The 88972-nt window shown below is 50.1% G+C and carries 83 protein-coding genes, 15 tRNA genes, 1 pseudogene and 2 riboswitches; of the genes and pseudogenes, 16 read left to right on the forward strand and 83 right to left on the reverse strand.

Going from position 1 to position 88972, the window contains the following annotated elements; translation table 11 throughout:
• Positions 1–73: 73 nt before the first annotated feature.
• The gene (locus AN963_RS27890) at positions 74–1048 is read right to left on the reverse strand and encodes an aldo/keto reductase (protein WP_055747912.1); all 975 of its coding nucleotides are present in this window, start codon (positions 1046–1048) and stop codon (positions 74–76) included.
• Positions 1049–1261: 213 nt separating this feature from the next.
• Between AN963_RS27890 and AN963_RS27895 the strand changes: the two genes are divergently transcribed.
• Positions 1262–1726 carry a MerR family transcriptional regulator gene (locus AN963_RS27895; protein ID WP_055747731.1) on the forward strand — a complete coding sequence of 155 codons (465 nt, stop codon included), beginning with the start codon at positions 1262–1264 and terminating at the stop codon, positions 1724–1726.
• On the forward strand, positions 1727–2902 hold the full coding sequence (locus tag AN963_RS27900) for an MFS transporter (RefSeq protein WP_055747732.1): 1176 nt from the start codon (positions 1727–1729) through the stop codon (positions 2900–2902). It begins immediately after the preceding gene.
• 96 nt (positions 2903–2998) lie between these two features.
• Here the strand turns inward: AN963_RS27900 and AN963_RS27905 are convergent, their stop codons facing one another.
• The 5 genes from AN963_RS27905 to AN963_RS27925 are packed head-to-tail and all read right to left on the reverse strand — an operon-like array spanning position 2999 to position 8012.
• The gene (locus AN963_RS27905) at positions 2999–4135 is read right to left on the reverse strand and encodes a M20 family metallopeptidase (protein WP_055747733.1); all 1137 of its coding nucleotides are present in this window, start codon (positions 4133–4135) and stop codon (positions 2999–3001) included.
• A gap of 15 nt (positions 4136–4150) precedes the next feature.
• Positions 4151–4951: an ABC transporter permease gene (locus AN963_RS27910; RefSeq protein ID WP_055747734.1), complete on the reverse strand. Its 801-nt coding sequence runs from the start codon at positions 4949–4951 to the stop codon at positions 4151–4153.
• Positions 4948–5790 (reverse strand): ABC transporter permease, encoded by an 843-nt coding sequence (locus tag AN963_RS27915; protein WP_055747735.1) that lies wholly within the window; start codon positions 5788–5790, stop codon positions 4948–4950. The genes AN963_RS27910 and AN963_RS27915 overlap by 4 nt, the downstream gene beginning before the upstream one ends.
• A gap of 3 nt (positions 5791–5793) precedes the next feature.
• A complete protein-coding gene (locus AN963_RS27920) occupies positions 5794–6885 on the reverse strand; it encodes an ABC transporter ATP-binding protein (protein WP_055747736.1) in 1092 nt (363 codons plus the stop codon).
• An 8-nt stretch (positions 6886–6893) separates the two neighbouring features.
• Positions 6894–8012, reverse strand: a complete 1119-nt coding sequence (locus tag AN963_RS27925; RefSeq protein ID WP_055747737.1) for an ABC transporter substrate-binding protein — start codon at positions 8010–8012, stop codon at positions 6894–6896.
• Between the two features lie 202 nt (positions 8013–8214).
• Between AN963_RS27925 and AN963_RS27930 the strand changes: the two genes are divergently transcribed.
• Positions 8215–8970, forward strand: coding sequence for an IclR family transcriptional regulator (locus tag AN963_RS27930; protein ID WP_055747738.1), 756 nt, complete (start codon positions 8215–8217; stop codon positions 8968–8970).
• A 78-nt stretch (positions 8971–9048) separates the two neighbouring features.
• Here AN963_RS27930 and AN963_RS30650 read toward each other — a convergent pair whose 3' ends face one another.
• The 4 genes and pseudogenes from AN963_RS30650 to AN963_RS30655 all read right to left on the reverse strand — a co-directional run.
• Positions 9049–9372, reverse strand: a complete 324-nt coding sequence (locus AN963_RS30650; RefSeq protein WP_236708115.1) for an AzlD domain-containing protein — start codon at positions 9370–9372, stop codon at positions 9049–9051.
• Positions 9362–10039, reverse strand: a complete 678-nt coding sequence (locus AN963_RS31045; RefSeq protein ID WP_152985732.1) for an AzlC family ABC transporter permease — start codon at positions 10037–10039, stop codon at positions 9362–9364. Before AN963_RS31045 ends, AN963_RS30650 begins: the two co-directional genes overlap by 11 nt.
• A 61-nt stretch (positions 10040–10100) precedes the next feature.
• Positions 10101–11534, reverse strand: coding sequence for a MocR-like pyridoxine biosynthesis transcription factor PdxR (gene pdxR / locus AN963_RS27945; protein ID WP_055747739.1), 1434 nt, complete (start codon positions 11532–11534; stop codon positions 10101–10103).
• A 203-nt stretch (positions 11535–11737) separates the two neighbouring features.
• A pseudogene (locus AN963_RS30655) lies at positions 11738–11983 on the reverse strand (catalase-related domain-containing protein); the annotation flags it as partial.
• Positions 11984–12203: 220 nt separating this feature from the next.
• Here AN963_RS30655 and AN963_RS30660 point away from each other — a divergent pair.
• From AN963_RS30660 to AN963_RS27960, 4 genes are all read left to right on the forward strand, one after another.
• A complete protein-coding gene (locus AN963_RS30660) occupies positions 12204–12281 on the forward strand; it encodes a YjcZ family sporulation protein (protein WP_236708135.1) in 78 nt (25 codons plus the stop codon).
• A 210-nt stretch (positions 12282–12491) separates the two neighbouring features.
• Positions 12492–13133, forward strand: a complete 642-nt coding sequence (locus tag AN963_RS27950) for a TetR/AcrR family transcriptional regulator (RefSeq protein WP_055747740.1) — start codon at positions 12492–12494, stop codon at positions 13131–13133.
• 241 nt (positions 13134–13374) lie between these two features.
• The gene (locus AN963_RS27955; RefSeq protein WP_236708116.1) at positions 13375–14562 is read left to right on the forward strand and encodes an HlyD family secretion protein; all 1188 of its coding nucleotides are present in this window, start codon (positions 13375–13377) and stop codon (positions 14560–14562) included.
• Positions 14546–15679, forward strand: a complete 1134-nt coding sequence (locus AN963_RS27960) for an ABC transporter permease (RefSeq protein WP_055747742.1) — start codon at positions 14546–14548, stop codon at positions 15677–15679. Before AN963_RS27955 ends, AN963_RS27960 begins: the two co-directional genes overlap by 17 nt.
• Positions 15680–15746: 67 nt before the next feature.
• Here the strand turns inward: AN963_RS27960 and AN963_RS27965 are convergent, their stop codons facing one another.
• The 6 genes from AN963_RS27965 to AN963_RS27990 all read right to left on the reverse strand — a co-directional run bounded on the left by AN963_RS27965 (position 15747) and on the right by AN963_RS27990 (position 22977).
• Positions 15747–16454: an ABC transporter ATP-binding protein gene (locus AN963_RS27965; RefSeq protein ID WP_055747743.1), complete on the reverse strand. Its 708-nt coding sequence runs from the start codon at positions 16452–16454 to the stop codon at positions 15747–15749.
• Between the two features lie 15 nt (positions 16455–16469).
• Positions 16470–17246, reverse strand: a complete 777-nt coding sequence (locus AN963_RS27970; RefSeq protein WP_055747744.1) for an ABC transporter ATP-binding protein — start codon at positions 17244–17246, stop codon at positions 16470–16472.
• A gap of 18 nt (positions 17247–17264) precedes the next feature.
• Positions 17265–18548 (reverse strand): branched-chain amino acid ABC transporter permease, encoded by a 1284-nt coding sequence (locus AN963_RS27975; protein WP_055747913.1) that lies wholly within the window; start codon positions 18546–18548, stop codon positions 17265–17267.
• Positions 18549–18557: 9 nt separating this feature from the next.
• On the reverse strand, positions 18558–19511 hold the full coding sequence (locus AN963_RS27980) for a branched-chain amino acid ABC transporter permease (protein ID WP_055747745.1): 954 nt from the start codon (positions 19509–19511) through the stop codon (positions 18558–18560).
• Positions 19512–19663: 152 nt separating this feature from the next.
• Positions 19664–20926, reverse strand: coding sequence for a branched-chain amino acid ABC transporter substrate-binding protein (locus AN963_RS27985; RefSeq protein ID WP_055747746.1), 1263 nt, complete (start codon positions 20924–20926; stop codon positions 19664–19666).
• A gap of 296 nt (positions 20927–21222) precedes the next feature.
• Complete coding sequence (locus tag AN963_RS27990; RefSeq protein WP_055747914.1) at positions 21223–22977, reverse strand: adenine deaminase C-terminal domain-containing protein; 1755 nt, start codon at positions 22975–22977, stop codon at positions 21223–21225.
• 164 nt (positions 22978–23141) lie between these two features.
• Here AN963_RS27990 and AN963_RS27995 point away from each other — a divergent pair, with 164 nt between their 5' ends.
• The 4 genes from AN963_RS27995 (at position 23142) to AN963_RS28005 (ending at position 25594) form a co-directional block, all read left to right on the forward strand.
• Complete coding sequence (locus tag AN963_RS27995; RefSeq protein ID WP_083497085.1) at positions 23142–23678, forward strand: YgaP family membrane protein; 537 nt, start codon at positions 23142–23144, stop codon at positions 23676–23678.
• Between the two features lie 12 nt (positions 23679–23690).
• Complete coding sequence (locus AN963_RS31360; RefSeq protein WP_162531862.1) at positions 23691–23837, forward strand: EYxxD motif small membrane protein; 147 nt, start codon at positions 23691–23693, stop codon at positions 23835–23837.
• Positions 23838–23924: 87 nt separating this feature from the next.
• Positions 23925–24368, forward strand: coding sequence for a MarR family winged helix-turn-helix transcriptional regulator (locus tag AN963_RS28000; RefSeq protein WP_083497086.1), 444 nt, complete (start codon positions 23925–23927; stop codon positions 24366–24368).
• An 11-nt stretch (positions 24369–24379) separates the two neighbouring features.
• Positions 24380–25594, forward strand: a complete 1215-nt coding sequence (locus AN963_RS28005; RefSeq protein WP_055747747.1) for an MFS transporter — start codon at positions 24380–24382, stop codon at positions 25592–25594.
• Between the two features lie 59 nt (positions 25595–25653).
• Here the strand turns inward: AN963_RS28005 and purD are convergent, their stop codons facing one another.
• The 11 genes from purD to purC form a co-directional block, all read right to left on the reverse strand.
• Positions 25654–26931: a phosphoribosylamine--glycine ligase gene (gene purD, locus AN963_RS28010; protein ID WP_055747748.1), complete on the reverse strand. Its 1278-nt coding sequence runs from the start codon at positions 26929–26931 to the stop codon at positions 25654–25656.
• Positions 26932–26966: 35 nt separating this feature from the next.
• Positions 26967–28514, reverse strand: a complete 1548-nt coding sequence (gene purH, locus AN963_RS28015) for a bifunctional phosphoribosylaminoimidazolecarboxamide formyltransferase/IMP cyclohydrolase (RefSeq protein ID WP_055747749.1) — start codon at positions 28512–28514, stop codon at positions 26967–26969.
• 216 nt (positions 28515–28730) lie between these two features.
• Positions 28731–29093, reverse strand: a complete 363-nt coding sequence (locus AN963_RS28020; protein ID WP_055747750.1) for a hypothetical protein — start codon at positions 29091–29093, stop codon at positions 28731–28733.
• A 96-nt stretch (positions 29094–29189) separates the two neighbouring features.
• Entirely contained in the window at positions 29190–30254 is a 1065-nt protein-coding gene (locus tag AN963_RS28025; protein WP_055747751.1) for a PD-(D/E)XK nuclease family protein, read from the reverse strand.
• Between the two features lie 137 nt (positions 30255–30391).
• Positions 30392–31003: a phosphoribosylglycinamide formyltransferase gene (purN, locus tag AN963_RS28030; RefSeq protein ID WP_055747752.1), complete on the reverse strand. Its 612-nt coding sequence runs from the start codon at positions 31001–31003 to the stop codon at positions 30392–30394.
• Positions 30997–32037, reverse strand: a complete 1041-nt coding sequence (gene purM, locus AN963_RS28035; protein ID WP_055747753.1) for a phosphoribosylformylglycinamidine cyclo-ligase — start codon at positions 32035–32037, stop codon at positions 30997–30999. The genes purN and purM overlap by 7 nt, the downstream gene beginning before the upstream one ends.
• A 34-nt stretch (positions 32038–32071) precedes the next feature.
• Positions 32072–33490, reverse strand: a complete 1419-nt coding sequence (gene purF / locus AN963_RS28040; protein WP_055747754.1) for an amidophosphoribosyltransferase — start codon at positions 33488–33490, stop codon at positions 32072–32074.
• Complete coding sequence (gene purL, locus AN963_RS28045; RefSeq protein WP_055747755.1) at positions 33475–35718, reverse strand: phosphoribosylformylglycinamidine synthase subunit PurL; 2244 nt, start codon at positions 35716–35718, stop codon at positions 33475–33477. Before purL ends, purF begins: the two co-directional genes overlap by 16 nt.
• Complete coding sequence (gene purQ / locus AN963_RS28050; RefSeq protein ID WP_055747756.1) at positions 35699–36391, reverse strand: phosphoribosylformylglycinamidine synthase subunit PurQ; 693 nt, start codon at positions 36389–36391, stop codon at positions 35699–35701. Before purQ ends, purL begins: the two co-directional genes overlap by 20 nt.
• Positions 36392–36395: 4 nt before the next feature.
• Positions 36396–36644, reverse strand: a complete 249-nt coding sequence (gene purS, locus AN963_RS28055; RefSeq protein ID WP_055747757.1) for a phosphoribosylformylglycinamidine synthase subunit PurS — start codon at positions 36642–36644, stop codon at positions 36396–36398.
• Positions 36637–37356: a phosphoribosylaminoimidazolesuccinocarboxamide synthase gene (gene purC, locus AN963_RS28060; protein ID WP_055747758.1), complete on the reverse strand. Its 720-nt coding sequence runs from the start codon at positions 37354–37356 to the stop codon at positions 36637–36639. The genes purS and purC overlap by 8 nt, the downstream gene beginning before the upstream one ends.
• Positions 37357–37760: 404 nt before the next feature.
• Here purC and AN963_RS28065 point away from each other — a divergent pair, with 404 nt between their 5' ends.
• Positions 37761–38960 (forward strand): iron-containing alcohol dehydrogenase, encoded by a 1200-nt coding sequence (locus AN963_RS28065; RefSeq protein ID WP_055747759.1) that lies wholly within the window; start codon positions 37761–37763, stop codon positions 38958–38960.
• Between the two features lie 86 nt (positions 38961–39046).
• Complete coding sequence (locus AN963_RS28070) at positions 39047–40162, forward strand: aminopeptidase (RefSeq protein ID WP_055747760.1); 1116 nt, start codon at positions 39047–39049, stop codon at positions 40160–40162.
• Between the two features lie 112 nt (positions 40163–40274).
• Here the strand turns inward: AN963_RS28070 and AN963_RS28075 are convergent, their stop codons facing one another.
• The gene (locus tag AN963_RS28075) at positions 40275–41069 is read right to left on the reverse strand and encodes a DUF169 domain-containing protein (protein WP_055747761.1); all 795 of its coding nucleotides are present in this window, start codon (positions 41067–41069) and stop codon (positions 40275–40277) included.
• 390 nt (positions 41070–41459) lie between these two features.
• Between AN963_RS28075 and AN963_RS28080 the strand changes: the two genes are divergently transcribed.
• Positions 41460–42056: a hypothetical protein gene (locus AN963_RS28080; protein WP_055747762.1), complete on the forward strand. Its 597-nt coding sequence runs from the start codon at positions 41460–41462 to the stop codon at positions 42054–42056.
• Between the two features lie 48 nt (positions 42057–42104).
• Here AN963_RS28080 and AN963_RS28085 read toward each other — a convergent pair whose 3' ends face one another.
• The 14 genes from AN963_RS28085 to AN963_RS28150 form a co-directional block, all read right to left on the reverse strand.
• The gene (locus AN963_RS28085; protein WP_055747763.1) at positions 42105–43415 is read right to left on the reverse strand and encodes a vWA domain-containing protein; all 1311 of its coding nucleotides are present in this window, start codon (positions 43413–43415) and stop codon (positions 42105–42107) included.
• Between the two features lie 32 nt (positions 43416–43447).
• Positions 43448–44131: a TadE/TadG family type IV pilus assembly protein gene (locus AN963_RS28090; protein WP_055747764.1), complete on the reverse strand. Its 684-nt coding sequence runs from the start codon at positions 44129–44131 to the stop codon at positions 43448–43450.
• Complete coding sequence (locus AN963_RS28095) at positions 44132–44533, reverse strand: TadE family protein (RefSeq protein ID WP_055747765.1); 402 nt, start codon at positions 44531–44533, stop codon at positions 44132–44134. It lies immediately after the preceding gene.
• Positions 44521–45228 carry a hypothetical protein gene (locus AN963_RS28100; RefSeq protein WP_055747766.1) on the reverse strand — a complete coding sequence of 236 codons (708 nt, stop codon included), beginning with the start codon at positions 45226–45228 and terminating at the stop codon, positions 44521–44523. Before AN963_RS28100 ends, AN963_RS28095 begins: the two co-directional genes overlap by 13 nt.
• Positions 45229–45255: 27 nt before the next feature.
• A complete protein-coding gene (locus AN963_RS28105; protein WP_055747767.1) occupies positions 45256–46098 on the reverse strand; it encodes a hypothetical protein in 843 nt (280 codons plus the stop codon).
• A gap of 15 nt (positions 46099–46113) precedes the next feature.
• Complete coding sequence (locus AN963_RS28110; RefSeq protein ID WP_055747768.1) at positions 46114–47286, reverse strand: hypothetical protein; 1173 nt, start codon at positions 47284–47286, stop codon at positions 46114–46116.
• 24 nt (positions 47287–47310) lie between these two features.
• Positions 47311–48741, reverse strand: a complete 1431-nt coding sequence (locus AN963_RS28115; RefSeq protein ID WP_236708136.1) for a vWA domain-containing protein — start codon at positions 48739–48741, stop codon at positions 47311–47313.
• A gap of 111 nt (positions 48742–48852) precedes the next feature.
• A complete protein-coding gene (locus AN963_RS28120) occupies positions 48853–49065 on the reverse strand; it encodes a hypothetical protein (RefSeq protein WP_055747916.1) in 213 nt (70 codons plus the stop codon).
• A gap of 95 nt (positions 49066–49160) precedes the next feature.
• The gene (locus AN963_RS28125; protein WP_055747770.1) at positions 49161–50099 is read right to left on the reverse strand and encodes a type II secretion system F family protein; all 939 of its coding nucleotides are present in this window, start codon (positions 50097–50099) and stop codon (positions 49161–49163) included.
• Positions 50100–50103: 4 nt separating this feature from the next.
• The gene (locus tag AN963_RS28130; RefSeq protein ID WP_055747771.1) at positions 50104–51030 is read right to left on the reverse strand and encodes a type II secretion system F family protein; all 927 of its coding nucleotides are present in this window, start codon (positions 51028–51030) and stop codon (positions 50104–50106) included.
• Positions 51008–52384 carry a CpaF family protein gene (locus AN963_RS28135; RefSeq protein WP_055747772.1) on the reverse strand — a complete coding sequence of 459 codons (1377 nt, stop codon included), beginning with the start codon at positions 52382–52384 and terminating at the stop codon, positions 51008–51010. Before AN963_RS28135 ends, AN963_RS28130 begins: the two co-directional genes overlap by 23 nt.
• Before the next feature lie 13 nt (positions 52385–52397).
• A complete protein-coding gene (locus AN963_RS28140; RefSeq protein ID WP_055747773.1) occupies positions 52398–53555 on the reverse strand; it encodes an AAA family ATPase in 1158 nt (385 codons plus the stop codon).
• A complete protein-coding gene (locus tag AN963_RS28145) occupies positions 53552–54349 on the reverse strand; it encodes a CpaB family protein (protein WP_055747774.1) in 798 nt (265 codons plus the stop codon). Before AN963_RS28145 ends, AN963_RS28140 begins: the two co-directional genes overlap by 4 nt.
• Before the next feature lie 28 nt (positions 54350–54377).
• A complete protein-coding gene (locus AN963_RS28150) occupies positions 54378–54830 on the reverse strand; it encodes a prepilin peptidase (protein WP_236708117.1) in 453 nt (150 codons plus the stop codon).
• Between the two features lie 233 nt (positions 54831–55063).
• Between AN963_RS28150 and AN963_RS28155 the strand changes: the two genes are divergently transcribed.
• Positions 55064–55255 (forward strand): CDGSH iron-sulfur domain-containing protein, encoded by a 192-nt coding sequence (locus tag AN963_RS28155; protein WP_055747775.1) that lies wholly within the window; start codon positions 55064–55066, stop codon positions 55253–55255.
• A gap of 91 nt (positions 55256–55346) precedes the next feature.
• The gene (locus AN963_RS28160) at positions 55347–55667 is read left to right on the forward strand and encodes a thioredoxin family protein (protein WP_055747776.1); all 321 of its coding nucleotides are present in this window, start codon (positions 55347–55349) and stop codon (positions 55665–55667) included.
• Between the two features lie 315 nt (positions 55668–55982).
• Here the strand turns inward: AN963_RS28160 and ggt are convergent, their stop codons facing one another.
• From ggt to AN963_RS28365, 41 genes are all read right to left on the reverse strand, one after another.
• A complete protein-coding gene (gene ggt, locus AN963_RS28165) occupies positions 55983–57593 on the reverse strand; it encodes a gamma-glutamyltransferase (protein ID WP_055747777.1) in 1611 nt (536 codons plus the stop codon).
• Between the two features lie 29 nt (positions 57594–57622).
• A complete protein-coding gene (locus tag AN963_RS28170) occupies positions 57623–58153 on the reverse strand; it encodes a chromate transporter (protein ID WP_055747778.1) in 531 nt (176 codons plus the stop codon).
• Entirely contained in the window at positions 58150–58731 is a 582-nt protein-coding gene (locus AN963_RS28175) for a chromate transporter (RefSeq protein WP_055747779.1), read from the reverse strand. Before AN963_RS28175 ends, AN963_RS28170 begins: the two co-directional genes overlap by 4 nt.
• A 20-nt stretch (positions 58732–58751) precedes the next feature.
• Positions 58752–59738, reverse strand: coding sequence for an ABC transporter ATP-binding protein (locus AN963_RS28180; RefSeq protein WP_055747780.1), 987 nt, complete (start codon positions 59736–59738; stop codon positions 58752–58754).
• Positions 59735–60709: an ABC transporter ATP-binding protein gene (locus tag AN963_RS28185; protein WP_055747781.1), complete on the reverse strand. Its 975-nt coding sequence runs from the start codon at positions 60707–60709 to the stop codon at positions 59735–59737. Before AN963_RS28185 ends, AN963_RS28180 begins: the two co-directional genes overlap by 4 nt.
• 19 nt (positions 60710–60728) lie before the next feature.
• Positions 60729–61559: an ABC transporter permease gene (locus tag AN963_RS28190; RefSeq protein WP_055747782.1), complete on the reverse strand. Its 831-nt coding sequence runs from the start codon at positions 61557–61559 to the stop codon at positions 60729–60731.
• Entirely contained in the window at positions 61559–62515 is a 957-nt protein-coding gene (locus AN963_RS28195; RefSeq protein WP_055747783.1) for an ABC transporter permease, read from the reverse strand. The genes AN963_RS28190 and AN963_RS28195 overlap by 1 nt, the downstream gene beginning before the upstream one ends.
• Positions 62516–62575: 60 nt before the next feature.
• Positions 62576–64144 carry an ABC transporter substrate-binding protein gene (locus tag AN963_RS28200; protein WP_055747918.1) on the reverse strand — a complete coding sequence of 523 codons (1569 nt, stop codon included), beginning with the start codon at positions 64142–64144 and terminating at the stop codon, positions 62576–62578.
• 133 nt (positions 64145–64277) lie between these two features.
• Positions 64278–64754 carry an Lrp/AsnC family transcriptional regulator gene (locus AN963_RS28205; RefSeq protein ID WP_055747784.1) on the reverse strand — a complete coding sequence of 159 codons (477 nt, stop codon included), beginning with the start codon at positions 64752–64754 and terminating at the stop codon, positions 64278–64280.
• A 379-nt stretch (positions 64755–65133) separates the two neighbouring features.
• Complete coding sequence (locus AN963_RS28210) at positions 65134–65604, reverse strand: nucleoside deaminase (RefSeq protein ID WP_055747785.1); 471 nt, start codon at positions 65602–65604, stop codon at positions 65134–65136.
• A 113-nt stretch (positions 65605–65717) separates the two neighbouring features.
• The gene (locus AN963_RS28215) at positions 65718–67604 is read right to left on the reverse strand and encodes an FtsX-like permease family protein (RefSeq protein ID WP_055747786.1); all 1887 of its coding nucleotides are present in this window, start codon (positions 67602–67604) and stop codon (positions 65718–65720) included.
• Positions 67579–68349, reverse strand: a complete 771-nt coding sequence (locus AN963_RS28220) for an ABC transporter ATP-binding protein (protein WP_055747787.1) — start codon at positions 68347–68349, stop codon at positions 67579–67581. The genes AN963_RS28215 and AN963_RS28220 overlap by 26 nt, the downstream gene beginning before the upstream one ends.
• Positions 68350–68413: 64 nt before the next feature.
• Positions 68414–69430, reverse strand: coding sequence for a sensor histidine kinase (locus AN963_RS28225; RefSeq protein WP_055747788.1), 1017 nt, complete (start codon positions 69428–69430; stop codon positions 68414–68416).
• Positions 69427–70125, reverse strand: a complete 699-nt coding sequence (locus tag AN963_RS28230; protein ID WP_055747789.1) for a response regulator transcription factor — start codon at positions 70123–70125, stop codon at positions 69427–69429. The genes AN963_RS28225 and AN963_RS28230 overlap by 4 nt, the downstream gene beginning before the upstream one ends.
• A 186-nt stretch (positions 70126–70311) precedes the next feature.
• The gene (locus AN963_RS28235) at positions 70312–70830 is read right to left on the reverse strand and encodes an RNA polymerase sigma factor (RefSeq protein ID WP_055747790.1); all 519 of its coding nucleotides are present in this window, start codon (positions 70828–70830) and stop codon (positions 70312–70314) included.
• A gap of 362 nt (positions 70831–71192) precedes the next feature.
• Positions 71193–72488: an adenylosuccinate lyase gene (gene purB / locus AN963_RS28240; RefSeq protein ID WP_055747791.1), complete on the reverse strand. Its 1296-nt coding sequence runs from the start codon at positions 72486–72488 to the stop codon at positions 71193–71195.
• A complete protein-coding gene (gene purK / locus AN963_RS28245; protein ID WP_055747792.1) occupies positions 72485–73648 on the reverse strand; it encodes a 5-(carboxyamino)imidazole ribonucleotide synthase in 1164 nt (387 codons plus the stop codon). Before purK ends, purB begins: the two co-directional genes overlap by 4 nt.
• Positions 73645–74133: a 5-(carboxyamino)imidazole ribonucleotide mutase gene (gene purE / locus AN963_RS28250; RefSeq protein ID WP_055747793.1), complete on the reverse strand. Its 489-nt coding sequence runs from the start codon at positions 74131–74133 to the stop codon at positions 73645–73647. The genes purK and purE overlap by 4 nt, the downstream gene beginning before the upstream one ends.
• 180 nt (positions 74134–74313) lie before the next feature.
• Positions 74314–75852, reverse strand: a complete 1539-nt coding sequence (locus AN963_RS28255; RefSeq protein ID WP_055747794.1) for a M1 family metallopeptidase — start codon at positions 75850–75852, stop codon at positions 74314–74316.
• Between the two features lie 20 nt (positions 75853–75872).
• Positions 75873–77405, reverse strand: coding sequence for a M1 family metallopeptidase (locus tag AN963_RS28260; RefSeq protein ID WP_055747795.1), 1533 nt, complete (start codon positions 77403–77405; stop codon positions 75873–75875).
• A gap of 47 nt (positions 77406–77452) precedes the next feature.
• Positions 77453–78760: a histidine--tRNA ligase gene (locus AN963_RS28265; protein WP_055747796.1), complete on the reverse strand. Its 1308-nt coding sequence runs from the start codon at positions 78758–78760 to the stop codon at positions 77453–77455.
• Between the two features lie 342 nt (positions 78761–79102).
• A complete protein-coding gene (locus AN963_RS28270) occupies positions 79103–80476 on the reverse strand; it encodes an NCS2 family permease (protein ID WP_055747797.1) in 1374 nt (457 codons plus the stop codon).
• A gap of 120 nt (positions 80477–80596) precedes the next feature.
• A riboswitch (purine riboswitch) is annotated at positions 80597–80698 on the reverse strand.
• A gap of 134 nt (positions 80699–80832) precedes the next feature.
• Positions 80833–82371 (reverse strand): glutamine-hydrolyzing GMP synthase, encoded by a 1539-nt coding sequence (gene guaA / locus AN963_RS28275; protein WP_055747919.1) that lies wholly within the window; start codon positions 82369–82371, stop codon positions 80833–80835.
• A 197-nt stretch (positions 82372–82568) separates the two neighbouring features.
• Positions 82569–82671: riboswitch (purine riboswitch) on the reverse strand.
• A gap of 20 nt (positions 82672–82691) precedes the next feature.
• Positions 82692–84926 carry a DUF4129 domain-containing transglutaminase family protein gene (locus tag AN963_RS28280; RefSeq protein ID WP_055747798.1) on the reverse strand — a complete coding sequence of 745 codons (2235 nt, stop codon included), beginning with the start codon at positions 84924–84926 and terminating at the stop codon, positions 82692–82694.
• A gap of 4 nt (positions 84927–84930) precedes the next feature.
• Positions 84931–86136: a DUF58 domain-containing protein gene (locus AN963_RS28285; RefSeq protein ID WP_055747799.1), complete on the reverse strand. Its 1206-nt coding sequence runs from the start codon at positions 86134–86136 to the stop codon at positions 84931–84933.
• A 14-nt stretch (positions 86137–86150) separates the two neighbouring features.
• Positions 86151–87104, reverse strand: coding sequence for an AAA family ATPase (locus AN963_RS28290; RefSeq protein WP_055747800.1), 954 nt, complete (start codon positions 87102–87104; stop codon positions 86151–86153).
• A 224-nt stretch (positions 87105–87328) separates the two neighbouring features.
• Positions 87329–87405: transfer RNA gene (locus AN963_RS28295), tRNA-Arg, on the reverse strand.
• Between the two features lie 6 nt (positions 87406–87411).
• Positions 87412–87487, reverse strand: a tRNA-Gly gene (locus AN963_RS28300).
• A 51-nt stretch (positions 87488–87538) separates the two neighbouring features.
• Positions 87539–87620, reverse strand: a tRNA-Leu gene (locus AN963_RS28305).
• Positions 87621–87692: 72 nt separating this feature from the next.
• A tRNA-Lys gene (locus AN963_RS28310) sits at positions 87693–87768 on the reverse strand.
• Positions 87769–87772: 4 nt separating this feature from the next.
• Positions 87773–87847: transfer RNA gene (locus tag AN963_RS28315), tRNA-Gln, on the reverse strand.
• A gap of 8 nt (positions 87848–87855) precedes the next feature.
• A tRNA-Thr gene (locus AN963_RS28320) sits at positions 87856–87931 on the reverse strand.
• 12 nt (positions 87932–87943) lie between these two features.
• Positions 87944–88019 (reverse strand) — tRNA-Phe (locus AN963_RS28325).
• Positions 88020–88057: 38 nt separating this feature from the next.
• A tRNA-Asp gene (locus AN963_RS28330) sits at positions 88058–88134 on the reverse strand.
• A gap of 75 nt (positions 88135–88209) precedes the next feature.
• Positions 88210–88286, reverse strand: a tRNA-Met gene (locus AN963_RS28335).
• Between the two features lie 30 nt (positions 88287–88316).
• Positions 88317–88392 (reverse strand) — tRNA-Val (locus AN963_RS28340).
• Between the two features lie 7 nt (positions 88393–88399).
• A tRNA-Glu gene (locus tag AN963_RS28345) sits at positions 88400–88476 on the reverse strand.
• A gap of 19 nt (positions 88477–88495) precedes the next feature.
• Positions 88496–88580: transfer RNA gene (locus tag AN963_RS28350), tRNA-Leu, on the reverse strand.
• Positions 88581–88589: 9 nt separating this feature from the next.
• Positions 88590–88666: transfer RNA gene (locus AN963_RS28355), tRNA-Met, on the reverse strand.
• A 26-nt stretch (positions 88667–88692) separates the two neighbouring features.
• Positions 88693–88783: transfer RNA gene (locus AN963_RS28360), tRNA-Ser, on the reverse strand.
• A 5-nt stretch (positions 88784–88788) separates the two neighbouring features.
• Positions 88789–88864: transfer RNA gene (locus AN963_RS28365), tRNA-Asn, on the reverse strand.
• Between the last annotated feature and the right edge of the window lie 108 nt (positions 88865–88972).

Raw genomic sequence — 88972 nt, forward strand, 5'->3', positions numbered from 1 at the left:
TTGTCTCGCTACTAAAAACGATCCTCTCCCAGCTTAGCTTGCGGTGAGGATCGTTTTTCTTTGTCTCCAGGGCCTAGGACAAGCGGTAGACGGCAAAAGGCTCTCCATGGCGATACGGATCGCTCAGCTGATCCAGTTGCGCTAGCATCTCCTCATCCAGCTTAATCGATGTGCACTGTGCGTTATCGGTCAGCTGTTCCAAGCGTGAGGCTCCAACGATCACGGTCGATACAACTGGCTGGTGCATCAGCCATGCAAGGGAAAGAGCACTTGCAGAATAGCCCAGATCGTTTGCAAGGCTGCTCAGCTTTTGCCCAAATGCCACCTTGTCTTCATTTAAAAACCGGGTAAACCGCGGCTCGACATCGGCACGTGAGCCTTCTGGCGCCTTTTCTGTCGAGGTGTACTTTCCGGTCAAAATCCCACCTGCCAGTGGAAAATACGGAATGATCCCCACTCCCTGATCCAGGCAAGCTGGCACCAGCTCTTTCTCCGGCGTCCGATCGGCCAGAGAGTAACTGACCTGTGTAGAGACGTAGCGATTCAACCCTTTGTTCTCGCTGATCCCCAACGCCTTGACCAATTCCCATGCCGCGTAATTGGATGCTCCAATATACCGTACTTTGCCAGCTCGTACCATGTCGTCTAGTGCCCGCAGCGTCTCTTCCAAAGGCGTTTCGGAATCAAACGTATGAATCTGGTACAAGTCCACATAATCCGTCCGCAGCCGTCTCAGGCTGTTTTCCAGTTCCATCTGCAAATGATACCGTGATGATCCTCTCTCGTTCGGTCCTTCCCCGCGTACCAGACCCGCTTTGGTCGCCAGCACAACCTCATGCCGTCTTCCTTCCAGCGCGCCTCCGATAATGCGCTCCGATTCCGTGTTCGTGTAAATATTCGCCGTATCGATAAACGTGATCCCGCTATCGATCGCCTGATGAATAATCCGTGTAGAGGTAGCTTCGTCCGCTCGCCCTCCGAATGAGTTGGTGCCCAATCCCAGTGCCGAAACCTTCAGACCGCTGTTGCCTAAACGACGATGATGCATCGTTCTCACCCTCTTTTCTTTCGGAAAAATGTACGTACTCCCTTCCATTATCTCTCAACTCCAACCCGCTGTCTCCTTTGCTTGCATAACTCTTTTTTGGAAAACAAAACCTAGAACGAGAAGTTTTCACATTGCAAAACCATTACGTTTACGTTAAGGTTATTCTTGTGCCGAAATGATTCGTGAAAAACAACCAAGATGGGAGGGAACGCGGTGTACAAAATCGATGAAGTAGCACAGAAAGTCAAAATGACCAAGCGAGCGCTCCGTTATTACGAGGAATTAGGGTTGGTATCTCCATCGGGGAGAACTGAAGGCGGCTATCGCATGTATACAGATGCGGACGTAGAGCGGATTCTGCACGTCAAAGACATGCGTGATTTACTCGGAGCTTCCTTGGCTGAAATAAAGGACATGGTGGAGCTTGGCCGCCTGTATGAGGAACAGCGGGATTTCTACAATGAGAACTACAAAAACCGCGATCTGGACGGCCCCGAGCTGCTCAAACGGATCGAGATGCTGCAAACGCTGGAAGATACGCTCACACCTCAGCGCAATTTGCTCAAAAGTAAAATCGAGCGTATGCAAGAGCTGCTACTAACCTTTGATGAAAGACTAGAGAGAATCGTCAGCAAACGAGATGAGCTGACATCGAAATATGAGGGAGGAAACAACTAGATGTCTTCAGATGCACATTCACTCCGTACGATCTTAAAGCAGACCAAATCTGCTTACGCCGTTGCCTTCGCCTGCGTGGTTGCTTTTATGGGAATCGGACTAGTGGACCCGATCCTGCCAGCCATCGCCAGCAAGCTAAACGCCACACCTAGCCAGGTTTCCTTGCTGTTTACCAGCTACATGCTCATGACCGGGATTACCATGCTGGTTACCGGATGGTTGTCCAGCCGGATTGGTCCCAAACGCACCATGCTTTTCGGATTGCTCGCCATTATCCTCTTTTCTTTTTTGGGCGGTATGGCTACGTCCGTCAACGGGATTGTCTGGTTCCGCGCAGGCTGGGGATTCGGGAATGCCTTTTTTATTTCCACAGCATTAGCCGTCATTGTCAGTGTTGCGAGCGGCGGTACAGCCTCCGCCATCGTATTGTATGAAGCTGCTATCGGTCTTGGTATGTCGGTAGGCCCACTGCTTGGTGGTCTGCTCGGAGGTATTAGCTGGCGCGGCCCGTTCTTCGGCGTCTCAGTCCTGATGGCCATCGCATTCCTTGCTGTCTTTGTACTGCTGAAGGACTTACCCAAACCAACGAGACGTACTTCGCTATTGGATCCATTTCGTGCCTTGCGCTACCCTGGCCTCTTTACGATGGCTGTCACTGCCCTTTTATATAACTTTGGATTCTTTACCTTGCTCGCTTATTCGCCCTTTGTCCTGAACATGGACGAGCATAGTCTGGGTCTTGTCTTCTTTTTCTGGGGCATCATGCTGGCGATTACTTCCGTGATTGTCGCACCAAAATTGCAGGATCATTTCGGTTCCGTTCCTACCCTGTTTGCCATGCTCCTGCTACTGGCCATCGATCTTGCCTACATGGGCTTTGGCGTCACTTCCCAAACTGGGCTGGTCATCGCCATTATCATCGCTGGTGGGATTCTCGGTATCATTAACACGATCCTGACCGCTTCCGTCATGGACGTAGCCCCGGTAGAACGTGCTGTCGCCTCTTCTGCTTATAGCTTTGTCCGGTTTGTAGGCGGGGCGATCGCTCCGTGGCTCGCAGGGAAATTGTCGGAGGTCTTTACCGCAAGCATTCCTTTTTACGCGGGGGCACTCGCTGTCTTGATTAGTATGCTCGCTCTCTTTATCGGGCGACGTCACTTGACCGAAATCAAATAGCATCGGATCTACGACCATATAAAAGGCACCTGCCGGGATGAGACTTGCTTTGTCTCACATCCTGCAGGTGCCTCTTTTCTTTTTCTATTTCTCTCTCTATACGTCTTCGATCAAACGCGCCAGCAACGCAGCGCGGACCGATATTTCACCCAGTTCGATACATTCATCCGGCGAGTGCGCAAATCCTCCCTTGGAGCCAAGACCATCCAGAGTAGGGGTACCGCACGCAGCAGCGAAGTTCCCGTCACTCACTCCGCCTGTCCCCGCTTCCTCGAGAGCGAGCCCCAATTCATTAATACTAATTGATTTGGCCAGCTCAAATAATGCTCCGGTCTCTTCCGTCCTCTCCATCGGTGGACGTCGGATGCCTCCTGTGACATGTACGCTCGTTCCTGCAAGGGTAGGCTTCAGCTCGCGAATCACCCGTTCGATCCGCTTTGCCTCCTCCATAGAAACGATTCGTACATCGACTTGTGCCTCCGCATAATCAGCGACTACATTCGAGCCGATCCCGCCACTGACCGTACCGACATTGATCGTCGTCCCTCGGTCATAATCAGTCAACGAATGCAGATACTGAATCTGTCGGGACATTTCTTCGATTGCAGAAACCCCTTTTTGGTGATCGATTCCAGCATGAGCCGAAACACCATGTACTTGCAGGGTAAAGTGTGCACTCCCTTTTCGCCACGTCTTCAATGCACCTTTGGGTTCAGTCGGGGGCTCCATGACAAAGCTGGCGATCGATCGCAACGCTTCCTCCTCCACCAATGTACGAGAAGTGGGACTGCCGATTTCCTCATCACTGCTGAGAAGGAGGACGATCTTTTTATCTTTCGGCAAGCGGTCGAGCTGTACCAAGGCACGCATCGCGAACATGGCCTGTAGCACGCCAGCTTTCATGTCGTAAACGCCCGGACCGTACGCTTTGCCGTCCTGTATAGTGAAAGGTCGACGAGCCGCTTCTCCTTTTAGCCACACCGTATCGTAGTGACCGATTATCAGCACTTGTCGTTCCCCGTTTCCCAATGTGCAGCGCACCTGATCGCCATAAGTCGGGTTCGGAATCAGCTCAGCTGTTCCTCCCGTCAAGCGCTGAAATTGAAGGGCGTACCACCCTGCCATCCGGTCACCTAACACTTTATCCCGTGATGGGGAATCCATGTTTACCGATTCTTCGAGCAACTGCAGAAAGTGTGTCATGTTGTCTTGTAAATACGTGTGAATTGACATAGTGCCTCTTCTTCCTTAGTGGGATTGGGAATTGAGTCCGAATAGGCGCTCCAGTCCATACACTTTTTCCAGCAAGATGATAAACACCAGACTCAGCAAAATAACCACGGACGAGATGGAAGCCACCAATGGGTCCAGCGTTTCCTGCATGTAGGTGAATATCGCAAGTGGTAGCGTCGTCGTGTCCGGTGCCACCAAAAAGAGCGAAACCGTCACGTTATCAAACGACGTCAAGAACGAGAAAATCATTCCGGACACGATAGCTGGCCGGAGCAATGGCAGTGTAATGTCCCAGAATACCCGAAACGGGTGCGCTCCTAGCATGTATCCCGCTTTTTCCAGCGTGTAGTCAAAGGAGCTAAGCCCAGTCAATACGAGCCGCACCACATACGGAATGGAAATCAGGATGTGCGCGAGCAAGAGACCGGTAAACGTTCCCGCGATGCCGAGCCGCGTAAAGAATAACAAAGCCGAGATCCCGATGATGAGGGACGGAACGGTGAGGGGAGAAAGCATCAAAGCATTGAGTACCCCACTACCGCGAAACTTGTATTTGGACAAGGCAAAGGCCGCGAGTGTGCCCAAGAAAGTCGCGAGCACAGCCGTGATGGCTGCCAGCTTGAGACTTGTCCAGAGCGAATCGATAAACTCAGGCCTGTCCAAAATCATCGTATACCATTGCCAGGAAAAGCCCTCTGGCGGAAAAGCCAGATAGCCTGCGGCCGTAAACGAGCTGGGAATGATGACCAAAAACGGCAGATTGACCAGAAGCAGCACCACAAAGGTAATGAGCCCAAGTACGTTGATTTTTTTCATGATGCAAACACCTCTTTGTACCTCTTGGTTTCAATCAGCTTGGTGTACAAGGTAACCAACACGATGGTGCTGCCCAATAGCAGGAAGGCGAGTGCCGCACCCAATGGCCAATTCAAGGTAGCCATGATTTGCTCGTACGCAATCACTGGCATGACTTTGACCGATGTTCCGCCCATCAAAGCAGGTGTCACAAAAGCGCTCATCGACAGGCTGAATACCAGCGTCGTTCCTGCAATAATACCAGGCAGACTGAGCGGCAGCGTCACGCTGAAAAACGTGCGGACTCGTGAGGCACCGAGAATCGATGCCGCTTTGTTTAACGATGGATCGATGGCATACATGCTCGTCGCGATAGCAAGCACCATGTACGCGATAAACGAGTCGGTCAGACCGATAACCACACCCAGCTCGTTGTACAGCAGCCGAAGTGGTTGTTCGATGATGCCGAGCGCGATTAAGCTCTCATTGATCCAGCCTTTTTCCCCTAGCACAACGACCCAACCGAAGTTGCGGATAACTACGCTAATTAGATGGGGTGCGAGGATTAACATCGTGACAATCCCGCGCATCTTTCCTGTCGCTTGTGCCATGTACATCGCAACTGGATAGCCGAGCACTAGCGTAGCGAGTACGGTCCAGAGACTAACACGGATCGTCCGCCACAAGATTTGCACATAGAACGGATCTTGCACAAACAACGCGTAATTTTGCACGGAAAAGGCTTCATTTTCATCCTGAAAGCTGAGCAAGAGCATCAGGAGCATGGGAATCAGGAAGACACCCAGCAGAATAATCATGGCTGGAGCTGTCAGCAGTGTAATCGAGAGACGTTTGCTCATCCGTCATCCCCTCTCTGCCGGCATGACCAGCACATCTTCCGCATTCCATTGGCAAAATACCTTGGTACCCAGTTCACGTTCAGCCGACTTGTCGCTCATCTGCACTTTGACTGACAAGGTGTGGCCGCCCGCACGCACTTCGCACTCGGTATAAGACCCGAGGAACGAGGCCAGCTGTAAATGACCTTCCACCTGATTGATTCCCGCACCAGCCGTATCGGTCAGCGTGATTTTCTCCGGTCGTACGAAGACGATCACCTTTTGCTTGGGGGCAAACCCGACTTGCTGCTTGCCCGCATGAATGGTCATCCCTTCTTTTGTTCGAACGATGAGACGATCACCTTCGACACTGACCACTTCGCCTTCCATTCGGTTTGTTTTCCCGATGAACGTATGCACGAACTCCGAAGCTGGTTGATTGTAAATCTCCAGCGGTGTGCCAATCTGCTCCACAAAGCCGTGGTTCAATACAACGATCCTGTCCGATAGGGACAAAGCTTCCTCTTGATCGTGTGTAACAAAAATCGTCGTGACACCGATTTCCTGATGCAGGCGCTTCAGCTCGTCGCGCAGTTCCTCGCGCAGCTTGGCATCCAGGTTGCTGAGAGGTTCATCCAACAGCAGTAAGGACGGCTCGATGACCAATGCCCGCGCGATCGCGATCCGTTGGCGCTGACCCCCGGATAGCTGCTTGGGGTAGCGGTCTGCGACATTCGGTAGCTTCACCAGCTCCAGCACCCGTTTTACCCGCTCCTGCATTTCGGATTTGCTCACTTTTCTCAGCTTCAAGCCGTACGCGATGTTTTCTGCCACGGTCATGTGTGGGAAGAGAGAGTAGGTCTGGAACACCATCCCCAGCTCCCGCTTGTAAGGGGGAACGCCGTTCATGCGTTGCCCCTTGATCAGCAAATCACCGCCATCCGGGTCCAGAAAACCAGCAATCATGTTCAGGGTCGTGGTTTTACCGCAACCAGATGGCCCGAGGAAAGAAATAAACTCGCCTTGTTCCACCTGCAGGTTGAAGTCTTGAACCACGACATTGTTTTGAAATTTTTTCATGATGCCGCGTAGTTCGACGTCAATCACCTTGGTCACGTTGACACCTACTTTCCTGTGTTGGGTGCGATTTCTTTATTGAAGCGATCCAGCCAGTTCGAGGTTTCTTTACTGATCACGCCATAGTCGAAGTTCACTACTTTGGAACGGTCGAATTCCAGCGTTTTTGCGATGTCGTCCGGTAGCTTAACCGGAGTAGCTGGGTTGTAGTACAGCTTGGTTGCATACATGGTTTGGACATCATCTGTCAGCAAAAAGTCGATAAACGCTTTAGCTGCTTGCGGATGCTTTGCCCCTTTTACCAAAGTCGCAACGTTTGGCACGATGTTTCCACCCTCTTCTGGGAAGACAAACTCCACCGGCAATCCTGTTTCTTTTTGCGTCAGGCTGCGAGCCATTGTCCATGTGGTGTAGGCTGCGCTCTTGTTTTGCAGGTTTTGCTGAAGCTGTGCGGCACTCTTCGCAAAAGTAGGCATGTACCCTGCGATGGTCGCCATCTTTTGGAACCCAGGCTCGATGCTCGTCTCCGATCCACCGTTGGCATAAGCCAGCATGATCATGGTCGAGCGGCCAAAGTTGCTCGCTACGTCTGTCATTGTGATGTTGCCTTTTACCTCAGGCTTGGTCAAATCGTTCCAAGACTTCGGTACAGGCAGATTCTTTTCTTTTACCAGCTCGGTATTATAGGTAATTCCCATCGGCGTGAAGTTGACGACGACACCGCTATCTTCTTTCATCTTCAGGTCTTCCGGTACGTTCTTCATGTTCGGAATATCTGTCGCGGAGACGGTTTCCCACAAGCCCTCTTGGCGACCTTTTTCTTGCTCGCCGCCTTCTACGATCGTCAAGTCAATTTGTGGAGAGTTTTTCTGTGCTTTGACTTTCGCTACGATTTCGGTGGAAACACCGGAGACATAAGTCAGTTTCACGTTCGGATATTTTTCATTGAACTTTTTGAAGAACTCGTCTTTCATCAGCTTTTCTACTGTAGCGCCATTACCTGCTACTACGAGCGTGTCCTCCAACTGAACCTGTGCTGGTGCGCTGTCTTTTGATCCAGCAGGCTGTGCTGGTGCGGATGATTGTGGTGCTGGCGAGCCACAGCCCGCGAGCAAAGATCCTGTCAGAGCAAAAATGGAGAGTACGGATAATGCCTTTTTCTTCACTAGTGTTCAACCCCCGATTTTTCTAAGTTGTTCACGAATAGAGAACGCTGTTTGCTATTCGAGAACGATAGCGCTATACTATCACAAAAGAAACTGACTATTCAAGGTAGTCATATAAAAAAAACCATTAGCTCAATTCTAAGAGTAAGCGTTTCCTTGTTATGGTAGAATAAGAGCAATGAGCTTCAAAGGAGACGGTTTCATGGATCAAGTGCTCTCTTCTGTCCGCAACAGCTGCAGGCTGTTAAAAATTTTTCTCGATTCACCAAAAGAACTCGGAGTGACGGAATTAAGCAAAATGCTTGAAATGTCAAAGGGAGCCGTGCACAAACTGCTATCTACTCTGGAGTCCGAAGGGTTTATCCGCCAAAATGAAAAAACCAAGCAGTACACGCTTGGTTACACACTTCTGGAGCTAGGCACGAAAGTATTGAAGAATCACGACATCGTCGATTTTTCGATGCCTTTTTTAAATCGCCTTGTCTCCCGTACCAATGAACTAGTCGTCCTGTGCGTAAAGGATGCGCGGGATGCTATCTACGTGGCGAAAGTGGACTCTCCTCACCCGATTCGATTTACCGTCGAATCCTTTCGGCGATTCCCTCTTTACTCGACCACGGCTGCGCGTGTTTTGCTCGCCTACCAGCCAAAGGAATTCCAGGATGAAATCCTCGAGGAGACGCTCAAAACGTACACACCTTACTCGTACACCTCTGTCGATTCCATCAAGGAAGATCTGCTGGTGATCAAGGAACGTGGCTACGAAATCAGCTCCAATCGCCGCAATAACGGCGTAACGGGCATCGCGGCTCCGATCTTTGACGCCTCTGGTCAGGTGACAGCCTCCATCAGTGTCATCGGACCATCCGATCGTGTCCTTCCGCAACAAGAAGACATCCTGCACGAAACACTGGAAACCGTTCAGGAAATGTCCGCACAGCTCGGCTATCGCTCTTGACGTCAAAACACCTCCTGCGCCCTATATGATCGGGGTACGGGAGGTGTTTTCTGTTGCACTACCGCTTTACTGTGCCTTTTACATCCATTGTGCCAGCTGGCGCCAAAGCGCAATCACGACGACTCCTGCCAGCAACGCCCACACAATTTGCTTTTTCCATAGCCCTACAGCGAGGGCGGCCACTCCTGCTACGAGGTATTCCGGGCTCCATTCCCCTTTTGGTGTGTGAAATAGGATCGGTGGAATGGTCATGGAGCTAAACACTCCTACCGGCACCATCGCCAGTCCCCGCTTCAACCAATCGGGTATGTCCCAACGAGAGCTGATCAGGAGCATCGGAAAGCGAGTCAAATAAGTGATCAAAGCCATTAATCCGATATACAGCAGGATTTTATCGTTCACCGCTCACCGCCCCAATCACCACTGCCGTCAATGTTCCTGTAATGACCGCTACCGTCGCTCCACCCAAGGCATACCCGATACACGCTACGAGGGCAGCACAACCGGCCACTTTGACATGAAAAGACGACACCAAATTGACAGCGAGGAAACCGAGAAATGTTGCCACGAAAGCAAAATCAAGTCCATAGGCTTCCGTCTGGGTAAAGACAGCTCCAAACCAAGCCCCCACAAACGTGCTGATGTTCCAGATCAAATAATCGGCCGCACTGGCTCCAGCAAAATAAGACAGGCTCGGCTTTTCCCCTGCTGACAAATACGTCGCTTTCAGAGCGTACGTCTCATCATTGAGCCATCCTCCCATGAGCGCGAGCTTCCATGGCGCGGTCCCCCGAAATTTTGGCCCGAGCGACAGCCCGTACAACAGATGGCGGGCATTTAGCAATAACGTCGACACGAGGATCGGCCAGCCTACGATTCCTTGTGAAATGAGTCCGACTGCTGCAAATTGAGAGGAACCGGCATTGACTAGCAAGGAAAACAGCATCGCTTCCGTCACTCCCAGGCCCGCTTGCCTCGCCAGGATACCAAATACCAATCCATCTACGATCCCCGCCGCAGCTACGGGGAAGATCTGTTTCATTCCTTTTGCAAATGATGCATACGACAAGCTGCCTGCTCTCCCTTCTCTACACACACTATCTTTTATCCCTGACCAGACCCTTCTGCTCTTACGAAAAATAAGGCTTCCACACTCTCGAAAGCAACCGAATGCCATCCTCCATATCTTCTATAGACTGACCACCAAAGCCAAATTGAAAGGAGGGCAGCGCATTCGGCGCAGGGCTGATCCACTTGTGGCAAGCCGGATGGACGCGGATTCCTGCCGTTTCGGCGATCTTGGCCAGCTCTTTGGAACTGCATGAACTATGTACTTCCACCGTCACTGACATCCCTGCATCATGGCCCGTGATGCGTATGTGAGCACCGAGTTCTTCTTGCAAAATGTGCAGCATCGCTTCATGTTTTTTGCGATACAACGTCCTCATTTTTCGAATATGCCTCGCCCAATCTCCATGCTTCATGAACAGCGCCAACGTCTCCTGATGGATGCGCGAAGCAGATTGATCGAATTCTACGAGCCTAGTTTGATAGATGGACAGCAAAGAATGAGGAAGGACCATGTAGCTGATCCGAATGGTCGGTAGGAGTGCCTTGGAAAACGTGCCTAAATAGATGACACGCCCTTCTGTATCCAGCCCTTGCAGGGATGGGATTGGCCGACCGCTATAACGAAATTCTCCATCGTAATCATCTTCCATGATGTAGCTTTCCGTTCGATTCGCCCAATGCAGCAGCTTGAGACGTTTCGCATACGGCATGACGATACCAGTCGGGTCCTGATGGGAAGGCGTGATGTAAACGAGTCTGGCGCCACTATTCCCCAGCGCCTCTACATCGATGCCATCCTCCTCCAAAGGAATCGGCTGGATCTCAAATCCCAAATGCCGAAACACCGCACGCACTCCATTGTATCCGGGGTCCTCCATCGCAACAGCTTGTCCACGCAAGCCAAACAGGAGGCCGAGAAGCGTGATCATGACCTGCGTTCCCGCTCCGATCACGATTTGTTCGGCTGTCGCCTGTACACCGCGGGCTTGTCTGAGATAACGGGCGATTTCCTCCCGTAACGATAGCTCTCCCTGACGATCTCCATAGTAAAGAACACTCTGGTTTTCTTGCTGCATACATTGATTCGTATATCTGCGCCATCCTTCAAATGGGAAATGCTCCGCATCGACCTGCGCTTGATGAAAATCATAGCGAATCGAAGGAACGGGCTCACTCCGTACTTCTACAGCGGGAGTCAGCTCTTTCTTTTTCACTTTCACCTGTCTAACCGAAACAGGGCCATCCCACTCCACATCCACTACGTAAAAACCGCTCCGCTCACGGCTCTCCAAATATCCTTCGGCGAGCAACTGATGATAGGCCGTTTCTACAGTTGTTTTGCTCACCCGCAAATGATGGCTGAGGGCCCGCACCGAGGGTAGCCTCGTCCCAGAAGGCAACCGTCTGGACTGGATTTCCGTACAAAAATACCGATATAACTGCAAGTAAAGCGCGTCACTTCCTTCTACCAAATGAGGACTGATGTCCAGCACGCTTTCCCCTCCTCACACAAACGATCTGACCCTTCTATCATTTGTAAAATTCCAAAAATACAGTAGGCCAATAATGAATAGGATTATCATAGCAGAAACAAACACAAAAAGAACCCCCTCCTAGTAACGGCTAGCGCCCATTTCAAAGAACGCTACCACCGTTTACTCGAAGGGGGTCCTCTATCTTTTTTCTTACTTATCGATTACTTTTCTTGCTGGACTGCCAGACCAAGTGCTTCAGCTACACGCTGTCCATATTCCGGATCTACTTTGTAGAAATGATGGATTTGGCGCAGCTTGATCTCTTCTTTTTGCACACCACTCATCGCCCCAGCGATGTTTTGAACCAGACGTGCCCGCTCTTCTTCACTCAACATGCGGTACAAATCGCCAGCTTGCGTGTAATGATCATCGTGATCATAGGCGACGCTGTCTGCATAACCCGTTACTTCAATGGTTGAAATGGTTGTTTGCTATACGTCCCATGATAATGATTTTCAAAATAAAATTAATACTTTTTTATATTAATTATAATTAACAAATATTCGTCCAAAATATTCTTGTTTCCGTTTGCAGTTTTCCACGCTGCTCTCTCCTCATTTACCCAAGCAAAATCGACACCTTGTTCATATTCTGTGAGCAGTCATGATAAAAGGGAGGGAAAAAACAATGGGCTTCTTTGACGATAACTTTACGTTAATTCTTGTGCTTTTTATCTTGCTGGTGATCGTAGGCTGTGATTGTTAATCATTACGTAGGAAAACGACACAAAAAATAGGGAGACGATGCTCTCCCTATTTCTATTAACCGCGTAGCATTCTGTTGAACCATCCTCCTGATCCTCCTATTTAATGAACTCTACGTTGATTAACCATCATCTTGTTCATTATAATGAAACGTACATGAATGCCCTTTTTAAGTGGCTACGAGCCTTCGCTCACGGAAAGGTGAGAGTGCATGTCAAAGCAAAGCATTGATCCCAGAATCGTCCGGACTAAAAAAATGCTAAAAGAAGCCTTATCCGAATTAATCGAAGAGAAAGGCTTCGATGCCATCACCGTCAAGGATTTAACATCGAGAGCAGGTCTTAATCGCGGGACCTTCTATCTCAATTACGTGGATAAATACGACTTACTTGAGAAATGCGAGGAAGAAGCAATCCAAGGGTTAATCGAAATCTCGAAGCATACGCAACCGACAGAGGTCATGCAATTTTTAGCTCGGAACGAGATTTATCCACCTATGATTCGAGTCTTTGAATATTTGACAGAACACAAAGCCTTTTTCAAAGCGATCCTGGGACCTAAAGGCGACCCTACCTTTCAAAAAAAGTTGAGAGACTTTATGGAAACCACCTTCTACGAGAAGCTCATTCCCCTTCATTCGAACGATACAGCAAAGATCGTTCCTATCGATTATTTGATTGCGTATTTCACGTCTGCCAATCTCGGAGTCATTCAGCATTGGCTCGAATCAGGTATGAAGTACACCCCGAGAGAATTGGCGACCATGATGGCTACTTTATCCCTCAACGGTCCCACTGGCCTCTTATTTTCCAAGCGTTCCCCGTCACATCCAGAGAGAGAATCCAGTGATTAATCGAACTCTCAGACAGGACAAGACTACGCTCTCCCTAAACGGGTTGTAAAGTGTAGTCTTTTTTGCTGTTCCTCTCAATTGCTGAACACTCACGTATCACGCTGTTCATTTATCAACAGGACAAGCTTATGTTGATTATTGAACTCTTTTTTCCCCTATATATAATTAAAATGCACTCAACGATTATTAATGAACAAAGTGTCGCTTATCTGGATCTATGGAAAAAAGGAGAGAACATCCGGTGACGAATAAAAGGCGAATGATCCCTTATCTTCTCGTAATCATCGCGATTGGCGTAGGTGGTGCTTTCATGGCGATGAAAGGAACAGATACCGTAACCATGGCCGCTGCGGAAAAAAACACCTTGCTGACAGCGGACACGGTAAACGCGGCGTTCCAAGGTGTGGGTGGGAAGGTGACCTCCATCCTTGTAGGAGAAGAACAACCTGTGAAGCAGGGAGACATCCTCATGCAGCTAGATTCCACTGACCTCGATCTGCAAATCCGTAAAGTTCATTCAGACATTCAGCAGCAAGAGATAAAGATCAAACAAGCCAAGGATGCCTTCCAAAACGGGTATGAAAAAGTCAGCACCCAAGAACAGCAAGCGCGTCTCGGGATCGAAAGCGCGCAAGCATCCGAAAGCCTGCTAAACCAAGGAACTCGTACTGAAGATCTCGAACGTCAAAAGCTCGCGATAGAAGCAGCCCTTCAAGCACTCGATCTGGCCCAGACCAACTACGATCGCACCAAATCCCTTTTTGATAGTGGTGCCGTATCAAAGGCGGCTCTCGATACGGCTAGCAATCAGCTAGAATCCACTCAAAATGGGCTTTCCCAACAGCAAGCCGTCCTGCAAAAAATGCAAACGGGCGCTACCACTCAGGAACGTCAGCAAGCCCGCCTCCAGACTGAAAAAGCAAAAACATCGATGACCCAAACCTCTCAGGCAAGACTGGACATTCAAAACAGTGCGTACAACATCGACTTGCTAGAAACACAGAAAGAAGCTTTGAAGATTCAACTGCAGACATTGGAATTGCAAAAGCAACGAATGGTGCTGACAGCTCCCACAGATGGAAAAGTCACCCGAGTCGTTCCCAAGGTGGGAGAGATCATAGCACCTGGAGCACCCGTTGTCCTCGTGGAATCGAAGCAACTGTATTACAACCTATATGTGGATGAATCACAAATTTCCCACTACCAAGTCGACGGCCTGGTGAACGGACGCGTTGTCGCTTTGAACCAGGACGTCCAAGGGAAAGTTCGATTTATTACCTCCGCGCCACAGTATGCGAGCATGCGAATGAGTCGGGAAAAAGGACAATCGGATGTAAGCTCCTTCCTGGTTCGGGTCGATGTCCCTCGCACCGCTTCGCTGCTGCCCGGAATGACAGTGGAGGTGAATACGGGTGTGGACCATCATTGATGAATGGAAACACATCACCCGCGGTAAGTTCGTCGTTCTGATTCTGATCGTCCCCTTAATCGTCGCCGCCGTATTCAGTTACATCTTTCAAAACAGCACGGTTAACGAAGCATCATTGGCAGTCGTCGACCAAGACCATAGCGTGTACAGCCGCCAGCTCATCACCAAACTTGATGCCTCTCAATACCTCCAGGTGAACGGCGTCTTCGACAACTACGTGGAAGCCGATCCTCTCCTGTACAACGAAAAGTATTCAGGCGTACTCTATTTGCCTGCAGGCTTGGAAACGGCCTATCTGCAAGGAAAGCCTATAAATGTAGGCATGTATCTCGACATGACGTTGACCGCTAGTGCTAATAGCATCCGGACAGGTGTGAGTGAAGTCATTGTCGTCGAAAATGCGACCAAGAGCGGCCCCTCGACACTGACTTTGGAGCAACGGTCGTTGTACAATCCCACCAACCAGACCGCGATGAGCTCTATCATGATGTTTGTGAATGTCGTCATGCTCGTCCTGCTCGGTCTGAACACGATCTCGATTGTTCCCCGCTTGCGAGAACAAGGTCGATTACCAGAAGAATTGAAGAACCCATTAGGTATCGTATTCCGGGTCATACCGTATGCGCTTGTTGGCTGCGTCTCCTGCTATTTGGTGATCGGGGTACTGAAGCAATTTGGAGGGCTGCGGTTCGAAGCCAATTGGCTGCAAATCTTCCTCCCCTTCTTTTTGTATACGTTATGCACGAGCCTGCTTGCAATGCTGATCGGCTGGACAGCGCCTGGAGCAGGAAAAGCGAGCGGCCGCATCGTGATGATGATCATGCCTTCCTTTTTGCTTAGCGGAGGTCAGGTGCCTGTCGCGTTGCTACCGACTCTTCTCCAATGGGTCAACAAAGCCATTCCGCTGTCCTTGCACTTCCAGGTCCTTCGCGGGTTCGGCTACAAAGGTGGAGACATCCGTTACTTTATCCCTCTGCTCGGGCATTATCTCATATTGATCTGTGTGATCTTGCTGGTGCTCTTTCTCCTGATGCTAAAGGAAATGAAAAGTCTAACAAGGCAACAAGAAGACACACCCCCCGCTCCGTCATTGGCAGAAGGACCATACCACGTGTAAAAGCTAAAAGGCCCCGTGCTCGCTCATAGGAACACGGGGCCTTACTATGCTTCTTGTAAATGTTACTCTACGCCAGATATGCCTCGCGAACCTGTGGATTCGCCAGCAAGGTCTGCGCATCGTCTTTGAGAATGATTTCACCCGTCTGGATCACATAGCCTCGATGGGCTACCGACAAGGCCTGATTCGCGTTTTGCTCGACCAACAGGATCGTCATGCCTTCTTTGTTCAACTCTGTGACGATGTCAAAAATCTGTTCCACCAAAATTGGCGCCAATCCCATGGAAGGCTCGTCGAGCATCAGGATCTTGGGCTTCATCATCAGCCCCCGAGCAATCGCAAGCATCTGCTGCTCTCCACCGGACATGGTGCCGCCCTTTTGATTGATCCGTTCTTTTAGACGAGGAAAGTACGCAAAAGCCCGCTCGACTCCTTCCTCGATCACTTTTTTATCGCTGACGGAGAATGCACCCATCTCCAGATTCTCACGAACGGTCAGCTTGGGGAAAATGCGCCGTCCCTCAGGCACGTGGGCAATCCCCATCTGCGCGACATCATGCGTACGATACTGCGTTATGTCTTTGCCATTGAACACGATTTTCCCTTCACGCGCACGCGTCTGTCCACAGATTGTTTTCAGTGTGGTCGACTTCCCCGCACCATTTGAACCAATCAGTGTTACGACCTCGCCCTGATCTACTGTGATGGTCAAGCCTTTCAACGCGTGGATTCCGCCGTAATAGGTGTGAATGTTATGCAATTCCAACAAGGCCATATTCGTTTCCTCCTCCTACGACACTTCCGACGCGCTTTTTCCGAGATACGCCTCGATCACGTTTGGGTTGTTGCGGATTTGCTCCGGTGTTCCCTCTGCGATTTTGCGCCCGTAATCCAACACGTGAATGTATTCGCTCAAGCCCATGACCAGCTTCATGTCATGCTCGATCAGGATGATGGTCAGATCCAGCTCACGCTTTAGGCGACGAATGAATTCAGTCATTTCCACCGTCTCGCGCGGGTTCATCCCTGCCGCTGGTTCGTCCAGCAAAATAATGCTCGGATTGGTCGCCATAGCGCGAGCGATTTCCAGGCGACGCTGTAGGCCGTACGGCAAACTACCTGCCGCCTCGTTGGCTACATGAGAAATTCCTACGTATTCCATCAGCTGGTATGCTTCTACGCGGGCTTTTTCTTCTTCCTCCCGCACTCGCTTGGTGTTGAACAAGATCCCCAACAGTCCTGCAGACAAACGGCTGTGCACGCCTACCATCACGTTCTCCAGCGCCGTCATTTCCTTGAACAGTCGGATATTTTGGAACGTCCTCGTAATCCCGCGACTCGCGATCTGATCTGGCCGCAGACCTTTGATGCTTTTGCCGTTTAACAAGATCTCGCCTTCATCCGGTTCGTAAAAGCCCGTGATCATATTGAAAAAGGTCGTTTTTCCTGCACCATTTGGACCAATGACTGCCGTAATCGTACCTGTATCAATGGAAATCGAAACGTCCTGATTGGCAACGAGACCACCAAATCGCTTCGTCAAACTCTTCGCTTCTAACAATGCCATGATTTTCCCTCCTTGTCCCTACGATTGTTTGCCCGAAGAAATTTGAGAGATTTTGCTGAGAATCCCCAGTTTCGCTTGGCCAAACTTGCTCGCTTTGATTGCATCGAGATCGTTTTTCTTCCTCTTCGCCGGTATCAGACCGTTCGGACGATACAACGCCACGAGAATCAGCATAATCCCAAAGACGAGACGCTGGAACTTGGATGGGTCCAACTGGTTCGGCAGATTAATAATGCCGGACTGTTGCAGGGAATGCAGGAAGTTGGAGAACTCCTTCAACAGCTGCACCTGCAAGATCGTGACGAAGGCAGCTCCCAGTACAACACCTGGAATGCTACCGCTACCACCCAGAATAACCATGACGAGAATCCCGATCGATTCCATCAACGTGAAGGAAGTAGGGTCGATAAAGGTCTGCTTCGCTGCGAAAATAACGCCTACCACACCCGCAAAGGATGCACCTGTAGCAAATGCAGCGAGCTTGGTATTCAAGAGCGAAATCCCCATGGATTGGGCTGCCAGCTCGTCTTCACGAACGGCAATCCACGCACGCCCCAGACGGGAGTGCTCAAAGCGGATATTTGCCAGCACGATGAAGGCAATGACGAACAACACGATAAAATAGAAGTAGAACGGTGTCCCCATTTTGAGGCCAAACAACTCCGGTGACGGAATGGGAGTGATCCCTTGTGGACCATTCGTGATGTTGATCGGTTTGTCCAGGTTATTGAAAATGATCCGGATAATTTCTCCGAAACCCAGTGTAACGATAGCCAGATAATCCCCTTTTACACGTAGTACGGGCAAACCGAGCAATACCCCAAATACGGCTGCGACAATCAATCCGACAATGAGGAACGGCCAGAACCATTCACCGTTCAGCGGAAACAGGTTGCCTGCAATAAATTCATTCGCCTGCGATGTGGAAAAAATCGCGTAGGCATACGCCCCTGCAGCAAAGAACGCTACATATCCCAGGTCAAGCAATCCAGCAAAACCTACTACGATATTCAGACCGAGTGCCATCGCCACGTAGATTCCTACCTGTGAGGCTACCTCCATGTAATAGCGATTGTCCCCCGCTACCAGCGGAATGACAATCAGGAGCACGGCTGCCCCAATCACCATTTTGATCGCTTTAGATGCATTCGTGTAATAGACCAGAACGATGGAAGAAAGAATTCCCAAGAACGCGATTACTGACTTATCCATGAAGTGCAGGGAGGCAGCAAATACGGCGATCCAAATCAGCGTGACGACAAGAGGAATGCCATTGAACGATTTCCATTTCATGTTTGCCATCGGATTCACCTACACTTTCTCTTTCACAGCTTCGCCAAACAGCCCTTCTGGCTTGAAGAGAAGCACGAGGATTAGAATACTAAAAGCAAACACGTCTTTGTACTCGGCACCGAAAGCACCATTGGTTAATGGTCCCATGTAGGCACCTGAGAGAGATTCCAGTAATCCGAGCAGTACGCCACCCACCATCGCGCCGCGCAGGTTGCCGATTCCGCCCAAGACTGCAGCAGTAAAGGCCTTTAGCCCGAGAATAAAACCGATATACGGGTCGATCGTACCGTAGTTTTGTGCAAACAACACGCCTGTCGCTCCACCAAGACTGGAGCCAATCAAGAATGTCAGCATGATCACTTTGTCTACATTTATAGTCATCAGCGATGCCGTGTTTCTGTCTTGTGCCACGGCACGCATGGCGATTCCCCACTTTGTTTTATTCACAAACAGAGTCAATGCCACCATCATTACAATTGCGAGCACAATGACAACCAAGCCTTTTGCCGGAATGGTTGCAATACCGCCAAGAGAGATCGGACTAGTGAAAAGAGTAGGAGTGTTCAGATAAAACTCATTACGAGCCAGCGCTTCCGTAAAACGAACAAGGTCTTGCAGCAAAAACGATACACCAATTGCTGAAATCAGTGGAACCAATCGCGGAGCCCCTCGAAGTGGTCGATAGGCGACCCTCTCAATCAAGACCCCCAATCCCCCTGTCAGAACCATCGCAATGACAAGAGTCATAAATAGTGCGACAAACGGATTCATTCCTTCCAGTGCACCCAATGCGTCGGTAATCAGCAATACCTCTGTTCCGACAAAGGCACCCACCATGAAAATTTCACCATGAGCAAAGTTGATAAATTCCAAAATCCCGTAAACCATGGTGTAGCCTAGTGCCACGACAGCGTACATGAAGCCAAGTGTTAAACCGTCAACCAACACCTGAGGCAAAATGTTGAGCAACATGCTTTCCCATCCCTCATTTCTTCGTAAACTTGTAGAAATTTTCTGCATTCACTATTAGTAAATGACGAATGCCCATAAAAGTAGGGGCGCACATCGCGTGTCGCCCCTGGTTTGGATGAGGCTGTAAGATAAGATCTACGATGTCTGGTGTATTACTGTGCCTTACCTACAAAGTTGGATTTGTCCTTGTCATACTTATAAATGAATACGTCTGCGTTTGTGTTGTCACCCTTGTCATCAAAGGTAACTTTGGTAAATTGACCTTGGAAATCTTTGGTTTTGTGTACAGCATCGAGGACTTGCTCGCGAGTAGGCTTTTTGCCGCCATTCGCTTTGATGGCTTCCAATACTCCGTTCAAGATAACGTTCATCGAGTCAAATCCGTAAACGGAATACGTTTCTAGAGGCTTGTTCGTGGTTTTCTTGTACTCATCTGCCCATTTCTTACCCTCTTCGGTTTGTGTCACGTCACCCGCAACAGACGTGAATACGACACCTTCAACGGCAGGACCGGCAATTTTAATCATATCAGATGAGTCCAAGCCATCGCCACCCATAAAATATCCTTTGTAGCCTTTTTCACGTGCTTGTTTTATTAGGATACCACCTTCAGGGTACAAACCGCCAAAAAAGATAATATCTGGATTTTTTGCTGTAACTTGGTTGAGGACAGCACTATAGTCTTTTTCTCCTTGTGTGATGCCTTCATAGCCAAGCATTTGCACGCCATCTTTTTCAAATTGCATTTTGACTTGATCGCCCAGACCTTGACCGTAAGCTGTCTTGTCGTGGATGATGAAAGCCGTTTTTACGCCCAAAGTGTTCTTTGCGTACATCGCTGCTTTCGGTCCTTGCGCGTCGTCACGAGCGCAAATACGGTGTACCGTTTTCTTGCCTTCTTCCGTCAACTTGACCGCGGTATTCGCTGGCGATACCATGACCAGTTTGCCTTCTTCGTACTTCACAGACGAAGGGATAGCAACACCGGAGTTCAAGTGTCCGACAACGCCGTAAACATCAGGATCGGAAATCAACATTTCTGCGTTTGATACCCCGATTTTCGGGTCTGCCTGGTCATCCTGAGGGAAGAGTTGGACGTCGAAGCCTAATGCCTTGAATTCTTCCTTGCGGTGGTTCAGCGCGTACTCAGCACCTGTTTTGATTGCGTCGCCGAGAGAGGATTGATTCCCGGAAAGTGGAGTTTGCGTCGCAATCTTGATGACTCCACCGTTTGCAGGTGCAGTACTTCCGCCACTGCTGCCAGAGTTACTGCTCGGTTGAGTCTGTGCTGGCGGCTGACTTCCACCGCTCGCACTGTTTCCTCCTGAAGAGCTGTTACCACCCGCGCAACCAGTTAATGCAACGCTTGCTACCAATACCGCAGATAGAATGCTGATGTGAGAGCGCTTTTTCATGCGGAATTGAATCCCCCTTTAATAATTCTTTATTTTTTGTTTTCCCAAAACCATTTCGTCCATTTACCTGGTTGCGACTTTGTAAGCACTTCTTCTGTTAGGTATAAAGATAGATATGGCCCGGTTCTTCTTTATTGTAAAATAAATCGAAAAATTTACAAGAGAAAAAATATAATTTATAGATACATGTTTAACAGATACATACTCAACATTTTTGGAATTTAATTGAAATCAAAATGATATATCATTACTTTATCGTAGTGAAGCATTAACGTTATAAATAAAAAAACTTCCACTCAAGTGAGCGGAAGAGATGGGACTACGATATGGCCCGTTTTGACATCGACGATTCCATCTGCCGTCAATCTTGCGTAGGGCAGGTGTGTCGCGGTAAAAAACAGGATGGAGTACAGCGGATCGAGATGAATATGTCCTTTTCCCCGAATCTTTTCAATCAATGCTTCCGCCATGCTGATAACCTCGTCCATAGGCGCTGCGGAGAACTTCCCTGCTAATGGTAGCGGGCACTCACAAGCGACGTCTCCCGCATCGAGAAGGACTACGCCACCGCCGATTTCCCTGACACGTTCCAGGGCAACCATCATCGCCTCTGGATCACGCCCGATGACGACCCAATCCCCCGAAGCGGTGTACGTGCTGGCCAAGCCTTGCAAATCACGCCCATACCCGCGCAGCACCGCCAGACTTCTTCTTCGCCCTACAGGATCCACACTCACGATCAATGCTAGCTCTGGATCGTCCTTGATCGTCACAAAGCCCTCTTCGTCTACGGGGAGCTCCTCCATTTCCAACCGGGTAATCACTGCATTTAACATGTGCAGTACAGGAGTTTTTCCTTCTATTGGTCGCAAACGGAACCAGTCCGCACTCGCTCGGTCCTCCAATACATCGACCGTTGGGAACGAGTAGTCCTCCCATTTCGGCTCAACGGTAGGAACGAGCAGCTCTCCATTTTGTGCAGCGCGTTGACCATTGGCAAATACTACGACAGGCGTAGGATCATCTTTGGCGGTTAATAGCAGCATGTCAGCGATTCGACCTGGCGCGATCCCACCGATCTCCGCGTCAAGCCCGTAGTAAACGGCCGGATTTAACGTCGCCATCACGTATGCCTCTTCGGGAGGCATGCCTGCTTCGATCGCGACTCGGATCGTGCCGTCCATGAGGCCATTCCTGTGCATCGGTGGCGTGCTGCCGTCGGAGGTCAGCATCATCCGTGGTGACCACGGAAGCCCCAGCTCCAGCCACCCTTTTACTAGCTCAGGTAAGTCTGGACGAATGGAGGAATGCCGCATGGTTGCGTACATGCCCAACTGGAGTCGTTGCAACAGATCCTGTGCGGTAATCCCTTCATGGCAGGCAGTTATTCCTGCAGCCGCTGCTGCGTTCAACGTCTCTGCAGATGCACCAGGGTGGTGACCTTCCATTCGTTTGCCCAAATCACGCGTGTGCTTTAGCCCATAGAGCAGCTTTTCATCTTCAGCTAACACACCTGGCCAGTTGGTTAACTCTCCTCCCTGTATCACGAGGGGATGCTCTAGCATACGCGTCAAACCCTCACGTGTAAATTGCGGATGGTCTTTCCCCGTCTGCGGATCGAGCCGCCCCCAGAAATATTGCTTCACTGGATGAGCATCGAGCGACTCCATAATCGCTTTGACTTGTTCAAAAGGAAGGTTCATCAGCATCAGCGTATCGGAAACCAGCGCTGTCGTACCTCTTTGCAAAGCGAAATCAGCAAGCGAATACGGATTGTACCATTGAAAAGGGTGTGCATGCGGCTCGAAATACCCCGGAACCAGAAAGTGTCCTGTAGCATCGATTATTTCCGTATGCTCATCCACCATAGGTTCCTTTTCTCCCACATACGCAATTCGTTCGCCCGCCGTGACGACATGGCTGCTCTGCCATGACTTTGTATAGACATTCAACACTTGTGCGCCCTTGATCCACATACTAGCTGGCGCCAAGCGTCTGCTAACGCGAATCAAGTGAAGATACGCCTCCGTAGTTAATGATCGTACCCGCATTTCGCCCTCTCCTCCCAACTGAATGCTCATTCACTTACATCCTTACTCCTTCGCCGTGTGGAAGCGTAGTCCTGCTCTTGCGCTAGTAACAATTTCCGGGGGTGCTTTCCCCTCCAACGAAGCAGACTAGCTCTAGAAGAAGGATTCGATAGGAGGCAGATACGATGCATAAAAACGTCGGGACAACAGACGCCATCATCCGAATAACCGGGGGTTTGCTGGGACTTGCTTACGGCATAGGCAAAATGAGTAGACGGCCGTACAACGCACCGTGGCTTTTGATGACCTTTTCCGCCATGAAGGTTGCTGAGGGTGTCACAAGAAATTGTCTGATGTACCGGGCACTCGGGATCAACACCCGCTCCGAAAAAGGGATGCAGAACATCATGGATCAGGCAAAGAGTAAGGGCGTGCAAATGGTCATGAAACAGGTAGCTCGTACCATGAACGCTAGAAAAGATGAAAGCACACAGGCGAGCAGCAGCCCTCAACAGCACAGCGCTACCTCTGCAAGACAAGAAAGCTCCTCCCACTCAAGAGGACACAGACTGTCTGCCGAAGATGAACAATTGGAAAAGGCTGCACGAGAGTTCATCTCGTTCCGCTCTGAGGACAAAGAATCAAAAAATACAACTTCACAAGTGAAGAGTCAGTCTGAGAGCTACAGTCAGGAAGAACATCGGTATCCAACCTATTCTTAGGAGGCTATACCTATGATAAGCGGTATGAAAAACGGTACTCCGCTTTATGAATGGCTATCCCACAATTTTTTTGTTATCGCCGCTGTGATTGGCGTGATTGCCGTGATGGGTTATTTTGCTTACAACATCTCACGGAAAAAAGGAAGATACCGCCAGTGATCGTGGCGGTACTTTTTTCTTTTCAAAATTACTTGATTAGCATATAATTGTCAAAGCAACTATTTTTCACGAAAGAAGGATGTACCCTTGACTGACCATTGGCAGGATGAATCGATTGGATTTCTAATGGGGAAAACGTACCGAAAAATCGTTATGCATGTCACCACACATTTACGGGAGTTCGATCTGACCCCGGAGCAATTCTCTGTCTTGTTTTGCTTAAGCAAACAAGAAGGCATCAATCAAAAGGAACTTGCGCTTCGCACCGCCAAAGACCAGCCCACCATCACTCGGATTCTTGACGTACTAGCCAAAAAAGGATTTATCGAGAAAAAGACGAGCGATACTGATCGGCGCGCCTTTCTGCTCATGCTCTCCTCAAAAGGACGGGAATGGATTGAGCTGGCATCTCCCGCAGAAGCCAAAGCTATAGCAGAGGTAGTCGATGGAATGAGTCAAGAGGAGCTCCACGTATTGAGACAGACCCTATTGCAAATCGCCGACAACGTAAACAGACATACCAAAGAATAGGAGTGTCAACATTGGGAGAACAGAGAGAGAAACTGTGGTCGAAGGATTTCGTCCTCATTACTGTGAGCAATTTGTTTTTATTTCTGATCGTTCAAATGCAATTACCTACCTTTCCTACTTATGCGAAAGAAACTTACTTAGCTAATGATTTTGTAGCAGGCTTAACTGCCAGCTTTTTTGCTTTGGGTGCCATTGTTGCCCGAATTTTCACGGGTGAATTACTGAAGACCAAGAACAGTAAAGTCATATTGATTATCGGACTTTGTATCGTCGGGATTACGACAGCGGGTTACTACTGGACCGGCTCTATCGTGCTGTTACTGCTAATGCGCGCTCTGTTTGGTGCCGGATTCGGGATCAGCAGTACGACGCTTCCTACCATCGTTACGAACGCCATTCCTGCAAAAAGACTGGGCGAAGGCATGGGCTACTATGGTCTGTCTCAAAGCTTGGCCCAAGCATTGGGTCCGATGATCGGCCTTACCGTTTTGACGACATTCGGATTTGGATCAATGTTATCAGTCGGGGTGGCTTTCATCCTGTTGATCTTCCCGCTCACTTCCATCATCCGCGCCTACAAACAGCCTACCCCTGGTGCTCATGCCCATGAGACTGGACTAAAGCGTTTTTATGACAAAAAAATCTTGCTTCCTGCCTTCCTTAATTTCTGTATGTCCATCACATATGGAGGATTGGTGAGCTTTCTGGCCATATACGGAAAAGAAGCAAATATTGAACATATCAGTTGGTTTTTCCTTTGCAACGCCATAGCCATCGTCCTTGTTCGTCCGATTGCAGGCAAGCTGTTCGATAAGAAAGGTCATATCGCCGTATTTCCCCCGGGAGCCATCTTGATCGCCCTCGGTCTGCTAGGTCTGTCCTACGTGAACAACAACGTGATTCTCATCATTTCTGCTCTGTTGTACGGCCTCGGGTATGGATGCATTCAGCCTTCCGCACAAGCGTGGATGGTCAAAGAAGTGAAACCAGAGCAAAGAGGCATGGCGAATGCATTCTTTTTGAATTCCATCGACTGCGGAATCGCTGTTGGCTCCATCTTGCTTGGAGTAATCGCTGCCCATTCGAGCTACGCCATGATGTATCGCTTATCTGCCTTGCTCATGGTGCTGTTTCTGATCGTGTATGCTCTTTCCCGGGTATTTGCAGCCAAAAAAAGCAAAAACACAGTCGTGACCGCTCCCGTCACTCAAAATATCGAAGCGTAAGAAGTATTGTAAAAAACAGCAGCCCAGGCATAGGTTTGCCTGGGCTGCTGCTACTTTATTCATTTCGATTGCTGATGGCGCATCGCTTTTGCTGCAATGTCCGTCCGGTACTGAGCACCCTCGAACGAGATCGCTTGTACCGTTTGATAGGCTGCCTCACGCGCTTTCGCCAGATCTTCTCCTGTTGCTGTCACGCCCAGCACGCGACCACCACTCGTCACGATGCCTCCGTCCGTTGCCTTCGTCCCTGCGTGAAAGACGGTAACATCCGCACCTGTGCGTTCCAGCCCTTGGATCACTTGACCTTTTGGATACTCCCCTGGATAGCCGGGCGCCGCCATTACGACACATACGGCACTGCCCTTCTTCCATTTCACGTCTACTGCATCCAATTCGCCCTTGATGGTAGCCACAAAAATATCGAGCAAGTCAGTTTCCAGCAGCGGCAGGATGACCTGTGTCTCCGGATCGCCAAAACGAGCGTTGAACTCCACTACTTTTGGACCTTGCTCGGTAATCATCAAGCCCGTGTACAGGATGCCTTTAAACGGAATACCGTCCTTGGCCATTCCTTCCGCCATCGGTTTGACGATCGTCTCCACAATCTGCTCCACCAGCTCATCGGACATTTGCGGAACAGGCGCGTACGTCCCCATGCCACCTGTGTTCGGTCCGCGATCATCGTTGAAAATACGCTTGTGGTCCTGCGAGGTAATCATGGGCTTTACGGTCGCCCCATCGACGAATGACAGCAGGGATAGCTCTTCCCCACGCATGCACTCTTCGACGACGACACGTGTACCCGCTTCACCGAAGACGTTTTCTTCCATGATCTGACGCAGTGCCTCTTCTGCTTCTTCCAGCGTTTCTGCTACCACGACACCTTTGCCTGCTGCCAAGCCGTCTGCCTTGACGACAATCGGCGCTCCCTGTTCACGAACATAGGCAACTGCAGATTCATAGTCGAGGAACGACTCATAAGCGGAAGTCGGGATGTTGTATCGCATCATCAGTTTTTTCGCAAACGATTTGCTTCCCTCGATCATCGCCGCTTTGCCATTTGGGCCAAAGATCGGCAGGTTACGCTCCTCAAAAAAGTCCACGATGCCTTCCAGGAGTGGATCTTCAGGGCCGACCACAGTCAGGTCAATCCCTTCATCTTTTACAAACTGAGCCAGGGCCGCAAAATCAAATACGCCGATAGGTACGTTTTGCGCGATCTGAGCCGTACCGCCATTACCCGGTGCACAGTATACTTTTTTCACTTTCGGACTTTGCAGCAATTTCCAGGCGATAGTGTGTTCACGTCCGCCACCGCCAATTACCAAAATATTCATCGTATTTCCTCCTGTGTTAGAGGTCATGCGCTCTATTAGTGTTTGAAATGACGAGTACCGGTGAAAATCATTGCGATTCCAAAACGATTGCACGCGTCAATCGACTCTTGGTCACGAACCGAACCGCCTGGTTGAATGATGGCTGTAATACCTGCTTCTGCCGCTGCTTCTACGGTATCGGACATCGGGAAGAATGCATCCGATGCCAGTACGGAACCTTTTGCCAGATCCTTCGCCTGCTCGATTGCAATTTTCGCAGAGCCTACGCGGTTCATTTGGCCTGCGCCTACGCCGACGGTCATGTTGTCTTTCGCCAGCAAAATGGCGTTGGACTTCACATGCTTGACTACTTTCCAGGCGAATTTCAGTTGTTCCATTTCCTCTTCAGTCGGCTGACGATCCGTTACTACACGGACTTCTGCTTCTTCGAGCTGTTTCAAATCGTAGTCCTGTACCAAAGCACCACCCGCTACCGGTGCTACGCGGAAGTGGTTTTCTTTTACCGAAGCCTCATTCAAGGTAGGGATGCGCAGGAGACGGAGATTCTTTTTCTCGGTCAACACCGCCAAGGCTTCTTCTGTAAAGTCTGGAGCCAGGATGATTTCCAGAAAGATTTCTTTCATCGCCATTGCGGTATCGCGATCGATCGTGCGATTCGCAGCGACGATGCCACCAAAGATAGACACCGCATCTGCTTCATACGCCTTTTGGTAGGCTTCGCGGATTGAAGTGCCAATTCCAACGCCACAAGGATTGGAGTGCTTGATCGCAACCACAGCCGGCTCCGAAAATTCACGAACAATGGCGAGTGCCGCATCCGCATCATTAATATTATTGTAAGAGAGCTCTTTGCCATGCAATTGCTCAGCGTATGCGATGCTAGCAGTCCCTGCCAACGGCTCGCGGTAAAAGGCAGCACGCTGGTGTGGATTCTCTCCGTAACGCAGATCCTGTGCCTTTTCATACGTTACTGTGAAGCTCTCTGGCAAGAGTTCGCCTACCTGCTCACTCAAATAGCGCGAAATCAGTGCATCGTAGGCAGCTGTATGACGGAATACTTTCGCAGCCAGGCGACGGCGCGTCTCCAAGGTCGTATCTTTGCTCGTCTCAATTTCAGTTGCGACGGTTTCATAATCAGCTGCATCGACTACGACACTGACAAATGCGTGATTTTTTGCAGCGGATCGGAGCATAGTAGGACCGCCGATATCAATATTTTCGATTGCCTCTTCAAACGTCACATCTGGTTTGGCAATGGTTTCTTTAAAAGGATACAAATTTACGACTACCAGATCAATCGTTTCGATCTGAAGCTCTTCCAGTTGTTTTTGATGTGCTTCGTTGTCGCGCACAGCCAAGAGACCGCTGTGGATATTCGGATGCAGTGTTTTGACGCGTCCGTCCAGAATTTCCGGAAATCCGGTTACTTCGGAAATACCAATGACGGGAACCCCCGCTTCTTTCAAGAGAGAAGCCGTGCCTCCGGTTGAAATGATCTCTACCCCGGCAGCTGCCAAACGACGAGCAAACGGAATCAATCCTGTCTTGTCAGAAACGCTGATCAACGCTTTTTTCACACTCACGGATAGAACCTCCTGGACTTTTACTTTAGTTTTAAACCTCAACGAGGCTGTTCTTCGATGCTAAGCTCGTGGTTTTCGAAACAAAACACGAACATTCCTTTACTATTAAAACATAAATGTACGTTTTCATCAAGGTTTTCGTCAGGTAAAACAAACGCAGCCGCCTATGCTTGGTTCAGCACGCGCGACTGCTTTTTTCTTATCTTATGCGATTCATTACCGCGATTTCTTTTTTTTACCTGACAATTTCCTGACTCGTTCAGCAAGGGAAAGATGTTTGGCCTTTCCCGCCGCCGTTTTCGGCTTTTTAGCCTTGCTGCGTTTGCCTTTGACATCCTTGGGCATGAAGCTTCCCAGTTCATCCATCGTGATAGACTGCATACGCTCTTTCACTTTTTCGCGTGTCTCTTCGGGAACGTTAAGTCCCATATCCGACAACTCGTTCATGATCGAGTCGATGTCTTTCGAGCCACCTTTTGGGAACTTCTCCGCAAGCTTCATAATATCGGCCAGCGTCCATTCCCGCCCCGTTCTCTTGCTTAGCTTGCCCAGCAAATCGGTTACAAAATCCCCGCTCAAATGGGCACCTCCTCGATTACGGCTTTACACTTCTTTTTACCATATGTCAGGAGGAACCATTTGGTTTACCTTAATCCACAGCGTTATATTGTCCTATTAGATTTTCCACTCCAGCTGAGGAAATTGCTGGGCGAGCTGGTGCAATTCCGCCATTTTTCCGATGAAATGCTTCTGAATCGCCAAGATATGGTCATCTTCTCCGAGGAAATGAAGCAGGCTGACATCGCAGGAAATCATGGACCATTTCGTAGGATCATGCAATCCCGTTCCTACCCAATCTTCCTGATTCTCGTCCATCCATTTCATCGCTGTGACAATATCGGAGCGGTTTTTTGCATTCGGATTGACTTCCATCATTACGCTGACCAGCGGATAATCGTCATCCGTAAAATAGTAGCCACACGCGACCCAGATGCCGTTTCCTTGATCGTTCGTCTTGATGTAGCGATCCAAATCTCTCATCTGCACGTTTCGATTGGACCAGCCTATTGCTTTCCCGAAATATTTGGTCATTGTTTCATCCACAGCACCATCCAGACTCGCATCCATCATCGATTGCAGGCGTCCCATATGTTGCAGGGCATACACATCCTGCGGCAGAAATTTTCTGGTTTCGTTCAATTGCATTTCCTCCATATAAGATAGGATTTTATGACCATACGGGTTGGGATGTTTGCTCAGCCACTTGTAAAATTCATACCAGCGGAGCTGGCGAAACTTCGTCCTGCTTCCCGTCTGAATGACCTCGTCACGTTTCTTGGGATCATGTCTTTTGGTCACGTAAAACAAAGTAGTGTTTACCCCATCTTGCTCGTGGAGCTGCAAATGATCCGCATACCGCTTCAACTGTTCGTGACCTTCACCGCTGTCGATCTTGTTTTCAAAAAATACGAGACACGGCTGTTGACCTTTACGTAGCGAGATGACCAGATCCGGCCTACTGTCCGTCGCGTGGCCTGAGAGCTTGGCATACGTTTTTTGCGTGGTCACTTCCACCTGGGATAGCTCGTCCCACTGCTCGTCCGTGAAATGGGTAAGAAAGTCTGCCAGTAATTGGGGGTCATCAAAGATATCTGCCACAATTTCGGTCAAATAATCTTCCAGTACATCTTTCTCCTGAGCTTTTAACAAGTTGTAGAGCCTACCAAAGAGCGAATTCAAACAAAGCTCACCTATCCTTATCGCGAAAGCTTGTGATGATATCACCTAAAAGAATTCCTTCTGCGCCACAGGACTCCTTTTCCACGTAAAAAAAGCGCCTGTTCCTCAAATGAACAAGAGCGCTTTTGCTATCGATTTCATGAAGTCAGCTGAACATGACGTCCATCCAGCTTTACACGCCCATCTACCAGCCAGCTGATCACCTCGACCAAAAGACCGTGTTCGACCTCATGGATGCGAGCTGCCAGTGTCTCAGATGTGTCGTCCTCTAGCACCGCCACAGGAATCTGCGCGATGATGGGCCCCGTATCGAGACCGGCATCCACCACGTGCACCGTTACCCCCGTAATCTTTACCCCGTAAGCGAGTGCCTGTCCGACTGCATCCTTGCCTGTAAATGCCGGTAAAAGCGATGGATGAAGATTGATAATACGACCGTCGTAGGATGAGAGAAGCGTTTCCCCAACGAGACGCATGTATCCAGCTAGCACGACGAGGGAGACATCGCGCTGACGAAGTTGGGCGACGATTTCCGCTTCGAAGGCTGCTTTATCCACGAACTCCTTTGGTTGAAAGACAAACGCTTCAATCCCTAGTCGCTCTGCACGTTCCAGTACTTTCGCTCCCGGCTTGTCGCAGACGAGGAGTGAGACTTCCACTCCGTTCAGCCTTCCACTTTGCACAGCTTGCACGATCGCTTCAAAGTTGGAACCGCTGCCCGAGGCGAAAATGGCTACCTTTTTCACCATTCCACCCCGTTGTATACGACTTTGCGTTCACCCGCCTGAATGTTGCCGATCAGGTACGGCTGTTCACCGAGCTCCTGCAGCTTTTCGATAACGGATACCGCATCATCTTGTTTGACAACCAGCATCATGCCGATTCCCATGTTAAAGGTTTTGTACATGTCAGGATAAGAAATTCCGCCTGCTTCCTGCACCAGTGAGAAGATTGGCAGGACAGGCCAGGAGCCTACGTCGATCACTGCTTGTGTACCTTCCGGGAGCACACGCGGGATGTTTTCCGTGAAGCCGCCGCCTGTAATATGAGCCAACGCCTTTACTTCATGCGATTCCAGTACAGACAGGACTTGCTTCACGTAAATGCGTGTAGGCGTCAGCAATTCTTCGCCCAGCTTTTTGCCCAGCACGTCTACATGATCGTGGAGCGACATTCCTTTGTCAGCCAAGAGCACTTTGCGTACGAGAGAAAACCCGTTGCTGTGCACGCCACTGGACGCTAGCCCGATCAACACGTCGCCCGCCGCGACAGTCGAACCGGTAATCAATTTGCTCTCATCTACTACACCGACGGTAAAGCCCGCGATATCGTACTCGCCCTCCGTGTACATACCCGGCATTTCCGCCGTTTCTCCACCGATCAAGGAGCAGCCAGCCTGTGAGCAGCCGTCAGCGATCCCTTTGACAATCGCTTCAATCTTTTCAGGGATGACCTTGTCGACAGCCAAATAGTCGAGGAAGAAAAGAGGTTCGGCCCCTTGTACGACCACGTCGTTTACACACATCGCTACCGCGTCGATGCCAATGGTGTCGTGTTTATCCATGGCAAAGGCCAGCTTCAGCTTGGTGCCAACACCGTCCGTGCCTGATACAAGTACCGGTTTCTCATATTTCTTGGTATCCATACGGAACAGCGCACCGAAGCCGCCCAAATCAGTCAGTACCTCGGGACGGAATGTCCGCTTCACATGCTTTTTCATGCGTTCGACTGCTTCGTTCCCCGCATCAATATCTACGCCTGCTTGTTTATATGCTTCACTCATCGTTTCTCCCCCTCACAAGAGGTACTAGTCTGCCTTAGCATTTGAGAGCTGGCAGTGCTTCTTCAAAATCAATTTCGGTCGGGTATTGCCCGGTGAAACAAGCAAGGCAATGCCCATTATTTGGAGCCGTATCTTCACGACCGATCGCATCGAGCATTCCTTCCACAGACAGGAATGACAGCGAGTCAGCACCGATGACTTGGCGAATTTCCTCTACGGATTTGGTAGAAGCGATCAGTTCATCGCGCGTCGAGGTATCGATTCCGTAAAAGCACGGATTCATGACAGGTGGCGAGCTGATTCGTACGTGTACTTCTTTTGCACCTGCTTCACGCAGCATGCGAACAATGCGGTTGCTCGTGGTTCCACGAACGATCGAGTCATCGATCATCACCACGCGTTTGCCTTCCACTACCTTGCGCACAGCAGAAAGCTTCATATAAACAGCGCGTTCACGCAATTCCTGGCTTGGTTGAATAAACGTACGTCCCACATAACGGTTTTTGATCAGACCGATCTCGTAAGGAACACCTGTCGCTTCGGCAAAACCGATAGCGGCAGAAATACTGGAATCGGGTACACCGATGATGACATCTGCATCAATTGCGGATTCGTTGGCAAGCTGCTTGCCCAGACGTTTGCGCGCCATGTGCACGTTGATCCCGTCAATGTCGCTGTCCGGACGAGCGAAGTAAATGTATTCAAAGATGCACATCGAACGTTGTGTCTTCTCTGTATGGTGTGTTTCCAGAACGCCATTTTCGTCGACAACGATCAGTTCGCCTGGCTGTACGTCGCGCCAGTACTCTGCACCGATAATGTCAAAAGCACAGGTCTCAGAAGCGACACAGACAGCATCTCCCAATCGTCCCAGCGACAGTGGACGCAGTCCGTTCGGATCGAGGGCAACCACTAGCTGGCGCTCGTTCATCACACACAGGGCATAGGCGCCCTTGATGTGCTGCAGAGCATCTTTCACTGCACCTGGAAGATCGGTTCTCTCAGAGCGAGCAATGAGATGGGCGATGACTTCCGTATCACTCGTTGTTTGGAAAATGGAGCCTTTAGCCTCCAGCTCTTTTCGGAGGACAGCCGCGTTTACCAGGTTTCCGTTGTGAGCGACGGCCATACTGCCTTGCGCGTAACGGAAAAAGAGCGGTTGTGCATTCTCGATTTTGCTGGAGCCTGCCGTCGTATAACGGGTATGCCCGATGGCGATGTGCCCTTTGAATTTCTCCAGGTCACCTTTGCCAAATGCTTCAGATACAAGTCCCATACCGCGGTGCTTATACCATTTCTCGCCGTCGGAGGCGCAGATACCTGCGCTCTCCTGACCGCGATGCTGCAGAGCATGCAGCCCCAAGTAAGTCAGCTGGGGAGCTTCCTTGTGATTGTAGATGCCAAAGACGCCACATTCTTCATTCAGTTCGTCCCAGATTACCCGATCAAACATGGAATCGCATCCTTCCAGGCTGCTTTCACCTCTTGAATCGAAGCGTTGACCGCTTCTGTACCGTTCACGCTGATTACCAGACTTTCTCCGCCAGTTGTTCCGATTTGCCCAGCTGGCACACCGTGTTCAGCCGCCAGTGCAAGCAATGCTTCTACTTGATCGTTAGACGCGCTGAGCAAAATACGAGATTGCGACTCGCTGAACAAGAGGACGTCTGGACGCAATGCCGATTCCAGTGTCACTTGTGCACCAAAGTTTTCGCCGAAGCAGGATTCAGCCAGAGCCACTCCCAGACCACCTTCGGACAAGTCATGAGCGGACTTAACAAGACCTTTGCGGATCGCAGCCAATGTCAGCTTTTGTACAGCTGCTTCTTTGGCCAGATCGATTTGTGGAGGACGACCGGAGATAGACCCTGTCGCCATCTTTTGATATTCCGAGCCACCGAGTTCTGCGAAAGTCTCACCCAGCAGGATGATCGCGTCCCCTTCGTGCTTGAAGTTTTGGGTTGTAATATGGTCCACATCAGTGATCAAGCCTACCATTCCGACGGTTGGTGTCGGATAGATCGCATCACCACTGCGTTCATTGTAGAAAGATACGTTACCGCCGATTACCGGCGAATCCAATGCTACGCAAGCTTCACTCATGCCTTCGCACGCTTTTTCAAACTGCCAGAACACCTCAGGCTTTTCCGGACTACCGAAGTTGAGGCAGTCGGTGATCGCCAGTGGTTCTGCACCGGAGCAAACGACGTTGCGAGCAGATTCTGCTACTGCAATCGCGCCGCCCACTTTTGGATCGAGGTACACATAACGGCCGTTGCAGTCTGTGCTCATCGCCAGTGCCTTGCGTGTGCCGCGAACCATGACAACAGCTGCGTCAGAACCAGGCTTGACCGCTGTGTTTGCACGTACGATGTGATCGTATTGCTCATACACCCACGATTTGTTCGCTACAGTCGGTTGGGCAAGCAAGCTTTTTAGCGTTTCGTTCAAATCAGCAGGCTGGTTGATCGCCGCTACTGCATCTACGTTGGCATTTGCCTCATAGTAAGCAGGAACTGCCGATGGACGATGATACACAGGAGCGTCGTCAGCCAGGCTGTTAACAGGTACTTCAGCAACTACTTCACCGTTGTGCAAGAGGCGCAACAAGCTGTCTTCTGTTACTTTACCCACGACTGCGGATGCCAAGCCCCATTTGTCAAAGATCGCGATCGCTTCTGCTTCCTTGCCTTTTTCTACGACAACAAGCATGCGCTCTTGCGATTCGGACAGCATCATTTCATAAGCAGACATGCCTGCTTCGCGTTGCGGAACCAGATCCAGATTCATCTCGATTCCGTTACCCGCTTTGGAAGCCATCTCGGAGCTGGAGCTGGTGAGTCCTGCTGCTCCCATGTCCTGAATTCCTACAACGATACCGGTGTCGATGAGTTCCAGACATGCTTCCAGAAGCAGTTTTTCCATGAACGGGTCGCCGACTTGTACCGCTGGACGCTTTTTCTCAGATTCTTCGGTGAGCTCTTCAGATGCGAAGGTAGCACCGTGAATCCCATCGCGGCCTGTGCTTGCGCCTACATAGATAACGGGATTGCCAATACCCGAAGCAACACCCTTTTGAATTTTCTCGTGGTCAATGAGACCGACGCACATCGCGTTTACCAGTGGATTGCCTTCGTAGGTCGGGTCAAAGTTTACTTCGCCGCCTACTGTCGGAATTCCGATGCAGTTACCGTAGCCAGCGATCCCTGCAACTACGTGTTCAAACAAATATTTGACACGAGGAGTCTTTAGCTCCCCGAAACGAAGCGAGTTGAGTACAGCAATCGGACGCGCGCCCATCGAGAACACGTCACGGATAATTCCGCCTACCCCTGTCGCCGCACCTTGGTAAGGTTCGATCGCAGATGGGTGGTTATGACTCTCGATTTTGAAAACAACGGCTTGGTTATCGCCGATGTCCACGATGCCTGCGCCTTCCCCTGGACCTTGCAAAACACGAGGACCTTTGGTTGGGAAGCGACGCAATACTGGCTTGGAGTTTTTGTACGAGCAGTGCTCCGACCACATGACGCTGTAAAGACCAGTCTCTGTCCAGTTCGGTTTGCGGCCGATGATATCTACGACGCGTTGGTATTCTTCATCCGTCAGACCAATCTCGCGGTAGATTTTCTGATCGGCAATTTGTTCGGCTGTCGGTTCTTTATGCGTGAGTTGTGACACTGTTCCGTTCCCTCCACGTCTTCAGGATCGAGGTAAACAAGCGGCGTCCGTCATCGGAAGTCATCCATGTATGGACAGAACGCTCAGGGTGAGGCATCATGCCCAGAACGTTGCCACGTTCGTTGCAAATGCCTGCAATATCTTCAAGAGAGCCATTCGGGTTTTCACCGTGATAACGGAAGACAATCTGGTTGCCCGCTTTGAGCTGTGCCAATGTCTCTTCATCACAGTAGTAGTTTCCTTCGCCATGGGCGATCGGAATTTTAATCTCTTCCCCTGCCGCATAGTCGCGGGTAAAGGGGGTATCGTTGTTATCCACTCGCAGTCCTGCCAATGTGCAACGGAACTTGAGGGAACGGTTGCGCAAAAGGGCACCAGGCAACAATCCCACTTCGGTAAGGATCTGGAATCCGTTGCAAATCCCCATGACCAGCTTGCCTTCCTCCGCCGCCTTCACCACTTGTTCCATGACCGGCGAAAAACGGGCAACGGCGCCACAGCGCAGGTAATCCCCATAGGAGAAACCGCCTGGCAAAAAGATCGCATCATAGGCGGAGAGATCTGTATCCGAGTGCCATACGTAATCTACCGGCACTCCCATGACGTCTTCAACCGCGTTGTGCAAATCGATGTCGGCATTGGAGCCGGGAAAGACGATAACCGCTACTCGCATGACGTTAGCCCTCCACGATCTCAAAGCGATAGTCTTCAACCACCGTATTGGCAAGAAGCTTTTCAGACATTTCACGCACGCGCTCTTCTGCTTGGGCGCGATCGTTCGTACCCAGCTCGAGCTCCATGTATTTACCGATGCGCACGTTGTTCACTTCATCAAATCCGAGGGAATGCAGGGCACCTTTCACAGCATGACCTTGCGGGTCCAAAACGCTCTCGCGCAAAGTTACGTATACAACTGCTTTAAACATGTACGTCTCCTCCCAATCTTTTCAGCATTTCTTGATACGCTTCTTCTACGTTGCCCAAATCACGGCGGAAGCGGTCTTTATCCAGCTTTTCGTTTGTTTCGGAGTCCCAGAACCGGCACGTGTCCGGCGATATTTCATCGGCGAGGAGAATTTCCCCGTCCGCAGTTTTGCCAAATTCCAATTTAAAATCGACCAGTGTGATGTTGCGCTCCCGCAAGTATGGACGCAGTACTTCATTAACTGCCAAGCCCATGCGCTCCAGAGTCGCCTGATCACTTTCGCTCGCAATCCCCAACACTTTGATGTGGGAGGCATTTACCAGCGGATCCCCCAAAGCATCGTCCTTGTAGTAGAACTCGACAACAGGCTGTGGGAGGACTGTTCCTTCTTCCATACCCAGTCGTTTTGCCAATGATCCTGCTGCGATATTACGGACGACTACTTCCAACGGGATAATTTCCACTTTGCGAACGACCTGCTCAGTGGCTGACAACAGGCGAATGAAATGGTTGTCGATCCCACGCTCTTTTAGCATGGTGAAAAAGATAGCAGTAATCCGGTTGTTCAGTTCACCTTTACCCGTGATTTGCGCTCTTTTCTCTCCGTTAAATGCTGTTGCGTCGTCTTTATACTCCACCCAGTACTGATCAGGCGTCGATGTCCGATAAATACGTTTCGCCTTACCTTCGTAGAGTTGTTCCTGTTTTTCCACTGTAGGAGCCACCTTCCCAGCTAAAAAGGTTGAGTTTCTATTAATTCACGAACGATTCAACTACATTAAAACACAATCATACGCATTTATCAACGAAAAATACGTGAATGACGTTCGACAATAGTTCGGAAATTGCTAGTAATTTTAGGATCCCCTCTATGTAAACATTCGTTTACAAACCATCCACACCAGCTTTACATTTTTTCTTTACAATAGAACGAATGTCTAGGTACACATTCGAATGGTCGGCGTTAATCCACCCCATTGATAACGTAACCAGCAGATCGCGCGCTATTCTCGTCATTTTGGCACAGGAATGGGAGCCTCTAATAATGGGCTCCTTTTTTGTTCATGTGTTACACTGATTTAGGTGCAACCTATATGGAAAGAAGGAAGGTATTCAGATGTTTCCCTTTGAGGTATCTTTTCCTACCCACATCTACTTTGGCGTTGGCGAACTAAGGCGTTTGGGCCAGGCTGCGAAGACATTGGGAAAAAAGGCGTTGCTCGTCACGGGAGGCAATGCTGCAAAGCGCACAGGACTACTCGATCGTGTGCAGGCGCTCTTGCAGGAAGCGGAAGTAGAAAGCATTCTTTTTGACAAAATCGAACCCAATCCGCGTACGGCTACCGTAGACGACGGAGCAACTCTCGCTCGTCAGCATGCGTGCGACTTTGTGCTGGCCGTTGGTGGTGGGTCCGTTATGGACGCTTCCAAGGCGATTGCTGCGGCTGCACAGTCTGGCCGTCCGATCTATGACTATATGCGCGGCAACCCAAGCGGCACGGGTAAAGTGCTCGTCCCTGTACAAGAGGCTTTGCCATTAATGACCGTCCCCACCGTTGCTGCAACTGGCTCTGAAGCCAATAACATCAGCGTGCTGACTCACTGGGACACTCACGAAAAGTCATCCATCAACGGGCCGGCTCTCTATCCAAAAATAGCGATACTCGATCCGTCGATCACGTATACCGTTCCCGCTCGCGTCACGGCCGAGGCTTGCGCGGACATTTTCTCTCATTTATTTGAAAGCTATCTGATCAGTGCAGAGGGTGCGCTTGTGCAAGACGGTGTGTCAGAGACACTCATCCGTCTGGTTGTAGAACACTCACTCACAGCCATCGAGCAACCTGACAACGAAGAAGCCCGCTCCACCCTGCTGTGGGTCAGCACATTAGGCATCAGTCCGTTTGCCAATGCGGGTCGAGGAGCAGGAATGCCTTTGCACGGAGTCGAGCATCCTTTGAGCGGTATCTACGATATGGCGCACGGTCGCGGACTCGCGATTTTGTCACTTCCTTATTTTAAACAGGTGATTCTGGAAGATCGCCCCGAACGACTGGCTCGCATGGGACGGCATTGTTTTGGGGTCACGGAAGAAGATGACCGGACTGCAGCTGAGGCTACGATCGAAGCGGTGAAAAACTGGTACGAACGCATGGGAATTACGGAGCGTCTCTCTGATTTTGGAGTCACGCGTGATGATCTGGCAGGCATGGCACAAGAGGCTGTGACCATTGGCGGACGCGGTGTCGGACATTTGCCCAGCTCTCGTAAACTGAATGCAGAAGACATCGTAAAGATCTACGAAGCCTGCTTATAAGGCTTTGCATATACACTGGCAGACTCCCTTAAAATTGTGCAATAATATATCTAATAAAAAAATTTTTACTATGGAGGTTGCGAAACATGGCAGATCCACGGATTAATGAATTAGCTAGCCGTCTTGTCCGCTACTCGCTCAATCTGCAAAAAGGAGAAAAGGTCCTGATCGAAAACACAGGCCTGCAACCTGAATTGGTTCGTGCTCTCGTACGCGAATCCTTTGCCGTAGGCGCCCTTCCTCTCGTCACCCTAAAAGACCAAGAAGTAAATCGCGCCTTGTACCAAGGAACAAGCGAAGAGCATATGGCATTGATGGCCAAATTTGAATACGACCGCATGAAAGACATGGATGCGTACATCGCCGTGCGCGCTTATGACAACATCAATGAATACGCTGACGTGCCTGAAGACAAAATGGGCATCTACTCACGCGTTCTGTACCAGCCTGTACATACAAATGAGCGTGTACCAAACAAGCGCTGGGTCGTTCTGCGCTATCCGAACAAATCGATGGCACAGCTGTCCAGTATGAGCCTGGAGGGCTTCGAGGACTTCTATTTCTCCGTCTGCAACCTGGACTATGCCAAGATGTCCAATGCAATGACGCCGCTGAAAGAACTGATGGAACGTACTGATCGCGTACGCATCGTTGGCCCGAAAACCGACCTGCGCTTCTCCATTAAAGGAATCAACGCGATCAAATGCGATGGCAAACGCAACATTCCTGACGGAGAAGTTTACACGGCACCTGTTCGTGATTCCGTCGAAGGGACCATCTTCTACAACGCTGCGACCAACTACAACGGCATTTCCTTTACCGATGTTCAATTCACGTTTAAAGAAGGAAAAATTGTAGAAGCTACCAGCTCCAACACCAAAGCCTTGAACGACATTCTCGATACCGACGAGGGTGCTCGCTACATCGGGGAATTTGCGATCGGCTTCAACCCGCACATCCTGCATCCGATGCTCGACATCCTGTTTGATGAAAAAATCGCCGGCAGCTTCCACTTCACGCCGGGGAATGCTTACACGGTGGCAGACAACGGCAACCGCTCCTCTGTCCATTGGGATTTGGTGCAAATCCAGCGTCCTGAATACGGCGGCGGCGAAATCTGGTTCGACGATGTACTGATCCGCAAAGACGGCCGTTTTGTCTTGCCAGAGCTCGAAGGATTGAACCCGGAGAATCTGGTGTAGATCGAACAATAACAGAATGAAAAGGGGCAATCCCATACGTCTCGTGTAGACGGAGGGATTTGCCCCATTTTTATGAAACGTTGGTACCAGCGGGTAAATAAACGCTTTCCCCCTACGAGGACAGCTCTTTGTCCTTCGCTTCCCCAAACATACCCGCCAGCTTTTGATAGGTAGGAGGAAATTCTGCCTGATAGCGTAGGAAGGATGGGATCGGATAGCGTACGCCGCCTTTTTGTGTGCCTGCCAGCCCTTCTACGAGCTCTGCCGCATCGCGGAAATGGAAGCTAAAGGCCATCTCGTGATCTTGTGTTTGCGCGAACAGCCTATCGCCATAACAGGGAACGATGACTTGCGGTTCACCGGTTTGCAGAGGCTTGATCGCGATGTCAGCACAGTCTGCCCGGCTGGAGAATGTAGATGGGATCGAACCGCCCCGCTTGTACAGCATTCCTGCGACCAGCCTCATGACTTGCGCCGAATTTCCGTAAATGACGACGACATCCGGGTCTACCTCCGCTCGCTCCAGAGGAAACGATACGTAATACCCGCTCTCTTCAGCAGATAGCTTGGGAACGTCCTGCTCGCTCTTTGCCCCTGTTTCCAGTGAGTCGGTGTACATGCCACAGGCCAGATTTCCTTCTGAATAAAAAGGCAGCTGCTCTTCGTACCCAAATGCCACTTGGGCGATGGGACAGGAAAGGTCCGCTCCATTCATGGCAATACTCCAGCCATAGCGGCGGGAAAAACCAACGGCTTGGCAAATGGTGATCTGGTAGCCTAGATCGCGCGAAGGTAGCTTTACCTTTGCAGGTAGATTGGCCTCATCCTTCACGATTTTGACGCCAACTGGAAATGTCTCCGTTCTCACATAGGTTTGAATGGCTTGGCTCAATTCTTTTGCATTCATGCCCGTTCCCCCTTTTGAAAATGGATGTACTCTGAATCTTTCGTCTTTTCAGTTGGAAATTCCTTTCTCAGCTACAAATACAAAGGTAGGTAACGATTGCACGTTCTCGATTCGCGTCGAGCTCGTCCTGGTAATTCGCGAATATCATCTGGCGTCAGTAGCGTCCGTACATTGGCAAGGCTGTTGGCTTTAAAGCATATTCTCCCCTCGATGATTCTTTCCTTCATCTTCTTCTCACAGTCTCTCACACCATTGCCGCCAGACTCTTTGTTTTCCCACCCACATTCAAGCTTACAACTTCGTAAGGTACTGGAAAGGAAAATCGATTTCGAGTTGACGCAATCCTTGCTACTATAGAACATGACTTCAAGGAACATACGGAGGGTACGGATGAAGAAATATGCGTGGATCCAGGGGCTCTTGCTCCTGTTTGTTGCTGTGCTCAGCGGCTGCAACCCCATTACTGCTTCCCCTGAGCAGGTACAAGGGCTGACAAAAGAAGAAGCGGCTCAAATTGCTTCAGCCGCTGTCAGACAATACTATCACGTTGAAGTGAACACTACCGATCGGGTCATCACACTGGATGATCCCGCAAAACTCGTGGAAGCGACCACAGGAGAGCCGATTTTCAGAGGCATTCCTGTCCACGTCGTTATGAACCGTGAACCTCAAGTGGGTGAAGTCTCTGCCTTCCACGCCATAATCGACCCGAAGTCCAAGCAAGCGCTCTCAGTGTCCATCGATTTTGCTGGGCAAAATGGACAGCAAACGGCAAAAACCTTGACAGAGGCCGATCTTGAAAAGGCCGCATCGGAGTTTATCCGTACCCAAAAGCTACTCACCCCCACCGCCTTTCAGCTGGTTAAGGCATCCTATGCCAATCCTGATGATCTCAAACGCTATTTTTACTATTCGGACGGACTCAAAGCGATTGCCATCGGAGTAGATACCCAGCTGCAGCAAGTGGTGACCTTTACCTATATTTAAGATTAGAAAACGTGGCTACGCCAATCCTATGGCGAAAACAGCGGGACATCAATTCCCGCTGTATTTTTGTTCGATCTCCACTTTCATTTCTTGATAGGTCTTATTGGTGAGGTGAACTAAATAATCAGTCAGCTCTTCTTTCGCTTGGGTGGCCAACGCCTCTCTGGTTGCACGTTGCTGCATGAGGAAGCCTTTCGCCTCATTCCCGATTTTCCCTGTCATGGCTAAATAGTCAATCGCTGCTCCGATGTTCAAGCTCTCTCGCCAATTTTTCTCATACCAATCGCGGTCATACGCATCAATCCACTTTCTGCGGTCTTTGAGCACCGCATCTGCTTCCGTCAGCGCGTCCCGTTTCCATTGCTCCCACTTTTCGGCGATTTCCTTGGCTCGTTCCAGCTCCTGTCGGAATTGATCGCGATTGGTTACGTTGGCGTACAATCCTTCCGACGCCTGCGCGATTTCCTTTAGCTGCTTTTGGCCTTGTGCATCCACATCAAAACCAATCACATTGAGCAACGGCATGATGTCTGACTCGGACAGCTTTTTTGCCACTTCGACCGGATCTCCTCCGCAAGTCTCGATACCGTCGCTGACCAAGTAAATCACATTTGTATTTTTGTCTGCCGGAAACGCGGACAGATCTTCCTGAGCTTTTTGCAAAGAATACGCAATCGACGTCCAGCCGGATGGTTCAAATAATCCCAATGCTTCATTCAGTTTTTTCGCATGGTAGGTTTGCAGGGGGTAGACGATCTCACTGCTACTGCAAGATCGCTGTTTGTCCGCATCGGACCCACTCCCCAGATGACCGTATACGCGTAAAGATACCTTGGCCTCTTCAGGCAGGGATTCGGCAAATTCTTTGATTGCTTCCTTTGCCAGCTCCATCTTCGTTTTTTCACCGATTTTCTCCCCCATACTCCCGCTCGCATCCAGAATGATTTCTACGTTAAAGTGCTCACGGAATTGGAAGCGCGCGTCCCCTACATCGGGACTCCCGAACGACGCCATCTTCCACCGGTCTACTACCATCTGCGGACTGAGGTAATCCTCTGAGAACAGCTTCAGCAATTCCGACCAGTACACTCTCAACAACGTTTCATTCATGCCGTCCAGGAGAGGAGGCAATTCATCGAGAATTTGTGCGATTTTGTCATGATGGGGATACTGCGGCTGGTAGAACGGAATACCAGAGAGCGGACCAGGAGTGGCGACAATCAACTCCTGCGCAGTCTGGGGAAGCTGTGTTTGGGGAGCGGAAATCACAGAGCCTGCTGCTCCCAGCGAACAGCCTGTGAGCAAGAGAGACACGAGCATTCCTCCTAGGATACGTTGCCATCTGCGCTTCCTTTCCATCTGTACCGCCTCCTCAGAGCTTGATGCATGCGTCACCAGTCTTCTCCCTCTGAAAATACGTGAGGAAGCTGCTTCCAGCCTGTCACCTTGACGAAGCCAATCGTCCTGCTTTTTCCTGTCTGGTAGATTTGTTCGGCATGCTTTGGCATAAAATCCATCCCGAATGTCTTACTTTCATATCGGACCGAGGTCCTCACTTCGATACGGTCCTCTCCATTAAACAACTTGATGGATGAACCACTGAGCGTGCTCTTGTTGCTCGCGAGAATGTCCGTGACGACGCCAGGAATCTCAGAAGAAGCCTGATCCAGTCCTACCACGACGTGCGTCAGTAAATCCGGATATACAGGAATCGCGAAGAGCAATACACGATCGATCGCCTCGAATTGCACTTCACTCGATGACCAATCCGGATTGGCCGCTTCGATTGATTTCATCTCTTCTTCTACCAACGGCCAGATATAGACTGGGTCAATCCAATTCACAATGGAATGGTCATAAGAATGGATGGCTTCCTCGACTTCGTCGTAGATGACGTCAGTCGCCGCCAAGCTGGCTAGCTCAGCACTATTTGCCGCCATTTCTTTGTCGACAAAGACGGAAGAGAAATTAAAGAGAACCGTAAAAATCACCAAGAGCATGAAGAAAAAAACAGTCAACACGAGTATAGTCATATTGCCCCGCTCATTGCGCAAGAGCACGATCAACTGTCTCATCTAATGGATCACCCGTCCCCGAAGCTCTCTCGAAAATGAGATCACCCTGTCTTCTTCATCCATGTTACGTTTGATGAAATCCGGAAGAAAAAACAAATCCAGATGTACACCGACTTTAGCCGTAAAGTAACTGCCGTCACCGGAAATGCCTGAGCCACCGCCATTATAGGCGATTCCCCCGCCAGCGCTACCCACGATCTTTTGTGCAGCGTCCAGCGCCTCGATAGATTTTCCGGTGATGGCATACACCTTAGCTGCCTCATTCGCTGCTGACTGCGCGATGATCACCGCATACACACCCGTCAAAAACTGCCACAAAATCAGCAGGATTAAAAATACGAACGGCAGGATTCCGAGAAATTCTACGGTCGCAGAGCCTTTTTGGCCGTTTATCCTTCCCATGCTAGCTCCTCTTGTTTCCGTACCTGCTCCGTACTCCACTTACGGGTGTACAAGGTAAATAGTACTGAGATAAAGGGACAGAGCATGACATAGAGCAGCAGCTGCGTGAAAAAAACAGCCCCAAAGCTTGTCGTGATCGACGTTACCGAGAGCAAACCGATCATGGAAATTCCCCATTCGATCACACTCGTCAAAATGAGCAGACCGACAATCGGTACAAAATGCCTTTTGCCCAGCTCAAATGCGCTACGCAAGCATTGCCACGGCGTCTTTCCTTTCACTACAGCCACATACGGCGTGAGAAAAAACAAGATCAGGAGCAGCAGCCCTGGGACAACAAACAGGACCATACCGATACTAACCGCCAACACGTAGACTACCCCAAATAGAAACACGGAGATGCCTTGTTCGGCAAAAGCGCGAAAGGCCTGTCGCAGCGGTCTTTCCTCTCCTTCTAGATCGGTGATTACGTATTGGGCAAAGGGAACTTGGACGACCATAAAGAACAACAGGAGCAAAAACAGATTGAAAAAGCTGGAGACGACCTTGGCTCCGGTGATCGCGGCTAAAAAACTCACATAATTGATGGTCATGTTGTGGACGATCATGAAGGGCAGTACAATGACAGCTGACAGCAACAACAGCGACTCAATATGCCGCGTATAAAAATGGAAACTTTCCTTCAGCGGATTCATGCTTCTCCCCCTGTTCGTTGCACGTGTCTATGGATTGCGCAGGATCGAAACGACCAGGCGCTGAAATAACGCATCATTTTGCTCCCGATATGACTCGGCCAGCTGCTCGGCTGATTGATAGGACACGGACTGCGTCTCAAAGCTGCGAACGGACTCGTCATTCGTTTTTCGCAGCCCTTCATCCTTGTAGCGACGAAGCAATTCGCTGAGCTTCTCCTTTTTCTTGAGTTGCTCCCCCGAAAGCGCCAGACGGTTGTTTGCAAAAAAGACGGACAGCCGATCGACTGCTTCCCTGACTTCGACCTGCCTGCGCAACCGCTCGTACAAGAGGTAATCGGACTCGTACAACGCATTACGCAAGGCCGTTTCGTCCTCTGAAATCACGTAGCCACGCGCAAGCATTTGTTGGTGGGCACGCATCCCCGCTTCAAAGATGTCCCGCAGTCGATCCCTACCGTCGACAACAAATTCGCAGACGTCAATCAGCTGTCGAGCATCCTTTTGCGTCTGGACATCCATGCTGGCTTCGCAATCCGGCAGCAGTGCCTGCAAAATATCCCGCTTTTGCTCGTACATCCAGACTGGTTTTTCCTTATCTGCAGCAAAATCCTTGGTGAAGTTGATGACAGCGTTATTGTGGGACATAAACAGGCGTACCACCGGCTCTGCTTCCCTACGGGGAACGATTTCCCCATCTGGGCGGAGGATCAGATAGCCGACCGCTTCCTTCCCTCCCCACTTCCAGTACTGCACATTGTAATAAAAGCGTTCGTTCATTTGGACTGCATGATTAAACAACTCCGGCTTTTCCAGCAGATGCTTGAACGCTTTGATCTGGGCACGAACTTGTGCCGTCTCTGTTACTCTCATCGTGCGAGACCTCCTTTACGCAAAGATGGACTTCACCCACCCAACCGCTTTACTCACACCTTCTCGGATTCCCCGAGTGATTGCTCCACCCGCGAGCTTGTCACTCCATTTGACGAGTCGACTCAATCCCCAGAGAACAGCTCCTGTCACAACCAGAACGCCCGCTACAGTCTGCCCGCCTGGAATGACAGAGGCAATGATTCCCGCATCGATCAAGGTACTCCCAAAGCTACCGACTCCATCGACGAACTTCTCATTTTGCTTGTCTTGGCTCAGACTGGAATCAAATGCCTGATCGAATTTGGTAACCGTGTCAAACACATCAAAGGGTAGACTGATTGCGGCAATCCCGACATTCAATCCCGTAACGATCCCTGGAACCCTGACCGTATTCGCTGCGTTTACCGCGTTGGAAAACGATCGCTGGGCATTTACATTGCCGGCCAGAGCATTCGGATTTTGCTTCAAGATAAACTGGTAGCCGTCGTAGATTCCTTTTGCATCCAGACCATCGAGCGTCAGTCCTGTCACATTGCCCCACGGTGTGTCCTTAACCCCGATATCAATCCCTTTCAATCCGAGCTGTAGCAGGAACCCTCCGTACTTTCCAGCGCCCGTGCGTAGATCGACCTCTCCTTGCTCAATCAATGCCGCAGAGTAGCCCAGTGTCCCGCCTATCATATCTTTAAAACTCAGCTTAAGCGCGTCATAGCCTTTGGTTTCACCGAATGGCTCCGGAGAAGGTGGCTTCAGTGGGGCTGGATCGAGCTTTTTTACCCCGCCGCCGGGACTTTGTGAAGCTGGCAGTTCAATGGCAGGCATCTGCAAAGAGGGAATGGTGCTGTTCGGAGGTCGCAACTGCGGGATTTCTCCGCCAGGTGGTTCCAATGCGGGTACAGAACCGTCTGGAGCATGCAGCGGGGGTGGATCTCCCCCTGGTGGTTGCAGCTGTGGAGTGTCCCAACCTGGAGGCTCCAGCTGCGGTGTCTCCCATTGCGGGGCTTCCAGCTGTGGCGTCTCCCACTGAGGAGCCTGCAAATCCGACATCTGATAGTTTGGTGCGTTTAGCTGAGGAACGGGTAATGATGGTGCCTGGGCTAGGACGATTCCAGGTAAGACCTGTAGTAACAGGATGAAAAAGGCGAAGCTTCCGATTAATAGGGGGCTCTTTCCTTTTCTCCTCGCCATGACCAAACCCTCCTGTACAAAGAACTAGTTTCCTTTCACATGTCCACGAAATTGCTGTTGGATTGCCGCAATGGCTTCCTGATAGGTTTTTTCGTTGAGCGTATCCAAAAAGTCTTCCAGCTCGTCGGCACGCTGCCTCGCCAGCTTCTCTTGTTTGCTCTCGAGCTTTTCCAGAGCGGCTATCATCTCTTCGGACAAAGTTTTGCGCGCTCCCAGCTCCGTTAAAGCAGACAGAAAATTATAGCTCTCTCTGGAGGCGATGCTTTGCCATTTGGAGCCATACTCACTGATGGTGACACTTTGAGCGATCGTTGTGGAGAGTGCCTCGTAAGTCGAGCCAGCCAACCACTTCTCCCACTTCTGGGCGATCCGTTTCGCCTGCTCAAACTCTTTTTGCAGCTCCTTTTGGTCTTGAATGAACACGTACCGACCCCCGGCTGCTTCAGCTACCTTTTTGAGCTGCTGCTGCCCCTCTCCATCCACGCCAAAGCCGACCACGTTGACAATTGGTGTAATATCCGAGTCAGCCAGTTGCTTCGCTGCCTCGACCGGATTGCCCCCGCACGTTTCGATTCCGTCGCTGACCAAGTAAATGATGTTGGTGTTCTGCTCACCCGTCAACGGACGCAAATCCTCCTCGGCCTGCTGCAAGGCAAGCGCGATCGGCGTCCAACCAGCCGGCTTGAACTGTGCAAGCGAGCTTTGCAGCTTTTGCTTGTCGTACGCCTGCATCGGATACATCACTTCACTGCTCGCACACGAATGGGCCTTGTCAGCTTCTGATCCGCTGCCCTCGTGTCCGTATACCCGCAAGCTGACGTTGGCCCCGGCTGGAAGTGATGCCGCAAACGAGGTGATTGCTTCTTTCGCAGACTGCATCCTCGTTTTGCCACCAGCAGAAGCCGCCATGCTCCCACTCGCGTCCAGCAAGATCATGACGTTGTACTGCTTCTTGAATTGAAAGCGTGGATCGCCGATGGATGGATCACCAAATGACGCGAGCTTCATCTGATCGATGATATCTTGCGGATCTGGGTAGTCCTCGCCAAAAAGTGATAATAGCACCCGATAGTATAGCTCGACTGCCTCTTCGTCCACGCTCTCCAGATTGGGCAGTCGGTGCAGCACTTCTTTGATTTCATCGCTTTGCTCCCCGTACATTCTCCCGGAAAAACGCCCTGGCGGCATCGAATAGAAATCTTCGGTGCTCGCTGGTAGCCGAGTGAGTGTATCTGGAATCAATGCCTGTAACTCCGCGACTTTTTGTTCCCTGCTTTTCTCGGCCTGATTGGGTGACGCAGGCTCTTGCCCATCGGCTGTTCCCTCTGGTTCTACCGGCTTTGTGCGTGTCGGCTGCTCCTGCTGATTATCTACAGGTACAGCTTCTTCCGACGTACAAGCTTGCAATCCGAGTACACAGATGAGGAGGATGACGGACAGGACTGGCTTTACCATTTTCAAGATTTCATGCCTCCCCGCTTTGAAGATAATCACGTGTTATGTATGTAAGAAGGAGGGCTGGCAAACCTACCTTTTTGTTCGCCAGCCTCCCGAACGAACCATCGATTAATCAGCGCCAATGCTTTTGATAATTTTGGACAAGGTAGAGGAAACTGCGCCCCCGACGGCTGTATCATCCTTGAAAACAAACTGAATCGCCGCAAACACAGCAAGAATGACACCTGCGAGCGCAATCCATTCGATTGCCTGGGCACCTTTCTGATTATGTAAGGATACCGTCAGCTTTGTGTACCATTTTTGAATCGTGCTGGTCATCATAACATCTACTCCCCTCAAGGCTTTTTTATTTTTGAAAAGATACGTCAACTTTCTGACTCTTCCTAGGGAGCATCACCTCCTTTTCCGATCGTTTTTTATTTGGAGAACAGATTGGAAAACAGGCTGGCTTCCTCCATGATGTTGAGCACCATCAGCCCACCAATGAGCATGATGGCTGTCGGAGCGACGACAAACGTAGTGATCAGCGTCACTTTTGGTGAAGCCTTCGCAGCCTTTTCCTTGATCAGTTCCTTGCGAATACGCCGCATGTTTTCGGATTGGATTTTAAACGTGACCGCGATCGGCACCCCGAGCCGCATTCCCTGAATCAGTGCCTTGATCAGCATCTGAAACTCTGGATTGTCGTTGCGGCGCAGTAGCTGTTCATACGCTTTTTCACGAGGAACACCCAGATCCAGCTCCTGATTAAAACGGGAGAACTCCTCCCGTAATGGCCCCTGAAAAAACTGAATGACTTCTCGTAAGGCATGATCGAGACTTACTCCCGCCTGCAGGGTAACACTGACAGTATCGAGAAATTCTGGGAGGTCGTAGCGCAGCTGATTTTGCCTCTCTCTCGCCTTGTTCTTCAGCAGGATGATCGGCAGAAAATAGCCTGCTAATGGCCAGAGAATCAAGCCAAAGAGAGCAAAGGGAAAGCCGAGGACAAAAAACACCGTTCCTGCGATAAGACCGATCAAGGCCAGCAGTATTTTGGCCCCTTGAAACCGAGCGACAGTCAGATCGAGTGGCCGTCCAGCCTTTAACAGCCACTCCTCCACCTCATGTGACTCACTGAAAAAGTTGATGCGCTGTCCTAAAGCCGAGTAGTCATCGCTGTAGGTCAGGAGTCGTTTGATCCATTTTTGTGAAGTCGTTTCCCGCTTTCGCACGTCGTAGACTTTGTTGCCTGTTGCGTCATGGACGTGGGCAATCAGCTTTTCCTTTTCGACCGAGTAACGGTACGCCTCTTTTAAAAAGATCCCGAAGAACAAGAGAAACAAAAACAGGCTAGTGACGATGAGGGCATCCATTTTCTCACACCTTTATGTTGGTCACTTTTTTGACCAGAACGTAGGAAAGTACCGTACCGACCATGAACAGTCCCAGCAGTACAAGGCCAAAGCCAGAGAACAGGGGATCGATGAAGCCTTCGTTCATCGTGTTCATCATGAGCACGAGGGCAATCGGCATGATTGGAACGAGAATGGAAACGTACCGCTGCTCAGCCGTCATGGTCTTGATTTCCTGATTGACGATCCGACGATCTTCCAGCGTCTCCGCCATCTCATGGAGCACCTCGCTCAAATTCCCCCCCGCTCGACGCTGAATGAGCAACGTGGCGGCAAAAATACGAAAATCCCTCGTCGGTATGCGCTTTTCCATATCGGTTAGTGCCCTGTCAAAGCTGACGCCTAGCTGTAGCTCACGCGCCATGCGGCTGAATTCCTGTCCAGCCGGCTGCGGTATTTCTTTTGCCACCAGCTCGATCCCCTGCGAGAGTGTCAGTCCTGCCCGCAAAGAGTTCGCCAGCAAACGGCATACATCTGACAGTTGATCATTCAGACGCTCTTGGTATTTATTGCGCCGCACGATGAACAGGAGGCTTTGCGCGGCGTACATACTACCCAATCCACCCAGCAGGTTGTAAGGCATGTGTAACCCGACGACGTTGCTCAAAAAGAAAGCCATCCCCATCGAGCCGATCAGCATGATGCCGTAATATTCGGAGGAAGTTAGCGCAATATTGGCACGTACTAGCCTTTGCTGCACTTCTTTGGCATGAGCGGTGCGGTCAAAGCGGTCTCCCCACACGATGATGAAGCTTTTTCGCTTGGATTTGATGTCATACCATTCCTCTGTACGCTTTTTCCACTCGGTCTTTTTCGCACGGTAGCCAAGGAAGTCATAAATCCCCCAGATCCCCAGCAGCACCGCGAGACTAAACAGGATAGAGATGCTCACGCTTTTTCACCTCGCCCATCGAAAACATGGATTCGTCCATTTCGATCCCAAACATCTTCAAGCGCTCCAGGCAGTGGGGCGTCTTCCCTGTTGGAGTAAAGTACCCTAGCACTTCCCCTTTTCTGCCCATCCCGATCCGCTGGAAACGGAAGATTTCGTTTACTTCCACCTGTTTGTCGGGACCAGTGAATATTTCCGATATGGAAACCATTTTGCGGGTACCGTCCGAGAGTCGCGTGACCTGTACGATAAAATCCAACGCGCTGACGATGTACTCACGGATAATGGCAGAGGGCAAATCCATTCCTGCCATTACAACCATTCCTTCTAGTCGGGTGAATGCATCCTGCGGCGAATTGGCGTGGACGGTCGTCAGTGAGCCCTCGTGACCGGTATTCATCGCTTGAAGCATGTCAAATGCCTCTGCACCGCGAACCTCCCCGACTATAATCCGATCCGGCCGCATCCGCAGCGAGTTTTTCACCAAATGCCGTATCGTGATTTCCCCTCTTCCCTCCATGTTTGGCGGACGCGCCTCCAATCCGATGCAATTGGGGCGATCCAGCTTGAGCTCCGCCGAATCTTCAATCGTAATCACCCTTTCAAAGGCAGGGATAGAGCGCGAGACGGCATTGAGCAGCGTCGTCTTCCCGCTCCCGGTTCCTCCAGAGATGAGCACGTTCATTTTCGCTTCGACGATAGCCTGTAAAAATCGACACATCGCCTCATCGAATGAACCAAAATGCATCAAGTCCTCCATGGCGAACGGGTCTTTGCGAAATTTACGGATGGAGACGAGGGTTCCATTCAGACTAATTGGTGGAATAACAGCATTCACACGGCTCCCATCCTTCAGGCGAGCATCCACCATCGGGGAGCTTTCGTCGATCCTGCGGCCGAGCGGTGCCACGATCCGGTCTACGATATGGCGGAGATGTTCCTCATCTCGAAACTTCAGATCGGTCATTTCCAGTCTGCCGTTTTTCTCGATGTATACTTGCTGATGACCGTTGATCGATATCTCCGTGATGTCCGGGTCAGCAAGCAGCGGCTCCAATGGCCCTAGTCCTACCGACTCGTTGATCAGCCGAGTCAGCAGCAATTCCTTTTCATTGCGGGGAATGACGACTTTTTCTTCTGACATGTATTGTGAGATCATGCGCTCGATCGCCAAGCGCATTTCGCCTTGTGCCAGACTGGTCAATCGCTCCAGATTCGTTTCCCGCAGAAGCCTTGATTTGTAATGTTCCGCCAACTCATCAATGTACGGGTTGTGATAGGCAGGAGCCGCTATCGGGCGCAGGGCTTCTTCGGTCGGTATGTGTTTTTCCTCTTTTCGCCTGAACAACGCCATGGCTTCCCTCCTCCTACGACAGCTTGGTCAGAACCCATTTTCGTATCTCTTTTGCCGCTGGAATCAGCTTCTTTTCATTCGCTTCCCGCTGCAAGGGTAGTCCCTGATTCACTGCAGCCTGGATGCCTCGGTGATCCCGACATATTTCCGCTGCGACCGGAACCTGTATCAATCCTTTCAGATCAGAGACCGTCAGCTCGTTATCCCTGCCTACCTGATTGACCACCACTTCCAGTCGCCCTTCCGTATCGATTCTCAGACGTCTGAACAACTCTTCTGAAAGCCGATAGATTTGGACGGAGGGGGTGTCCAGATTCATCACGTAGTAGATGTAATCCGATTCCTCTAGAGCCGTGTACGTCAACTCGTTCATATGTGTCGGCAAATCGATAATCACAAAGTCGTAGCTGCGTCGGCTAGCTCGAATCAGCCTGGTGACGAACTCCTCGGACATGTTTTCCGCCGTTTCGGCATCGCGTGGACTCGTCAGCACCTCCAGCTTGGAATGCGCCTCGCGCAGTGACACGTTGCGAATGTGATTTTCATTCATTTCGTTCATGACGGGCACGAGATCGGCGAGAGTCCGGCTCGAGTCCAGCGAGAAAAACGTCTCTACTCCCCCGTATTGAAGGTTTAAATCAATCAGGAGAACACGCGCCGTAGATTCCAGCTTGAGTGCCTGCGCGAAACCAGTAGCAAGCTGCGTTCGACCACTCCCGCCCTTCCCGCTGTAAAAGGAGTACACCTTTCCGCGACCACGTACAAACGCCTTACCCGAAGTGGCCGTTCCCTTTTTTCGCTGCTGCTGCTCTCCCAGCTCAGCGATTTTGTCCAAGCGATCCGTCAACAGGGCCAGTTCGTCAGGCATCAAGATATATTCGATAGCCCCTGCGCGAACGATATCCCGCAGCAAGACGAAATCTTGCTTTTCCGTCAAAAAAATGACGAGGCCTTCCGGAAGCTCTCCTTGTATGTATTGCACCAGCTCTACACCTGATCCGTCCTCTGGCTGGACGATCAAGACGACGTCGGGAGCGATCCGGTCGATTTCCTTTTTTACTTCACGCGATGTAGTGAACTGTACATGCCCATGATGGCTGAGCGCCTCTCGCAGCAAGCTTTTGATCGAGTCATAATCAGCGACAACGAGAATTTTCACATCTGTATTCATGACTTGCCCTCCGGTTTGACGACAGGTGTTGGTTGTACAGGTTTTGGTTGCGTAGGTGTAGGTTGCGCGGGTGACGGTTGTACGCTTAGCGGTTTGGGCTGGCTTTGTTGCCCGGTAGCTGGTGCAGTAGGCGTGGTTGCCCTAGGCTGTTGCTCTTGGAATGGCTGCGGGATGCCTAATTCTCCTTTTCCTACATTTGACTTTAGAATCCGCATGACTTGCGCGTAGTGTTGCTGGTGGATAAAGGCTGGCACCTGTTCGAACGGCATTTCCAGGGCGACCCCTTTAAATTGATTGTCCGTCTTCGCGACCATCGCTACTGGCACATCTTTCATAAAGACCTCTGTAGCAGGCTTCCCATTCACCTCATGGGAGACAATGACATCTACGCGATCCAATGACTCCAGTTGCTGATCAAAAATGATATTGCCGGATGCATATACCGTCACGAGGCGATTGTTTTGGTCTCTGACCGTCGCAGCAGGCTTGATAATATTTTTCGTGATGATGTCCCCCTCCGACAGTGGAACAACGGTTACCTGATTTTTCAGACTGCCTTTATCAGTCACGTAGGAATGATCCGCATATTTTTTCGGAATTTGCATGGTCTTGATTTGGTCAGGTTGGATGAGTGCCCGTGATGCGATATCCGTACTCGCCACGTAAATATCTACCATTTCACCCAGCTGCGAATTCAAGTCTTTGATCTTTTTCAAAAACAAAAAGCCTGCCGTCGCTGCCAGTATGAGAGACAGCGTCAAAAAGATAATTGCTCTTCGTTTCGATTCCAACATCGAGTGATTCCCTCTCCCTATCCTTATCTCAGATAAAAGCTACAGCCATGAGCAAAAGGCTCGTTCCCCCTGCAATAAAAGGGGCCAAAGGAATTTCTCGTCCTGCTGCCCGTTTTCCCGACCATTTTGTCGCCAACCAGATGGGAATGACGATGAGGCCTGCCAGCAAGTAGGTGAAGCACAAAATATATAAGCCTGCTTTCCACCCGACTGCTGCCCCTACCAGCGCAAACAGCTTGATGTCTCCTCCGCCCAATTGCCCATTGCTCACCACCGCCATCACTAAGGAGATACCCCCTGTCACCACGACACCTAACGCATACATAGTCCATTGGTCCGTATGGGCAAACGCGTGGTAGATGAGAAAATAGGCGATTCCTGGCAGGGTGAGCCAGTCGTAAATGAGGCGACTGCGCAGATCGGTGTAGACGGCAATCATCATGACGAGAAGCACCGGAACAATGACGAAATTGGACAGCACCCCTTGCACCCCTTCCATCTTTTGGAGAAACGTATCACACTCACAGACGGAAAAATGGGAAATTTTGTTGCATGTACATCTTAAAATTTTTGGGATTTTTTTCAATATATTTTTTCTACTCAATAGAAATCTGTCGAAATGTAGCTTAATCGGAGGAAAATATTCATTACTCCTGGCCCGTGTAACTGTTGGCATTTTGTGAAAAAATAACCAGAAGGACAGGAGGTGATAAGATGTCGGATATCAAGGTTTTGGATAATGGTCCCTTGTTGGTCACGGGAGAGTTCACCCTGTTGGATGGTGAAGGAAATCCCATGGAAACAAAAGCGCAGGTCCATCTTTGTAGATGCGGTTTGTCCTCGAACAAACCGTACTGTAACGGGGCACATAAAGGGCAGTTTGAGAGTGTCGTGAGAGCGAAGTAGTGTTCGAGTCGTAAGCCCTCTGTCTCAATGGAGGGCTTTTTGCTATGATAATGGGGTCAAATTATCTTGCCTTTTTCGGGGGTGGCAGCACATGCGAGAACATATGGAACTATCCGAGCTAAAATCGGAAATCGCCTACCAACCAGTGAGCCTGCTATTTGTAAAAATGGCCAACTGTGGTGTATGTGACGCGACATTCGAGAAAACAAAAGAGCTGCTGAAGAGCTATCCCCAGATCGAGTTTCTGGTAGCTTCTATTGAAAAGATACCGAGCCTGTCAGGGGAGTTTCTCATTTTCACTGCTCCAACCATCCTATTGTTCATGGGGGGAAAAGAGGTCTTCCGGCAGTCGCGGATTGTGGTGTTCGGGGATTTGGAAAGGGCTTTGCAGCTATCTGTGGAAGCACTTTGAGAGAGACGATTCCCTTCACACTTTCCACAGCTTTGTCAGGAGCTCTTGCGCTCTGGACTCCACTTCTTGTCATTCCTTACCGATACTAATCGGGTAGAAGGCCGTATAAAACTCAATCGAGATTCAGCTGCTTGCGTTTTTCGATGAGAGGATACGGATTTTCATACACCACTACCACATCTTCACGAGCATTTTGCAATCGTTTAGCATGATTTCTAATTATTTGTATTGTAATCGGTGTCTGACTGACTTTATCGCAAAAAAGAACCGTACGGAAGCTTTGGCTCCATACGGTTCTTCTTTAGGCTTTTGTTCTTACCACGCCGCGATGCAGCTGTCCGTACGCATGTCGGTACCGCCGCTCAGCACGCCGTTTTCATCACGCCAGATGATCTGACCGCGACCAAAGTAGTTGCCCAGCTGTGCCCATTTGATTTGGTGGCCTTTACGCTCTAAAGCCATCGCCAAATGCTCAGGGAAGTGGCGCTCCAGCTCAACGACCTTGCCTTCCGTCCACTGCCAACGAGGAGCATCCAGAGAAGCTTGTGGATTGAGGTGGAAGTCGATGGTGTTCATCACGACCTGTACGTGTCCTTGCGGCTGCATGAAGCCACCCATGACGCCAAACGGTCCTACTGCTTTGCCATCTTTGGTCAGGAAGCCTGGGATAATCGTGTGGAACGTTCTTTTTCCTGGCTCCAATCGGTTGTCGTGAGCAGGGTCCAGCGAGAAGTTGTGTCCGCGGTTTTGCAAGGAAATGCCTGTTCCTGGAACGACTACACCAGAGCCAAAGCCCATGTAGTTACTTTGAATAAACGATACCATGTTGCCTTCACCGTCAGCAGTTGCCAGATACACAGTACCACTGGAACGTGGGTTTCCTGGCTCTGGAGTCAGCGCTTCGTCTCCGATCAATGCACGGCGAGTGTTCGCGTATTCCTCTGCGAGCAATTCTTCCGCTGTCACGCTCATCTTGTCGGATTCAGTGATATATTTCAAACCATCCGTAAATGCCAGCTTCATCGCTTCAATCTGTTTGTGATAGGTTTCTGTCGTGTCTTTGGCATCGAAGTCAAAGCCTTTGAGGATATTCAGTGCCATCAGGGCAATCATACCTTGACCGTTCGGCGGAATCTCCCACACGTCATAACCACGATAATTTACACTCAGTGGTTTGACCCACTCTGGTTCAAATGCAGCCAAATCTTCCTTGGTCAAAAAGCCACCGCACTCGCGGGAGAACGCATCGATCTTCTCCGCCAGCTCTCCACGGTAGAAGCTCTCACCATTTGTCTCTGCGATTTGACGCAGGGTAGCCGCATGTCCAGGGGATTTCCAAATGTCTCCGGCTTGCGGTACTTTTCCACCTGGAATGAACGTTTCAAACCAATGCGCAAATTCTGGTCCGGTGCAAAGTTTGGAAAACTTCTTGTATGCTACATTCCAGTAATGCGCGAGCGTAGGGGAAAGCGGATAGCCGTTTTCCGCATAATCGATCGCAGGCTTCAATACCTCCGTCAAAGGAAGACGACCAAAACGTTTGGACAAGGTAGCCCAAGCAGCAGGTGCACCCGGTACCGTCACTGGTGTCCAGCCGTATGTCGGCATTTCTTCATGTCCTTTTGCTTTTACAGCATCGATGGAAATGCTTTGCGGTGCTGGTCCACTCGCATTCAATCCGTACAGCTCATCTTTTACCCAAACCAACGCGAACGCGTCACCGCCGATGCCGTTGGACGTCGGTTCTACGACGGTCAGGCAAGCTGCCGTTGCAATAGCAGCGTCGATGGCGTTTCCGCCTTTTTTCAAGATATCTAGGCCTGCTTGTGCCGCCAACGGCTGAGAAGTTGCTACCATACCATTTGTGGCAAAGGTAGTCATGCGTCGTGATGCATACGGGTATTCCATTGCGTCAAAATGTGCCATGCTTATTGCCTCCTTGTGAACAGTAAATGCTAGCCAATGAAGATAAACCCGTACACCATGGCCGCCACTATGACGATGGCAGGATGTACTTTCCAAGTTTCTAGGAGCAAGTACGAAGCCACGGACAGGATGATGGTTTGCATCCATCCGATTCCTTCTACAGCTCCCATGATGAATTGGTATGTCATGGTTCCCAAGAGTACAGTGACAATTGGACGAACCGATTGGGTCATGGCTTTTACTTGTGGTGCACTGCGGAAAAGATTAATGAATTGAAGCAGTAGAATCATGGCGATTGCGGTAGGAGCCACCGTTGCGAACAGCGCCACTGTCGCACCGGGTACACCTGCTACCTGATAGCCGACGTAGCCAGCCAGCTTCGTCGCAATCGGGCTGGGTAGAGCATTTCCTACCGCCAGCATTTCCCCGAATTCTTTTACCGACATCCATTTGTAATGATCGACTACTTCATTTTGAATCAGTGGAATACTTGGCGGACCGCCGCCGTAGCCCAAGATGTTAGAGATGAAAAATGCCCAGAATAACTGAAGATAAATCATGCCGCGCCCTCCTTGCCGTCCTTTTTCTTGCGCTTACGGACAGACCAGGTGGAGTAACCAAAGGAAATGACCAAGGCTATACCCACAACAATACCCGGATGCCAGTCAAGAAAAAGTAATGCTACTAGGGAAAGGGCGAGTGAAATGCTTACGCCAGTCTTGTTGGATGCACCCTGCCACGCCTTCTGCAGAAACTCCCAAGTGAGTACGCCCGTCATGACTGCGATCACAGGCCCAATCGCCTGAATCATTCCATAAACTCCAGGCGCATCCTTCCACTTGTATATAACCTCCAGCAGAGCGATCATCAGGATCACGACAGGTAGCACGACACCGATATTCGCTACCAGTGCGCCCTTCCAGCCTTTTACCCTGTAGCCGATAAAAGCAGCCAGCTTGGTGGCAATCGGTCCTGGAAGTGCGTTACCTAGAGCCAGATTATCTGCAAAGTCTTCATCTGTAACCCATTTATACTTTTTCACGCACTCGGTGTGAAACAGGGGAACCATGGTAGGACCTCCCCCAAAACCGAAAATACCGATGCGGAAAAACGCGATAAAAAGTTGCCAGTAAATCATTTTGTTCCTCCGTCCTGCCTCTAACGGCTGAGTTCACCCGATTGCACCAGATGGCAGGATACCAGTTGTCCGGCTCCGATATCGGCCAGACTCGGTACTGTCGTTTTACAAACATCCGTAGCGTAAGGACAACGCGGATGGAAGGTGCAACCGCTTGGGGGATTTGCCGGACTCGGCAGATCGCCTGTAAGCAAGATTCGTTCCCGTTTTTGACGGGGTTTGGCCACCGGAACTGCGGACAGCAAGGCCCGTGTATACGGATGGCTCGGATTTTCAAACAACGTACGTTTATCGGCAATTTCTACGACGCGGCCCAGATACATAACGGCGATTCGGTCGCACAAATGCTTGACTACTGACAAGTCATGAGAAATGAACATTAATGTCAGATTGAATTCTTTTTTCAAGTCTTTCAACAGATTGAGTACCTGCGACTGGATCGATACGTCCAGAGCCGATACAGGCTCATCGGCGATGATTAGCTTAGGTTTTACGACCAGAGCACGAGCAATTCCGATCCGTTGACGTTGTCCGCCTGAGAAGTCGTGTGGATGACGGTTCAAATGCTCTTTGCGAAGCCCAACGATCTCGATGATCTCTTCGATGGTTTTCTCACGCTCGGCTATGGTACCAATATTGTGCACCATGAGCGACTCCATCAAAATTTGCTTGATCGTCATGCGCGGGTTGAGAGAAGCGTACGGATCTTGAAAAATCATTTGCAGATTTCTACGCATCTGGCGCATTTCTTCTTTTGGAAGCTTGGCCAGGTCCTTACCGTCGAACCATACTTCACCCGAGCTCGGTTCCAGCAGTCGCAAAATGCTTCGGCCCGTGGTAGATTTCCCACAGCCAGATTCACCTACGATTCCCAACGTTTCACCCGGGAACACTTGCAAGTCGATACCATCAACGGCTTTTACGTACCCCGTCGTCTTTTTCAAAAAACCGCCCTTGATGGGAAAATGTTGCTTTAACCCTTTTACTTCCAACAGAGGTGTCGTCATTCTTGTTCCCCCCCATCTGCATACAACCAACAGCGGCATTTTTGACCGTCCAGCTGTAACAGCTCAGGCGGCTGTTCATTACAGATCGCCATCGCTTTGGAACAACGCGGCGCAAATCGGCAACCTTTTGGCATTTGCTGTGGCAATGGAACTGCTCCCGGAATGGTCTCCAGGTACTCCCGCTCATCGTCAAGCTCCGGAATCGAATTCATCAGGCCAATGGTATATGGATGTTTTGGACTTTCAAACAAAGTATCAACGTCGGTTTCTTCTACGACCTGACCGGCGTACATCACGATAACGCGATCGCACATCTCAGCAACGACACCCAGATCGTGTGTAATCAGCATGATCGATGTCCCTGTTTTTTCCTTGAGGTCACGCATCAGATCGAGGATTTGCGCCTGGATCGTCACGTCGAGAGCCGTTGTTGGCTCGTCCGCGATAATCAGCTTGGGATCACAAGACATCGCCATCGCGATCATGACCCGCTGACGCATACCACCGGAGAGCTGGTGCGGGAATTCGCCGTAGATTTCTTCGGCACGCGGCATCCCTACCGCTTTGAGCATAGCAATCGCCCGTTCTTTTGCTTGTGCCTTGCTCACTTTCATATGGAGCATGACTGCTTCTTCAATCTGTCTGCCTACTGTGTGGAGAGGATTGAGCGAAGTCATTGGCTCCTGGAAAATCATTGCGATTTCGTTACCACGTACTCGCTGCATGTCTTTTTCCGACAGCCCCAGAACGTCTTTTCCGTTAAAGCGGATCGTGCCTTCCGTATTTCCGTTTGGCGGCAGCAACCGCATAATCGACAGGCTGGTTACGCTTTTCCCACAGCCTGATTCACCTACGACGCCGAGTGTTTCGCCGGCACGGATGGAGAAGTCGACGCCGTCAACGACACTGACGACACCGCTGTCTGTGCGAAACCGGGTTCTCAGTTGTTCCACTTCCAAGATGGTCGTCATCTGCTCCACTCCCTCTGTTTTATTTTCGTGACCGCGGATCTAGAACCTGTTGCAATCCATCACCCAACAAGTTGAAACCGAGCACGACCAAGAAGATGGCAATACCGGGATAGAAAGTAGCATACGGTGCTACCGACATTAACGTTTGTGCCTGATTCAACATGCTACCCCACGATGGTGTAGGAGGTTGTACACCCAGTCCCAAATAGGAGAGAGAAGCCTCTGCGATGATACCCGATGCCATCGCCAGTGTGGCTTGAATCATGATAGGGTTGAGTGCGTTCGGTAAGATGTGACGGAAAATGATGCGTGCGTCTTTTACACCAACCGAGCGTGCTGCGTGAATGTACTCCATATTTCGAAGACTCAGTACTTGACCTCGTGTAATGCGGACAAAAGCGGGAGCAAACCCGATACCGATCGCCAGCATAGCGTTGCCGAATCCAGATCCGAGTACAGCGGAAATCGCGAGAGCCAAGATCAAGAACGGAAATGCCTGCATCGCATCAACGGTTCGCATAACCACCCACTCGTCCCAAAAGCCGCGGTAATAACCAGATAAGAGCCCAATCGGTACACCAATCAGCATCGCGATCCCGACAGAAATCAATGCGGCTTCCATGGAAATGCGCGCCCCGTAAACGACACGGGAGAAAATATCTCGACCGAGGTCATCCGTTCCAAACAGGTGATCGCCACCTGGAGCAAGCAGGATTTTGTTGTAATCTTGTGCGTTTGGATCGTACGGAGCAATCTGGGGAGCAAAGATCGCCACCACAATGAGTCCGAGAATAATCACCGCTCCGATGACGCCCAACCCGTTCCGGAGAAATTTGCCTAGGGTTTTCATCACTCACCCGCTCCTTTCCCGCTCTTGATGCGTGGGTCAATGACTGCGTACAAAATATCTACAGCCAGGTTTACGATAACAACCAGTACAGCGGAGACGAGAATCGCACCTTGTACCGTTACATAATCCCGTTTGAATACTGATTCAACAATCAAACGACCAAAACCAGGGATAGAAAAGATCGATTCCGTAATAACAAGACCACCTAAGAGACCTGCGATCATGAGACCGGATGTCGTTACGACTGGCACCATCGCGTTACGCAAGGCATGACCCAGAATCGTACGTGCTTCGTTCAAGCCTTTTGCTTTTGCAGTGCGGATAAAGTCCATATTGACCACATCCAGCAACGAGGAGCGCAGCATACGCATGAGGACGGCCGATTCCCTCAGGCCAGTGGCCACACAGGGCAGAACCATTGCCATCAGGTTTTGCGTAGGATTTTCAAAGAAGGAAACGTAACCCGATGAAGGCAGCCATTGGTTCTCAACGGCAAAGTAGATGATCATCATCATGGCTAACCAAAAACTCGGGATACTCATACCTCCCAGTGCAGTAAAGGTACTCGTGTAGTCAATCCAGGTCCCACGTCGCGTCGCCGCCAGGATCCCCGCAGGAAATGCGATGAGTATCGCTACGAGAAACGTCCCGATTGTCAGCTCCACCGTTGCGGGTAGCCTTTGCTTAATCAATTCGGAGACCGGAATCCGGTCCGTAATGGACATTCCCAAATCACCCGTAACCACTTTTCCTAGCCAGGAAAAATATTGCACCACGATCGGCTTGTCTAATCCCAGCTCCGTTCGTAGTGCCTGATAGGCTTCCGGTGTCGCTTCTTGTCCTAAAATGACCCGGGCAGGATCGCCCGGGATCATATGGATCAAAGAGAACGTAAGAATCGACACCAGCAGGAGAATCGGGATTGTCAGCAGTAGCCGTCTGACCACAAACATCATGACAATTCCTCCTCGCTCTTGCTGTTATAGTGTAGAAACTCTTGAAGTCGTAAGCTTAGCTTATTGCTTGTCCAGAGTTGCTGTACGGATCAGACCGTCTGGAACATAGGTGAAGCCCGTTACTTTTTTGTTCATACCGATCAGCACATATTGATGGTACATGTAGGAGTAACCTGCCTCATCTTGCAGCAATTTGGTTGCTTCTTCATACAGGGCTTTACGTTTTGTTTCATCTACTTCACTGCGAGCTTTCAGTACCAATTCATCCAATTTTGGCAGATTAATGCGACCATCGTTGTTAGAAGTACCCGATACTACGAAGTCATGGAAGTTTTGGTCAGGGTCTTGACGTCCGGACCAGCCCAGTTGCAGTGCATCGAATTCGCCTTTTTCGCCTGTTTCCAGCAATTGACCATACTCCAGTTTTTCCAGAGTTGCGTTGATACCGTGTTGTTTCCACATGTTTTGCAGAACAGCACCCAATTGTTCGTTTTCAGGAGAAGAAGTGATGTACAGTTTGAAGCTGAAGCCGTTTGGTTGTCCACCTTGTGCCAACAAATCTTTGATCTTCGCAGCGTCTGGAGCTACTGGAGTGTTCAAAGCTTCGTTATAAGCCAAGCTGCCTTTTGCAAATGCAGTGTGAGCAGGTGCTGCATAGCCGTTAAACAGTACTTTTACCAATGCTTCACGGTCGATAGCAGCATCTACAGCTTGACGCAGGAATTTGTTGTCAAATGGCGCGCGGGAGTTGTTCAGGTAGAGACCTTGGAAGCCCCATCCGGATTCTGCAGTCAGCTGCAGGTTGGAATCGCCTTTTACTGCTGGAATTTCTTTTACAGGTGTATCGTCGATGATATCCAGCATGCCAGAACGCAGGTTTTGTACCTTCGCAGTGCCGTTCGTGAATACTTTGTAAGTGACTTCATCTACTTTTGGTGCACCGTTCCAGTAGTTTTCGTTCTTTTTGAGGGTTACGTGGTCGCCTTTTACTTGCTCAACAAAGACGAAAGGCCCGGTTCCCACTGGGTGGTTGAGATATTGATCACCATACTGTTTCACCGCTGCTGGGGATACCATCGTACCACCACGGTCAGCCAGGATAGACAGGAATGGTGCGAATGGTTCCTTCATTTGAACCTTCACGGTGTTCTTGTCGACTACTGCAACGGATTCCACGAATTTCATGTCGCCTTTGCGTTTCGATTTCGCGTCCGTCATGTTGCGTTCGAAATTGAACTTCACTGCTTCAGCGTCAAATTCAGTACCGTCGTGGAATTTTACGCCTTGCTTCAATTTGAATGTATATGTTTTACCGTCTGGTGTAACCTCGTAGGATTCAGCAAGCATTGGCACGAGCTTTCCAGTTGGGTCGATCTCAAACAGCTTGTCATAAAGGCTTGCGTATACTTGACGATCATACAGGGACGTCGAAATGTTCGGGTCCATGGATGGAGGATCTGCTTTCAGTCCGATGTTAATTACTTTTTTACCTGTGGATGGTGCAGGAGCTGCTGCATTTCCACCGTCAGTGCTAGGAGTAGCGCTGCCTCCTCCTCCACAACCTGTTACCAAAAGCATGGTTCCCAGTACGGCACTCATCAATGTTTTGCTGGCTTTTTTCGAAAACATAGGATGACCCCTTTTCTCTTTTTTGTCTAAACTAGCTGACAGATTGATTTTTCTGTCTTTAGGCTCTTTGGAATGATGTTTTCCCAACGGCACTTACTCCGATGGCATTCCCCCTTCCAATGTCGCGATGTGTCTATCGAACGAATTTGTACTTGGATTTTAAAATCTTTAATTCATTAATCACGTTTACTCTGGTGACACCTGGTATTTTGTTCAAGGTTTTCATTAAAAATTGCGATAATTCTTCATAGTTGCGAACCAGGATTTGCGTGATCAATTGGTATTCCCCAGTAGTCAGGACAACCAAGCGTACTTCCACAATTCCGTTCAACACCGCGACTACATCGTCCAGCTTGTCCGCTTCTACAGCGATTTGAACGAAAGACTGTACGTTAAGCCCCGCTTTGACTGGATTCACAATGCCTACCAGACTCAAGACTCCTTCATCCTGCATTTGCTGAACTCGCATCCGGATGGTTTTTTCCGTGACGCCAAGCTCTTTTGCAATTTGGGTAAAAGGTAGACGTGCATTCTCCTGTAAGGCACGGACAATACCGTAATCGATGTCATCTAATTCTGGATAAAGAGATCTTCGGAATTTCTCTTCCATATCATCCCTACCTTATTCGTCTTTTTCCCTAATAATTGTTCCTCTAAACAGTCAAATATTTTTTAATATAAGACGAATTTCGTTATTAATGTTGTTACTATAATACGAATTTCGACAATATGCAACAGTTTATCTGAAAATTTGATTTTGAAAGCATTTTCAATTTTTTATTTTTGTTTATCATATTATTAAGTGATATAAAGAAAATGTAGGAAGGCGACCAAAGTAGGTCTTCGCGGGGTGTAGGCTGGAGCGCAGATCGGAAACCTGCTTCTCCTCACCTCCGCTATGTTGATAAGCTCATCTTTTTCCCTCACAATTTCCGATTATAAAAAACAGAAAGCAGCCACGCCCTTTGGGGTGACTGCCTTTTCTCTGGTTAATACTCGACTTTGCTCTGCGATTCCCTCCATGCTTCAAATGGAGACTGATAATTTTCTGGATGAATTTGCATGAAGGGAATTGACCTCTCCGGGTATGGAATCCCGATTTGCTCGTAGATAAACTGGTCATCAAATCCAATTTCCGCCGCATCCTGCTTGGTGCAGGCAAAGTAGACGATTTTCGGTCGTGCCCAATAGATCGCTCCCAGACACATCGGGCAAGGCTCACAGCTCGTGTAAAGCTCGCAGTCCGTCAATTGAAATGTGTTCAGGTTGCGACATGCCTCGCGAATTGCCTGGACCTCTGCATGTGCAGTAGGATCATTCGTCGCCGTTACTTCATTGCAGCCTGTCCCTACGATCTGACCGTCTTTGACGACGATGGCCCCGAAAGGTCCGCCGTGACTTTGAAGCACGTTCTCCAGAGCAAGCTTTACTGCCTTCTCCATCCAGGACTGTTGCTCCATCTCTTATCGTCCTCCTCACACTTTCCTACATCCTATTTTATGTAAGTTCGCGCTCGGACATGAAAAGACCTCGTGCACCAGGTCGGTCAGCCATCCACGAGGTCTGCTTTCCTTTATCGGGACATAGATCGCTTCAGATGGAACAAGTAGCGATTGCGGATAATCCAGAAGTAGATCGCCTGGACGACGACAAAGCTAAGAAGTACGATCGCGGTCGGCTTGACCACGGATGCAATGAGCATGATCTTTAACAAGCTTTGCAGCGAGACGAACGCGACCATGCTGTGAATGATCGCCACGACGATCGGCACAAAGAACAAGAGCGCAATCTGGATAGTCACAATTCGGGACAATTCTTGATCAGAAAGTCCGATTTTCGATATCGCCCCGTACTGCCGCTTATCGTTCTCCAGATCGGTGTACAGACGGAAGTAAAGAAAGCTGGCCGCAGCGACAAAGAACAGAACCCCTACAAACAATCCAATAAACAGAGCCATATTCGCCATCTGCTTCATGGAGTGATAGACCGGCGCACGGGCGGAAAAGTAGTAATGTTCCCCGTAATGCTCGATCTGCTCTTCCAGCTTCAGGCTAATCTCTTGCGTATCTTTCCATTTCGGCACGACGTATCCGTAGCGCATCTCTTCTTCCAAGCCGGTTAGCCCGTCGTAGACAGCATCCGGAATGACAGCCAACCGTTCGAAATCAAGCCCGCTCAGCAGCGGATTCATTTTCGTGTCCGTTTTGACGATCAGCTGGCGTTGACCGACATCCAGTACCTTGCTTTCCACTGCATCGCCAAACCATCGGACCACCAGGAAGGCCTCATTCTCATTCAGCTTCAGTTCCCTCGTATTTGCAGCGAGGGCGAATTGATTGTAGTCCGACAGCTTGACCACACCGACCTTTTCCTCATTCACCTTTTGCGGCAAGATCCGCATCGTCACCTGGTGCTTTTCAAAGGAAAATCCAGCTTGCTGTAGACCGTTTTCAATCAAAGAGAGATGCTTTTGTTCCTCCAGATTGCTCTTTTTCGTCTGGTATTCAAAAGCAAACGGGTTGGTCTTGACCACGGTTTCCTGGATGGACCCTGCCAATGCGGCCAACGTTCCGATTGCACAAAAGGCGATCGTCGAAACGATGCTGACGAGAAAAAACATCCGTGCGTTGTCTTTCATCCGGTAGTCCAGATCTGATAGCGTAATCAGGTTGGTCCGTTTCCAATAAAAGAAGCGGTTCTTCTTTAGAAAGGCAATGAGGAATACACTCATCTGTGTGAAGAGCAAGTACGTTCCGGCGATCGTCAAGACCGTTACAGGCAAAAGCAGGACCACCACAGAGATCCCATCTGCCGTGAGCGCGAGCGTGTACGCGATGATTATCAGACCTGCAGCCAAAAGCGATAGGAACACGGAAGCCTTTGGTTCCCTCTTGGGTCGCTGACTCCCCTGGAGCAGATCCAAGAGACTGCGGCTGCGCAATAACAAGACGGTAAAGAAGGATATCGCTACGAACAAAATGAGAAACGCGACAAACGTCAAGCCGATCGCCTGCCAGGGAAAGTAAAACTCCAATGCCTGTACGTCCAGTAAAAAACCGGCTAATTGAAAGAACAGCTTCCCCAGTACAAGCCCCAGTCCAATTCCAAAAATAATGGAGACGATACCGATTAGCATGTTTTCCATAAAGATCAGCAGATTGCGTTGCTTCGCCGTCATCCCGTGCATGAACAGAATGCCGAACTCTTTCTCCCTCTTTTTCAAAAAGGCACCTACACAATAAAAGAGAAAGAAAAACGCGAACAGAAAGATGATGTATTCCGCCACCATCATTCCGGTCGCGACAGACCCATGAATCTCCTCATCGGCAATCCCCGGGTGAAAAATGAACATTGCGTAGACAAAAAAGATCATGACGGAAAAGACGCTGCTCAAAAAGAAAGCAGCATACGTACGCTTGTTGCGTAAAACGTTGTTACACGCGAATTGTCGAAAGGTCATAGTTGTTCCCTCCCAAAAACGACAGTGCGTCAATGATCTTCTGGAAGAACACCTGGCGACTCTCTCCCCGGTACATTTCGTTGTGCAACTGACCGTCCTTGATAAAAATGACGCGGTGACAATAGCTCGCTGCCAAGGCATCGTGCGTGACCATCATCATCGTTGTATTTTCCGATTTATTGATGGCTTCCAGCGTTTCCATTACGCTACGCGATGATTTGGAATCGAGATTGCCCGTCGGTTCATCTGCGAGCAAGAGCGACGGCGTGTGGATGATGGCACGTGCAATTGCTGTCCGTTGTCGCTGTCCACCAGATACCTCAAATGTGCGTTTGTCCAAAATCTCCTGGATGCCCAGCTTAGCTGCAATCGTCTGCAGCTTTTCCTCCATGACCGCTACGCCCTCACCCTCCAGCGTGAGCGGCAGTACGATATTTTCCCCAATCGTCAGCGTATCGAGTAGATTAAAATCTTGAAAGACGAATCCCAGCTCCTTGCGACGAAACAGTGCGAGCTTTTCTTTTTTTAATAAATGAGGGTTGGTTCCATTTAAAAGAACGGCCCCGGAAGTCGGAGAATCGATGGTAGAGATCATGTTAAGCAGCGTCGTTTTCCCACTGCCTGACGGTCCCATGATGCCCACAAACTCTCCTTTGCGAATCGTAAAATCTATATCAGTCAGCGCGCGGTAAGTAACCTTGCCTCCGTATATCTTACTCAGACTTTTCACCTGTAACATGTCCATCGGTCTTACCCCTTTCTCACCTTCATTCCCACTATACGGAAGCGCACTTCGTACCGCCATCGAATTAACTTTCAGCTTTCTTACGATCTTGTAAGGTTGGGAGCACAGCGGACATAATCACCCGTACCGTCGTTCCTACACCTACTTCAGATTCCAGTTCTACCCCGTGATGCAAGCGACCACAAATTTCTTTGACCAAGTACAGACCCATTCCCGTTGATTCCGGGTATTTGCGCCCATTTTCCCCTGTAAAATACGGCTGAAACACACGTCGGATGTCCTCCAGGGGTATCCCGATCCCGTAATCCTGTACTTCTAGGGCGACGTTCGGACCTAGCTCATAAGCACGGATCGTCACCTTGTTGCTTTTGCCCGCTGAATAGCGCACGGCATTGGTCAACATCTGGGTTAAGACAAAGGACAGCCATTTATCGTCTGACTCCACCCGCCACTGCCCGTCCACCTTTAGCTCGGGATACACCTGATTACGGATGAACAGTCTCTTGTTTTCCGCGAGTACATTTTGTGCCAAGCTGTGGAGTGTCACCGGTTCTACGAGGAAGTCCTGCTCAAAGCGATCCAGCCGGGCGATGTACAGGACGGTTTCCAGCCCTCGCTTGATTCGATCGACTTCTTCCCGGACACTTTCTGCCGTCGGATCGTCTTCATTTTGCAGCAATAAATGAATGACGGAGATAGGGGTCTTCATCTGGTGAACCCACTGCTGGATGAACGTCGTGTAGTCGCGTTGCTTATTTTCATACGCATGCAGTTGTTCCTTGTACAGCCGATAATGCTCGAGAAAGGTCTCATCGAGTGCACGACATATTGCCGCATTGCCGTGCGTCTGCGTCAGCTCTTCCAGCGATTGTACCGGATTGCTCAGACGCTGGTAGATCGACCGGTGCGTCAAATAACGCACTACCATAAATGCCCCTGCAAAAAAAACCGACAGGAACACAGCATAAATCATTAGCGATTCGTTCCAATAACCATCCAGCGCAATGATGAGCAAAAGCAAAATGAGCTGAACGAGAAAAAAAACAGCAAAGGCCCATTGATCTCGGAGAAACAGCTTCATTGCCCGTCCTCCCAGACAGCCTTCAAGCGATAGCCTGAGCCACGCACCGTCTCTACAGCACCCTCTAGCCCCATATCCTTCAGCTTTCCGCGCACGCGCGTAATGTAGACGTTCAATGTGTTCTCATCCACAAACTGCTCGTCCCAGAGCTTTTCCAAGAGACGCTCACGACTGACGACGCGCGGATATTGGTTCATCAGCGCTTCCAGCAGCAGCGCTTCCTTTTTGCTCAGCTCGACCTTGTTCTCGTGGATGGATAGCTCCATTCGTTCCAGAAACAGCTTGAGGCCAGCTACCTCGACAGTCCGCTCCCCTTCCTGAGGTGCGTACAAGCCATAGGCGCGCCGAAGCTGACTGCGGATTTTTGCCATGACCACATCGTAGTCAAACGGCTTGGTAATGTAGTCATCCGCCCCGTTTTCCAGCGCCATCACCTGATCCATCTTGCTATCCCTGGCTGAGATGAACAGGATCGGGCAATTGGATTCCTGGCGCATTTGACGGCACCAGTAGAACCCATCGAATTTAGGCAAATTCACATCGAGCAAAACCAGATCCGGATGCACCTCTGTAAATACGTCCATGACCCGGTCAAAATGCTCGACATTCACTGTATGATAACCATATTTTTCCAACTGACTCTGCAGTAATTGATTGATTTTAGGATCGTCCTCTACGATCATAATGGTCGACATCGGTTGTAACTCCCTTCATTCCTAAGTCTTGCTTTCGTTCCCCCCTATACTATACCTTAGAAAAACTGGGCTTGTCGCCCAGTCCAATAGCGAAAGCCCTAAGTTTTTCTTATACTTTCATCCTTTGTCGCGCCAGCGATCTTAAACCCACTGAAAGTAAAAAAAAGGATGGACCTGTTGTCCATCCTAAGCTTGGGCCGCCTTCATCATCTGCTGGAGCTTTTTGATTCCGCGGAAATGAAGGATTTTCACCGATGCTTCCGTTTTTCCCAAGATCTCAGCAATTTCATTCATTCTCAGGTCAGCCAGATACCGGAGCTGAATCACGTTGCGCTGATCAGCCGTCAAGGTATGTACCTTTTGCCACAATACATCCGTTGATTCTTGCGTCATGAGACACTCCTCCGGCAGATCATCTGTTGCCTTCATAGCGGAAAACGTCTCCTGATCGACCGGGCATTCCCGCTTCTTGCGCATGTAGTCGATCAATGCGTTGTGGGCAATGCGGAAAATCCACGCTCCGAACGGGTGGCGACCATCGTATTGCTCCAGCTTGGAGTATACCTTGATGAACACCGTCGTAGTCAGATCCTCGACATCCCAGACGTTTTTGACGCGATAGCGAAAATAGCGATATATTTTGGCGGAGTATTCTTCGTAAATTTGCTGATGATTCAATTGTGGATATAAGAGTGCGGTATTCATTATCGATCTCCCATTTCATGATCCGTATGAGTTGATTTCATTGTAAAGGGGATCTGAAGTGGGAACTATCGAGTTAACTTTCAGGAACCTTACACTTTTGTAAGTTTTTCATGCTGTAGTCGTAATCCATCCCCACTGCTCCCTCTTCGGACAAGTCCATCATAGCAATCCGATGTGGCAGGAACTCGTAAAGAATGTGGAAAGGTGTGAGAAAAGAACGCGACATCTTTTCCTGTTTGGACACTCAGCCGCCACAAACAAAGAAACCGCCAGGAAGCATTCCTGACGGTACTTTGCTAGTGAAGTGTATCGAAAGCTCGGCTAAAGTTACCGGGCAGTCTTTCAAGCTCGTAAGGTTCTTCTTACAGCAACCCAAGACGTTGGAAAATGGTATCCACATGCTTGAGGTGATAGCGATAGTCGAAGCATTCGTCCAGCTCTTCTTTGCTCAAGGTAGAGCTGACAGTCGGATCCTCGTCTACGATCGCGCGGAAAGAACGTTGCTCTTCCCATGCTTGCATCGCACGCGGTTGTACCGTGTCGTACGCTTGCTCGCGGCTCATGCCTTTTTCGATCAGCTTCAGCATCACTTGCTGAGAATAGATCAGGCCAAAAGTACGATCCATGTTGCGCTTCATGTTCTCTGGGAATACAGTCAGGTTTTTCACGATGTTCATGAAACGGCGCAGCATGTAGTTCAGTGCTTGCGTCGCATCCGGCAAGATTACGCGCTCTGCCGAGGAGTGGGAAATATCGCGCTCATGCCACAGCGACACGTTTTCATACGAAGTCAGCATGTGCCCACGAATCACGCGAGCCAGACCGGTGATGTTCTCGCTGCCGATTGGGTTGCGCTTGTGCGGCATTGCGGAGGAACCTTTTTGTCCCTTGGCAAATGCTTCTTCCACTTCACGCATTTCGCTCTTTTGCAGACCGCGGATTTCTGTTGCGAATTTCTCTAGGGAAGTCGCGATCAACGCCAGCGTAGCCATATACTCGGCATGACGGTCACGCTGCAGGGTTTGGGTAGAAATCGGAGCTGCAGACAGACCCAGCTTTTCACACACATACGCTTCTACGAACGGATCGATATTGGCGTAGGTACCTACAGCACCAGAAATTTTCCCGAATGCCACTTCTTTTTTCGCTGCACGGAAACGAGCGAGGTTGCGCTTCATTTCTTCATGCCACAGAGCCAGCTTCAGGCCAAAAGTAGTCGGCTCAGCGTGTACCCCGTGAGTACGTCCCATGCATACGGTATCTTTGTGCTCACGAGCTTTTTCAGCCAGGATCGCGATGAAATCCTCGATGTCTTTTTCCAGAATTTCATTGGCTTGGCGCAACAGATAAGATAGAGCCGTATCTACCACGTCTGTGGAAGTCAATCCGTAGTGTACCCACTTCTTCTCTTCTCCCAAAGTCTCCGATACCGCACGGGTAAATGCCACGACGTCATGGCGAGTCTCTTCTTCGATCTCATAAATGCGTTTGATATCAAAAGTCGCTTTGTCCCATAGCTTGTTCACGTCTTCCTCAGGAATAACTCCCAGCTTGGACCATGCTTCGCAGGCGAGGATTTCCACTTCCAGCCACGCTTGAAATTTGTTTTGTTCTGTCCAGATGGCGCGCATTTCTGGTCGGGAATAACGTTCGATCATGATTGTACCTCCGTTTTATTCGTCCATATTTGTAGCTGCTCGATAGTTGCGAGCGCTTCATCCACAGTGGGAGCCAACACGTTGATGTGGCCCATTTTCCGCTTCACTTTGCTTTCGGCTTTGCCGTACAAATGCAGCTTGGCAGAGCTAGGCAGACGATCGATCCCATCTAGAACCGGCTGAAGATGCTCTCCCAAAATATTAACCATCACGACCGGCGAGAGCAACTCTGTTGATCCCAAAGGCAGGTTGCATACGGCACGGACGTGCTGCTCAAACTGCGAAGTGACACAAGCATCCATCGTATAATGTCCCGAGTTGTGTGGGCGTGGCGCTAATTCGTTCACGTACAATTGTCCGTCTGCGGTCAAAAACATTTCGACTGCGATCAGGCCGATCACATCCAGTTTTTCCACTACGGTACGAGCTATTTCTTCAGCGCGTGCTTTTACGTCTTCGCTCACTCGCGCAGGTACGATGCTCAGGTGCAGGATGTTGTCCTGATGGACGTTCTCCGAGGTCGGGAATACGGCCAGCTCACCAGCAGGATTCCGGGCGGCGATGACGGACAGCTCCAGTTGAAAAGGAACGAATTGCTCCACGATCAGCTCCGTGCCTGCCTTTGCCAACGTTTCGTACGCTTCTGCCAGCTCTGACTCACATTTGAGGACCCATTGACCTTTGCCATCGTAGCCGCCGGTCGCCGTTTTCATGACTGCAGGCAAGCCCAGGTTACGCACGGCTGTCTGCAAATCTTCCAAGCTCGCTACCACGTGGAAAGGAGCAACTGGGATTCCGATTTCACGGATGGCTGTCTTTTCCCGAATGCGGTTCTGCGTGATACGCAACAAACGACTTCCCTGTGGCACGTACGCTTGACTTTCCAATACTTCAGCCACTTGGGCATCTACATTCTCAAATTCATACGAAATCACATCGCTGACGGCTGCCAGCTGCATGGCTGCATCTACATCATCATAATTGGCCACGATTTGACGATCGGCCGTCTGACCACAAGGTGCGTCCTCTGTAGGGTCCATGGTGACAAAGCGATAGCCCATAGCTCGTCCAGCGAGAGCGATCATCCGTCCCAGCTGTCCACCACCTAAAATGCCGATAGTCGATCCAGGCTTGATCTGCTTGTTGGTTGTGTTTGTCATTCCAGTTCACTAGCCTCCAGCACTTTATTCCGAACCGCATCCCGTCTGGAGACAAAGCGCTCCTGAATATCCGGATATTTGATCCCCAGAATCTGTGCTGCCAGCAGTCCGGCATTGATGGCACCTGCTTTACCGATCGCTACAGTAGCCACAGGCACTCCACCTGGCATTTGGACAATGGAGAGAAGAGAATCCAGGCCGTTCAGGTTGGAGGACTTCACCGGCACACCGATCACAGGCAGTTCCGTCTTGGCTGCTACCATTCCAGGCAGATGAGCCGCTCCGCCCGCTCCTGCAATGATCACTTCCAGGCCGCGGTCCTTCGCGCTCTGCGCGTACTCGAACATCAAGTCTGGAGTGCGGTGCGCGGACACCACTTTCTTTTCATATGGTACTTGCAGCTCATCCAAGATCGCGCAAGCTTCCTTCATCGTTTCCCAATCAGACGTGCTGCCCATTATGACACCTGCTAACGGTTTGGCCATGGCACCCTTCGCCCCCTATGTCAGTATCATCAGAAGAAAACCCAACCGACTAACGGCATGTAGAGCCGTAATCATCGCCTGGGCTATTCGAACTCATTTCTTTCAACTTCCTCAGTGTAGCAGGGAGAAGTTTTGCCTGTCAACCTTGTATCCGAACATTATAAAAAGAGATTGATGGCATTATTCGTGTTTACCCTTTTGCATCCATGTTTCAGCTGCATCTGCTTGCTCCAGCTTGAGCTTCAACCAAAAGTCGATAAAAGGAGTAGCGTCGGCACCAGCAGCATGGGATAGCAAATCGATGATTTCCTTGCCATCTGCCTGCGCATACTGGTTGTCATGAACGTATTTTCGCAAGAGATGGTGGAGTTGATCTGTCCCCCAGCTTTCGCGGAGTGTCCACCACATAGCTGCTCCTCGCCCGTAGACGAGATCGGTATAGCTTTTCCAGGTCGGAAATTGAGCGACAGGCTGCCATACATGTAAACCTTGTGCAGCGTACTCCGCAGAAGTCTTTGATTGCCTGAGGCGTAGCTGGATATAACCCCTAGCGCGATTGGGATCGACACTCTGTAAAAAGGCCATCGTTGCATAGTCGGTCAGGCTCTCGTCGATCCATGCCTCGCGCACCTCGTCATTGCCCACCAGTCCGTAGAACCATTGATGGGCCGTTTCATGAGCCACAATCGCGTCTGCGACCGGATCTGTCCTGCCGAAGTAATCATCCTGGATAAAGACGATGCTCGGGTACTCCATTCCCCCAAAAAAGCCACCCGTCTTGACCACATCGTACTCCTGATACGGATATCGCCCAAATTGTTCCCCGTAATAGTGCAACGAATGCATGGCGACTTGATGCAAACGATCTACAGCTGCTGGATCGTCTCCCTCTTGCGACCATGTACGCACAGCGACATCCCCTACCTTGCCAGTCAGCTGCCGGTACGTGTCGTCCATGATGACAAGTGCAAAATCACGAACATTCCATGCGTCCATCTCATAGATGGTTTGTCGCTGGGGACGCGTCTGTGTCATGACTGCGATGCTCTCTATTCCACTCGATGCCAGCTGATAGCCGTCTGCCAGCTGCACTCGCAGGTGGTAGTTAGCCATGTCGCTATAAAAAGGATCGCCAATGGCAGAGTATGGGTCCAGTCTCCAGCCATCCTCCCCTTTCACAGACAGGATCGGCAGCCAATTGCCCAGCCACATGGCATGGTCGTTGTAAGAAAGTCGACCGTTGTTAAAAGGAACCTGAAGGGCAAATCGCATCTCGACCTCCGTCTGATGCGCGGCAGATTTCCCGATTAACGGTACCTGGAGCAATGTATCCAGCTCCCCCTTCAGTTGGACAGGTACGCTTTGACCATCGACCCGCACTTCGGATATCTGGATGTTCCCCGGCTCTCGTTGCTTCCCGAGAACTTGTTCCCAGTTCTCCCCGCTCAGGTCTGCTTTGGCTTGGAACGCGTTTGGGTACAAATGAAAGTAGGCCTTGTCATCCTGGGGTGCAAAACGAACTGTCAATGTTCCGGTAACAACGTGAGTCTTCATATCTACCCGCACATCCGCACGATACGAAGCAGCGGCAGGAATTTGTTCCGGCGAAAACGTCTGGGCCTCATCAGCTCCTGCCTGTCCTACCCAAGATTTCACCCACAGAATACCGATCAGGACGATCCCTACCACTAGGCTACCGATCCAACCTTTTCGCCACACGGCGTTCCCCTGCCTTCAGCTTACTTCTCTACTTGACCTTCCTTTATAGGTTGCCCGAGATTCCTATGATTTTGACGCTGGCGCTCCAGCCATGCCGCTGCTTCTTCTTGTTTAGTCCCATCCAGCTTCAACCAGTAATCGAGAAAAGCGCTGGAATCCTCTCCTGCCGCCTCAGATAGAAGCGTTTTCCACGTCGCACCGCTGGCGATGCCAAAGCGATTGTCTTGCACATATTGACTCAAGACCTCGTGCAATCGGGCTTCTCCCCACACTTCTCGCAGCATCCACAGCATGGAAGTCGTGCGCGAGTAGACGAGAGCGCTATAGCTTTCATTGTCTGGGAATGCATGCAGGGTCTGCCACGGACGCAGCTTCTCCTCGGCATAAGAAGAAACGATCGTCCCATACTCCAAACGTCCCAGCACGCGACTCGCACCCAGTTTCGGATACTTGGCCGACAGGAAAGCGAGCGAAGCATATTCTGCAAGACCTTCATCCAGCCACGCCTCTTCGACTTGATTGTTGCCGATCAGCGCGTAAAACCATTGGTGAGCCGTTTCATGCACCGCCGTGATGATCCCGGTATTGCCCTCCTGCATAAAGTGACGACCGTCCAAAAACACGATAGACGGGTACTCCATTCCATTGATGCTTCCTCCAGTCCGGACAACGTCGTATTCCGTATACGGGTATCCCCCAAACTGACTATTGAAGTAACCGAGCGACTCTACGGCTGCTAGTTGGTTGCGCTCTGCCTGTCCCATGAAGTCTTCGTCTCGATACCACGTCCTGACTTCTGTATTACCTACCTTGTTTTCCAGAGAATGATAGGTGGAATCCATCACAACCATGGCAAAATCACGTACGTTCATCGCTTGCAGACGATAAGTCTTTTCTCCTCGTACCGAGCTGTCGACCGTTGCTGCCTTGTCAGTCGCTGTACTCGCCAGCTGATAGGAGGCTGGCAGAGTGACATTTACTTGATAATTTGCGTTCTCACTGAAAAAGGGATCTCCAATTGGCTCGTACGGATCGAGATGCCATCCCGCCTGATCATAGACAGCGAGGATCGGCAACCAATTCCCCAACCAGAGAGCGTGCTCGTCGTAGGACATCCTACCTTCGTTTTGAGGGAGTGTCATTTCAAAATCTAGCTTCAGCATGATTGGCTCTGATGTTTTTGCTTTACCCAGTGGCACTTCTAGTAGGTCTCCAGTCCTTTTCACAGAGACTGGTTTCCCTTGCACCGTGATTCTGTTACTATCATACGTTCCGAGCCCCACATGTTTGCCTAAAAGTTCGTCCCACAGCTTACCTTTATGCTCTTCTGTGAACGTGAGAGGGTAGAGATGCAGGTACGCTCGTGACGCATCCTTTGGCCAAAAGCGGATCTCGACACTCCCAGCTACCCGTTTTTCTGTCGGATCGATCCGGACATCTGCTTTGTACAGTGTAACAGGGGTCGTCGGTTCCTTCTTGTCAAAGGCACCCACTGGGACAGCAGTAGATAGGGATAACAGGGTACAAACCAGCAAAAAGAGCCAATTTCTCATGCGAACTCCCCCTTTTCTCCTATCGTACCGGAACTGGAAATAAAAGACTACTTGTTCGTGATCGCTTCCCGAATTCGCTGCTCAAGTGAATCGTGAGGCACTGTCTGCTCTGTGCCTTCTTTCATATCGCGCAAGACAACGTTCCCGCTCTCCACTTCGTTCTCCCCATAGATCAACACAAACGGGATTTGCTCTTTATTGGCGTAATCGAGTGCTTTTTTCAGCCTGCGTCCTGACAGCTCCAGCTCGGTCTTGATCCCCCAGCCACGTAGCCGATTGGCCAATCCCAGACTGAGCGCTTCTGTTCCTAATGGCACCACCAGCACATCCACAGATCGCTCATCATTCTCGATTGTACGCATCAACAGGGCGGTGAGGATCACATCGAGACCAAACGATATGCCGACGGCCGGATACTCTCTCCCATCCCCCAGAAACTGACCGATGATTTTATCGTATCGTCCGCCACTGCCAATGCTTGAGGTAATGCTTTGATCCTGTAAAAAGATCTCGTAAACCGTTCCCGTGTAAATGCCTAGCCCCCGTGCGAGGAAAGGAGTAAAGCGTACTTCTCCCGTCACGCCTGCCCCTTGTACATAGGCGAAAAACTGTTCGAGCTCCCGTATCCCCTGCTGCACCAACGATGATGAAAAACGTTCCGCAAGACTCGCCAGCGTCGTCTCTCCCTCCTGCAAAAAGGCGACGATAGCCGTGATCAGCGATTCCTCCACATCTCGCTCTCGCAAATCATCCCGCACGCCAGCTACTCCGATCTTTTCCAGTTTATCGAGCGAGAGCATGACATCCCCTGCCCGATCCTCAGGAATCCCCAGCTCCTGCAAAATGCCAGACAGCAGCTTGCGGTTATTTACCTCGATGTAGACGTCCAATCCCAGTCTCTCAAAAGCAGTAAAGGCCATACTGATCAACTCCGCCTCTGCCAACATGGAAGAGGAGCCGACGATGTCGACATCGCACTGGACAAACTCGCGAAATCTCCCCGGTTTGACAGGTCCATCGCGAAATACTTTTCCGATTTCATAGCGCTTGAATGGCAAACGCATTTCCGGGTTCATCCCGACAACCTTTGCCAACGGAACCGTCAGGTCGTAGCGCAGTGCCAGCTCCCGCTCCCCCTGGTCACTCAGTCGATATACTTCTTTCAGAATCTCCGCACCCCCGCCATACTTGGAGGCGAGCAGCTCGAAAACCGATAGCATGGGCGTCTCCAGAGGCTTGCATCCGTATGCTTCAAATACCTCCTCGAGTGTTCGACGTATGCGGTTGCGCACCATCTGTTCTTCTGGCATAAAATCTTTCGTTCCTTTTACATTTTTCAATACGCTGTTCTCCATGGTAAAGCACCCCTTCTTCGTTTGATTTTGAAATACAAAATAGCCATGCGCGGCGACAAGGTGCCCGCATGGCTTTCATTCACCACCGCAGGCACAAAGCACAAGAAGCGCTTGCACCTGCGGAAAAATTTCCGAAGATACAAACGCTCTAGCCGTGGTGATGCTGTTGAAGGAATACGTATTGACCGGTCAAAAGGACCATCCCCCAGAAAAGATTTTTCCTATCATACCGCAGAAGGCTATACCAATGCAAGACAGGTAGTGGCCTCTGGTGTCATTTCCGATCGCCCAACAAAAAACGGCTTCCGCCCAAAAGGCAGGAAGCCGTCAAACAAGTCGATTCTATTCGCGGAGCCAAATGAAGTAGGCCAGGAAGACGAAGAACAACACGTACATAGCCGGATGAACATCGCGTGCTTTCCCTTTCAGCACTTTGACAATCGGATACACGATAAAGCCGGAAGCCAGACCAGTCGCAATGCTGTAGGTCAAAGGCATCATCAGGATCGTCAGGAATGCAGGGAAAGCTTCGTCCATCTCATTCCAAGCGATTTGCGTGATGTGTGATGCCATCAGTACCCCTACCAGAATCAATGCAGGAGCAGTAACTGCCGGTGTGACGATCGCCAGAAGAGGCGAGAAGAACAGCGCTAGGATAAACATGACCCCAGTGACCAGTGCGGTAAATCCGGAACGTCCGCCTGCCGCTACCCCTGCAGTCGACTCAACATAAGCAGTGGTCGTAGAAGTACCCAATACAGCACCTGCCATACCCGCGATCGCATCAGACGAGAACGCGCTGCCCGGACGCGGAAGCTTGCCATCTTTCAACAGTCCAGCTTGGCTAGCAACACCCAGCAATGTTCCTGTAGCGTCAAAGAAGTCAACGAACAAGAAGGTCAGTACCACGATCAGCATCTTGACGCTGAATAGCGCAGAGAAATCGCCAAGGTACTGGAATGCAGCACCAAACGTAGGAGCCAAGCTCGGTGGAGCGGAGACCACTTTATCAGGAAGACCAACCAACCCAAAAATCATCCCAGCTACTGCTGTAACGACCATACCGATAAAGATCGCTGCATTTACTTTACGAGCCATCAGAACAACAGTGACAATCAGACCAAAAACAGCGAGCAATGCATTTTTCGCAGCCAGAATTTCCTCTGGCTTCATGCCTTCATGGTAAAAAGTAAAATGGCCGAGTGCCACAAAAGTCGCTTCATTAGCTACAACGATACCTGCATTCTTCAAACCGATAAAGGCGATAAACAATCCAATACCTGCAGATACTGCGTATTTCAATCCCTTTGGAATCGCGTTAATGATCGCCTCACGAACACCCGTCAGAGACAGGATGAGGAAGATCGTACATGAGAGGAATACCCCTGCCAGTGCTTGTTGCCAAGGAATCTGCATGGTCAACACAACGGTATAAGTAAAGAACGCATTCAATCCCATACCTGGCGCCTGTCCGATTGGCAAACGTCCGATAAACGCCATCAGCAAGGTACCGATTGCTGCTGCCAGCGCTGTTGCCGTAAATACCGCACCAAACTCAGGATAGTTTGCTTTCAGATCAGGTGGCAAATCAGCACCGCTGAGCATGAACGGATTCACTGCCAGAATGTATGCCATTGCCAAAAACGTGGTGATACCCGCGATGGTCTCGCGACGGTAGTTGGTGCCTAGTTTGTCAAACTCAAAATACTTGCGCACCGATATTTCCCCCCAAATTGTCGTTGTTATGGCAATAAAAAAGGCCGTAGCGTATTCCTACGCCTGGCCTTTAAACAAAACATTCCGGGAACAAATTCGATAATAATAACAATTGACGCATCCCGTTGACATTTTGTTCGTAGCCAGGTCGTTAATGGCGACCCCGTAGAAACTCTTGAGCCATATTCTCAAGAATATACGAACCTTCTTATATTACCTGTTCACATTCAGAAGTGTATCAGGTGACATATGGAATGTCAACGAAAATACGAACATTAATTTTTTACCACTGAATAACATCCGGAATTTAGTGATTAGTTACATTTGCTTGCTCAATTTTCGTCTTTTTAAGTGCTCTATTCCCACTCAATCGTTGCTGGTGGCTTGGAGGTCACATCATAGACGATACGGTTGACGTTATCTACTTCGTTTACGATACGCGTAGAAATTTTCTCGAGCACATCCCAAGGAATGCGAGCCCAGTCGGCAGTCATCCCATCGATCGAAGTTACTGCGCGAATTCCTACTGTATAGGAATACGTACGCACGTCACCCATAACCCCTACCGTAGTCATGTTCGGCAGAGCCGTAAAGTATTGCCAAATTTCCCGTTCAAGACCTGCTTTGGCGATTTCTTCACGAAGAATTGCATCAGATTCACGAACGATCTTCAATTTATCCTCGGTAACTTCACCCAAAACGCGAATACCCAATCCAGGACCTGGGAATGGTTGACGCCATACGATTTCATCTGGCAGTCCCAGCTCTGTACCCAGCTTGCGTACTTCGTCTTTAAACAGTGCTTTCAGGGGTTCGATCAGCTGGAATTTCATGTCTTCAGGCAATCCGCCCACATTGTGGTGGGATTTGATGGTTTGAGCTGTTGCCGTTCCGCTCTCCACAATATCCGTATACAACGTACCTTGCGCCAAGAAGTCCATGTCAGTCAGCTTGCTTGCCTCTTCATCAAATACGTAGATAAACTCGTTACCGATGATCTTACGTTTTTTCTCAGGATCGGACACGCCTTTGAGCTTGTTCAGGAAACGCTCGCGAGCATCGATTTTGATGACTTTCATGTGGAACTGGTTGCCAAACGTCTCCATGACGCTCTCTGCTTCGCCCAGACGCAAGAGACCGTGATCGACGAACATGCAAGTCAGCTGATCGCCGATTGCCTTGTGAATCAACGCAGCAACAACAGAGGAATCCACCCCGCCGCTCAACGCGCACAGTACTTGTTTGTTCCCTACTGTTTCACGGATATGTTTGACTTCGTCTTCGATAAAGGTTGTCATGCTCCAGTTTGCTTCGCATTCGCAAATATTGAACAGGAAGTTTGCGATAAACTCCGTACCTTTTACCGTATGGCGAACTTCTGGATGAAATTGTACACCGTACAGATTGCGATCAGGATTGCTGATTGCCGCTACGGGACAGCTGTCGCTCACTGCGTCTACGCGGAATCCAGTAGGGAGCTCGACTACTTTATCGGAGTGGCTCATCCACACGATTTCGTTTGCATCCCATTTTTCATACAGGTTGTGCGCTTCTTGCAGACGCAATTCTGCTTTACCGTACTCGCGTTTGCCTGCGCGCTCTACTTTCCCGTCCAGCATGTGGCTCATGAGCTGCATTCCGTAGCAAATACCCAAGACTGGCAAGCCCAGTTCAAAGATAGCCGGATCTACTTTTGGTGCTCCTTCTTCATATACGCTTGCAGGTCCACCGGAGAAAATAATCCCCTTAGGATTCAGCGCCTTGATTTTTTCCACGGACGTATTGTAAGGCAGCAGTTCGCTGTAAACGCCCAGATCGCGAACACGACGCGCGATCAGTTGATTGTACTGGCCTCCGAAATCAAGTACGACAACCATTTCCAATGACTTGTCCATCATATCCCCCTTCTCCTGCAAAGCACAGGACTCGCAAGTACCGGCGCCCTTGGCAACCGGCGTAAAATATCCGCTTCTCTCGGATGAGTGGCACGCAATTGTCGCATATTTGCAAAAAAACCGGGACTGTTACCTCCGAAAATTGATACGGAGGCAGCGTCCCAGCTTGTGTACACATGTGCGGTTGCATGTACAGAAATCCGAAGTGCTCACCTCGTAGTCGCCCAATTTACGGTTGAGCGGTAGAAACTTTCAGGCCATATTCCTGATCATTATACGAGACTCATTGATCGTCATTCTAGCAGATGACACGCCTTTGTTCAAGGCTTCAGTTGACGGATCAATCGCTCAATCAATTGCTCTGCCACTGTGCGCGCCTTTTGCTCCATATCCTTATAACCGTAAATCACGCGCTCATACAACTCTGTTAGATAGCGCAAATCCTGTCGCTTGTCTCCCGGTATAGAGATTCTCCCCACATATTCCCGCAAGGTCTCACCCTTTTGGCGGCGCGAATAGACACTCTCCATCATGCGCATCAGCAGGTTGTAGCGCACGTTGTACTCCGTGCTACGCTCGTTTTTCATCTGCCTGCGCAGCCACCATACATTGAGGTCTTGCCTGCGCTTCCACGCCATGAATCCACCGACAGCAAGTAGCGCAACGATTCCTGCATTTACCTGCCATGGGATCGAGAAGCCTCTGCCTGAAGCAGTGCCTCCTTCTTCCAGATCATCGAGGCGTCCATCTCCACGATCTGGTGTGGTCACATTCCCCAAATCCGGCAATGGAATGGGAACCTGTGGTTGAGAAGTCTGCAGGTCATACTTGAAACGGACAGGAGACATAAACGTGCTGGTCGCTTCAAAAGGTACCCATCCATGGTTCGGGAAGTACACCTCTACCCAAGAATGAGCGTCCTTGTTCCGAACTTCCATGATTTGATTCCCTTGATCGTCCTGCCCGACTCGCTCGCCCGGAGCAAATCCTTTTACCCATCGTGTCGGGATGTCGATCGAACGAAGCATTACAGCCATTGCGGTAGAAAAATGGTCGCAATAACCACGGTAGCTATCAAACAGGAAGTGGTCCACGAAGTCCTGACCGTCTTGCGGGACAGGAACATCTTTCGTTTCATACTTATATTTTCCACTGGAGCGCAAGTAATTCTCGATCGCTCGCACTTTTTCATAAGGTGTCTTTGCATTCTTTGTCACCGATTCCGCCAGTTCCTTGACTCTGGGTGGAAGGCTGGCTGGCAGTTGTAAATACCGATCCGTGATCTCTTTCGGGTACCTAGTCCCCGCTTCGGTCACTGCCTTTTCACTGACAATCGGCGCTTCTGCTTCTATCTGATACTGATTCAGCTTCAGCAGTAATGTATTGGGTCCTGTTACTGGCTGCTTCCCATTATTCGTCGTCTGCAGCAATTTGATCTGGCCTGCCCGCACTTCCAGCTGCTGATTCATCTTGTCATATACGACAGTAGCATTGGGCGGCCGGTAATTACTCACCTTGTTCAACTGGCCCGGATAAAAGATGGTGGCAAACTGCTGGGGACCTTTGAATTCCAAGGAAGCGTTGACCTTCTTCGTCTCAAAGCTCGTAAACAGTTCATCTTTCCATTCGTATTTTTCTGGATCAAGGATGGATTCATACTCACGGATCCCTTTTTCCCAGCCGACTCCGGTGTAGAGATCCTTGGCATCCCCGCGCCAATAGCTCTCTTCATTGGTAATCCCTCTAAACACGAGTGTATCGTCTTGCATAAAAGGACCGCCGAGTCGTTCGTCGTTGTTGTCGTAGCCTACCTTCTTCATGGCCCCAACTGGAGCTCCCTGATTTTGCCCCGTAAAAAACGCGATTGGATCCGGCCAGCTCGCATCCTTTTTCGGGGCGCTATAGGCTATGCCGACACTCACGGCAATAATCAAAACCGGCGCAATCAGCGTACGTAATGCGATCCAGCTCCGATTTCCAGCCAGCGTAGCGTGCTTCGTCATGGTCGTCATATGACTGACCGCGAGCAGCAAGAAGCCGTAGATCAAGGTGCGGATGATCCCGCCATCCCCTTCGTAAGGCAAAAACGTATCGAGCACGGCCAGATACAGCTCAGTCAATACGACAAACCAGAGGCCCTGACGCTGCTCGAGCACCAAATAGGTGATCATTGACAGCAAGACCATGAGTAACAGGTCAAAAAAGGCATTCCGTGATACGGGCGACATTGAGCCCCAATCCTGATGAAAGGCAAGCGGAATGTCCCGCAAGATCTGTGCAGATAGCTCCTTCAACCACTCCGTTCCAAACAGTGGGTAATCAAACAGAGTCGTGTGCAGGAGAACTAGGATGACGAGCAGCTTGACGGGTAATGTCAGCCACCGATACGGCACCAGCTGGTCAATAATCAGGACACTTGCGGCAATCACGAGAAATGGCCAGAGAATCCCAGTATCCGTCAGCTCCTGCAGAGGAATCAGCCACTCTCGTAACATCAGGAAAAGCAATAGGGCAGAGACCCACTCCAGCAGATTGGGACGTTTCCATACACGCATGAGTCTACGCACCCCCTATCCGTTTCCACTCGTCGTTATCGATGTGAATCGCTGTACATGACACCTTGCTGGCAGTCAATAACTGCAATGCTTTACGCTGCTCCGGAGAAAGCGATGTCTCAGCATGTATAAGGAACAGCTGGATTCGTCTCCCTTTTTGGGAAAGGGCAAGCAAGCGTACCAGCAGCTCTTTCTCCACGCAGGGTGTCACCATGATCAACGTCACGCCCTGAGGCTGCTCTAATGCTTCCCGACCTACGACACGCGAGAAGGAGTCCTCCCCCTTTGGCATGACACGAGCTAGTTGGTCAAAGACATGTAGAAAATGCGTGTGTGAAATGGCAGGTGGGATAGAGATTCGTTCGTTTTGTTTGTACACCAGTCCGTAATGGTACAAATTGCGGTTGGCATAAGCAATCAGGCTCGCAGTCAACTTTACGGCCGTTTCAAATAAGTTCTCAGGCAGCTTCTGATAGCTCGCCTTTTCAACATCCAGGAAAAATACCGCCTGATTCATCGCCTGATGCTCAAATTCCTTTGTTTTCAGACCTGTCCCTCTCGCAGACGCTCGCCAATGAATCTGGCTGAGACGATCACCGCGATGGTATTCCCTCACTCCTCGAACAGCCGCTACATCATCAGATCGTCGATGGGACACATGCACATTTCCGCTAAAGCTTCCATCGCCCAATGCCCAGTGCTCGATCGTCTGATAGGTAGGATAGACGAGAAGCTCATGTGACAACGTAAACACTTTTCGCCTTTCGATAAAGCCAAAGAAGTCTCCACCGATCACGACGCAGTCACCCAATCGATAGTAGCCGCGTGGTAGATTGGGTATGACGTAGCGAAACTCAACTTCCCGTTTAAACCACGGGAAAACAAGCTGTCGATGCGGCTCATACACGCCTGCCAATCGATCCGGCAACGGCTCCAAAACCATGTTCCAGCCGAAAGGAAACCAGAAACGCCGACGCAACCGTATCGTTACGATCACGTCATCGCCATCCTGCAGACGATTGCGGTCAATTTCCCGCACCACTTCCAGGCTCGAGAACAGTAGGAAGTACGTGAGCAATTCATACGCCAAAAAGACTAGGCTACTATAAAACAAAAACCAGCTCGCAAACCCGCCCTGAAATTTAGCAAAAACATACGTGAGCAAGACCAGTCCGATTACTTTGACTTTGCCCCATCTTTGTTGTCTCATCCGCAGTCACCGCCTCAGCTGACCGGCACGCGAGTTTCAGACAAAATCACTGTCAGAACCCGATCAACGGTCGCTCCTTCCAGACGTGCTTCTGGCTTCACGATCATCCGGTGAGCAAAGGTGACTGGGACCAGTTCTTTCACGTCGTCTGGAATGACATAATCCCGTCCACGGACGAAAGCCAATGCCTGCACAGCTCGATAGAGAGCGAGAGCTCCCCGAGGACTCACTCCAAGGTAAATGTGATGATGGTCACGGGTCCGGTGGCATAGACGCACAATGTACTCCCTGATCCCATCGGACACTTTCACCGCTGAGACTTGTTGCTGGAGTTGTCTCAATTCTTCTGCAGTCATGACAGGCTCCAATTGCTCCATAGGATTCGCATCTGAAAAACGAGTCAGCATGCGCATCTCTTCTTCCACGCTCGGATATCCCAAACTCAATTGCATGAGAAAGCGGTCCAGCTGTGCCTCTGGCAACGGGAATGTCCCTTCATACTCCAACGGGTTTTGCGTCGCCATGACAAAGAACGGATCCTCTAATCGATAAGTCACGCCATCTACGGTCACCGAACGCTCTTCCATCGCCTCCAGCAGGGCCGATTGTGTCTTTGGTGAGGTCCGGTTGATTTCATCCGCCAAAATGACGTTTGCAAACAATGGCCCCTGGCGGAATTCGAATTCGAGACTCTTTTGATTGAAAATCGCTACCCCGGTAACATCCGTCGGCAACAGGTCAGGCGTAAATTGGATTCGTTTAAAGACTCCGCCAATCGATTTGGCCAATGCACGTACAAGCATGGTCTTACCCACACCAGGTACATCCTCCAAGAGTACGTGTCCATTCGCCAAAACGGCAGACACCATCAATTCGATCACAGAACGCTTTCCAATTAAAACTTTTTGTATATTGTTAATTAGATTCGTTACAGCAGGATGCGTATTTTCCACCTTTATTGGGTTCATGTTGATACAACTCCTGTTTCTTTGGATTCTTCAGTCAGGTTTGTAACAGCCACTCCTACGCGGTTTACCCCCTGTATCACATAAATAGAGAGCATCCTAATCCTAAAGTAATGGATGCGTTTGGGAGATACAAGGAAAAAATACTTAAAATTTGTAAAATTGTTCGCTCATGATACAAAAAAGAGTAGGAGAATGTCCTACTCTTCGATTTCATATGAAAGAAATGGCGTGCCCTGAGAGATTCGAACTCCCGACCTTTTGATTCGTAGTCAAACGCTCTATCCAGCTGAGCTAAGGGCACAAAATATGGAGCGGACGAAGGGTCTCGAACCCTCGACCTTCGCCTTGGCAAGGCGACGCTCTACCAATTGAGCTACGTCCGCATGATCATGATAAAAGGTTTGCTCTGGCTGCAAACCTTTTCTGTTAAGATATGGTGCGGGTGAAGGGACTTGAACCCCCACGGTTGCCCGCCAGAACCTAAATCTGGTGCGTCTGCCATTCCGCCACACCCGCATTGTACAAAAAACAGAAAAGGCTACGGTATTACTACCGTGCTGCATACAGCTTATTTCATTAAGTAAAAACTGGTGAGCCATGAAGGACTCGAACCTTCGACCCTCTGATTAAAAGTCAGATGCTCTACCAACTGAGCTAATGGCTCCCAATGGCTGGGGTACTAGGATTTGAACCTAGGAATGACGGAGTCAAAGTCCGTTGCCTTACCGCTTGGCTATACCCCAATAATGGGTGGTGCCGGCAATAGGACTTGAACCCACAACCCCCTGATTACAAGTCAGGTGCTCTACCAATTGAGCTATACCGGCACATTATAAAAGTGGTGGCTCGGGACGGAATCGAACCGCCGACACGAGGATTTTCAGTCCTCTGCTCTACCGACTGAGCTACCGAGCCTCACGATAATTTTTTTCCACCATCATCTAGATAGAAAATGGCGGAGCTGACGGGACTCGAACCCGCGACCTCCGGTGTGACAGACCGGCGTGAACTCCAACTTCACCACAGCTCCATATTTGGTTGCACCCTACGGGTACTCCATTCCTTCTCAACTCGATGTATCACGAGGAAGTACAAGGAAGAAATTTGGTTGCGGGAGCAGGATTTGAACCTGCGACCTTCGGGTTATGAGCCCGACGAGCTACCGAGCTGCTCCATCCCGCGACAGGGACCTATTCGGTCAATTAATAGAAGTGGTGGAGGCTGACGGGATCGAACCGCCGACCCTCTGCTTGTAAGGCAGATGCTCTCCCAGCTGAGCTAAGCCTCCGTAATTATGGTGACCCGTAGGGGATTCGAACCCCTGTATGACAGCGTGAAAGGCTGCTGTGTTAAACCGCTTCACCAACGGGCCAGGTAAGGTAATACTATTATGGTGCGGTCGGCGAGACTCGAACTCGCACGGGTCGCCCCGCCACCCCCTCAAGATGGTGTGTCTGCCAATTCCACCACGACCGCAACTCAGGATGGTAGCGGCGGAGGGAATCGAACCCCCGACCTTTCGGGTATGAACCGAACGCTCTAACCAGCTGAGCTACACCGCCAAATTGATATGCTATTAAAAAATATATGGCGGAGAGTGAGGGATTCGAACCCTCGCTACGCTTGCGCATACTAACGGTTTAGCAAACCGTCCCCTTCGGCCTCTTGGGTAACTCTCCATATATGGCTCCTCGGGACGGACTCGAACCGCCGACCGATCGGTTAACAGCCGATTGCTCTACCAACTGAGCTACCGAGGAACGTTTGAAGGTCGTACCTTCAAAACTGGATCTGCATGATTGCTAAGAGTGTGGATAAGTCCTCGACCGATTAGTATTCGTCAGCTCCACGTGTTGCCACGCTTCCAC

Source organism: Brevibacillus choshinensis (assembly GCF_001420695.1).
Classification (GTDB): domain Bacteria; phylum Bacillota; class Bacilli; order Brevibacillales; family Brevibacillaceae; genus Brevibacillus; species Brevibacillus choshinensis.

Coding starts and splice junctions, on each gene's coding strand:
- AN963_RS28215 (WP_055747786.1), bottom strand. CDS start 67,604: ATGACCTTTCGACAATTCGCGTGTAACAACGTTTTACGCAACAAGCGT.
- AN963_RS28065 (WP_055747759.1), top strand. CDS start 37,761: ATGTTTCCCTTTGAGGTATCTTTTCCTACCCACATCTACTTTGGCGTT.
- AN963_RS28285 (WP_055747799.1), bottom strand. CDS start 86,136: ATGAGACAACAAAGATGGGGCAAAGTCAAAGTAATCGGACTGGTCTTG.
- AN963_RS28075 (WP_055747761.1), bottom strand. CDS start 41,069: ATGAATGCAAAAGAATTGAGCCAAGCCATTCAAACCTATGTGAGAACG.
- purN (WP_055747752.1), bottom strand. CDS start 31,003: ATGGTGAAAAAGGTAGCCATTTTCGCCTCGGGCAGCGGTTCCAACTTT.
- AN963_RS28160 (WP_055747776.1), top strand. CDS start 55,347: ATGCGAGAACATATGGAACTATCCGAGCTAAAATCGGAAATCGCCTAC.
- AN963_RS28230 (WP_055747789.1), bottom strand. CDS start 70,125: ATGTCGACCATTATGATCGTAGAGGACGATCCTAAAATCAATCAATTA.
- AN963_RS28235 (WP_055747790.1), bottom strand. CDS start 70,830: ATGAATACCGCACTCTTATATCCACAATTGAATCATCAGCAAATTTAC.
- AN963_RS28145 (WP_055747774.1), bottom strand. CDS start 54,349: ATGTTGGAATCGAAACGAAGAGCAATTATCTTTTTGACGCTGTCTCTC.
- AN963_RS28155 (WP_055747775.1), top strand. CDS start 55,064: ATGTCGGATATCAAGGTTTTGGATAATGGTCCCTTGTTGGTCACGGGA.
- AN963_RS28080 (WP_055747762.1), top strand. CDS start 41,460: ATGAAGAAATATGCGTGGATCCAGGGGCTCTTGCTCCTGTTTGTTGCT.
- AN963_RS28260 (WP_055747795.1), bottom strand. CDS start 77,405: ATGAGAAATTGGCTCTTTTTGCTGGTTTGTACCCTGTTATCCCTATCT.
- AN963_RS27980 (WP_055747745.1), bottom strand. CDS start 19,511: ATGTTGCTCAACATTTTGCCTCAGGTGTTGGTTGACGGTTTAACACTT.
- guaA (WP_055747919.1), bottom strand. CDS start 82,371: ATGGACAAGTCATTGGAAATGGTTGTCGTACTTGATTTCGGAGGCCAG.
- AN963_RS27990 (WP_055747914.1), bottom strand. CDS start 22,977: ATGCGGGTACGATCATTAACTACGGAGGCGTATCTTCACTTGATTCGC.
- AN963_RS28085 (WP_055747763.1), bottom strand. CDS start 43,415: ATGGAAAGGAAGCGCAGATGGCAACGTATCCTAGGAGGAATGCTCGTG.
- AN963_RS27915 (WP_055747735.1), bottom strand. CDS start 5,790: ATGAGCAAACGTCTCTCGATTACACTGCTGACAGCTCCAGCCATGATT.
- AN963_RS28140 (WP_055747773.1), bottom strand. CDS start 53,555: ATGAATACAGATGTGAAAATTCTCGTTGTCGCTGATTATGACTCGATC.
- purE (WP_055747793.1), bottom strand. CDS start 74,133: ATGGCCAAACCGTTAGCAGGTGTCATAATGGGCAGCACGTCTGATTGG.
- purF (WP_055747754.1), bottom strand. CDS start 33,490: ATGTTTGATCGGGTAATCTGGGACGAACTGAATGAAGAATGTGGCGTC.
- purS (WP_055747757.1), bottom strand. CDS start 36,644: ATGTTTAAAGCAGTTGTATACGTAACTTTGCGCGAGAGCGTTTTGGAC.
- purK (WP_055747792.1), bottom strand. CDS start 73,648: ATGACAAACACAACCAACAAGCAGATCAAGCCTGGATCGACTATCGGC.
- AN963_RS28220 (WP_055747787.1), bottom strand. CDS start 68,349: ATGGACATGTTACAGGTGAAAAGTCTGAGTAAGATATACGGAGGCAAG.
- AN963_RS27970 (WP_055747744.1), bottom strand. CDS start 17,246: ATGGCATTGTTAGAAGCGAAGAGTTTGACGAAGCGATTTGGTGGTCTC.
- ggt (WP_055747777.1), bottom strand. CDS start 57,593: ATGGCACATTTTGACGCAATGGAATACCCGTATGCATCACGACGCATG.
- AN963_RS27900 (WP_055747732.1), top strand. CDS start 1,727: ATGTCTTCAGATGCACATTCACTCCGTACGATCTTAAAGCAGACCAAA.
- AN963_RS28210 (WP_055747785.1), bottom strand. CDS start 65,604: ATGGAGCAACAGTCCTGGATGGAGAAGGCAGTAAAGCTTGCTCTGGAG.
- AN963_RS28105 (WP_055747767.1), bottom strand. CDS start 46,098: ATGAGAGTAACAGAGACGGCACAAGTTCGTGCCCAGATCAAAGCGTTC.
- AN963_RS27910 (WP_055747734.1), bottom strand. CDS start 4,951: ATGAAAAAAATCAACGTACTTGGGCTCATTACCTTTGTGGTGCTGCTT.
- AN963_RS28110 (WP_055747768.1), bottom strand. CDS start 47,286: ATGGCGAGGAGAAAAGGAAAGAGCCCCCTATTAATCGGAAGCTTCGCC.
- AN963_RS28120 (WP_055747916.1), bottom strand. CDS start 49,065: ATGATGACCAGCACGATTCAAAAATGGTACACAAAGCTGACGGTATCC.
- AN963_RS28100 (WP_055747766.1), bottom strand. CDS start 45,228: ATGAATCCGCTGAAGGAAAGTTTCCATTTTTATACGCGGCATATTGAG.
- AN963_RS27890 (WP_055747912.1), bottom strand. CDS start 1,048: ATGCATCATCGTCGTTTAGGCAACAGCGGTCTGAAGGTTTCGGCACTG.
- AN963_RS27995 (WP_083497085.1), top strand. CDS start 23,142: ATGCATAAAAACGTCGGGACAACAGACGCCATCATCCGAATAACCGGG.
- AN963_RS28190 (WP_055747782.1), bottom strand. CDS start 61,559: ATGAAAACCCTAGGCAAATTTCTCCGGAACGGGTTGGGCGTCATCGGA.
- AN963_RS27905 (WP_055747733.1), bottom strand. CDS start 4,135: ATGTCAATTCACACGTATTTACAAGACAACATGACACACTTTCTGCAG.
- AN963_RS28265 (WP_055747796.1), bottom strand. CDS start 78,760: ATGGAGAACAGCGTATTGAAAAATGTAAAAGGAACGAAAGATTTTATG.
- AN963_RS28225 (WP_055747788.1), bottom strand. CDS start 69,430: ATGAAGCTGTTTCTCCGAGATCAATGGGCCTTTGCTGTTTTTTTTCTC.
- AN963_RS28135 (WP_055747772.1), bottom strand. CDS start 52,384: ATGGCGTTGTTCAGGCGAAAAGAGGAAAAACACATACCGACCGAAGAA.
- AN963_RS28180 (WP_055747780.1), bottom strand. CDS start 59,738: ATGACGACACCTCTGTTGGAAGTAAAAGGGTTAAAGCAACATTTTCCC.
- AN963_RS31360 (WP_162531862.1), top strand. CDS start 23,691: ATGATAAGCGGTATGAAAAACGGTACTCCGCTTTATGAATGGCTATCC.
- AN963_RS27950 (WP_055747740.1), top strand. CDS start 12,492: ATGTCAAAGCAAAGCATTGATCCCAGAATCGTCCGGACTAAAAAAATG.
- AN963_RS27975 (WP_055747913.1), bottom strand. CDS start 18,548: ATGGCAAACATGAAATGGAAATCGTTCAATGGCATTCCTCTTGTCGTC.
- AN963_RS28200 (WP_055747918.1), bottom strand. CDS start 64,144: ATGTTTTCGAAAAAAGCCAGCAAAACATTGATGAGTGCCGTACTGGGA.
- AN963_RS30660 (WP_236708135.1), top strand. CDS start 12,204: ATGGGCTTCTTTGACGATAACTTTACGTTAATTCTTGTGCTTTTTATC.
- AN963_RS28175 (WP_055747779.1), bottom strand. CDS start 58,731: ATGATTTACTGGCAACTTTTTATCGCGTTTTTCCGCATCGGTATTTTC.
- AN963_RS28170 (WP_055747778.1), bottom strand. CDS start 58,153: ATGATTTATCTTCAGTTATTCTGGGCATTTTTCATCTCTAACATCTTG.
- AN963_RS27930 (WP_055747738.1), top strand. CDS start 8,215: ATGGATCAAGTGCTCTCTTCTGTCCGCAACAGCTGCAGGCTGTTAAAA.
- AN963_RS27965 (WP_055747743.1), bottom strand. CDS start 16,454: ATGGCCTTGTTGGAATTGCATAACATTCACACCTATTACGGCGGAATC.
- purB (WP_055747791.1), bottom strand. CDS start 72,488: ATGATCGAACGTTATTCCCGACCAGAAATGCGCGCCATCTGGACAGAA.
- AN963_RS28290 (WP_055747800.1), bottom strand. CDS start 87,104: ATGAACCCAATAAAGGTGGAAAATACGCATCCTGCTGTAACGAATCTA.
- AN963_RS28205 (WP_055747784.1), bottom strand. CDS start 64,754: ATGGAAGAGAAATTCCGAAGATCTCTTTATCCAGAATTAGATGACATC.
- AN963_RS28125 (WP_055747770.1), bottom strand. CDS start 50,099: ATGGATGCCCTCATCGTCACTAGCCTGTTTTTGTTTCTCTTGTTCTTC.
- purQ (WP_055747756.1), bottom strand. CDS start 36,391: ATGCGAGTAGCGGTTATCGTCTTTCCCGGCTCCAATGCCGACATCGAT.
- AN963_RS28070 (WP_055747760.1), top strand. CDS start 39,047: ATGGCAGATCCACGGATTAATGAATTAGCTAGCCGTCTTGTCCGCTAC.
- purD (WP_055747748.1), bottom strand. CDS start 26,931: ATGAATATTTTGGTAATTGGCGGTGGCGGACGTGAACACACTATCGCC.
- AN963_RS28185 (WP_055747781.1), bottom strand. CDS start 60,709: ATGACGACCATCTTGGAAGTGGAACAACTGAGAACCCGGTTTCGCACA.
- AN963_RS28195 (WP_055747783.1), bottom strand. CDS start 62,515: ATGATGTTTGTGGTCAGACGGCTACTGCTGACAATCCCGATTCTCCTG.
- AN963_RS28095 (WP_055747765.1), bottom strand. CDS start 44,533: ATGGGAAGGATAAACGGCCAAAAAGGCTCTGCGACCGTAGAATTTCTC.
- AN963_RS27985 (WP_055747746.1), bottom strand. CDS start 20,926: ATGAAAAAGCGCTCTCACATCAGCATTCTATCTGCGGTATTGGTAGCA.
- AN963_RS28115 (WP_236708136.1), bottom strand. CDS start 48,741: ATGGTAAAGCCAGTCCTGTCCGTCATCCTCCTCATCTGTGTACTCGGA.
- AN963_RS28090 (WP_055747764.1), bottom strand. CDS start 44,131: ATGAGACAGTTGATCGTGCTCTTGCGCAATGAGCGGGGCAATATGACT.
- AN963_RS28280 (WP_055747798.1), bottom strand. CDS start 84,926: ATGCGTGTATGGAAACGTCCCAATCTGCTGGAGTGGGTCTCTGCCCTA.
- purM (WP_055747753.1), bottom strand. CDS start 32,037: ATGAGTGAAGCATATAAACAAGCAGGCGTAGATATTGATGCGGGGAAC.